General features: G+C 64.1%; 99 protein-coding genes and 2 tRNA genes (2 of these 101 running past the window's edge). 36 read left to right on the top strand and 65 right to left on the bottom strand.

The annotated features are described in order from the left end of the window. The 8 genes from AC07X6_RS09610 to AC07X6_RS09575 all read right to left on the bottom strand — a co-directional run. Nucleotides 1-293 carry the start of a TonB-dependent siderophore receptor gene (locus AC07X6_RS09610; RefSeq protein WP_494790806.1) on the bottom strand. 1795 nt of this gene lie to the left of the window's left edge, so the window shows 293 of its 2088 coding nt (coding positions 1-293); its start codon is at nucleotides 291-293; the stop codon falls past the left edge of the window. A gap of 70 nt (nucleotides 294-363) precedes the next feature. Beyond that, nucleotides 364-2106 carry an ABC transporter ATP-binding protein gene (locus tag AC07X6_RS09605; protein ID WP_494790805.1) on the bottom strand — a complete coding sequence of 581 codons (1743 nt, stop codon included), beginning with the start codon at nucleotides 2104-2106 and terminating at the stop codon, nucleotides 364-366. After that, nucleotides 2103-3839: an ABC transporter ATP-binding protein gene (locus tag AC07X6_RS09600; RefSeq protein ID WP_494790804.1), complete on the bottom strand. Its 1737-nt coding sequence runs from the start codon at nucleotides 3837-3839 to the stop codon at nucleotides 2103-2105. The genes AC07X6_RS09605 and AC07X6_RS09600 overlap by 4 nt, the downstream gene beginning before the upstream one ends. Further along, nucleotides 3836-4621 carry an ABC transporter ATP-binding protein gene (locus AC07X6_RS09595; RefSeq protein WP_494790803.1) on the bottom strand — a complete coding sequence of 262 codons (786 nt, stop codon included), beginning with the start codon at nucleotides 4619-4621 and terminating at the stop codon, nucleotides 3836-3838. The genes AC07X6_RS09600 and AC07X6_RS09595 overlap by 4 nt, the downstream gene beginning before the upstream one ends. Further along, complete coding sequence (locus AC07X6_RS09590; protein WP_230541017.1) at nucleotides 4618-5655, bottom strand: FecCD family ABC transporter permease; 1038 nt, start codon at nucleotides 5653-5655, stop codon at nucleotides 4618-4620. The genes AC07X6_RS09595 and AC07X6_RS09590 overlap by 4 nt, the downstream gene beginning before the upstream one ends. Nucleotides 5656-5684: 29 nt before the next feature. After that, nucleotides 5685-6809, bottom strand: coding sequence for an ABC transporter substrate-binding protein (locus AC07X6_RS09585; RefSeq protein ID WP_494790802.1), 1125 nt, complete (start codon nucleotides 6807-6809; stop codon nucleotides 5685-5687). Nucleotides 6810-6813: 4 nt separating this feature from the next. After that, nucleotides 6814-8973, bottom strand: a complete 2160-nt coding sequence (locus AC07X6_RS09580; protein ID WP_494790801.1) for a TonB-dependent siderophore receptor — start codon at nucleotides 8971-8973, stop codon at nucleotides 6814-6816. A 292-nt stretch (nucleotides 8974-9265) separates the two neighbouring features. Then, nucleotides 9266-10126, bottom strand: coding sequence for a helix-turn-helix domain-containing protein (locus AC07X6_RS09575; protein ID WP_230540775.1), 861 nt, complete (start codon nucleotides 10124-10126; stop codon nucleotides 9266-9268). 152 nt (nucleotides 10127-10278) lie between these two features. Here AC07X6_RS09575 and AC07X6_RS09570 point away from each other — a divergent pair, with 152 nt between their 5' ends. After that, nucleotides 10279-10605, top strand: coding sequence for a tetratricopeptide repeat protein (locus AC07X6_RS09570; RefSeq protein ID WP_494790800.1), 327 nt, complete (start codon nucleotides 10279-10281; stop codon nucleotides 10603-10605). A 7-nt stretch (nucleotides 10606-10612) separates the two neighbouring features. On the opposite strand, the gene bla is transcribed toward AC07X6_RS09570, so the two are convergent. The 12 genes from bla to AC07X6_RS09510 all read right to left on the bottom strand — a co-directional run bounded on the left by bla (nucleotide 10613) and on the right by AC07X6_RS09510 (nucleotide 21823). Further along, nucleotides 10613-11575, bottom strand: coding sequence for a subclass B3 metallo-beta-lactamase (gene bla, locus AC07X6_RS09565; protein ID WP_494790799.1), 963 nt, complete (start codon nucleotides 11573-11575; stop codon nucleotides 10613-10615). A 58-nt stretch (nucleotides 11576-11633) separates the two neighbouring features. After that, the gene (locus AC07X6_RS09560) at nucleotides 11634-13391 is read right to left on the bottom strand and encodes a M56 family metallopeptidase (RefSeq protein WP_494790798.1); all 1758 of its coding nucleotides are present in this window, start codon (nucleotides 13389-13391) and stop codon (nucleotides 11634-11636) included. Continuing rightward, nucleotides 13388-13780: a BlaI/MecI/CopY family transcriptional regulator gene (locus AC07X6_RS09555; RefSeq protein ID WP_077402930.1), complete on the bottom strand. Its 393-nt coding sequence runs from the start codon at nucleotides 13778-13780 to the stop codon at nucleotides 13388-13390. Before AC07X6_RS09555 ends, AC07X6_RS09560 begins: the two co-directional genes overlap by 4 nt. Before the next feature lie 61 nt (nucleotides 13781-13841). Beyond that, on the bottom strand, nucleotides 13842-15335 hold the full coding sequence (locus AC07X6_RS09550; protein WP_494790797.1) for a hypothetical protein: 1494 nt from the start codon (nucleotides 15333-15335) through the stop codon (nucleotides 13842-13844). A gap of 98 nt (nucleotides 15336-15433) precedes the next feature. After that, nucleotides 15434-16780: a DUF3422 family protein gene (locus tag AC07X6_RS09545; protein ID WP_474290716.1), complete on the bottom strand. Its 1347-nt coding sequence runs from the start codon at nucleotides 16778-16780 to the stop codon at nucleotides 15434-15436. A 122-nt stretch (nucleotides 16781-16902) separates the two neighbouring features. Beyond that, complete coding sequence (locus AC07X6_RS09540) at nucleotides 16903-18111, bottom strand: multidrug effflux MFS transporter (protein ID WP_494790796.1); 1209 nt, start codon at nucleotides 18109-18111, stop codon at nucleotides 16903-16905. Continuing rightward, nucleotides 18108-18770 carry a CerR family C-terminal domain-containing protein gene (locus AC07X6_RS09535; RefSeq protein ID WP_494790795.1) on the bottom strand — a complete coding sequence of 221 codons (663 nt, stop codon included), beginning with the start codon at nucleotides 18768-18770 and terminating at the stop codon, nucleotides 18108-18110. The genes AC07X6_RS09540 and AC07X6_RS09535 overlap by 4 nt, the downstream gene beginning before the upstream one ends. 122 nt (nucleotides 18771-18892) lie before the next feature. After that, a complete protein-coding gene (locus AC07X6_RS09530) occupies nucleotides 18893-19363 on the bottom strand; it encodes a copper chaperone PCu(A)C (protein WP_494790794.1) in 471 nt (156 codons plus the stop codon). A gap of 20 nt (nucleotides 19364-19383) precedes the next feature. Beyond that, nucleotides 19384-19980, bottom strand: a complete 597-nt coding sequence (locus AC07X6_RS09525) for an SCO family protein (RefSeq protein WP_230540783.1) — start codon at nucleotides 19978-19980, stop codon at nucleotides 19384-19386. Between the two features lie 62 nt (nucleotides 19981-20042). Further along, the gene (locus AC07X6_RS09520) at nucleotides 20043-20429 is read right to left on the bottom strand and encodes a DUF2946 domain-containing protein (RefSeq protein ID WP_494790793.1); all 387 of its coding nucleotides are present in this window, start codon (nucleotides 20427-20429) and stop codon (nucleotides 20043-20045) included. A gap of 36 nt (nucleotides 20430-20465) precedes the next feature. After that, the gene (locus AC07X6_RS09515; protein WP_494790792.1) at nucleotides 20466-21059 is read right to left on the bottom strand and encodes a helix-turn-helix domain-containing protein; all 594 of its coding nucleotides are present in this window, start codon (nucleotides 21057-21059) and stop codon (nucleotides 20466-20468) included. Nucleotides 21060-21121: 62 nt separating this feature from the next. Continuing rightward, nucleotides 21122-21823 (bottom strand): Crp/Fnr family transcriptional regulator, encoded by a 702-nt coding sequence (locus AC07X6_RS09510; protein WP_494790791.1) that lies wholly within the window; start codon nucleotides 21821-21823, stop codon nucleotides 21122-21124. Nucleotides 21824-21938: 115 nt separating this feature from the next. On the opposite strand from AC07X6_RS09510, the gene AC07X6_RS09505 reads away from it, so the two are divergent. After that, entirely contained in the window at nucleotides 21939-23573 is a 1635-nt protein-coding gene (locus tag AC07X6_RS09505; RefSeq protein ID WP_494790790.1) for an acyl-CoA synthetase, read from the top strand. Nucleotides 23574-23586: 13 nt separating this feature from the next. Here AC07X6_RS09505 and AC07X6_RS09500 read toward each other — a convergent pair whose 3' ends face one another. The 4 genes from AC07X6_RS09500 to AC07X6_RS09485 form a co-directional block, all read right to left on the bottom strand. Next, nucleotides 23587-24993 (bottom strand): MFS transporter, encoded by a 1407-nt coding sequence (locus AC07X6_RS09500; RefSeq protein ID WP_494790789.1) that lies wholly within the window; start codon nucleotides 24991-24993, stop codon nucleotides 23587-23589. Nucleotides 24994-25069: 76 nt separating this feature from the next. Then, the gene (locus tag AC07X6_RS09495; RefSeq protein WP_494790788.1) at nucleotides 25070-25786 is read right to left on the bottom strand and encodes a ribonuclease T2 family protein; all 717 of its coding nucleotides are present in this window, start codon (nucleotides 25784-25786) and stop codon (nucleotides 25070-25072) included. A gap of 69 nt (nucleotides 25787-25855) precedes the next feature. After that, nucleotides 25856-26956 carry a branched-chain amino acid aminotransferase gene (locus tag AC07X6_RS09490; protein WP_290603315.1) on the bottom strand — a complete coding sequence of 367 codons (1101 nt, stop codon included), beginning with the start codon at nucleotides 26954-26956 and terminating at the stop codon, nucleotides 25856-25858. A 163-nt stretch (nucleotides 26957-27119) separates the two neighbouring features. After that, nucleotides 27120-29468, bottom strand: a complete 2349-nt coding sequence (locus AC07X6_RS09485; protein WP_230540789.1) for a TonB-dependent receptor — start codon at nucleotides 29466-29468, stop codon at nucleotides 27120-27122. A gap of 533 nt (nucleotides 29469-30001) precedes the next feature. On the opposite strand from AC07X6_RS09485, the gene AC07X6_RS09480 reads away from it, so the two are divergent. The 4 genes from AC07X6_RS09480 (at nucleotide 30002) to AC07X6_RS09465 (ending at nucleotide 33858) form a co-directional block, all read left to right on the top strand. Then, nucleotides 30002-32539 (top strand): PepSY domain-containing protein, encoded by a 2538-nt coding sequence (locus tag AC07X6_RS09480; RefSeq protein WP_494790787.1) that lies wholly within the window; start codon nucleotides 30002-30004, stop codon nucleotides 32537-32539. Nucleotides 32540-32667: 128 nt separating this feature from the next. Next, the gene (locus AC07X6_RS09475) at nucleotides 32668-32853 is read left to right on the top strand and encodes a hypothetical protein (RefSeq protein WP_099402374.1); all 186 of its coding nucleotides are present in this window, start codon (nucleotides 32668-32670) and stop codon (nucleotides 32851-32853) included. 150 nt (nucleotides 32854-33003) lie between these two features. Continuing rightward, nucleotides 33004-33159: a hypothetical protein gene (locus tag AC07X6_RS09470; protein WP_494790786.1), complete on the top strand. Its 156-nt coding sequence runs from the start codon at nucleotides 33004-33006 to the stop codon at nucleotides 33157-33159. A 300-nt stretch (nucleotides 33160-33459) separates the two neighbouring features. Then, on the top strand, nucleotides 33460-33858 hold the full coding sequence (locus AC07X6_RS09465; RefSeq protein WP_494790785.1) for a bacteriohemerythrin: 399 nt from the start codon (nucleotides 33460-33462) through the stop codon (nucleotides 33856-33858). Between the two features lie 3 nt (nucleotides 33859-33861). Here AC07X6_RS09465 and AC07X6_RS09460 read toward each other — a convergent pair whose 3' ends face one another. Further along, complete coding sequence (locus tag AC07X6_RS09460; RefSeq protein ID WP_494790784.1) at nucleotides 33862-34704, bottom strand: hypothetical protein; 843 nt, start codon at nucleotides 34702-34704, stop codon at nucleotides 33862-33864. A gap of 326 nt (nucleotides 34705-35030) precedes the next feature. On the opposite strand from AC07X6_RS09460, the gene AC07X6_RS09455 reads away from it, so the two are divergent. Beyond that, entirely contained in the window at nucleotides 35031-37265 is a 2235-nt protein-coding gene (locus tag AC07X6_RS09455; protein WP_494790783.1) for a TonB-dependent siderophore receptor, read from the top strand. On the opposite strand, the gene AC07X6_RS09450 is transcribed toward AC07X6_RS09455, so the two are convergent. Next, nucleotides 37262-38011, bottom strand: coding sequence for a nucleotidyltransferase domain-containing protein (locus tag AC07X6_RS09450; protein ID WP_494790782.1), 750 nt, complete (start codon nucleotides 38009-38011; stop codon nucleotides 37262-37264). The genes AC07X6_RS09455 and AC07X6_RS09450 overlap by 4 nt on opposite strands. Nucleotides 38012-38106: 95 nt before the next feature. Here AC07X6_RS09450 and AC07X6_RS09445 point away from each other — a divergent pair, with 95 nt between their 5' ends. The 3 genes from AC07X6_RS09445 to AC07X6_RS09435 all read left to right on the top strand — a co-directional run bounded on the left by AC07X6_RS09445 (nucleotide 38107) and on the right by AC07X6_RS09435 (nucleotide 39621). Continuing rightward, a complete protein-coding gene (locus AC07X6_RS09445; RefSeq protein WP_494790781.1) occupies nucleotides 38107-38673 on the top strand; it encodes a methylated-DNA--[protein]-cysteine S-methyltransferase in 567 nt (188 codons plus the stop codon). A 59-nt stretch (nucleotides 38674-38732) separates the two neighbouring features. Next, on the top strand, nucleotides 38733-39107 hold the full coding sequence (locus AC07X6_RS09440) for a DUF1294 domain-containing protein (RefSeq protein ID WP_494790780.1): 375 nt from the start codon (nucleotides 38733-38735) through the stop codon (nucleotides 39105-39107). A 124-nt stretch (nucleotides 39108-39231) separates the two neighbouring features. Continuing rightward, the gene (locus AC07X6_RS09435; protein WP_230540798.1) at nucleotides 39232-39621 is read left to right on the top strand and encodes an Aq_678 family protein; all 390 of its coding nucleotides are present in this window, start codon (nucleotides 39232-39234) and stop codon (nucleotides 39619-39621) included. Nucleotides 39622-39704: 83 nt separating this feature from the next. Here AC07X6_RS09435 and AC07X6_RS09430 read toward each other — a convergent pair whose 3' ends face one another. Beyond that, on the bottom strand, nucleotides 39705-40424 hold the full coding sequence (locus AC07X6_RS09430) for a hypothetical protein (RefSeq protein WP_474290699.1): 720 nt from the start codon (nucleotides 40422-40424) through the stop codon (nucleotides 39705-39707). Nucleotides 40425-40588: 164 nt separating this feature from the next. Between AC07X6_RS09430 and AC07X6_RS09425 the strand changes: the two genes are divergently transcribed. Continuing rightward, nucleotides 40589-40768, top strand: a complete 180-nt coding sequence (locus AC07X6_RS09425) for a hypothetical protein (RefSeq protein WP_230540800.1) — start codon at nucleotides 40589-40591, stop codon at nucleotides 40766-40768. Between the two features lie 40 nt (nucleotides 40769-40808). On the opposite strand, the gene AC07X6_RS09420 is transcribed toward AC07X6_RS09425, so the two are convergent. From AC07X6_RS09420 to cydD, 6 genes are all read right to left on the bottom strand, one after another. Next, the gene (locus AC07X6_RS09420) at nucleotides 40809-42368 is read right to left on the bottom strand and encodes a methyl-accepting chemotaxis protein (RefSeq protein WP_494790779.1); all 1560 of its coding nucleotides are present in this window, start codon (nucleotides 42366-42368) and stop codon (nucleotides 40809-40811) included. Between the two features lie 510 nt (nucleotides 42369-42878). Next, the gene (cydX, locus tag AC07X6_RS09415) at nucleotides 42879-43004 is read right to left on the bottom strand and encodes a cytochrome bd-I oxidase subunit CydX (RefSeq protein WP_070258990.1); all 126 of its coding nucleotides are present in this window, start codon (nucleotides 43002-43004) and stop codon (nucleotides 42879-42881) included. A 22-nt stretch (nucleotides 43005-43026) separates the two neighbouring features. After that, a complete protein-coding gene (cydB, locus tag AC07X6_RS09410) occupies nucleotides 43027-44181 on the bottom strand; it encodes a cytochrome d ubiquinol oxidase subunit II (RefSeq protein WP_230540801.1) in 1155 nt (384 codons plus the stop codon). A gap of 13 nt (nucleotides 44182-44194) precedes the next feature. Continuing rightward, the gene (locus tag AC07X6_RS09405) at nucleotides 44195-45769 is read right to left on the bottom strand and encodes a cytochrome ubiquinol oxidase subunit I (RefSeq protein WP_494790778.1); all 1575 of its coding nucleotides are present in this window, start codon (nucleotides 45767-45769) and stop codon (nucleotides 44195-44197) included. 123 nt (nucleotides 45770-45892) lie between these two features. Next, nucleotides 45893-47575, bottom strand: a complete 1683-nt coding sequence (locus AC07X6_RS09400) for an amino acid ABC transporter ATP-binding/permease protein (protein ID WP_494790777.1) — start codon at nucleotides 47573-47575, stop codon at nucleotides 45893-45895. Then, nucleotides 47572-49260 (bottom strand): thiol reductant ABC exporter subunit CydD, encoded by a 1689-nt coding sequence (gene cydD, locus AC07X6_RS09395; RefSeq protein ID WP_494790776.1) that lies wholly within the window; start codon nucleotides 49258-49260, stop codon nucleotides 47572-47574. The genes AC07X6_RS09400 and cydD overlap by 4 nt, the downstream gene beginning before the upstream one ends. A 116-nt stretch (nucleotides 49261-49376) precedes the next feature. On the opposite strand from cydD, the gene AC07X6_RS09390 reads away from it, so the two are divergent. Beyond that, nucleotides 49377-49955, top strand: a complete 579-nt coding sequence (locus AC07X6_RS09390; RefSeq protein ID WP_494790775.1) for a GbsR/MarR family transcriptional regulator — start codon at nucleotides 49377-49379, stop codon at nucleotides 49953-49955. A gap of 130 nt (nucleotides 49956-50085) precedes the next feature. Then, nucleotides 50086-50265 (top strand): hypothetical protein, encoded by a 180-nt coding sequence (locus AC07X6_RS09385; protein ID WP_230540806.1) that lies wholly within the window; start codon nucleotides 50086-50088, stop codon nucleotides 50263-50265. 80 nt (nucleotides 50266-50345) lie between these two features. Here the strand turns inward: AC07X6_RS09385 and AC07X6_RS09380 are convergent. The 6 genes from AC07X6_RS09380 to AC07X6_RS09355 all read right to left on the bottom strand — a co-directional run bounded on the left by AC07X6_RS09380 (nucleotide 50346) and on the right by AC07X6_RS09355 (nucleotide 55756). Further along, nucleotides 50346-50420: transfer RNA gene (locus AC07X6_RS09380), tRNA-Arg, on the bottom strand. 94 nt (nucleotides 50421-50514) lie between these two features. Continuing rightward, a tRNA-Pro gene (locus tag AC07X6_RS09375) sits at nucleotides 50515-50591 on the bottom strand. 81 nt (nucleotides 50592-50672) lie between these two features. Continuing rightward, complete coding sequence (glmM, locus tag AC07X6_RS09370; protein ID WP_230540807.1) at nucleotides 50673-52010, bottom strand: phosphoglucosamine mutase; 1338 nt, start codon at nucleotides 52008-52010, stop codon at nucleotides 50673-50675. 40 nt (nucleotides 52011-52050) lie between these two features. Beyond that, nucleotides 52051-52884, bottom strand: a complete 834-nt coding sequence (folP, locus tag AC07X6_RS09365; RefSeq protein ID WP_494790774.1) for a dihydropteroate synthase — start codon at nucleotides 52882-52884, stop codon at nucleotides 52051-52053. Nucleotides 52885-52989: 105 nt separating this feature from the next. Next, the gene (gene ftsH, locus AC07X6_RS09360; RefSeq protein ID WP_077402824.1) at nucleotides 52990-54870 is read right to left on the bottom strand and encodes an ATP-dependent zinc metalloprotease FtsH; all 1881 of its coding nucleotides are present in this window, start codon (nucleotides 54868-54870) and stop codon (nucleotides 52990-52992) included. Nucleotides 54871-55072: 202 nt separating this feature from the next. Next, a complete protein-coding gene (locus tag AC07X6_RS09355; RefSeq protein WP_034757436.1) occupies nucleotides 55073-55756 on the bottom strand; it encodes an RlmE family RNA methyltransferase in 684 nt (227 codons plus the stop codon). Nucleotides 55757-55798: 42 nt separating this feature from the next. Here AC07X6_RS09355 and AC07X6_RS09350 point away from each other — a divergent pair, with 42 nt between their 5' ends. Beyond that, a complete protein-coding gene (locus tag AC07X6_RS09350) occupies nucleotides 55799-56269 on the top strand; it encodes a YhbY family RNA-binding protein (RefSeq protein WP_010397237.1) in 471 nt (156 codons plus the stop codon). A gap of 106 nt (nucleotides 56270-56375) precedes the next feature. Here AC07X6_RS09350 and AC07X6_RS09345 read toward each other — a convergent pair whose 3' ends face one another. The 6 genes from AC07X6_RS09345 to AC07X6_RS09320 form a co-directional block, all read right to left on the bottom strand. Next, nucleotides 56376-56819, bottom strand: coding sequence for a DUF4149 domain-containing protein (locus AC07X6_RS09345; RefSeq protein ID WP_474290694.1), 444 nt, complete (start codon nucleotides 56817-56819; stop codon nucleotides 56376-56378). Continuing rightward, nucleotides 56819-57295, bottom strand: a complete 477-nt coding sequence (greA, locus tag AC07X6_RS09340; protein ID WP_034757428.1) for a transcription elongation factor GreA — start codon at nucleotides 57293-57295, stop codon at nucleotides 56819-56821. The genes AC07X6_RS09345 and greA overlap by 1 nt, the downstream gene beginning before the upstream one ends. A 168-nt stretch (nucleotides 57296-57463) precedes the next feature. Further along, the gene (gene carB, locus AC07X6_RS09335) at nucleotides 57464-60700 is read right to left on the bottom strand and encodes a carbamoyl-phosphate synthase large subunit (protein ID WP_494790773.1); all 3237 of its coding nucleotides are present in this window, start codon (nucleotides 60698-60700) and stop codon (nucleotides 57464-57466) included. Beyond that, entirely contained in the window at nucleotides 60693-61871 is a 1179-nt protein-coding gene (carA, locus tag AC07X6_RS09330; protein WP_494790772.1) for a glutamine-hydrolyzing carbamoyl-phosphate synthase small subunit, read from the bottom strand. Before carA ends, carB begins: the two co-directional genes overlap by 8 nt. A 295-nt stretch (nucleotides 61872-62166) precedes the next feature. Beyond that, on the bottom strand, nucleotides 62167-62574 hold the full coding sequence (locus tag AC07X6_RS09325) for a GlcG/HbpS family heme-binding protein (RefSeq protein ID WP_034786036.1): 408 nt from the start codon (nucleotides 62572-62574) through the stop codon (nucleotides 62167-62169). Nucleotides 62575-62633: 59 nt separating this feature from the next. Continuing rightward, nucleotides 62634-63542 (bottom strand): patatin-like phospholipase family protein, encoded by a 909-nt coding sequence (locus tag AC07X6_RS09320; RefSeq protein WP_494790771.1) that lies wholly within the window; start codon nucleotides 63540-63542, stop codon nucleotides 62634-62636. Between the two features lie 179 nt (nucleotides 63543-63721). On the opposite strand from AC07X6_RS09320, the gene AC07X6_RS09315 reads away from it, so the two are divergent. From AC07X6_RS09315 to AC07X6_RS09305, 3 genes are all read left to right on the top strand, one after another. After that, nucleotides 63722-64168, top strand: coding sequence for a hypothetical protein (locus AC07X6_RS09315; protein WP_494790770.1), 447 nt, complete (start codon nucleotides 63722-63724; stop codon nucleotides 64166-64168). 94 nt (nucleotides 64169-64262) lie between these two features. Next, entirely contained in the window at nucleotides 64263-64925 is a 663-nt protein-coding gene (locus tag AC07X6_RS09310) for a hypothetical protein (protein ID WP_474290689.1), read from the top strand. Next, complete coding sequence (locus AC07X6_RS09305) at nucleotides 64922-65209, top strand: barstar family protein (protein ID WP_494790769.1); 288 nt, start codon at nucleotides 64922-64924, stop codon at nucleotides 65207-65209. Before AC07X6_RS09310 ends, AC07X6_RS09305 begins: the two co-directional genes overlap by 4 nt. Nucleotides 65210-65223: 14 nt before the next feature. Here AC07X6_RS09305 and AC07X6_RS09300 read toward each other — a convergent pair whose 3' ends face one another. Both AC07X6_RS09300 and AC07X6_RS09295 read right to left on the bottom strand, forming a co-directional pair. Beyond that, the gene (locus AC07X6_RS09300; RefSeq protein WP_494790768.1) at nucleotides 65224-66057 is read right to left on the bottom strand and encodes a hypothetical protein; all 834 of its coding nucleotides are present in this window, start codon (nucleotides 66055-66057) and stop codon (nucleotides 65224-65226) included. A 553-nt stretch (nucleotides 66058-66610) separates the two neighbouring features. Next, nucleotides 66611-67753 carry a type VI secretion system baseplate subunit TssF gene (locus tag AC07X6_RS09295; RefSeq protein ID WP_494790767.1) on the bottom strand — a complete coding sequence of 381 codons (1143 nt, stop codon included), beginning with the start codon at nucleotides 67751-67753 and terminating at the stop codon, nucleotides 66611-66613. A 287-nt stretch (nucleotides 67754-68040) separates the two neighbouring features. Here AC07X6_RS09295 and leuA point away from each other — a divergent pair, with 287 nt between their 5' ends. Both leuA and AC07X6_RS09285 read left to right on the top strand, forming a co-directional pair. Beyond that, nucleotides 68041-69747, top strand: a complete 1707-nt coding sequence (leuA, locus tag AC07X6_RS09290) for a 2-isopropylmalate synthase (RefSeq protein ID WP_494790766.1) — start codon at nucleotides 68041-68043, stop codon at nucleotides 69745-69747. Nucleotides 69748-69915: 168 nt separating this feature from the next. After that, complete coding sequence (locus AC07X6_RS09285; RefSeq protein ID WP_494790765.1) at nucleotides 69916-71520, top strand: methyl-accepting chemotaxis protein; 1605 nt, start codon at nucleotides 69916-69918, stop codon at nucleotides 71518-71520. Between the two features lie 23 nt (nucleotides 71521-71543). On the opposite strand, the gene egtB is transcribed toward AC07X6_RS09285, so the two are convergent. Together egtB and egtD are read right to left on the bottom strand one after the other, a co-directional pair. Next, complete coding sequence (gene egtB, locus AC07X6_RS09280; RefSeq protein WP_494790764.1) at nucleotides 71544-72788, bottom strand: ergothioneine biosynthesis protein EgtB; 1245 nt, start codon at nucleotides 72786-72788, stop codon at nucleotides 71544-71546. Between the two features lie 7 nt (nucleotides 72789-72795). After that, nucleotides 72796-73788, bottom strand: coding sequence for an L-histidine N(alpha)-methyltransferase (egtD, locus tag AC07X6_RS09275; protein ID WP_494790763.1), 993 nt, complete (start codon nucleotides 73786-73788; stop codon nucleotides 72796-72798). Between the two features lie 332 nt (nucleotides 73789-74120). On the opposite strand from egtD, the gene AC07X6_RS09270 reads away from it, so the two are divergent. From AC07X6_RS09270 to AC07X6_RS09260, 3 genes are all read left to right on the top strand, one after another. Next, a complete protein-coding gene (locus AC07X6_RS09270; RefSeq protein WP_494790762.1) occupies nucleotides 74121-74813 on the top strand; it encodes an ABC transporter ATP-binding protein in 693 nt (230 codons plus the stop codon). Between the two features lie 181 nt (nucleotides 74814-74994). Continuing rightward, nucleotides 74995-75282: a hypothetical protein gene (locus tag AC07X6_RS09265; RefSeq protein WP_034786045.1), complete on the top strand. Its 288-nt coding sequence runs from the start codon at nucleotides 74995-74997 to the stop codon at nucleotides 75280-75282. A 282-nt stretch (nucleotides 75283-75564) separates the two neighbouring features. Beyond that, complete coding sequence (locus tag AC07X6_RS09260; RefSeq protein ID WP_494790761.1) at nucleotides 75565-81024, top strand: CHAT domain-containing protein; 5460 nt, start codon at nucleotides 75565-75567, stop codon at nucleotides 81022-81024. Here AC07X6_RS09260 and AC07X6_RS09255 read toward each other — a convergent pair. Next, nucleotides 80957-81718 carry a GNAT family N-acetyltransferase gene (locus AC07X6_RS09255; RefSeq protein ID WP_046683713.1) on the bottom strand — a complete coding sequence of 254 codons (762 nt, stop codon included), beginning with the start codon at nucleotides 81716-81718 and terminating at the stop codon, nucleotides 80957-80959. The two genes, AC07X6_RS09260 and AC07X6_RS09255, sit on opposite strands and share 68 nt — an antisense overlap. A gap of 144 nt (nucleotides 81719-81862) precedes the next feature. Between AC07X6_RS09255 and AC07X6_RS09250 the strand changes: the two genes are divergently transcribed. After that, complete coding sequence (locus AC07X6_RS09250; RefSeq protein ID WP_494790760.1) at nucleotides 81863-84166, top strand: FdhF/YdeP family oxidoreductase; 2304 nt, start codon at nucleotides 81863-81865, stop codon at nucleotides 84164-84166. Here the strand turns inward: AC07X6_RS09250 and fdhD are convergent. The 4 genes from fdhD to AC07X6_RS09230 all read right to left on the bottom strand — a co-directional run bounded on the left by fdhD (nucleotide 84163) and on the right by AC07X6_RS09230 (nucleotide 88539). Then, nucleotides 84163-84990, bottom strand: coding sequence for a formate dehydrogenase accessory sulfurtransferase FdhD (fdhD, locus tag AC07X6_RS09245; protein WP_230540827.1), 828 nt, complete (start codon nucleotides 84988-84990; stop codon nucleotides 84163-84165). The genes AC07X6_RS09250 and fdhD overlap by 4 nt on opposite strands. 67 nt (nucleotides 84991-85057) lie before the next feature. Beyond that, the gene (locus AC07X6_RS09240; protein ID WP_494790759.1) at nucleotides 85058-85738 is read right to left on the bottom strand and encodes a hypothetical protein; all 681 of its coding nucleotides are present in this window, start codon (nucleotides 85736-85738) and stop codon (nucleotides 85058-85060) included. Nucleotides 85739-85833: 95 nt separating this feature from the next. Next, nucleotides 85834-87291, bottom strand: coding sequence for a Ppx/GppA phosphatase family protein (locus AC07X6_RS09235; protein WP_230540828.1), 1458 nt, complete (start codon nucleotides 87289-87291; stop codon nucleotides 85834-85836). Nucleotides 87292-87456: 165 nt separating this feature from the next. Continuing rightward, on the bottom strand, nucleotides 87457-88539 hold the full coding sequence (locus AC07X6_RS09230) for a calcium:cation antiporter (RefSeq protein ID WP_494790758.1): 1083 nt from the start codon (nucleotides 88537-88539) through the stop codon (nucleotides 87457-87459). Between the two features lie 293 nt (nucleotides 88540-88832). Between AC07X6_RS09230 and AC07X6_RS09225 the strand changes: the two genes are divergently transcribed. Further along, nucleotides 88833-89192 (top strand): hypothetical protein, encoded by a 360-nt coding sequence (locus AC07X6_RS09225; protein WP_494790757.1) that lies wholly within the window; start codon nucleotides 88833-88835, stop codon nucleotides 89190-89192. A 19-nt stretch (nucleotides 89193-89211) separates the two neighbouring features. On the opposite strand, the gene AC07X6_RS09220 is transcribed toward AC07X6_RS09225, so the two are convergent. Next, nucleotides 89212-90363, bottom strand: coding sequence for a GGDEF domain-containing protein (locus tag AC07X6_RS09220; protein WP_230540831.1), 1152 nt, complete (start codon nucleotides 90361-90363; stop codon nucleotides 89212-89214). A gap of 37 nt (nucleotides 90364-90400) precedes the next feature. Further along, nucleotides 90401-90676 carry a hypothetical protein gene (locus AC07X6_RS09215; protein ID WP_230540832.1) on the bottom strand — a complete coding sequence of 92 codons (276 nt, stop codon included), beginning with the start codon at nucleotides 90674-90676 and terminating at the stop codon, nucleotides 90401-90403. Between the two features lie 152 nt (nucleotides 90677-90828). Here AC07X6_RS09215 and AC07X6_RS09210 point away from each other — a divergent pair, with 152 nt between their 5' ends. Further along, on the top strand, nucleotides 90829-91599 hold the full coding sequence (locus AC07X6_RS09210; RefSeq protein ID WP_230540833.1) for a spermine/spermidine synthase domain-containing protein: 771 nt from the start codon (nucleotides 90829-90831) through the stop codon (nucleotides 91597-91599). Nucleotides 91600-91752: 153 nt separating this feature from the next. Next, the gene (locus tag AC07X6_RS09205) at nucleotides 91753-94629 is read left to right on the top strand and encodes a bifunctional diguanylate cyclase/phosphodiesterase (RefSeq protein ID WP_494790756.1); all 2877 of its coding nucleotides are present in this window, start codon (nucleotides 91753-91755) and stop codon (nucleotides 94627-94629) included. 135 nt (nucleotides 94630-94764) lie between these two features. Here the strand turns inward: AC07X6_RS09205 and AC07X6_RS09200 are convergent, their stop codons facing one another. The 6 genes from AC07X6_RS09200 to AC07X6_RS09175 all read right to left on the bottom strand — a co-directional run bounded on the left by AC07X6_RS09200 (nucleotide 94765) and on the right by AC07X6_RS09175 (nucleotide 100672). Continuing rightward, nucleotides 94765-95847: a hypothetical protein gene (locus AC07X6_RS09200; RefSeq protein ID WP_494790755.1), complete on the bottom strand. Its 1083-nt coding sequence runs from the start codon at nucleotides 95845-95847 to the stop codon at nucleotides 94765-94767. A gap of 110 nt (nucleotides 95848-95957) precedes the next feature. Next, nucleotides 95958-96197, bottom strand: coding sequence for a hypothetical protein (locus AC07X6_RS09195; RefSeq protein WP_474290663.1), 240 nt, complete (start codon nucleotides 96195-96197; stop codon nucleotides 95958-95960). A 9-nt stretch (nucleotides 96198-96206) separates the two neighbouring features. Next, nucleotides 96207-97088: a LysR family transcriptional regulator gene (locus AC07X6_RS09190; protein ID WP_230540836.1), complete on the bottom strand. Its 882-nt coding sequence runs from the start codon at nucleotides 97086-97088 to the stop codon at nucleotides 96207-96209. Nucleotides 97089-97179: 91 nt separating this feature from the next. Beyond that, on the bottom strand, nucleotides 97180-97797 hold the full coding sequence (gene trhA / locus AC07X6_RS09185) for a PAQR family membrane homeostasis protein TrhA (RefSeq protein WP_070222989.1): 618 nt from the start codon (nucleotides 97795-97797) through the stop codon (nucleotides 97180-97182). 136 nt (nucleotides 97798-97933) lie between these two features. Further along, nucleotides 97934-99421 carry an NYN domain-containing protein gene (locus tag AC07X6_RS09180; protein WP_494790754.1) on the bottom strand — a complete coding sequence of 496 codons (1488 nt, stop codon included), beginning with the start codon at nucleotides 99419-99421 and terminating at the stop codon, nucleotides 97934-97936. 111 nt (nucleotides 99422-99532) lie between these two features. Beyond that, the gene (locus AC07X6_RS09175; protein ID WP_494790753.1) at nucleotides 99533-100672 is read right to left on the bottom strand and encodes a dienelactone hydrolase family protein; all 1140 of its coding nucleotides are present in this window, start codon (nucleotides 100670-100672) and stop codon (nucleotides 99533-99535) included. A 226-nt stretch (nucleotides 100673-100898) separates the two neighbouring features. Here AC07X6_RS09175 and AC07X6_RS09170 point away from each other — a divergent pair, with 226 nt between their 5' ends. Beyond that, nucleotides 100899-101270 carry a flagellar basal body protein gene (locus tag AC07X6_RS09170; protein WP_494790752.1) on the top strand — a complete coding sequence of 124 codons (372 nt, stop codon included), beginning with the start codon at nucleotides 100899-100901 and terminating at the stop codon, nucleotides 101268-101270. Between the two features lie 16 nt (nucleotides 101271-101286). Here the strand turns inward: AC07X6_RS09170 and AC07X6_RS09165 are convergent, their stop codons facing one another. Beyond that, a complete protein-coding gene (locus AC07X6_RS09165; protein ID WP_494790751.1) occupies nucleotides 101287-101895 on the bottom strand; it encodes a TetR/AcrR family transcriptional regulator in 609 nt (202 codons plus the stop codon). Between the two features lie 140 nt (nucleotides 101896-102035). Between AC07X6_RS09165 and AC07X6_RS09160 the strand changes: the two genes are divergently transcribed. The 3 genes from AC07X6_RS09160 to AC07X6_RS09150 are packed head-to-tail and all read left to right on the top strand — an operon-like array spanning nucleotide 102036 to nucleotide 104925. Beyond that, nucleotides 102036-103097: a sugar phosphate isomerase/epimerase family protein gene (locus AC07X6_RS09160; protein WP_099664526.1), complete on the top strand. Its 1062-nt coding sequence runs from the start codon at nucleotides 102036-102038 to the stop codon at nucleotides 103095-103097. A gap of 35 nt (nucleotides 103098-103132) precedes the next feature. Then, on the top strand, nucleotides 103133-103999 hold the full coding sequence (locus AC07X6_RS09155; RefSeq protein WP_494790750.1) for an alpha/beta fold hydrolase: 867 nt from the start codon (nucleotides 103133-103135) through the stop codon (nucleotides 103997-103999). After that, nucleotides 103996-104925: an alpha/beta hydrolase gene (locus tag AC07X6_RS09150; protein ID WP_494790749.1), complete on the top strand. Its 930-nt coding sequence runs from the start codon at nucleotides 103996-103998 to the stop codon at nucleotides 104923-104925. The genes AC07X6_RS09155 and AC07X6_RS09150 overlap by 4 nt, the downstream gene beginning before the upstream one ends. Nucleotides 104926-104977: 52 nt before the next feature. On the opposite strand, the gene AC07X6_RS09145 is transcribed toward AC07X6_RS09150, so the two are convergent. Beyond that, nucleotides 104978-105517 (bottom strand): molybdopterin-dependent oxidoreductase, encoded by a 540-nt coding sequence (locus AC07X6_RS09145; RefSeq protein WP_494790748.1) that lies wholly within the window; start codon nucleotides 105515-105517, stop codon nucleotides 104978-104980. A 27-nt stretch (nucleotides 105518-105544) separates the two neighbouring features. Continuing rightward, nucleotides 105545-107524: a TonB-dependent receptor plug domain-containing protein gene (locus tag AC07X6_RS09140; RefSeq protein ID WP_494790747.1), complete on the bottom strand. Its 1980-nt coding sequence runs from the start codon at nucleotides 107522-107524 to the stop codon at nucleotides 105545-105547. Between the two features lie 281 nt (nucleotides 107525-107805). Here AC07X6_RS09140 and AC07X6_RS09135 point away from each other — a divergent pair, with 281 nt between their 5' ends. The 6 genes from AC07X6_RS09135 to AC07X6_RS09110 all read left to right on the top strand — a co-directional run. Continuing rightward, on the top strand, nucleotides 107806-108630 hold the full coding sequence (locus AC07X6_RS09135; RefSeq protein WP_494790746.1) for an IclR family transcriptional regulator: 825 nt from the start codon (nucleotides 107806-107808) through the stop codon (nucleotides 108628-108630). Between the two features lie 39 nt (nucleotides 108631-108669). Beyond that, nucleotides 108670-109824 (top strand): acyl-CoA dehydrogenase family protein, encoded by a 1155-nt coding sequence (locus AC07X6_RS09130; protein ID WP_034782861.1) that lies wholly within the window; start codon nucleotides 108670-108672, stop codon nucleotides 109822-109824. 11 nt (nucleotides 109825-109835) lie between these two features. Next, complete coding sequence (locus AC07X6_RS09125; RefSeq protein WP_494790745.1) at nucleotides 109836-111374, top strand: class I adenylate-forming enzyme family protein; 1539 nt, start codon at nucleotides 109836-109838, stop codon at nucleotides 111372-111374. A gap of 60 nt (nucleotides 111375-111434) precedes the next feature. Then, entirely contained in the window at nucleotides 111435-112601 is a 1167-nt protein-coding gene (locus tag AC07X6_RS09120; RefSeq protein ID WP_494790744.1) for an ABC transporter substrate-binding protein, read from the top strand. Between the two features lie 104 nt (nucleotides 112602-112705). Beyond that, a complete protein-coding gene (locus tag AC07X6_RS09115) occupies nucleotides 112706-113578 on the top strand; it encodes a branched-chain amino acid ABC transporter permease (protein WP_035817692.1) in 873 nt (290 codons plus the stop codon). After that, nucleotides 113575-114023 carry the start of a branched-chain amino acid ABC transporter permease gene (locus AC07X6_RS09110; protein ID WP_494790743.1) on the top strand. 526 nt of this gene lie beyond the right edge of the window, so 449 of the gene's 975 nt are visible here — the first part of the coding sequence; it begins with the start codon at nucleotides 113575-113577; its stop codon lies off the right edge, out of view. Before AC07X6_RS09115 ends, AC07X6_RS09110 begins: the two co-directional genes overlap by 4 nt.

Here is a 114023-nt window from a genome sequence, read left to right as displayed (position 1 = left end):
CACAAGCCGCCCAGCGGACTTTGCCTGGCAATGCCGCTGGCCAGGTCCAGCGCGCCAGCCAAAGTCGTCACGCCAGCGTCGCGCAGCAGGTCGCCCGTGAGCACGCGCACGCTTTGCGGCAAGTCCATCAATAAAGCGTCCGTCTTGGTGGCGCCCGTGGCGGACAGGCTACGGTAATGCTGGCGCTCAGCGCTGACAGTGACGACGTCCTGCACAGCGGGTCCGTCCGCCAGTGCCAGCGGACTGGCAGCGGCCAGCAGCAGCGCCATCGGGCGCTGTAAAAAGAGGCACATGGGGATTCCTGAAAGAGAATTAAATGCAAATGAATTGCATTATAAATGATAATTCACTCTCAATAAAGACCTACCCCTCCAAGTGCCATCCCGGTGCCTGGCCCGCCTGGCGCTGCATGCCGCTGTACACGCCGCCCTGCCGCAGCAATTGCGCATGCGTGCCCCGTTCGACGATGCGCCCTGTCTGCATCACCAGGATCTGGTCGGCCTGAGCGGCAATCGCCAGCCGGTGCGTGGCGACCACCACGGCATGGGCGCGCGCCAGGCCGGCCAGGGTGGCGATGGCGCGCCGTTCGCTGATGGCGTCTAGCGCCGACAGCGGTTCGTCGAACAGCATCAAGGGCGCGGGTTTCAACAACGCGCGGGCGAACGCCAGCCGCTGGCGCTCCCCACCCGACAAGGCCCAGCCGCCTTCGCCCACCACCGTGTCCAGGCCCTGCGGCATGGACTGCGCCAGCGATGCCAGGCCAGCCGCCGACAGGGCCGCCAGCAGATCCTGCGCCTGGACCTGCCGGCCCAGGCTCAGATTGTCGCGCAAGCTGGCCGGCAGCAGCCAGGCATGCTGGAACATCGGTGTTGCCAGTTGGGCCAGCGCGGCGTCGTCATTGGTCCGCATATCGACGCCGCTGGCCAGCAGCACGCCGCTGTCGGGATCCATCTGACGGCACAGCAATTGCAGCAAGGTCGTCTTGCCCGAGCCGGAGGCGCCCGCCAGCACCGTCAGGGAGCGCGGAGCAATCTCCAGCGAGACGGCATCGACGATGGGGCGTCCGTCGCGCCGCACGCAGACATGGCGCGCTTCGACGGCTGGCGCGCCATGTTCCGGCACACGGCCGGGCAACGCCAGCACGGGCAACTCCCGCTCCGCCAGCACGCCATCAAACTGGCGCAGGGTGTGGGCCACCTGTTGCAGGGCGGCGCCCGTGTGCACGACGGCGGCCATCGCTTCGGCCAGCACGGTGGCGACGATCAATGTCGCCAGCAGCGCCGGCACATCCAGTGCGCCGGCCAACACCTGGCGCAAGCCGACGGCCAGCAAGAGTGCATATGCCAGCTGCGCCGCCACGGTAAAACCGAGGGCGGCGGGGAACAGCAAATGCTGGGAACGCCGTTCCGCCTGGCGCTGTTCCATCAGCGACCGTTCCAGCATGGCGCTGCCCAGCTCGGACCGGCCCGTGGCGCGCAGCACGGGTTGCGCCGCGACATATTCCAGCACGCGTCCATTCGCTTCGGCGCTGCTGGCCGCCAGCGCCGTCTCGGCCCGGCTGCCACAGGCCAGCGCCCAGCGATACACGAATAACAAGGGTGGCATGGCCAGCAGCAGCACCGCACCAAGGCGCCAGTCGACGGCCAGCCAGAGCAGTCCTAGCACCAGCGGCGCCAGCACGGCATCAAACAGGGGCTGCAGCAGGTGCGCGGGCGCGCCCATCACGGCCATCACGCCGCCAGAGGCCAGCTGGCGCATATCGCCGGCGCGGCGCGGCGTGCACCAGGCCAGCGGCAGGCGCACGATTTTATCGGCCAGCCGCCGGTGCAGCGCATGCGCGCAGTGGGCACCGGCAGCATAGCCTTGCAATCGAGTGACATGGCGCAGCGCGGCGCTGGCCGCTGCCAGCAGCAGGAACAGTAGCAGCCATGCACCTTGCGCTTGCCCCGGCTGCGGCGCCAGCCAGGCGCGCAGCAGCGGCAGCAGCATGCACAGGGCCAGCGCACCGAGGATACTGTTGGCCGCCATCAGCGCCAGCGCAAGGCGCAACTTGCCGGCGGCCGCGCCATCAAGCAGGCGCAACAGCAAACGCACGGTGGCGATCATGCTGTCACCTCGCCAACCCGGCTTTGCGCCTCCCATAGGGCCGCATACGCGCCCCGCGCGGCCAGCAGCTGCGCATGCGTGCCCAGCTCACGCAGGCGTCCGCCATCGAGCAAGGCGATCTGGTCAGCCTGCACGATGGTGCGCAGCCGGTGCGCCACCACCAGCACCGTGCGTCCCGCCAGCAAGGCCGACAAGCCAGCCTGCACCAGCGCTTCCGACTCGGGGTCGAGGGCCGCCATCGCCTCGTCCAGCACGACGATACGCGGATCTGCCAGCAGGGTGCGGGCGATCGCCAGGCGCTGCGCCTCGCCGCCCGACAGCGCCAGGCCTTCGCCCAGCAAGGTGTCATACCCTTGCGGCAAGGCCGTGATGCGGTCATGGATGTGCGCGGCGCGCGCCGCCGCTTCCACCTGGGCGTCGCTGGCCTCCGGCCGCCCCAGGCGGATGTTGTCGCGCGCGGACAGGCGCAGCACTTGCGTGTGCTGCAAGACAAACCCCACACGCGCATACAGCACGGCGGGATCGATCTGGCGCACGTCGACGCCGCCGATGCGCACGGCGCCGCCCGTCGCGTCCCACAGGCGCGGCAACAGCATGGCCAGGGTCGACTTGCCGCCGCCCGACGGCCCCACCAGGGCTGTCACGCTGCCCGCAGGCAGGCATAAATCGATGCCGTGCAAGACGTCGGCGCCGCCCGGGTAGGCGAACCGCAGCTGTTCAAAACGCACATCGTCGCCAGCAGGCAGCAACGGCGTCTGCGCCTGCGGCATCGGCGCCTCGGCCAGCAAGGCGCCGATCCTGCGCGCCGCCGCCAAACCTCCCTTCAAGTCATCGGCGCCGTGCCCCAGCGCGGCCACGGGCGCGCACAAGGCCATGCCCAGCAAGGCAAACGGCAGCATCTGCGCGGGTGCCATCGCCCCCGTTTGCGCACCCAGCCAGGCGCCACTCACGACAAAAGCCAGCACGACGGGCGGCGACAGCAGCACATCGACCAGCGCGCCCATGCCGCCCCAGCGCCGCACCCAGGCCAAAAACTGCCGCGCATGGCGCGCCGCCACGGCTTGGAAGCGTGCTTGCGGCAGTGTCTCCTGCGCATACGTCTTGAAGACGGCCATGCCCTGCACCAGTTCCACCATCGCAGCGGCCAGTGCGCCGCCAGTGCGCTGCAACTGCGCCTGTCCCGCACGGAAGGCTGGCGCGACCATGCCCCGGTAGCGCCACCAGGCCAGGGCTGGCGCGACCAGGGTGACGGCCGTCATGCGCCAGTCCGTCTGCAGCAGCCAGGCCAGGCATGCCACGGGCGCGACGACCACGGCGGCCAGGTCGGACGGCGCATGCGCCACCAGGCGGTGCAGCGCCGCCACATCACGCTGCACGATTTCGTTGACCCTGGCCGCATTGCTGCCCGCGTACCAGCCCAGCGGCACTCTGGACAACTGGCGCGCCAGCCGCAGACGCAACTGGCACTGCAAATCCGCATCGGCCAGGTGCGTCAGGTGCAGGCCCAGCGCCGTCGCCAGTTGGCGCAGGCACAGCGCAGCCAGTGCCAGCCACAGCATATTCCAGGCATGGCCGGCATCGGCATCCGGTGCCAACAACAAGGCGCCCAGTTGCGCCATGGCGATGTACGGCAGTACGCCGCACAGGGCGGCCAGCGCCTGCAGCGCGCCAGCGCCCAGCAAGCGGCCCCGCACGGGCGCCAGCAAGGCCGATAAATCGCGCCAGTCGCTCACAATGTTCCCTCCACGCAGACGACGGCAGCCGTATCGAGCTGGCGTACCGTGGCCCGTACCCGGTAGACGCGCGCGATCAGGGCGGCGTCAATCACGGCATGCGGCGCGCCCGACGCCGCCAGCACGCCATCGTGCAGCACCATCACCTGATCGGCACAGCCCAGCGCCAGGTTGATGTCGTGCAGGACGATGACGGTAATCAAACTATGTTCGCGCGTGGCGCGCCGTATCGCCTCGATCACCTGGAACTGGTGATACAGGTCCAGCGCGCTGGTGGGCTCGTCCAGCAGCAGCACCCTCGGCTGGCGCACCAGCGCCTGGGCCAGGCCCACCAGTTGGCGCTGGCCGCCCGACAGCGCCTCGACCTGGCGACTGGCCAGGGGCAGCAAGTCGAGACGCGCCAGCACGGCCTCCACCCTGGCCACGGCGGCCGCATCGACCTTGGCGCCCAGCCAGCCTTCGCTGCGCCCCGCCATCGCGGCGCTGAGCACAGCCTCGAACACGCCCAGCCGCGTGCGCGAGGGCAGGCTTTGCGGCAGGTACACCATGCTCTGCGCGCGCCGGGCCTGCGGCCCGCAGGCCAGGTCCACGCCATCGAGCAGCACGGCGCCCTGCATCGATTGCAAGCCGGCGATGCCGCGCAACAGGGTCGACTTGCCGGCCCCGTTCGGGCCGATCAGGGCAGTCACGCTGCCCAGCAGCAAAGGCGGCAGGCTGACGCCACGCAGCACGTCGCGCCGTCCATACGCCACGCAGGCATTGCGCACCAGCAGGCCGCTCATGCCGCACCTCCCCGCTGGCGCATGACGATGAGCATGAAAAACGGGATGCCGACCAGCGCCGTGACGATGCCGACGGGGATCAGCACGCCGTCGATCAGCGTCTTGCTGCAAATCGAGGCCAGCGACAGGATCAGCGCGCCGGCCAGCGCGGACGCGGGCAACAGCAGGCGGTGGTCCTCGCCCACCAGCAGGCGCGCGATATGCGGCGCCACCAGGCCGATGAAACCGATGGTGCCGACAAAGGACACGGCCAGCGCCGACAGCAGGCTGATACGCAGCAGGGACAGCATGCGCAAGCGGCGCACATCGACGCCGAAGCTGCGCGCGCGGTCCTCGCCCATGGTCAGCGCCGTCATGGCCCAGCTGTCGCGCACGGCCCATGGCGCGATCACGGCCAGCGCCGCGGCCAGGATGGCGATCTTGTCCCACGAAGAGCGCGACAGGCTGCCCATGGTCCAGAACACCAGCTGCTGCAAGCTGTCCTGGCTGGCGACAAACTGCAGCAGCGCCACCAGCGCATTGAAGGCAAACACCAGCGCAATGCCGAACAGCACCAGGCTTTCCACGCCGAAGCCGCGCCAGCGCGTCAGCAGGTGCAGCAGGCCGACGGACGCAAACGCGAACAGGAAGGCATTCGCCGACACCACGTACTGGGGCGGCACCCCGGGCAAGCTCCAGTTCAGGACGATGGCCAGCGCGGCGCCGAACGAGGCGGCGGCCGACACGCCGAGGGTGAACGGGCTGGCCAGCGGATTGACGAGGATAGTCTGCATCTCGGCGCCCGCCAGCGCCAGCGCGGCGCCCACCAGCACGGCCATCAGCGCATATGGCAGGCGCACGTCCCACACGATGACCTGCTCCATGCGCGGCACGCCATCGGGCTGCAGCAGCACCTGGAACAGGCGGGACATGCCCATGCCGGACGGCCCCGTGGCGATGTCTATCGCCAGCGAGACGGCCAGCGCGCACAGCAGCGCGCCCACCAGCAGGACGCGGCGCACATGGCGCTGGCGGTACGCCCTGCCCGCCGCCATGGCAGGCAGCGCCTGTGTCAGCACGGCGCTCACGGCTGCAGGTCCACGAACAATACGCCCGTGGCGGGAATCGGCATGAAACGGTGATACATTTCCAGGCGCGTGCGGACCGGGTCCAGGTCCGCAAACAGCTGCGGATGCAGCCACTTGGCCAGCGCCTGCACGGCCACCAGGTGTTCGGGCGAGTCATAGAACACATGCCACAGACCGTGCGCACGCCTGCCGTTCTTTTCGCGCACGGCGCTCAGCTGGGCCGTTTCCGTGCGCGAAGCCACGGCACGCAGGCTGCCGCGCGCCTGCGCCAAGGTGGCCTGGTAACCGAGGGTCACGCCCCCCTGCCCGCTGGCGAACACGCCCGTCGCCACATACACGTCGGGATCGCGCGACAGGATGTATTCCGGGTTCAGGGTACCGATGGGACCGGGGATCTTGCCGGCGCCGATATTCTCGCCACCGGCCAGGGCAATCATCTCGCCGAAATTGCCCGTGCCGGGAGAACCGCAACAGCCCTGCAAGCCCGCCAGCATGTCGACGAAGATGCTGGGACGGCGAAAGCCCGGCCTGGCCTGCGCCGCTTGCACGGCGCGCGCGACTTTACCCACCTGCTCTTCGTAAAAGGCGATGAAGGCGGCGGCCTGCGCCTGGCGGTCCAGCGCCTTGCCCATCAGGCGCATGCTGGGCACGGTATTGGCCAGCGGATGGTTGCTGAAGTCGACAAAGATCACGGGCACGCCGGCCGCTTCCAGCTGGCGCACGGCATCACTGCCCGGCGCGGGGCCGTGGCCGCCCGACAGGGCCAGGATGGCCAGGTCGGGCCGCAAGGACAGGGCTTTTTCCACGCTAAAACTGTCGGCCGAGGTGGCGCCCACCAGGGGCACCCGCTCCGCTTGCGGGAAGACCTTGCGGTAGGCCGCGTAGCCCTGCACATCGAGATGACGGAAATCGCCCTGCCAACCCGCCAGGCGGGCAAAGGGATTTTTTCCTTCCAGCATGGACAAGGTGTAGATCAGGCGGCCTTCACCCAGCACGATGCGCCGCACCTGGCCGGGTACGTTCACCGTGCGTCCCGCCAGGTCGGTGACGGTGACGGCTTCAACTGACAAACTGATGCAGAACAACAGCGCGGCGGCCAGCACGGATACAATTTTTCTCATGGCATCACCACGCATGCTTGACGGTCAGGAGCAAGCGGCGCGCATCGCCCGTGCTGCAATTGCTCGATGAACAACTATCGTAGTAATGCTTGTTGCTCAGATTCGTCACGTTCAGCGCCAGCTGCGTGCCCCGCAGGGATGGCGACAGCCGCAGCAGATCCAGGTCCAGCGCCAGGTCCGTCAGCAGGTAGGACGGCACGTCGATACGGTTGGCGGAGTCGGCCTTGTTGGCGCCCGTGTAGCGCAAGCCCAGGCCGATGCCCAGTCCCGCCAGCGGGCCTTGCACCAGTTTGTACTTGCCCCATACGCTGGCCATGGTTTCGGGCATGCCGACGGGGCGCTTGCCCACTTCATTGACGTTATTGCTTTTACTCACTTCCAGGCGGTTCCACGTGACGTTGGCCGCCACGTTGAAATTGCGCGTGAGATTGGCCAGCGCATCGAGTTCCACGCCATGCGATTTGATTTCGCCCGTCTGCAAACGGTTCAGCGAGTTGTTCGGGTCCAGGGTCTGCACGTTTTCCTGGCGCAGGTCAAACACGGAGGCCGTGAAAAATCCGTCGAAACCGGGCGGCTGGTATTTCACGCCCACTTCCGCCTGCTTGCCCTTGGTGGGGTCGTAGGATTTGCCATAGAAATCGTTGCCCAGCACGGGGTTGAACGAGGTCATCAGGCTGACGTAAGGTGCCAGGCCATTCTCGGCCAGATACACGGCGCCCGCCTTCCACGTCAGCGCATCATCCTTTTGCGACGGCGGCGTGACGCCGTCCAGCTGGTCGCGCGTGGACGTGTCCGACCAATCCTTGCGCACGCCCGCGCTGAGCACCCATTGCCGCGCCAGCTTGATCTGTTGCTGCGCGTACAGGCCGTACTGGTCCGAGCTTTGCACGGTGCTGGCATAGCGCTCGGGCGTGGGCAGCATATGGCCCAGATAGACGGGCTGATACATATCAATCTCGGCGCCGGCCGGACCGCCATTGAGCAAATAATCCTCTTTCGTGTGGCGGTAGTCGAGGCCCACCAGGGTTTCGAATTCGGCGCCGCCGCTGCGCCAACGGGCCTTGGCATTGTTATCCAGCGACCAGCTCTCGCCATCGATATCGAAGAAATAGGGCGTGCGGCGCAAAGTGCGCTGGTCGGCCAGCAGGCGGCCCTGGATGGTTTCCGTGATCAGGTTGACCCGCCCGTAGCGGGCCTTGGAATGGACGCTCCACACGTCGTCGATGCGGTGCTCCAGCAGATAGGCCAGCGAATACTGCACGCGGTGATTGTCCAGGCCCTTTTCATTGAGCATCTGGTTGTAGGGAAGGCGGCCATGGCGGTTCGGCAACAGGGTGCCCTGGATGGGCGCCACCACGGCGGGCGGACCGAACTTGTCGCGCGTGTAGTCGGCCAGCAAGGTAAGGCTGGTGGCCGCGCCGGGACGCCAGCTCAGGGCGGGCGCGATATACACCTTGTCGTCCGGCACGCCTGTGAATTGCGAATCGCTATCGCGCAGCAAGCCCGTCATGCGGTAAGCCCAGTCGCTGCCCTCGCCCACGGGGCCACTCACATCGCCCTGCACCTGCTTGCGGTGGAAGTTGCCCGTCTGCAGTTGCAATTCCCGGTAGGGCTGGAACAGCGGCTGTTTGCTGATCTGATTGACGATGCCGCCCGGCGAATTCTGGCCATACAGCACGGAACTGGGTCCCCGTAACACTTCCACCGCTTCCAGGCCATACGGCTCAACCTTGGGCCAGGCTTGCACGGTGGTGCCGCGCAAGCCGTCGCGCAGCATGCCGTTGCTGCCCACGTCGAAGCCGCGGATCTTGACGTTATCGAAACGATCATAACGCTGCGAAGCGGCCATCGACGGGCTGGCCAGCACGCCGGCCGAGTAACGCAGCGCCTCGCCGACAGACTGGATGCCCTGCGCATCCATCTGGTCGCGCGTGATGACGGAAACGGAGGCGGGCGTTTCGATCAGCGCCGTATCGGTCTTGCTCGATGTCGTGCTTTGCGTGGCGATTTTCAGGCGCTGCGCTTCGATCGTCACGCCTTGCATGGCTTGCGGCGCATCAGGTGCTGCAGCGGCATAGGCGGCGCGGCAAGCCAGGACCAGCACGAGAGGAAGGGGAACGGCGCGCACAAGGCGCGGCAAACGGTGGGGCTGCGAACGTGACATACGGTAAATCCTTCCAGGCTTTAAATGAGAATGAATATCATTCATCATAGAATCCGGAAGCTCCGCTTGCTTTCGTTATCGGGCCTTCGCCTTACGAAAGACGGAAAAGATGCAGCCGGCTAAGTAATCCTCGGGAAATTAGTGTGAATTTATAACGAACAGAACCGGATGCTATGCAAGGCGCTCGCTGCGACGCAGTGCGGGCACTGCCAGCAGTGAGCAAGCCTCGTCGGCCACCTTGCAGAGCGCTGGTTATGGCAGTCAGAAATCACAATAATTTATTGGGGGTTACTTAGGCGCGCGCCAGCTGGCTGGGCGGCATGCCGAAACGCTGGCGAAACAAGGTGGAGAAATGCGGAATGGCATAGCCGACAAAGCACGCCACCTGCGTCACCGTATAGCCGCCCGCGCTGAGCATGCGATAGGCTTCCTGCAGACGGTAATCCTGTACGTACTCGAACACGCTGACGCCAAACAGCTGGCGAAAGCCGGCCGTCAGCTTCTTCACGTTCAAGCCGCTTAATCTGGCTATTTCCGGCAACCCCAGCGGCTGCTGGAAATGCTGCTCGGCCAGCTCGCGCGCCTGCTGCAGGCGCTCGATTTCGAAGGCGCTCAAATCGGCGCCGCCAGCGCCGCCCCGCGCCCGTCCCAGTACCCGGTCGCTGGCCACGGCCGCCATCTCCAGCGCCTTGCCCGCCATGTACATGTCGCGCACGGCGCCGTCGAAGGGGCACATCAGGATCTGCGTGGCGATGGCCCGCAGGGCCGGCGTGAGCGCCTGGCGCATCACCAGCACGCCATCACGGTGCAGCTGCTGGCCGCCCGTGACGGCCAGACGCTCCAGGTCGAAGCCGCTGCGCTGCGCATGGCCCGCGTCGAGTCCCACTTTCACGTAGCGCTGCAAGGTATTCGCCGCAAAGCGGTCGCAGCCTTCGTGGCGGCCCCGCGCCAGCACCAGGTAGACGCCCGCATCGGTGATGGCAAACGGCGCACGGCCATCCACGCTGCCGCTCAACTTGCCGTTCAGCGAGACGATGACTTGCAAACCCTCGAACACGGGCGTATTGACGGTGATGGGAGTGGGCGACAGCACGGAACCGGCCGACAAGGTCAGTTCGGAAGACAGTTGCCGCGTCCAGGCAGTCGATACCACGCCATACCCCATATGAGAATAATTCTCATTTATAATATCATAATGCGGCGCGGGTGGAACAGCGCCCGCAAGAGAATGGCATGCCGGCTTGTTTCTTGCACGCCCAAGCGCTAATATGCAAGAATTAACTTGCATATTGAGGTGAGGCGAAAATGCTGCGTGAACAACTTGAAAAACTGCTGGCGCAGGGGCGCGACAACGCCCTGCTGCGCTTTGGCCTGGGCGATGCTTGCCTGAAAGACCATGACGCCGAGCAAGCGGCCCTGCACCTGGCGCAAGCCACCGCGCAGCAGCCCGGCTATTCCGCCGCCTGGAAACTGCTGGGCAAGGCCTTGCACCAGTTGGGACGGCTGGATGAAGCCGAGTCTGCCTGGACCACGGGCGTGACGGTGGCCCAGCAGCAAGGCGACTTGCAAGCCGTCAAGGAAATGACGGTATTCCTGAAACGCCTGCAAAAACAGCGGCAGGCGGCAGAGTAAAAACGGCTTAGTGCGCGTGCGCCGCGCCCTTCGCGTCAAGAGGCAAGGCGACGTCCCGTTCCTTCGCCAGGCGCTTGGCCAGCAAGCCGCCCGCTTCGGCCGCATAGGCGCGGCAGGCGCTGGCGTCGATCAGGGGATTGCTCGTGGCGCTGCGCCTGGCCGCCTTGCCCAGCACGTCCGTCGTGCCCGGATGCACGGGAATGATGATGTCGCATGGCAAGGCGGCCACCTTGGCGATGCTCGCTTCGAACGAAGCCGAAATATCTGGCGAACCTCCCTTGCCCTTGCCTTTGCCCGTATAGCGGAAATCGCCGCTCGCATACGGGTTCAGGCTGTCCGCATACACCACGTCCAGGCAGCGCTGGCCTTCGCACGAGGTCCACGTCCATGTCGTGCCGCCGGGCGTGTGGCCCGGCGTCATGTGGGCCGTCAAGGTCAACGGTCCAACCTTGACGGTATCGCCCTCGCCCACCAGGCTGACCTTGCGCACCTTGGCCACATGCACGACGGGATTGGCCTGGTATTGCGGGTCATCCTTGCCATTCGTGCCGCTTTGCAGCACGGGGGCGGCCGCTGCGCTGGCCATCACGGTGGCGCCGCTGGCCCGTTGCAGCGCGGCGATGCCGCCCGCATGGTCCCAATGGGCGTGCGAATTGAGGATATATTTCACATCCTCGATGCGAAAGCCCAGCGCCTTGATATTGTCGATGATCAAGGGCGCCGATTGCGGCAGCGCGCCGTCGAGCAGGATATGGCCCTGCGGGCTCGTCACCAGCACGGCGGACAAGCCCGCCGTGCCCACATACCAGCTATTGCCATAGATATTGAACGGCTTGACGGGCGCGTTCCATTCCTTGCAATTGTCGCAATTAACCGGTTTATCCTGCACCGGCGCGGGGGTCTTCGCCTGCACCGTGCCTGCCGCCATGGTCGCAACCGTAGCCAGCATCAACTTCGCCAATAGTGTCATCTTCATCTCCAGAGTGTAAAAAAGATGGGCGCCCGCACTGGCGCGCCCGGGGGGGGTATCAATGCATGCGGCCTGGGCTCCCGGCCAGGGTGTCGCGGATGTGTCCGGCGTCTAGCGAGCGCCGCTGCGCGCCGTCGGCGTCGAGCAGCACTACGGTGACGTGCTTGCCGCCGCTGCGCATGCGCATGGTCAGGCAGCTGCCCGCCGCGTGGCTGCTGCCCGTCTTGGACAATAAAATGTCCCAGCCCTTGCCGCCGACGAGCGGGTTGGTGTTGTGCAAGGTGCGGACCTTGCCATTGACGGCCACGCTCACTTGCGGGTGGCTGGTGATGCGCGCAATGTCCGGATAGCGCGCGGCCGCCGCGACGATTCTGGCCACCTCGCTGGCCGTCGACGTATTCGCGGGCGAACTGCCGACGGGGTCCGTCAGGTTGGTGCGGCGCAAGCCCAGGTGGCGGATCTTCGCCTGCAAGGCTTGCTGAAAAGCCGCGTTGCCGCCGGGATAAGTGCGCGCCAGCGCGGCGGCGGCGCGGTTTTCGGATGGCAGCAGCGCCAGTTGCAACAGCGCGCCGCGCGACACGGCCACGCCGTCGGCCAGCAGGCTGTGGCGCTGCAAGGACGCATCGCCATCGGCGCGCACGATGCGCAGCTGTTCGTCCGGGTCAAGGCCCGCATCGAGCACCACCATGGCCGTCATCAGCTTGGTGATCGAGGCGATGGGCACGACGGCGTCCGCGTCTTTCGCCATCAGCACCTGGCCCGTGCTGTCGTCAAATACCAGCATGTGTTTCGCGCTGACGGGCAAGTCCAGCATGGCGAAGGCAGCGTCGGCCAGCATCGTCCCGTTGACGGCGGGCTTGCCCTGCACCTGCAGCAGCAGGGTGGCGCAGGCCAGCAGCAAGGCGGGCACGGCCAGTTTCCAGCCGGCCGTATCAAGCCCGGGCGCCATCAGCCGTTCGATGCGCGTCAGCAGCGCCCCGCCCCGGGCCGACATCAGCAAGCCGGCATGTTGCGGCGCGGCAGCGTGCAGGGACAAGGCATGCAGCGCCGTGGCCAGTTGCTGCGGGTCTTGCAGCGCTTGCGCAGCCAGCGCATCGGCCACCTGCTCCCGTTCGGCCCGCATGCGCGCCGACAGCCACCAGACGATAGGGTGAAAAAACAGCAGCGCCTCGGCCACGCTTTGCAGCAGGTTGACCAGGTAATCCCAGCGCCGCACGTGGGCCAGTTCATGCGCCAGCAAGGCTTCGAGCAAGGCGACGGGCATGCCGCTCAGCAAGGCGGCCGGCAGCAGGATGACGGGGCGCCAAAATCCCACCGTGACGGGGCTGGACAATCCCCCGTGCAGCTTCAGCGGCACTTTCCGACTGCCATCCAAGCCCATGCGCTGCGCCAGCGCATCGAGGCGCGCCTGCCAGATGGCGGGCGCGGCCACTGCCTGGCGGCGCAGCTTGCCGACCCAGGCCAGGCCCAGGCACAGGCGCAAGCTCATCAGGGCGACACCGGCGCTCCAGGCCAGCACCAGAGCCGGCATCCACGCTTGCAGCGCGGCGCGCCAGGCGGGCGGCGCGGCCACCGGCAGCCGGGCCGGCGATGTGCCCGACAGCAGGGACAGCAGGTGCACAAAAGGAATACACACACACAGCAGCAGCGCCAGCGCGCAGACGGCATAGCGCCAGCGCGCGCTGGCGTGGCGCAGCAGCCAGAGCAGCACGGCGGACACGGCGCCGACGACCAAGCCCTGCCAGACAAAATACAGCAAGACCCAGCCCAGCGCAGGAACAAGGTTGCCCAACTCTATGCCCAAGTCCAGGTTCATGGCTGTTTGCCATCCTTGCTGCGCAAGATCTTTTCAATTTCCAGGCGTTCCGCGTCGCTCACGTGCTCGCGCAGCGCCGTCAGCACGAGCGCCTTGCCGGAACCGGAAAACACCTTGCCGATCAAGTCCTTGAGCAGACTCGTCTGTAACTTTTCCTGCGCCTCGACGGCCGCATACAGCTGCGGCCGCTGGCTTTCATCGCGGCTCAGCAAGCCCTTGCCATGCATCAATTGCAACTGGCGCAGCACGGTGGCGTAGCTGGCGTCGGCACGCTCGGCGGCCAGGGCGTCGTACACGGCGCGCGCGTCGGACGGACCGCGCTGCCAGAGGATGCGCAGCAGATCCAGTTCGGCGGCCGTGGGATGGGGAGTGGAGGTATTTTTTAACATTCCGCTAGAATACCAATTCTAGAACTCCGCGTCTAGAACTTTTTTTCTAGCGCATGTCTGACTAAAAATCGCGCAGGCGGTCGAACAAGGCGTACAGCGCCGCCACATCCGGCAGCGGCACTTGCGCCAGCACCTGCTCCAGCGCCACATAGATTTCATCGCGCTCCACCGTTTCGATGATGCTGGAACGCCGCTCGATCTGGTTGAATACGCCGACGTAGGCGGTGACCATCTCTTGCGCCATGGCTTGCGCCGTCCCGGCATCGATCACCCCATCGAGCGTGCGCGCCGTGGCCAGCAGCTTCTTGTACGCCTGCGCGGCCTTTTTGGCATACGCCGCCGAAATATGTGCGCGGCCATCCCAGTCGCGGAACGCGTTATGCAGGTTTTCCGCCAGCCATTCCGGCTTGCGCGGCCGCGTCACGGACAAGTCCAGACCCAGCGCCGCCGCCTTTTTATAGCTGGCCTTGATGGCCTTGGCGGCGTCGGCCGGCAGGCTGGCCAGGCACAGGCTGGACAAGGCCGGCAACTGCGCCGGCGCGGGGAAGTCGTCGGCACCGTAGCCGAACAGTTCATACGCGGTGAAATCCTGCAAGCGGGTCAATTTGGCGATGCTGGCCAGGTTCGACGCCACGCCCGGCTTGCCCCGTACCGTCAGGTCCGTCAGCACGGGGAAGCGCTGCGCCACGGCGGCAAAATCCACAGCCGGCATGGCGCTCAGCGACAGGCGCGCCAGCTGGTCGAGGCCATGGAATGGCGCCAGGGCGCCGGACAACTGCAGGCGCAGGAAGCGCCCCGCATGCGGGTCGTCGATACGCAGCGCGGACGACGGCGCGCCATTCAGTATCAGGGTGCTCAAACCCTCGTTCAGGCGCAGCGAGCGCAAGCCTGCGCCATGCACGACGAGGCGGCTGACATTGCTGTTGCGCAAGTCGAGTTCGCCCTCCGTCGAGGATTGCCAGTGCACTTCGTTGATGATGGGGTTGCCGTTGATGTAGGCGGCCAGCGCCGCGCTGCCGTGGCGCGTCTCGATGGTCGTCAGGCAAGGCAGCTGGTCCAGTTCGGACAGGTCGCCGAGCGCCTGCAGGATGTCGTCGCCGATGCGGCTTGTCTTCTGGCGCACGGCCTGGCCGCCGACCATCACTTCCTCGCTCGATGCCGCCTTGAAGCGCTGGCGCCTGGCCGGGTCGACCTGCTCCCAGCGGCGCTGGCGGTACACACTGTCGCCCATGTGCCAGCCGCCGCTGTAGCTTTTCACTGCCGTCTCGACCAGCGGCGCGACATTGGCCACCAGGCTGTAGTGGCGCGGCACCTTCGCGCTGGCAAAGCTGTGGTCGTGACGCCTGTTCCAGAAATAGTAATCGCACACCAGCGGGCGCATCGCCTGCACGGCTGCGGCATCGGGCAAGGCGTCGCCCGTCCAGTCCAGCTGCAAAATGGCGGCCAGCGGGGGGCTGCCGGACGCCGCATCGTCGATGGCCGTGACCTGGCAAGCCACATACTGCTGCAGCCTGTGCGAAAACACACTATAGATATCTCCAACCTTGGCAAGCACGCTGATTTCCTTGTAGCAAACAATGAGGCCAGCACGATAGCAAAGATTGGCGGCGCGCGGCGTACGCGCCGCCGGAGCCGCAAAGGTGCTTACACGGCTCAGTCGGCGTGCAGCTTGTGGTGCATGCGGCGCAAGCCCAGCCAGACGCCGGCCGCCACGAACGGCACCAGCGCGCCGACGAGGATTTCCGGGTTCACGGGCAAGCCCATTACCTTGGCCGCCTTGCCCGTGTAGCTGAACAGGCCGATCACGTAATACGAAATGGCGGCCACGGACAAGCCTTCCACCGCTTGCTGCAAGCGCAGCTGCTGCGCCGCGCGGGCGTTCATCGATTGCAGGATTTGCCGGTTTTGCAACTCCTGCACGATGCCCACGCGCGTGCGCAGCAAATCGTTCGTGTTGGCAATGCGCTGCGCCATCGCTTCCTGGCGGCTGGCCATCGCTTCGCACGTGTTCATGGCGGGCGTCAAACGGCGGTCCATGAATTCCTCGACCGTGGGAATGCCCTCGATGCGCACTTCGCGCAACTCGTCGATGCGCGCCTTGACGAGGCCCATATAGGCTTTCGAGGCGGAAAAACGGTAGCTATTGTCGAGTGACAATTTTTCAATGCGGGCCGCCAGGCGCGTGATGCGGTCCAGCAAGGTTTGCTCGGCCACGCCCTCGTCGGCCTTGACCAGGCCCGGCGCGTCGTCCGTGTCGACCATGGCGGCGGCCAGGGTCGCCAGTTCGTTCTCGATGGCATTCAAGGATGGCGCCGCCTGCATGGCGTAAGGCAAGCCCAACAAGGCCATCATGCGGTAGGTTTCGATTTCCAGCACGCGCTGCACCAATCGGCCCGACTGCTGCGAGCGCATGCCTGCGTCGCGGATGACGAAACGGCTGAAACCGTCGGACTGGATCGTGAAATCCGTCCACAATTCGCCGCCCTGCAGCACCTTGCTGCCGGCCAGGGTATTGCCCTCGAACACGCGCGACAAGCCCTGCATGAAAATCTCGGCAGGTTCAGTCGCCTGTTCCAGCACCACGTGGGCCGCCACCATCAGCTTGCCCTTCAAGCCCACCAGCCATTGCTGCGGCAACTGTTCCAGGGGCATGCGTTCGAACGCCTGCTCCAGGGGCAAGGCCGCACCCGGATGCTCGGCGAAGGTAAACGTGGCAAATTCCGTATGGCATTCCCATTTCAGGCGGAAGCGGCCAAAGTCGTAATAGAAATACTTGGCTTCAGCGTTTGGCGGCGTGACGCCGAAATGCGTGCACAGGGCCGCCAGGGTGGCGTGCTGGGCCGCCATATTCGACGCACCGGGCGCCGCGCTGTCATCTTTATAGACGGCAAGATGGGTGATCAGCTCGGGGGCGTCGAGCTGCAAAAACGGCCGCGAGTGGATTTCCGCAGCCAGCGGCACGCGCAAGGCGTGGTTCAAACTGGAGTTAATCAAGTGCATGATAGCCAAAGGTAAAGTTGCAAAACTGCTTAGACCCGCGCGCGTGCTGCCGTGCCCGCAGCGGGGGTCTGATTGTCACAGTGTAACAAAGCAGAAAGCATGCCATCTTTTTTCAGGGCCAGTCATATTGTTTTGACAAGCCCGGTTACACCCTGCTCCGCCCCCTGGCGGCTGCCCAGCCACCAGAATGCGGCAGCCAGCGCCACGGCCGACGCTTGTCCCAGCGCCAGCTTGAACGCACTGTCGAACAGCAACGGTGCGACAAAACCGGACACCAGCGCAAACACCAGCATCTGCACGAAATTCTGCAGGGAGGCGGCCAGGCCACGCATCTGCGGGAAAATGTCGAGCGTGGACATGGTCATGCCCGGCAAGGCCAGCGACATGCCGAACGCGTACAGCATCACGGGCACGACGGCAAACGGGATGCTGGCCACGAACCAGTGGTTGTAAGCGATATTGAGCGCGCCCGTGGCCGCCATGGCCAGCAAGCCCCAGCGCACCAGCACGGTGCTTTTCACCACGTGGGCCAGCTTGCCCGACAGCGCCGAGCCCAGCACCAGACCGGCCACCATGGGGATGAACATCCAGCCAAAGGCCGTTTCCGGCAGATGCAGCAATTCCAGGATGAAATGCGGGGCCGAGGCGATGTACAGGGCAAAGCCGCCAAAGGCAAAGGCCACGGCCAGCGAACGCAGCAGGAACGCCCGGTGGCGCAAGGCCAGCCAGTAATTGCGCGCGATGTTGCCTGGGTGGAAGGGTTGGCGTTGCTCGACGGCTAAACTTTCCGGCAAGCCTTTCAGGCAAGCGAGCGCCAGCAGCACGGTGACGGAAAACGTGAACACGAACGTCGATTGCCAGCCGTAGGCCACGTGCAGCCAGCCGCCGATGATGGGGGCGATGGCGGGCGCGATGCCGAACACCATCATGATGTTGGCCAGCATCTTTTGCGCGGCCGCGCCAGCTAGACTGTCGCGCACGATGGCTTGCCCGATCACCCTGCCCGCTCCAGCCGAGGCGCCCTGCATGCCGCGGAAGAACAGCAGCCAGCCAAAGCTCGGGGCAAACGCGGCGCCGATGGAGCCGGCGGCAAAGATCAGCAAGGAGGCCAGGATCACGGGACGGCGGCCGAACGAGTCGGACAAGGTGCCGTAGAACAGGGTCATGAACGCATAGGCGGCCAGGTAGACGCTCAAGGTCTGCTGCACCAGCACGCTGCTGACGTCGAAATGCGTGCCGATCGCGGGAAACGACGGCAAAAAGGTATCCGTGGCGAACGGGCCCAGCATGGCCAGCCCGGCCAGCACCAGGGTCAGGTTGCGCGCCTTCATGCGCCCGCCTGCACGGCATATTGAAGGCGCAAGCCATCGAGGGCTGCCAGCGAGAACGCGGCGACATGCTGCGCAATGCTGGCGGTGCCCGCCTCGTCATAGGTGATTTCCGGCGCCACCAATTCATGCACGATGCGCGACCGGGCGTAGAACACGGCCTGGCCGATCACGCTGAACACGCATTTCTGCACCACATCCGCCGGCATGGCCCGCCCCACCACGCCACGGATCAAGCTAGTGAACAGCGCATGGTGCGCGCGCACATCGCGGTCTGCCAGCATGTGGATGGCGGCCGTCGGTTCGATCAGTTCGCGCGCCACCAGGCGGCTGAACAGCGAAGACGGTCCCGGGCGCAGCATGTCGAATACCATCGCTTCTATCGCCAGGCGCAGCTGTTCCACGGGTGCCACGGCCACCACAGGGCCGGCATCCGGCGCGGCAGCGGCCGAGGCACGCGCCAGCGCGCGCGCATGGTCGAAGGCGGCCAGGTACAGCTCTTCCTTGCCATGAAAATAGTAATTGACCATCGCCACGTTGACGTGGGCCGCTTCGCAAATCCGGCGCACGGACGCGAGCCGGTAGCCTTCGTCGGCAAACAGCTGGACCGCCGCCTGCAGGATGCGTGCGCGCGCCGGTTCGTTTTCTTTATCTTCCGTCATGCCATTCCCATCATTTAAACAACTGTTTAATATCGTACGGAATTATATCAAACAGCCGTTTAACTTTCAGGCGGACGCAAAAAAGCCCGGCGTACCGGGCTTTGCAAGGGCATTGCCGTAGCTTAGTGCTTCATCGCCGGCATCGGGGCCGAGGCGGCGCCCAGCGGACGGGCCACGGCATTGACTTCGATGGTTTCGCGGCGCTTGTCCTCGCCTTCGACGACCAGGGTCAGCGGGATCTTGTCGCCCGCCTTCACCTGCCCTTTGAGTTCCAGCAGCATCACGTGGTAGCCGCCCGGCTTCAGTTCGACGGCTTTGCCGGCCGGCAAGGCGATTTCCTTGACCTGGCGCATGCGCATCATATTGTCCGCCATGCTCATTTCATGGATTTCCGCCACCCCCGCCACGGGCGAGCGCACTTCCAGCAGGCGCATGGCTTTCGGCGCCGTGATCTGCATGAAGGCGCCCGTGGCTTTCTGCTGCGGCACGGTGGCGCGCACCCACGGGTCGGTGATCTGCACGGAAGTCTGGGCAGCGGCGGAGAAGGACAGCACGGTCAGGGCCGCGGCCAGCAGGGTTTTCAAATGGGTCATGATTATTCCTTTCGTGATAGTTACAAGGTGTATTTCGATTTCATCAAGGTCTTGATGTCCTGCACGCACTCGTCGCCCGTCAACTGGTGCTTCAAGCCCAGGCGCATGCGCCCCTCGTTATCGAGCACATAGCTGATGGCCGTGTGATCCATCGTGTACGAGCTGCCGCTCGGCACGCGGCGGTAGAAGACCTTGTAATTGAAGGCCGTCTGCGCCGTCGCCTGCGGGTCCGTGCGCAAGCCGAGGAAGCTGGGGTCGAAGGCGCGCATGTACTCGCCCAGCAACTCGGGCGTATCGCGCTCGGGGTCGATGCTGATGAAGAGCACTTGCAGCTTGTCGGCATCGGCGCCCAGCTTCTGGCGGATTTCCAGCGCGCGCGACAGGGCTGTCGGGCACACGTCCGGACATTGCGTGAAGCCAAAGAAGACCATCACATACTTGCCCTTGAAGTCGGCCAGGGTGTAGACCTTGCCGTCGGGGCCGCTCAACTTGAAGTCGGGCTTGTAATCGCCTCCCGTCAGGTCGAGGCCGTTGTAATGGGGTTTCGGTGCTTGTTCGCAAGCGGCAAGCGTGAGCAATCCCGCCGTACCGGCGAGAAGGAATAAACGACGTTTCATGGCATTCTGGCCCGATGGGCGTAGTGGAGACGGTTAAGACGTGGAAAGCGTGACTGGTGTATTCAGGCAGCCAGAGGCGGGCCGCGCGGGCTGGCAGCCAGCCATGCGAACGGCGCTTTGGGCGCCTGGTAAAACAATGGCGGATAGTGGTCGTGGCCCGTGACGACGGCCAGCGGCGAGGATGAGGACGGCGGCAAGCCCACGCTGCCCGCATGGCTCATGCAGAACGGGCAATGTTCGATGTGGTGCAGCACGGAATCGGTGGTGGATCTGGCGGCTGGCGCCAGATCCGCCTGCGTGTACACGGCGCCGCTGGCCGAGCAGATCTCGACGGCGGCATTGTTCGCGTTCGCGTGCCACGAGGCAAACGCATACGACAGGGACGGCGACAGCGCATTGAGCAGTATCGCCAGGCAGGCGAACCACATATGCCACTGTTTGCGTTTCAATAAAGATCCCATGGCCCCGATTATAACGGAGTCTGGCTATCCGGGCGCCTGGCCCCGCAGGAACAGGCTGGGGCGCACGCCCGCCACGTCCACGCAGGCGTCGCAAAATGCGGGGATCGAGGCAAAGCCGGAGCCGGCCGCCACTTGCGCCAGGTCGCGTTCGCCGCGCCCGTCGTCGGCATCCGCTTGTGCCGCCGTGTGCAGCGCGTGCGCCAGGCGCTGTTCGCGCACCAAACTGAGCAGTGCCTCGCCTTCTGCAAACAGGCGCGCCCGTGCCTTGTGCGGTGTCACTTGCCACAGGGCCGCCAGACGCGCCGCCGTCCATTTGCCTTGCGGCGTATCAAAGATATGCTGCGCCAACGCCTGGCTCCAGCGCTTGCCGCCGCCGTGGCCGCCTTCGGGCTCATCGCCTTCCAGCGCCAGGGTGAAGACGGCCGGCTTGCCCCGTCCCGGCATCACGTCGCAGGCGAAGCGCAAGAAAGCGGGCACGACGAAGCTGTCGCCGCTGGCCAGTTTCTTGGTGGCGATTTCATTGTGCAAGGTGACAAAACCCTGGCGCACGGTAACGCGCAGCCGGAGCGGAAAGCGCAAGCCCAGCAAGTGCAGAGGATGATCGGAAACGAGTGCCATGCGTCAATTCAATGTCATAAGCCAGCCGCCAGCATGCCACACATCGCGCGCCCAGTCTGTCATCACAGCGACGCCACGCCATAGCGGCGCAAGCCGTCGAGGTCTACCACGCGGATCGATTGATACGCGATGCTGATCAGGTTCAGCTCGGCCAGATGGCCCAGCGCCTGGTTCACGCGCTGGCGCGAAATACCCGTCAACAAGCCGATTTCTTCCTGCGACAGCTCAAGCACGCTGGACGTGCGCGGGTATAACATGGGGTGGAACAGTTGCGCGATCGCTTGCGCCACTTGCGCGTCGACGGCCAGCAGGCGCTGGTTCTGGATGGTGGCGATGAATTGGCCCATGCGCTCGTTCAGCTGGCGGATGACGAAGGCATTGAAGGAAAGGCTCTCGGCCAGCAACAGATGAAACAGATCCACGGGCACGAGGATGATGTCGGCGGCGCGCACGGCCACCACGTCGTAGCGGCGCAGTTCGCGCTTGAGCACGCTGCCCTCGCCGCACCAGCCGCCGGCCGGCACGCCGGAAAACGTGGCGCCGCGCCCATCGGCGTTGTACACGGCCAGCTTGATCAAGCCCGTGTGCACGCCAATCCAGTGCGCCGACGGTTCGCCGCGCCGCGTGACGAAGGCGCCCGCTTCATAGTGCCGCAGCACGCTGCCGGCACGCAACAGGGTCTGATGCCGCGCATCGAGGGCCGCGAACCAGTCGTGGCTGTCGAGCTCGGGCATTGCAAGGTCTACACTATCGTTGCTATCCATTCCATCCTTCAGACCTGTCACTAAGATGACAGTGATTTTCCAGCACCGGTGCTATGCTCACCGGTATCAATCCCGAAACAGGGAGCTACAGAATTTTATTTAACAGGAGACAAGCATGACTGCTGATTTCAACACCGGCCTCGGCAAAAACAGCGCCAACTACGCCGCCCTCACCCCGCTCGACTATATCGCCAGGGCAGCCGCAGTATATGGCAATCGCCTGGCAATTGCACATGGCGCCATCCGCCAGACGTGGCGCGAAACGTATGCGCGCACGCGCCGCCTCGCCTCCGGCCTCATCAAACTGGGCGTGGGCACGGGCGATACGGTCGCCGTGATGCTGCCGAACACCCCCGCCATGGTGGAAGCGAGCTTTGGCGTCCCCATGGCCGGCGCCGTGCTCAACGCCCTGAATATCCGCCTCGACCTGGCCTCGCTGACCTTCATGCTGCGCCATGGCCAGGCGAAAGTCTTGCTGGCCGACACGGAATTTGCCGAACTGGCGCGCCAGATGGCGGCGCAGATTCCCGGCTTGCGCGTGATCCAGGTCAATGACTTGCTGGGACCGGAAGTGGACGCGTTTTCCGACCTCGACTATGAAGCCTTGCTGGCCAGCGGCGACCCCGAGTACGACTGGCAGCCGCCCGCCGATGAGTGGGACGCCATCGCCCTCAACTACACGTCCGGCACCACGGGCGACCCGAAAGGCGTGGTCTACCACCACCGAGGCGCGGCATTGAATGCCCTGTCGAACATCTTAGAGTGGGACATGCCCAAGCACGCCGTCTACCTGTGGACCTTGCCGATGTTCCACTGCAATGGCTGGTGCTTCCCGTGGACGGTGGCCGCGCGCGCCGGCGTCAATGTGTGCCTGCGCAAGTTCGAACCGAAACTCGTGTTCGACCTGATGCGCGAATTGCGCATCACCCACTATTGCGCAGCGCCCATCGTCCATGCAGCGCTGGCCAACGCGCCCGCCAACTGGCGCGACGGAATCAACTGGACCGTGCGCGGCATGGTGGCCGGCGCGCCGCCGCCGGCTGCCATGGTGGCGAAGATCGAAGCCATGGGCTTTGACTTGATCCACTCGTATGGCTTGACGGAAGTGTATGGCCCGGCCGCCATCTGCGCCGAGCAGGACGAGTGGGCGGCCCTGAGCCAGGAAGAACGGGCCGTTTTAAAGTCGCGCCAGGGCGTGCGCTACCACTTGCAAAGCGCCGTGGCCGTGCTCGACCCGGAAACCATGCAGCCCGTGGCGGCCGACGGCGAACAGATCGGCGAGATCATGTTCCGAGGCAACATCTGCATGAAGGGTTACTTAAAAAATGAAAAGGCGACGCAGGAAGCGTTCGCGGGCGGCTGGTTCCACACGGGCGACCTCGGTGTCATGTATCCGGACGGCTACATCAAGCTGAAGGACCGCAGCAAGGACATCATCATTTCCGGCGGAGAGAACATTTCCAGCGTGGAAGTGGAAGATGCCTTGTACCACCACCCGCAAGTGCTGGCGGCCGCCGTCATCGCCCAGCCGGACGAAAAATGGGGCGAAACGCCGTGCGCCTTCGTCGAACTGCGCGAAGGGGCGACGGTGACGGAAGCGGAATTGATCGCCTTCTGCAAGAACAACCTGGCGGGCTTCAAGGTGCCGAAAGCCATCTATTTCGGCCCCCTGCCCCGGACGTCGACGGGCAAGATCCAGAAGTTCGAATTGCGCAAGCGCATGCACTCGGACAAGGCCATTGACGTCTGATTCTTGTGATAAATCAATCGCGCTTGCCGGCCAGCCACGCCGGCTGCGCCACCGCCAGGCGCGCAAAGCTGGCGATGCTGGCCACGGCGGCGAAACCTGCCGCCAGGCACAGCGCATACGTCGTGCCCCGGCTGGCCGAGACCGTGAAGCAGTAGGCGACCAGCGCCGCGCCCGTCGCCTGGCCGATCAGGCGCGAGGTGGCCACCACGCCGCTGGCCCCGCCGGCCCGCTCGGGCGGCGCACTGCCCATGATGGCCTTCAGATTGGGCGCCTGGAAAAAGCCGAAACCGATGCCGCACAAGGCCATGCGCCAGCCGATGTCGAAGGCGCTCGGGTGCGCCGGGATCCACACCAGCGTCAGCAAGCCGCCCGCCAGCGCCGCCAGGCCGATGCCGCCCAGCACGCCCGGCGAGTATCGGTCGCTCAAACGCCCCGCCACGGGTGCCATCACGGCCACCAGCACGGCCCACGGCGTCATCAGAAAACCCGTCTCGACGGGAGAGCGGCCCAGGGTGACTTCAAAATAGAATGGCAGAGAAACAAACGCCAGCCCCTGCGCGGCAAACGTGCAGATGGCCGTCAGCGACGACAGCAGGAACAGGGGGCGGCGGAACAGGTCGATGGGCAGCATCGGTGCCGCATGGCCCGCCTGTCGGCGCAGCAGCAACATAAAAAAGACCACCACGGCCACCAGCTCCGGCAGCAAGGTCGACAGGTCCGCGTGATGGGCCGCGTCGCCGAACAGCAAGATGAGCAAGCCGAAGGCACCCACGTTGTACAGCGCCGTGCGCGCATCGAGCGTATGGCCGGACAGTCTTGTCGCCGGCAGCATGCGGCTGGCCAGGAAGAAGCCGGCCACGCCCAGCGGCACATTGATGGCGAACAGCCACGGCCATGACGCCGTCGCCAGGATCAGCGAGGCGGCCGTGGGCCCGATGGCGAACGCGACGGCCACCACCAGCGCATTGTTGCCGAACGCGCGGCCCAGCAAATGTTTAGGGTACAGGGCGCGCAGCAGCGCCGTATTGACGCTCATCATGGCGCTGGCGCCCACGCCCTGAAACAGGCGCGCCACCACCAGCGACGGCAAGGACCAGGCCAGCGCACAGGCGAGCGACGCCAACGTAAATAAAAACATGCCGGAGATAAACACGCGCCGGTAGCCGGCGATTTCGCCCAGCGCAGAAAACGGCAGCAGGGTCGCCACCATGGCCAGTTGATAGACGTTCACGATCCAGACGGAGGCGGCCGGCGTCGTGTGCAGCTCGCTGGCGATGGCCGGCAAGGCCGTGTTGGCGATCGCCGTATCGAGCGAGGCCATGCCCACGCCGATGGCCAGCGCCAGCATGGCCCATACACGGGCGCCGGGCGGCAAGCCGTCCTCGCCCACCATGACGGGTTGCGTGTGCCGCTGCTGCATAAATACACTACCTGTTCAATTGCTGATCCGGGCAATACACTAGCATGTATGACGGAAAGCTGCAGGACAGGCAAGCTTACTTCTGGCAGTCGATCACTTTAAAATCTTTCGAATAACAGATGCGCAACTCGCCCGAGTGCTTTTCATAGCCGAGCCAGCGGCCCTTCAGCTGCGGGTTGTGTTGTTTCATCCACTGGAACAGCTCGTTCTTTGGCATGGTGGAGTCCGGCAACTTCAAGGACTGGAACAGCTCGCGTTCCTTCTCGAAATACTGCTTGGCCGTATCGAAATCGCAGGCGCCATGCTTTTCCCATTCGCCCTGCAGCAAGGCTTCGCCGGGCTGCATGCACATGTACGGCAAAATCTCCGATGGCGCCAGCTTCGGCAAGTTGCCCTTGCAATAGCGCGGGTGCAGTTCCGTCTTGCGCGGCGGCGTCGCGGAAATGTCATCGCAGCTGGCTGGATTGGCCGACTGCGCCCACAAGCCATGCACGATCCAGCCGAAGTGGTTGCTCTCGGCGCACTGGAAGGCGGCCTTCTTCGACACGGCGCCACGGCGGCGCTGGCTGTCGCAAAAGCCTGGCGACCACGACAGCGCCAGCATGAAGTAATCGGTGGGCACGTTGGTGCTTTGCTTGTAGCACGTGTTTTTCTCGTCCGACGGCTTGACGTCATAATCGTAGTAGCTGACGTTGCGGGGAATGGCGCAGGCAGCGTCGGCCGCGTGGACGGCGCCGGCCGACAGGCTGAGGAAAACGGCGGCCAGCGCCGGCAAGACAGTTCTCAATTGCATCGGGTTTCCCTTTCAGAATATAAAACGCCGGCAACTGAGTGCCGGCGCGGTATCAATCAGTCAAGCTGATCAGCAAACCTTGTGCATCCAGCCGTGGGTGTCTGCGGCCGTGCCATGCTGCAAGCCCAGCAGCGCTTCGCGCAGGGCCAGGGTGACGGCGCCGTTTTCATTGTTGTTGATGGTCATTTCAAAGCCATTGGCCTTGGCCACGCCCACCGGGGTGATGACGGCGGCCGTGCCGCAGGCGAACACTTCGGTCATGCGGCCCGAGGCGATGTCGTCGCGCCATTGCTGGACGGACAATTTACGCTCTTCCGTCGCATAGCCAAGGTCTTTCGCCATTTCCAGCAGGCTGCGGCGGGTGATGCCTGGCAGCAAGGTGCCCGTCAATTCCGGCGTCACGACGGTGACCTTTTCGCCATCCTTGTAGACGAAGAACAAATTCATGCCGCCCATCTCTTCGATGTATTCGCGGTGCACGGCGTCCAGCCACACGACCTGGTCGCAACCCTTCTCTTGCGCTTGCGACTGGGCCATCAAGCTGGCCGCGTAGTTGCCCGCGCACTTGGCTTCACCCGTGCCGCCCGGTGCGGCGCGCACGAAGTCTTCGCTGATCCACACGGTGACGGGTTTCACGCCTTTCGGGAAATAGGCGCCGGCCGGCGAGGCGAACAGCACGAACAGGTATTCTTCCGATGGACGCACGCCCAGGTAGGGATCGGTGGCGATCATCAGCGGACGCATGTACAGGCTCTCGCCCGTGTTCTTCGGCACCCAGTTGCGGTCTTGCGCGATCAGCGCATCGCCCGCTTCCAGGAACAGCTCGACGGGAATGGCCGGCATGGCCAGGCGCGCGGCGCTGCGGTTGAAGCGCTCGGCATTTTGTTCCGGACGGAAGGTCTTGATGCTGCCATCGGGCTGGGCAAACGCTTTATAGCCTTCGAAGATGGCCTGGCCGTAATGCAGCGACGAGGCGGACGGGTCCAGCATCAGGGGGCCATAAGCCTTCAGCTCGCCCTGCTGCCATTTGCCGTCACGGTAAGGAATCACCACCATGTGGTCGGTGAAGATGCGGCCGAAGGCCGGGTTGACCATGCGCGCGGCGCGCTCGGCATCGGACAGGGGGTGGGCGGACGGGGTGACGACGAGATTCGGTGTGGAAGTGGTCATGGCGGCAATGGGAACTAGTGAACAGTATCCCTATTGTAGCGCCTAATCAGGCAAACGAGGATGGCCGGGACTGCGCCCCGCCCCGTGTCAATCCGGCTGCAAAAAAAGCGCCGTCCACCTTGCGGTGGAAACGGCGCTTTTGCCTTACAGCAAAATCACTGCATCAGAACTTCATGTTGGCCGTCAGGGTTGCCGAGCGGCCCGGTGCCACGCCAGCGTAATGCGGCGAGGAAACCTTGTCGAAGTACAGCTTGTTCGTCAGGTTCTGGATATTCAGCTGCAGGGTCACGTTGCGGCTGACGACATAGCTGGCCATGGCGTCGAAGCGCGTATAGGCCGGCGCGTATTTGTTGTTGGCCACGTTGGCGTAGACCTTGTCGACGTAGTTCACGCCGCCGCCCACGGTGATGGCAGGCGTGAGCAGGTAGGACGTCCACAGCGAGGCGCTGTTTTTCGGCGTCGTGGGGAACTGGTTGCCGTTGTAGGGCGACGGCACATACACAGGCGCAGCCGTCGTGCCCGTGTTGAGATAGCCATTGTTTTCCACGATGGCGTTCAGGTGCGTGTAGCCGCCGAAGACCGACCATGCCTTCGTGATATTGCCGCTCACGCCCAGTTCGATGCCCTTGACTTGCTTGTCGCCCACGTTTTGCGTGCTGCCGTCCGGCGCCGTCACGCGCGCATTGCTCATGTCGCTCTGGAAGTAGGCGCCGCTCACGGACAAACGGCCGCCCGGCAGCACTTCCCATTTCGTGCCCAGCTCGAAGCTCTTGCTCTCTTGCGGTTTCAGGTTCTGGATCGCCACCGTCAAGCCGTCGATGCCGTCGCCGCCGTCATTGCCCGGTGGCGTGGACGACGTGCCGTACGACACATACACGCTGCTGTTGCTCGATGGCTTGTAGACCAGGCCCGCCTGGTAGCTGGCGAAGGTGGCATGCACATTGGCGCCGACGGCGGCAGTGGTCTTGCCGTCGAGCGTGTATTGCGGCGTGTTCAGCGAACTCTTGTAGTCATCCCAGCGGATGCCCACGTTGAGCAGCCATTGCGGCGTGAACTCGATGGTGTCGAAACCGTACACGGAACGCGTGTTGGTGACGATGTTCGTGCGTGCCGGGGACACGGAGCGCGTGTAGACCCACGGGTCGTTGGCGTTCGGATTGAGCAACGGTGCGCAGTTGTACAGGGTGGCGGCGCCAGAGGTCGGGCAGCTGGAGCCGACTTTTTCCAGCGGATTGTTCGTCCCCGGGCTGAACAGGTAGGAGCTGCGGTCCGTTTCTTCGCGGCTGATTTCCAGGCCCAGCGTGTACGTGTGCTTGACGCCGCCAGCCAGCCATTCGCCGCCCAGGCTGGTCGCATTGGCCAGCGCATCCGTATCGGTCGTGCGTGTGTTGGCGCGGCGCCAGACAGTGCCGTACAGCATGGTGTTGCCCTTGGAATCGTCGGGCTGGGTCCACACGTAGTCGTTGCTGGTCTTGCCGTAACGGGTCACGTTGCGCAAGATCAATTTGTTGCCGAAGTCGTGGCGCACGTCGATGGTGCCGATATCGCTCTGCGTGTCGCGGAAGTCGCGGTTCACGAGGCCATAGAAAGTGTCGCGCGGCACGTTGACGGGCGTGCCGTTGCCGTTTTTCGACACATTCGCGCCCGACGAGAACGGGTTGTTGAACGGCAAGCCGGTGTCCGGCAATTCGCTCGACTGCATGTGGTAGTAGCTGAGCGTCGCCTGCGTGGCCGATTTCAGGCCAAACGTGACGGAGGGCGCGATGCCCCAGCGGTCGCCATTGATGTAGTCGCGGCCGGCAACGTGGGCGTCATGCGCCATCACGTTGAGGCGCACGGCCACGTCGTCGCTGACGACGCGGTTCGCATCCAGGGTGGCGCGGCGGTACTTGGCGCTGCCCAGGCCCACGGTGGCATTGGTGAAATTGTCGACTTTCGGCGTCTTGCTGATCAGGTTGACGCCGCCGCCCGCGGACGAGCGTCCGCCGTAGGCCGAGTTCGGGCCCTTGACGACTTCGATTTGTTCCAGCGCAAAGATTTCACGCGATTGCGAACCCGTGTCGCGGATGCCGTCGATATACGTATCCGTTTGCGCGTTGTAGCCGCGGATAAACAGATTGTCGCCCACGGGGTTGCCGCCTTCGCCGGCGCCGATGGTGATGCCCGGCACGGTGCGCAGCGCGTCCGTCAGCGAGACGGCGCCCGTTTGCGAAATGATTTCGGCGGGAATCACCGTCACGGATTTCGGCGTGTCCAGCAGCGGCGCCGTCAGCTTGTCGTTCGCCGATTTGACGGGGGCCTGGATCAGGCGCTCAGCCGTGCCGATGACTTTCACTTCCTGCAACTGCTGCGGCTTGTCCACCGTTTGCGCGTGCAGCGCCAGCGGCATGGCCAGGGTGGCGAAGGCGGCCAGGGCCGTGCCATGCATGCGCGGCGCGGCGGCGATCTGGTGCTTGCGGCTGCGGATGGCAGCGGCTGGCTTGGCGGCGCCTGCGGTGTGTTTCAATGTCATCGTGTTCTTTCAATCTATCAAGTGGGCTGAATATAGCTGGCGAATGCGCCGTAGCGCCTGGCTGGCCATGCTTGCTTGGGTACTACAAAACTGCCACAGCACCGTCATGCGCGGCGCCCGGGACAAGCCGGGTGGAGCGCGATATTGTCATTGCTGTAGGAAGTGTCCTGCGCCGGTGAGACAGCCAGCCATGCTGGCTGGCGTACTGGTCGCTGAAATCGTCAATGGCTTGCACGGAAAAACGAAGCAAGGAGCTGCCGGACTTGCCTGCCAGGCGGGTCCGCCTGTATCCGCAGCGCATGTTCAACGATTCAGGATCAGCTCATAGTTACGAATGAGAATGATTTTTATTTTTACATAATTTCACTGTGATGTAAATTATCAATGTCAGCATTTTTCAATTCCGTGGCTATTCTCCCTGCCTCGGGATCTGGCCCTTATTTGCGAATGATTCTCGTTTGCGTTAATATGTCAGCCTTCCTTCTTCCCTGCCATGCCTGACGCCCCGCATGGCAGCGCTATCGAAAGCCGCCATGACCACGTCCTCCCTCCCCCAGTTGCGCGCCAGCACCGATGCCGACGCCGCGTCCGCAAGCCGCCAGCGGCGCGCCCCTGCCGCCTCTCCGCAAGCGCGGCGCTGGCGCTGGAGCTGGAAGCAGGTCTGGTTTCAATTGCACTGGTTTATCGGCATCACGGCCGGCACGGTGCTGGTGATCATCGGCCTGAGCGGCGCCACCCTGGCCTTCAAGGATGAACTACTGGATGTCATGAACCCCGGCGTACGCCATGTGCCCGTTGAAACGCGCGCGCCGCTGACGCCGGCACAGCTGAGCAACATTGCCGCAGCAGAACACGGCCAGCGCGTCGCCTCGATCACCGTGTATGCGCAGGCGGGCGCGGCGCCACGGCTGTTCTTCGCGCCAAAGAACGGTCAGCGGCGCGGCGAGTCCGTTTATCTGCACCCGTACACGGGCGCGACCCAGCCCGCGCTGGCGGGCGCCGCATTTTTCGAATGGACGGAATCGCTGCACCGCTGGCTGCTGCTGCCGCGCGACCCGGGCCGGCAAGTGGCGGGCGCGCTGGCCCTGTGCCTGCTGGGCCTGGCACTGTCCGGCCTGTACCTGCGCTGGCCCCGCCGTCCGCTGGACTGGCGCACCTGGCTGACCTTCGATCCGGCATTAAAAGGCCGCTCCTTCCTGTGGAATCTGCACGCCGTGGCCGGCACCTGGTGCCTGGTGGTCTACGTGGCGCTGACCCTGACGGGCATTTACTGGAGCTATGACGTGGTGCGCGACAATATCGACGCCTGGGCCGGCAAGCCGCCCCGCACGGCGCAAGCACCGGGCAAAAAAGGCGCGCCGAAGGAGCCATCGCCCGCCGCCGACATCGGCCTGGCCTGGAGCACTTTCCAGCAGCACGCCGCCGGCTGGACCCTGGCCACGGTGCGCCTGCCCACGCGCCCCGGTGAAACCGTGCAATTCACGTGGCTGGCCAGCGATGCGCCGCACGAACGGGCGCGCAGCCGCATGAGCATTGCGCCGGCCGACGGCATGGTCACGGAAAACGAGCCGTACAGCCAGCAGGCGCTGGGGCCGCGCCTCGTCAACATCATTTATCCGCTGCACATGGGCACGTATTTTGGTTTGCCGGGCCGCATCATCGTGACGCTCGCCAGCCTGGGCCTGCCCCTGTTCGCCGTCACGGGCTGGATGCTGTACCTGGGCCGCCGCAAGGCAAAACGGGCTGTGCAGGCGCAGCGGGCCCTGCTGGGTGCTGGCGCACCGGGCAAGACGGACACGGGCTTGCCCACCCTGGTGGCCTACGCCAGCCAGTCGGGTCAGGCCGAGCGCCTGGCCCTGGAAAGCGCGCGCGCCTTGCAGCAGGCTGGCGTGGCCGTCGACGTGCAGTCGCTGGAGCAGTTTGATCCCGCGCAATTGCGCCAGTACGAACGGGCCCTGATCGTCGCCAGCACCTTTGGCGAAGGCGAGGCGCCGGACGGCACGCGCCGCTTCGCGCGCCTGTTGCAGCAAATGGCGGGCACGCCGCTGGCCGGCCTGGACTTCGGCATGCTGGCCCTGGGCGACCGCCATTACAGCGCCTTCTGCGGCTTCGGCCATGCGCTGGCGCAACAATTACAAGCGCTGGGCGCCACTTCCCTCTTCCCGCTGATCGAGGTCGACAAGCATGACCCCGCCGCCCTGTCCGCCTGGTCGCAGGCGCTGGCCCGCTGCAGCGGCAGCGCCATTGACGCCATCGGGGTGCAGGAAGAAGCGTCGTACGCCGAGTGGCGCCTGGCGCGCCGCGTGCTGCTGAACCCGGGCAGCCTGGGTGGCGAACTGCATGAAATCACCTTGACGGGCCCGGCCGGCGCCAGCTGGGAAGCGGGTGCGCTGGCGGAAATCATCGGGTGCAACGCGGACGGCAGCGATGGCGATGCAGACATTGCCCATCACGCGCCGCGCAGCTATTCGCTCGCTTCGCTGCCCTCCGATGGCGAACTGCAATTGCTGGTGCGCCAGGAGCGCCATGCGGGCGGCGAAAACCAAGGCTACGGCATCTGTTCCGGCTGGCTCACACGCTTCGCGCCCGTGGGCGCCGCCATCCGCCTGCGCCTGCAAGCCAATCCCGCCTTTGCGCCCGCCCTGGTCGACATGCCCTGCATTTATATCGGCAACGGTTCCGGCCTGGCCGGCCTGCGGGCACACCTGCGCGCGCGCCAGCGGGCGGGGCTGGCCCGCAACTGGCTGCTGTTCGGCGAGCGCCAGCAAGCTTTTGACAGCGTCTGCGGCGCAGAGTTGCAAGGCTGGCTCGACGCTGGCCACCTGGCGCGCCTGGACCGCGTCTTTTCGCGCGATAGCAACGATGGCGGCAAACGCGAATACGTGCAGGACCGCCTGCGCGCCAACTCCCACGAACTGCGCGACTGGCTGGCGCAAGGCGCCATCGTCTACGTGTGCGGCAGCCTGCAAGGCATGGCGGCGGGAATCGATGCTGTACTGCAAGAAGTGCTGGGCCAGGACGGTCTCGACGCCCTGCTGGCGGCCGGATGCTACCGCCGCGACGTGTATTGATCTGCATCAGGCTAGCCCCCGGCAGCGCCCGGCTATGTGGGCCGGCGCACGGTCGGCGCCAGCCATCGGACTAGAGTGGGGACATGGCGGCAAACCCGCGCCGCCCCCCCTTCTCTGCGAGACTAGCCATGAAAAACCCCTGGATGAGCATGTACCTGAGCGCCGCCAACCGCATCGCCAACACGGCGCGCGGCCACGCCACGGCCGCCGTCAAGCGCGAAGCGGCGAAAAATACGCGGCAGTTGACGCAAGTGTGGTTCGATTCCTTTCTTCCGCCAACAGGCAAGCCCCGGCGCAGCCGCAAGGCAAAATAAACGCCGTCACGATCGGCAACTGGTGCAGTGCATCACAGCAACTAGTTGAAGTTTCAATCAGATGAACTAAACTGCAAGCATGGTAGTACATAGAACGTGACCGGCAGGCGCCGCATCCCCGCGCCGCCGCCAGGACACCGGGAGACGACCATGTTGACGCTCAAAGTGCTGCTCTGTCTCGCCTTGTCGGCCTTGCTGCTCGTGCCCCTCGTGCTGAGGGATGCGATGCAGACGTCGGCCGGGCAGCAGTTGCAGGTGCCGAATGTGGATGCGCAAGGCATGTGGGCCCACTGGCCTCGGCAATAAGACGCGCGGCTGAGAAAACGTCGCTGGCTGCGTTGCTTTGACTTGCCGTACTAGCGTACTGTCTGCGTCAAAGACGCCTTGCCAGCGGCGTTTTTCAGCGGCGCTCGGTAACACGGCGCATCGTTTAAAACCGCTTTGTTGCGGGTGGGGAATTGTTCCCTTCATCCATTTGTTTTTGTCTTGTTTTCCTCTTTGCCTCTTCACCATACTTTTGATCCAGATCATGGATTTCGCCCTTCGCTGCGCCCACACTGGAACAGTCCGCTTCGCACCGCGACGGACTTAACCTGGAGCATCGGCATGGGTAAATCGCATTGGAAGGATGAGATGGCGCTGGGCGTTCCCGCCATCGACGAGGCGCATGAGGCGCTGTTTCAGGAGCTGGCGCGGCTGCAGCAATTGAGCGACCAGCATTTCAGTGTGGCATTTCGCGAGCTGGTTGCGGCCGTCGAACGCGATTTCCGCGAGGAAGAGGATTTGATGGAGCAAATCGCCTTTCCCTCGCTGGCCAACCACCGCGAACAGCATGCGCGCGTGCTCAGCGGCTTGCACCATGCCTGGGCCGCCGTCGATGAGGGCGACCTGGAACAGGGGCGCCATGCGCTGTCGCTGTTGCCGCAATGGCTGATCTTTCACCAGGCCACGATGGACCTGGCCCTGGCGGCGGCGCTGGAACTGGTGCAGCGCCAGCCCAACTAGCCTCTACAGCAACAGCACCGTCGCCTGCTCGGGCAAGACCACGCGGTAATGTCCCGGATACTTGTCTTCGCCGTCGAAAATCTTGCAAAACACGGGCTGTCGGATGTCGTTGACGGCCGGCTCGCTCATGGGCAAGGTAGCGATCAGTTGATCGCCATCCATTAACTGCAAGGCGCTGCCCCGCTCGGCCGCGCAAAAGGCCAGCGCTTGCACATCGTCGGCGAACGGCCGCTTGTACCATGGCGTGATGGCCCGCACGGCGCGCCGCGCGTCGTGCAGGACTTGCCCCACGCGCGTGACGTTCCAGGCATCGCGCGCCACGGACGGCTGCAACACGATATTCGCCGTCAGCTCGCCCCTGCCCTTGTTCACCAGGAAGGAGCCGTCCTGCGCGGCGATGTCCTCGTTGAGCGGCACGACAAACACGCCGCCGTCGGACACCTTGATCGGCATGGGCGCGCCATTGCCTTGCAAGGCCACGCGCACGTCGTCGATGGTGGCGCTGAGCTTGGCCGGAATCAAGCGCAGGGCCATGACCACGCTGCCGCTCGACACTTGCCACACTTTCCTGGCCGTCAGATAACTTTCACGGTAAGCCGTGAAGCGCACGCGCGGCGCCTTGGCGTCGCCGCTGGCCGTGATCGTCACCGTTTGCGAGGGCAAGGCGTCCTCCGCGCTCGCCGCTGGCGCCGCGGCGGTGGCTGGCGCAAGCGGTGACGATACGGCGGCGGGCGGCACGCTGGCACTCTGCAGCGGCGCGGGAACAGCCGGCGGCGGCGCGTGTTCCTGGGCCTGGCCCAGCGACACGACACACAACCATCCGGCACAAGCGATCCATGTACGCATGCATTTCTTTCAATGAGGAAAATATTTTGTCAGCGCCTGCATTATCGCAGAAGGCCGGACGATGCGCCGCCCTTGGGCGGCCTGTACTCGGCTGCCTGCACTCCTTTGGTGCGCACGCTTGATTATTTGGCAAATACCACTTATATTGATAATGATTCTTATTCACATAATGTGAACGGAATCATGCACGCCCTTTCCACTGCCATGCGCGGGTGGAACTGCTATCCGAGCCAGATCCCGGGCCAGCGTCACGCCATCCCCCAGCTACTGCGCCACTCGCCAGACGAGATAGGAACACACACGACTAAAAATACTCCAGGAAAATAATGCAATCGACCACCGTCCTCTCTTCTTCGCGCCTGCCCGCCCTGCGCCCCCTGCCCCATTTATTACACATCAGTCTGCTCAGTCTTGCCGCCGGCGTGGCCCTGCCGGCACTGGCCGCCGACGCCGCCCCGGCCGACGTGACCATGCCGGCCGTCACCGTGCTGGGCCAGTCAATGGCCACCACGGAAGGCACGCAGTCGTACACGGCAGGCGAAACGCGCAGCGCCACGCGCATGGACCTGTCCCTGCGGGAAACGCCGCAATCGGTCAGCGTCATCACGCGCCAGTTGCTCGACGACCTGGGCGCCGTGCGCCTGGACCAGGCGCTGGCGCAGACGACGGGCATCCAGGTGGGCCAGAACGACACGGAGCGCACGACTTTTTATGCGCGCGGCTTCGGCATCAACAATCTCCAGATCGACGGCATGGCGCGCGGCGGCAATGCGCCGCTGCAAGACACGATTTTGTACGACCGCATCGAGGTCGTGCGCGGCGCCACCGGCCTGATGGGCGGCACGGGCGACCCGTCGGCCACCATCAATATGATACGCAAGCGCCCGGCGAAGGAATTCCAGGCCAGCGCCGGCCTCATCATGGGCCGCTGGGATGACCAGAGGATCGAGGCCGACCTGTCCACGCCCCTGAACGCGGAGGGCAGCGTGCGTGCGCGCACGGCCCTGGCCTGGCAAAAACGCGATTCCTACCTGGACATGTATCACGAACGCAAGACGGTCGGCATGCTCATCGTCGAGGCGGACTTGCGTCCCGGCACCCTGCTGACGGCGGGCGTCGACTTCCAGGACAACAAGCCCACGGGCGCCACCTGGGGCGCCGTGCCCTACTGGAATGCGGACGGCAGCCTGGCGAACTTGCCGCGCAACACCAGCTGGACGACGCCATGGAGCACCTGGGCCCAAAAGCAGCACACGGCATTCGCGTCGGTGGACCAGCGCCTGCCGGGCAACTGGAATCTTCACCTCGGTTATGCGCGCACGGAAAGCACGAACCGCACCACCGTCGCCTATGCGGGCGAAGGTCATCCCGATCCCGCCACCGGCACAGGCATGAAACTGTGGACGGGCGCACGGGGCGCGGGAGAAAGGAACAGCGACAATTTCGACGTCTACGCCAGCGGGCCATTTACCTTGCTGGGACGCAAGCACACGGCCATCATCGGCTGGAATGGCGACAACCGCCAGGAGCGTTCCCCCGGCGGCAAGGCGAAAATCGATTATGAACCTTTGGTCCCTGATTACCGCAGCTGGACGGGCAACATCCCCCGCCCCGTATTCCACCCGGATGGCTCGCATACGGAAAAAGTCACGCGCCTGGCGGGCGGCTATGTGGCCACGCGTTTGAGCCTGGCCGACCCGCTGCATGTGATCATCGGCGCGCGCAGCAGTACTTACCGCACGGACACGCGCAACTACAACACGCAAGGCGTGTACACGGGCAGCGGCGACTTTGTGGAAACGCGCAATGAAGTCACGCCATACGTGGGCGCCGTGTTCGATATCAACAAGCAATATTCGGCCTACGCCAGCTTCACGCAACTGTTCAACCCGCAATCGAGCAAGGACCGCAACGACAAGTTCCTGGCGCCGGAAACAGGCGACAATGCGGAACTGGGCATCAAGGGCGAATTTTATGAAGGCAAGCTGAACGCGTCGGCCGCCCTGTTCCACACGAAGAAAAAGAACCTGGCGGAACTCGACCGCACGGTGCCGCCCGGCTTTTTGCTGCCCGACGGCGGCCAGGCCATGGTGGCCAATGGCGCGGGCGTAACGGCCAAGGGCGTGGAATTCGACGTCTCCGGCCAGTTGTCTCCCGCCTGGGAAGCGAGCGGCGGCTATACCTATCTGCACGCGGCAGAGGCCGATGGCCGTCGCGCCGCCACCACACAGCCGCGCCATTTGCTGCGCCTGGCCACCAGCTACCGCTTCGACGGCAGTCTGGCTGGCCTGAAAATAGGCGCCAGCATGACGGCGCAAAGCGCCACCTACAGCGAATCGTGGTACGGCCGCCCGCCATCGAACGAGATGACGAATATCCCGCAGGCCGGCTATGCGCTGGTCAACGCCATGGCCAGCTATGCCATCAACCGCCACGCCAGCGTGCAGCTGAACGTGAATAACTTGCTCGATAAAAAGTACTACCGCAACGTGGGCTTCTTCGACGGCGTGTTCTGGGGTGAGCCGCGCAACGTCAGCCTGGCCGTGCGCACGGCGTTCTAAGCACGCCAGTGCCCGGGGGCGGGCAAGGTAAAGCCATCGAGCAAGGGGCCGCCCACGGGCGCCAGCACGGCGGCGGCGACTTGCTCGAACGCGCGCTGGCCAGCCGGCAAGTCGCTGGCGACCAGGCGCAGCGCGCCATCGAGCTGTGCGGCGATGGCCGCGTCGAACGCCTGCAGGCGGCGGAACTGGTGCTTGCCGCCGCCGCTCCACTGCCCTGCGGCGCGCAGGCTCAGGTCGGCCAGCGCTGCATACAGCTGGCAAGCGACGGCCAGCGCCTCGCCCGGGTGCGTGCTGTCGACCAGGTCTTCCAGCGCGGTGGTGATGGCGTAACGCCGGCGCTGCAGGTTTTCCACGTCGAGCACGGGCGGCCCGGCCGTGTCGATGGCGTGCGCCAGCGCGTGCAGTTGCGCGTAGTGTTCGCTTGCAGCGACGATGTTTTCCCCTTCGACGACCATCATCGCCAGCGGCACCGTGCCGCCAGGCGCATCCATTTCCTTGCAAAAATACGTGAACGTGGCCAGATCGTGCGCGAACAGTTCCACCGTGCGGCCTTCGGCAACGAGGGTGTCGCGCCAGGCGCAATCGACGTGCTCGAACAGCAGCAGCAAATCGATATCGGAACTGGCCGTTTGCCGGCCCGTGGCGAACGAGCCGCCGATGATGGCCGCCACGGCCGTGGGATAGCGTTCGCGTACCAGCCGCTGGGCAATGGCGCGGATGGTCTCGTAGGTGGGGATCGTCGTCAAAGCCGGTGCTCCATGTCGATAAAACACTATCCTACACGCAATACGCAAGCGGCCGCCAGCCTGCTACACTGGCACTCTCCGATCAAGGAACAGACATGGAATACGACTGCATCGTGGTGCCCTCGCCCGTGGGCGAACTGACCCTGGTGGCGCGCGGCGCGGCGCTGGCGGCCATCCTGTGGGAAAACGACAAACCGAACCGCGTGCGCCTGGGCGCGATGCGCGTCGACGATGGTTGCGCCGTGCTGCAGGAAACGGCGCGCCAGCTGGGCGAGTATTTCGCCGGCACGCGCCAGCGTTTTGACGTGCCGCTCGATTTCGATGGCACGCCTTTCCAGCAGGAAGTGTGGCGCGCGCTGCTGACGATACCGTACGGCCAGACGCGCAGCTATGGCGAGATCGCGCGCCAGATCGGCCGCCCCGCCGCCGTGCGCGCCGTGGGCGCCGCCAATGGCAGGAATCCCATTTCCATCATCGCCCCCTGCCACCGCGTCATCGGCGCCACCGGCGAGTTGACAGGCTTTGCGGGCGGCTTGCATGCCAAGGAAACCTTGCTGGCGCTGGAAGGCATTTCCCTGTCCAGCGACCGCGAAGCACTGAAAACGGGCCACGCCCGCCGCCGCGCCGTGCACATTGATATGGCGCAAGGCTGTTTATTTTAGTCAGCGGCAGCGCTGCCCGTGTGGGATACTCACGTCCCCCGCTCAAGCCAACCCATCCTATGCCCTACCTTGTCATCCTGTTCTTTGCCGTTCTGTATTTGCTGGCCACCTTCTTTTTCCACATCCCCGTCCTGGTTGCCCTCGTGTATGGCGTGCTGAGCCTCAGCTGCTTCGTTGCCTATGCGATCGACAAATCGGCCGCCAAACAGGGCCGCTGGCGCACCTCGGAGCGCACCCTGCTGCTGCTGGGGCTGCTGTGCGGCTGGCCGGGCGCCGTGCTGGCCCAGCAATGGCTGCGTCACAAGTCGAGCAAGCGCTCGTTCCGCATCGTGTTCTGGATCACGGTCGCCCTCAATATCGGCGCCTTCGTGTATTTCAGCGTGCATTACGCGGCGCCCGATATCGGCACCGACGTGGCGCCCATCGAACTGTAAAACTGCCGCCCGCCAAGATGTAACAATTATTGCAGCGCATTGTTCTTGAAATGATCGCCTGTCAGAATATCAATACTTACGATATTCAAGCCAATTCATCTATACGAGAAAGCACTTTTCGAGCATGCGTACCTTGCAAATCCACCATTCCTTCTTGTTCCGCCTTGCCGCTGCGATTTGTTTCGCGATCACATTGGCGGGCTGCACAAGCTATCGCTTTATTCCCCCGAACTCCGATGCGGGGCGTCAATGCGTGACGAGCTGCGGGACCAATCAACAAATATGCATTGCCGGCAAGGAGCAAGTTGCTGCGGCCCAGGCACAAGCTTGTGAGATGCGCAACGTCAGTACGGTATCCATCTGCCTGGCAGTGGCGAAAACAGATGCGGAGCGGGAACTGTGCTCGAAGAAACGCCAATATTGCTCCTCAACCGCCTCTGGAACATGGCAATGCGAGGCAGATTACAGAGCCTGCTATACGCAATGCGGCGGCAGGATCGAGGAAAGCGAATAATCGATCGCAAGGCCGATGCCGTCGAACAAGATGCCGGCACGGCTGGCGCAACGTGCGGCGCGCGGCACGCTTGAGTCATCTAATTACTCGCCCAGCAAGCGCAGCGATTCCAGCCAGTCCGCCTTCCATTCGCGCAGCAACGGTTGCGTGGCGAACGCCTTCTTCAGGTGCGCCATCGGCACGCGGTGCACGTCGTGCAAGCCGAAGGCCAACGTCACCGGATGCCACAGATGGCTGTTCTTGCCGCCGCGCGAATTCTTGCGCACGCGGGCGCCATCGTCGCCAAAGATGCCCACGCCGCCAGCCATCCCTTTGTCCAGGTCGACCTTGCCCACGCCGGCGAAGGCGGTCAGAATCTGTTCACGCCCCAGGCCCTTCAAGGCGCTGGGCAAGACCACGGGTGCCTTGTCCGCTTCCGCTTCTGCCGGCTGCGGATGCTGCAACTCCTTGAGCAAACGCAAGAGATCGCGCTCCTGGAAGTGCAAGCCGTCCAGCGGCACGCGCAAGCCCGGCGCCTTGAGTTCGATGGCGATGTTGCCGGAGTCGCGCGTCAAACGCAGCCAGACGTCGCCAGCGCCCGAGGCCAGGTGTTCTTTGTCGCCGATAAACACGACGGGCGCCGCATAGCGCGTCACGCCGTCATGGAACAGCTCGGCCCAGGCCTCGCTGTAGTCGAGCCAGACGTACGGCAAGCCGCCCTGCTCGAGCAGGCGCGCCAGGCTCCATGGCGTGCCCGTCTGTTGCGCCAGCCAGGCACAAGCTTCGGTTGCGGTGGCGCGGTATGGCAGGGATAGGGAGGTCATGGCGGTTCCATCGGTCAAAGTGGAGCGCAGTGTAGCAGACGCTGCCATCCGTCCCTGCTGCGGGCGCAGCGGGCGCGCTATTTCTGCGCGATGTGCTAGGCTGAAAGCATCAGCCCGCGCCATCGCCTCCCGGCAACCTGGCGCACCACCGCGAGGGGATCACCATGCATTCGAGCACCAACGCCGCCACCACGCCCGCCCCGCCACCGGAGCGCGATTCGCCCACGCCGGCTGGCGAAAGCCACGCCGAGGAAGCGCTCGATGAAGCGCTGAAAGAAAGCTTTCCGGCCAGCGACCCGATTGCTGTTGCCGTGCCGAAACCTTCACCGAGCACGCCGGCCTGAGTCCCCTGCCTGTCCGGTGGCACAAGGCCGGACACTGAGGTCACGCCAGCAATTTGAACACGCGCACGTCCTGCATCATGTTGTCCGCCTGCTCCTGCATGCTGGCCGCTGCCGCCGCTGCCTGCTCGACCAGGGCGGCATTCTGCTGGGTCACCGCATCCATCTGACTGATGGCCTGATTCACCTGTTTGATGCCATCGTTTTGTTCGTGGCTGGCGACGGCGATTTCGCCCATGATGCCCGCGACCTGCTGGACCGATGAGACGATTTGCTTCATCGTGCCGCCCGCTTCATCGGCCAGATTGCTGCCAAGCTCGACTTTTTCGACCGATTCGGCAATCAGCTGCTTGATCTCTTTGGCGGCACTGGCGGACCGTTGCGCCAGGGCGCGCACCTCCGATGCGACGACAGCAAAACCGCGCCCCAGTTCACCGGCGCGCGCCGCTTCGACTGCCGCGTTCAGGGCCAGTATATTGGTCTGAAACGCGATGCCATCGATCACGGAAATGATTTCGACGATACGGTTCGAGCTGTCCTTGATGGAGCCCATGGTCGCGACGACACGCTCGACCACCTCCCCGCCCTGCACCGCGACCGCTGAAGCCGACAAAACCAGTTGATTGGCTTGCTGGGCGCTTTCGGCATTCTGCTGCACCGTGCTGGTTAGCTGCTGCATCGCCGACGACGTTTGCTCCAGTGCACCGGCCTGAGCCTCCGTTCTGGCCGAGAGGTCCAGATTGCCAGCAGCAATTTCCTGCGAGGCAGTCGAAATGGTTTCAGTCCCGCCACGCACACGGCTCACCGTATGACGCAGGCTCTCCGTCATGCTTTTCAGAGCACGCATCAATTCGCCCGGCTCGTCGCGATAGTCCGTTGCGATATGGCTGCGCAGGTCACCGGAAGCGACAATGCGGGCAATGTTCACGGCATCCTGCAGTGGCTTGGTAATACTCTTGCTGATGAGCACAGCCACCGCAACCGCCGTGCCCAGCGAGACCAGCAGTATCGCCAGCAGCAAGCTGCTCGCCACCGTGATGCGCGCGCCCGACTCCGCCTCTATCGCCGACGCGCGTTGGGTGGTCATCTCGACCAGTTGCTTGATGGCCTGCAAATGCTGGGCGTAGCTCATCGTCATTTTTTTCATCGCAACGGCGGCGCCAGCCTTGTCCTGCGCCTCGATTGCGGGGATGAACTGTTGCAGTGCCGTCGTATAGAAGGCCTGTGCCGGCGCATGCGCCTTGTTCAGCAACAGCCCGGCGATATCGGCATCCAGTGCCGCGCCCTTCCAGAATGCATGGCGCTCATCGTAATCATGTTTGAGCGTTTTGAATTGGGCGATCAACTGCGCCTGTTCGGCACGATCCTCGGTCGCCATCAGCTGAAAACTGACCAGATAGGATTCCAGTATGTACTCCGGCGGCGGCAACACGTCCGCAATCAGATCCTTGCTTTGCACAATTTTCTGATAGACAGGGCCGTTCACTTTCCATTCTTGCAGAGTCTTGAACGACCATAGGCCATAGAGGATGAAACCGACTGAAAAGATCACAATCAGCACAGCCAGGCGGTGCGTTAGTTTGAGTCCTCTTAGCATACTCATGATGTTTTCCTTAAATTAACTATGCTTGCCTCTGGTTCAGCGACCGAGGCGGCACTACTCGCGCGCGGATGGCAGACGCTCAGTCGAAGCCGCGAAAAACCTGCCAAATCATCATTATATTTTTATGACAGGCAACTTATTTTACAGCGAATTCTGACAATTTAGTACGAATTTAATTAAAATTCACAAATATAAAAATAAAAAACACAAAAAACATAAATTTATGTAAAGAGCCGTGACATCGGCGTGAAAACAAGTTCTAGCGCTTCCCTCCCCTGCGCGCGGCTGCCGCGAACGGCAGGGCCGGGCGATGGACATGCAGGGAGCAGTGAAGTTCTGGCGCTACGGCGACGCGTTCTGTGTTGGCCGCACAACGAATCCATCCGTGCTTCACAGCATTCTTATTGCTGCAATTGCTTTCCGGAAATGCGGGAAAACCATAGCAAAGCCCCGCCGGGCGGCAATGGCAAAACCATCGCACCGGGCGGGGCCAGTCAAGCCGACGCGCTTTTACTTCGGCGTGTCGCGGTACTGCTCAGGTGTCGTGTCGCCATCGGCGATTTCATACCACATCGCATTGAGCACGGCGAACGTCGCCGCCAGCGGAAGACCCAGTATCCAGGCGAAATACCACATAGTTATATCCTTTCCTTAATTCTTAGTAAGCGTGACCGCTCTCGTCTTCGATTGCTTTTCCATCAACCTTGCCCCACAGCACTTTATATACCCACGTCGTGTAGGCCACGATGAGGGGAATGAAGACGGCCGTGACGACCAGCATGATGAACAGGGTCATGTGGCTGGACGAGGAATCCCACACCGTCAGGCTGGCGCGCGGATCGATCGACGAAGGCAGGATGAACGGGAACATGGCCGCGCCCACGCCGAGGATGATGCCGGCGATGGCAGCCGCGCTGGCCAGCAAGGCGGGCACTTCGCGGCGCGCGCGCTGGAAGGCGAAGGCCAGCAGCGGGCAAAGCAGGCCCAGCGCTGGAGCGATCCAGGTCCACGGGTGGGCGGCAAAGTTGGCGAACCAGGCGCCCACGTGCACTTGCGCCGTCTTCAGCATCGGGTTCGACGGACCGTCGACGACGACGGCGCTGGTGACGCGGTAGCCATCGACCCACAGCCACAGGGCCACGCCGGCTGCCGCATACAGCACCACGGTGGCAAGCGCCGCCACGCTGCCGTAGCGGCGCGCCCGTTCGGCGACAAGACCGTCCGTTTTCAGTTGCAGCCAGGTGGCGCCGTGCATCACCAGCATGGCCACCGAAACGAGGCCGCACAGCAAGGCAAACGGGTTGAGCAGCGCAAAGAACGTACCGTCATAGAAGATGTGCATGTCCGGCGAGAAACGGAACGGCACGCCCTGCAGCACGTTGCCGATGGCCACGCCGCAGATCAGGGCCGGCACGAAGCCGCCCACGAACAGGGCCGCATCCCAGCGGGCGCGCCAGCGCGGGTCTTCGCGCTTGCTGCGGAACTTGAACGCCACGGGACGCACGATCAGCGCCACGAGAATGACGAACATGGCCAGGTAAAAGCCCGAGAACGACACGGCGTACAGCTGCGGCCAGGCGGCAAAGATGGCGCCGCCGCCCAGGATCAGCCACACCTGGTTGCCTTCCCACACGGGACCGATGCTGTTGATGATGACACGGCGCTCGAGGTCGGTCTTGCCGGCGAAGGGCAGCAAAATACCCGTGCCCAGGTCGAAGCCGTCCGTGATGGCAAAGCCTACCAGCAGCACGCCGATCAGCAGCCACCAGATCAGGCGCAGTGTTTCATACGAAATCATTTCATGCAAAATCATGGTCTGGCCCTCCTTAGGCGCGTTGAGTATGAATGGCTGCGGCGGGCGCGGTAGCCGGCGCCGTCTCTTCCGGCCCCTTGCGGATGGCCTTGAGCATGAGCTTCATTTCGATAATCAACAGCACGGTGTAGATGGCGGCAAAGCCGGCAATGGTAATCAGCAAGGTCGTCGCGCCCAGGTTGGACACGGCCACTGCCGTCGGCAGCACGCCTTCGATGACCCACGGCTGGCGGCCCACTTCGGCCACGATCCAGCCCGCCTCAATCGCCACCCACGGCAGCGGGATGGCGAACACGGCCAGTTTCAGCAGCCAGCGGTGCTTGTCCAGCGTGCGGCGCGTCGACAGGATGAAGAACGTGCCGGTCAACAAGATAAAGAACATGCCCAGGCCCACCATCACGCGGAAGGACCAGAACAAGGGCCCCACGGGCGGCACGGTGTCGAGCGCGGCCTTGCGGATCTGCTCGGGCGTGGCCTGGCGCGGATCGTCGACATAGCGTTTTAACAACAAGGCGTAGCCCATGGACTGGCCTTTCGACTCGAACATGTCTTTCGCGTCCTGCGGCACGGGGCTGCCCGGCGCCACGCTGCGGATGGTCTGCAGCGCGTCATACGCCTTGATGCCATCCTGGATCAGCAGTTCGCCGCGGTCGACCAATTGCTCGATGCCGGGGATTTCCGTCGTCAGCGAACGCGTGCCGATCAGGCCCATCACCATCGGGATGTGCACGGCATAATGCGTCTCGCGCGCTTTCGCGTCGGGGAAACCGATGGCCGTGAAGGCGGCGGGCGCCGGTTCCGTGGTCCACATGGCTTCGATGGCGGCCAGCTTCATTTTTTGATGTTCGGACGACAGGTAGCCGCTTTCGTCGCCGAGCACCACCACCGACAGGGTGGCGGCCAGGCCGAACGAGGCGGCCACCGTCATCGAGCGCTTGGCCAGTTGCACGTGGCGGCCCTTCAGCAGATACCAGGCGGAAATACCCAGCACGAAGATGGCCGCCGCCGTATAGCCGGCCGACACCGTGTGCACGAATTTCGCCTGCGCAACAGGATTCGTCAGCACGGCGCCGAAATCCGTCACTTCCATGCGCATGGTCTGCGGATTGAAGGCCGCGCCGACGGGATTTTGCATCCAGCCGTTGGCGATCAAAATCCACAGGGCCGAAAAGTTCGAGCCGATGGCCACCAGCCAGGTGGTGACCAGGTGGCCCCGCTTCGACAGCTTGTCCCAGCCGAAGAAGAACAGGCCGACGAAGGTCGCCTCCAGGAAGAAGGCCATCAAGCCCTCGATGGCCAGCGGCGCGCCGAAGATGTCGCCCACGTAATGGCTGTAGTAGCTCCAGTTCATGCCGAACTGGAATTCCATGACGATGCCCGTCGCCACGCCCATGGCGAAGTTGATGCCGAACAAGACACCCCAGAACTTGGTCATGTCGCGCCAGATGGGGCGGTTCGTCATCACATAAACCGTCTCCATGATGGCGAGGATCACTGACAGGCCTATCGTCAGCGGAACGAATATAAAGTGGTACAGAGCTGTCAGCGCGAACTGCAGTCTGGATAAAGCGACAATATCGAAGTCCATATGATTTCCTTGGTGTTTCCCTACTGAATTGTAAACTTGGTATCTATCTGATGTAGTTCGATTGGTTCCGCCGCCCTCAGGCTGGCGTGCGGCACCGCCTGTGTCTCCGGTCTTCTTTATTCCCTAATCGCCGCGCAAGCCCGCCAGCGCCGCCTCGAAGGCTGGCGTGCCACGGCGCGCGTCGCCCACGATGCGGCCGTCGCGCAGGCTCACCAGCCGGTCCGCCAGCACCGCTTCGCGCCGCAAGTGGGTTGCGATCAGCAAGCTGCGCCCTTCGCAGCGCGCGCGCAGGCGCTGCAGCACGTCGCTTGCCGTCTGCGCATTCAGCGCTTCCGTCGCCTCGTCCAGCAGCCACAAGGCCGATGCATGCAGGAACAGCCGCGCCAGCGCCAGGCGCCGCGCCTGGCCGCCCGACAAGCCCAGGCCGCCCTCTCCCAGCAAAGTGTCGAGGCCGCCCGCCAGGGCCCGCACTTCCTCGTCCAGGCCGGCCGATTGCAGCGCCGCCCACAGCTGCGCATCGCTGGCGGATGGGTCGGCCAGGCGCAGGTTGTCGCGCAAGCTGTCCTGGAACAATTCCGTCTTCTGCGTGAACAAACAGGCGCGGCCCGCGTGCACCGTGCCCGACAGCGGCGCCAGCTCGCGCGCGGCGATGGCCAGCAAGGTGGACTTGCCCGCGCCGCTGGGGCCGATCAAGGCCACGCGCTCGCCATCGGCGATGTGCAGCGATATGTCATGCAAAATTGCAACATTGCTGCCCGCATGCGCGGCGCTGACATTGTCCAGGCGCAAGCCCGGTGCGGCGTCGACGGGCGGCGGCGGTACATCGTCGCCATCCAGGCGCGGCGCCAGGCGGCGCATGGCCAGCAGCATGCGCCCCGCTTCCAGCGCGCCGCGGCGCAATCCCGCAAACGGTTCCACGGCCGTCAGGGCGATCAGCAGGGCCAGCGCCGCCAGCGGCACGTTCAGTGTTTGCTGCTGCACCAGCGCGGCCACGGCCAGCAGTACGCCAGCCAGGGTCGCGCTGCCGGCCACGCCATACGCGGCGCCGGCCGCCGTCTCCAGGCGCAGCAGGGCGAAATCGGCTTGCGCCAGCGAGCGGTCGATCTGCCCCAGCGCGGCGCACTGGGCATCGATGCGGCCCGCCATCACCAGGTCCGTCTGGCCGGCCACCAGGTCGATGGTGCCGGAGCGCAATTTTTCGATGGCGCGCGAGCGCACGATGGCGGGACGGCGGGCACGCTGCGCCACGACCCAGCTGATGCCGCCGCCGGCGACCAGCAGCCACGCGGCCAGGCCCAGGCCCAGTTGCCACTGCATCGCGCCCAGCGCCACGCCGGCCAGCAAGGCCGCGCACAGTGCCGTGAAGGCAGGCACCAGCAGGCGCAGATACAGCGCTTCGAGCGCGTCGATATCGGCCGTCAGGCGGAACAGCAGCCTGGCCGGCTGGCGCAGCAAGCGGCTGGCCGCTTCCGGGCGCGACCAGCCGCGGAACAGCCGCACGCGGATGGCCGCCAGCGCGGCGAACGTGGCGTCGTGCGTGACGAGCCGTTCCGCATAGCGCGACCCCGTGCGGCCGATGGCCAGCAGGCGGATGCCGGCCGACGGGCCGAACACGTCGAACAGGATGGCCGTCGAGGCGTGCAGGCCGGCAATCGCGGTGGCCGTGATGAACCAGCCGGACAAGCCCAGCAAGGCCATGCCGGCCACGGCCGTCAGGGCCGCCAGCATGGCGCCCCCGATCAGCTTGCCGGGCTGGGCCAGCAGCAATTGCCGCAGGACGGGGTGCAATGCCAGTGAATTCTTCATGCGCTCAGCTCCTGCGCCTGCGCATCGACGTGCACCGTGCGCTGCAAGCGGCCCGCCAGCACGGGGTCGTGCGTGGCGACGAGCATCGTCTTGCCTTTCGCCAATTCCAGCAAGGCGTCCGTGACGCGCGCCGCCGTTTCGCTGTCCAGGTGGGCCGTCGGTTCATCGACGAGCAGCAAATCCGCATGCGGATGCAGGGCCACGCGGGCCAGGGCCAGGCGCACGGCTTCGCCGCCGGACAAGCCCTGGCCGCCATCGCTGAGCATGACGGCCGGCTGCGCCTGGGCCACGCCGGCCAGGTCGGCCAGGTGCAGCGCCTGCGTCACCTGCGCGGGGCTGCCGCTGGCGCCGCTGCGGCCCAGGGTCACGTTCTGGCTGACGGACGCGGCAAACACGTGCGGACGCTGGCCCATCCAGGCCATGCGCTGGCGCAAGGTATTGACGGTACTGTCGGTCTGGCGCACGCCGCCGATGCGGATCTCGCCGCCGCTGGCGGGCAGCAAGCCGGCCAGCAGGGACAGCAAGGTGGTCTTGCCGGCGCCGCTGGCGCCCAGCAGGGCCACGTGCTCACCGGCGCGCACGCTCAAGTCAAAGCGGTCGAACACGGGCGCTTCGCCAGGGTGGGCAAAGCGCAGTTGATGGATGTCAATGGCAGGCGGCGGCGCCACCGCCATGGCCGCGGCGGAGACGGCGGCCGCTTCCACGCCAGCGCCAGGCAGGGCGACGCCCTCGCCCGCCAGGTCGTGCAAGCCGGCCAAGCCCGCTTCGCCGGCCGCCTTGTCATGCCAGACGGCGGCCAGCTCGCGCAGCGGTTCGAAGAACGCGGGCGCCAGCAGCAGGATGAACAGGCCCTGCCCCAGCGTCAGTTCGCGGCCCCAGGTGCCGAAATTGATGCTGCCCAGCAAGGAAAAACCGATGAACGCGGCCACCATGGCGACGCCCAGCGCGGAAAACAGTTCCAGCACGGCGGACGACAAAAAGGCGATGCGCAGCACCACCATCGTGCGCCGGCGCACGGATTGCGACGAGGCATCGAGCCGCTCGGCCGTGGCGTCGACGGCGCCCAGCGCGCGCAAGGTGGCCAGGCCGCGCAGGCGATCCAGCAGGAAGGCGTTCATGCTGCCCATTTCCACCATCTGCGCGCGGCTTGCCGCTTGCGCGCCCATGCCGACCAGGGCCATGAAGACGGGAATCAGGGGCGCGGCGATCAGCAGGATCAAGGCGGCGATCCACGACAGCGGCGTCACGGCGGCCAGGATCACGAACGGCACGGTGAGCACCTTCCAGCGCGCGGGCTTGTAGCGCACCAGATACGGCACGATGGCTTCGGCTTGCTCGGCGATGACGCTGGCCGCCTGGCCCGACCGGGCGCGCTGGCGGTCCAGCGGCGAACGGCGCGCCAGTGCTTGCGCCACTTGCGCGCGCAAGGTGGACAGGTGCCCGCGCGCCGCCGCGTACATGCGCCGCGCGCCCCACGCTTCGCAGCCGGCGCGCAGCACGCCCAGCAGCAGCACGCCGGCCGCCGGCAACAGGGCCGCGCGCCAGGGCGCGCCATCGAGCATGGCTTGCACGGCCCAGGCCAGCAAGGCCGCTTGCGGCAGCCACAGCAAGGCGGCGCCCCCCTGCGCCAGGCTGGCGGCACGGGGAAGAATAAAGCGGGGCAAGGACAAAGGCGTGGTCGGCATCTTATACTTTTTGAGTTTTCAGAATTTTCTGTAAATTCGATTTTTTGTATAATACTGCGAAACATGACATATATCAATTGACCCCACCAGTATGGCGTGAAAAAATTCGGATAATTATGAAAACTCAAAATATCCAAATGACGCCGCTGATCCTGACCTTCGTCAGCCATTTCGGCGAGATGGGCAGCCGCTGGGGCTTTAACCGCACGGTGGGGCAAGTGTACGCCTTGTTATTTGTCGCGGAGCATCCCTTGCACGCGGATGAAATCGCGGAACACCTGAGTTTCTCGCGCTCGAACGTGAGCATCGGCCTGAAGGAATTGCAGGGCTGGGGCTTGATACGCCAGTCGCGCATCCCCGGTGACCGGCGCGAATATTTTTCCTCGCTGGGCGACGTGTGGCAGATCTTCCGCGTGGTGGCTGCCGAGCGCCGCCGCCGCGAAGTGGCGCCCACCCTGACGGTGCTGCGCGAATCGTTGCTGGCGCCGGCCACGGAACCCGTGGACCAGTATGCGCAGGAGCGCATGCGCGAGATGTATGAACTGGTCGACCTGGCCAATACCTGGTTCGACGACTTGCAGCGCCTGTCGCCCGAATCGATGGCGCAACTGATGAAAATGGGCGCCAAGGTGCAAAAATTGCTCAACGCCAAGGATCGCCTGTTCGGCAAGAGTCCCGACGACAGCGAAAAGTAAGCCCCGCCCTCGCCGGCCGCGGCGCCCCGTTTACACCGCGCATACGCGCCGCGCCCGACTCTTTACACCGCCTTTATGCACCTCTCGCTATGCTGGCTGGCACCACCGCCACCCTTGCGAAGGAGCTTCCATGCATGAATCCCCATTCCACCCCCGCGCGCGCAGCCTGCTGCGCCAGCATTTGCCCGTGCGCGAACGGCTGCGCCTGGCGCGCATGGCGAGCAAGAAAGTGCTATCGCTGTGTTCGGCGCTGCTGTGCGCGGTGCCGCTGCTGTATTTGCTGAGTTTGGTGTTGTTTGCGCAGCCGTAGAACCGGCGAGCAAGACGGGAGGAAGGGAACGATGCGCTGTGGTGCGGCAGCTTGCCGCATGCTCGTGGCCAGTATGAAACTGGTCCGCCCAGAGGGAATCGAACCCCCATTCACGGTTTAGAAGACCGTTGTCCTATCCGTTGAACGATGGGCGGAAAGGTGCAGTATTTTAATCCATGCACGCCAGCAATGAAATGCTTGCGCGGAATAGAAAACGGGCTGTCATTTCTGACAGCCCGCTTATGACTTTGGTCGGAGTACAAGGATTCGAACCTTGGACCCCCTGGTCCCAAACCAGGTGCGCTACCGGGCTGCGCCACACTCCGAAGACAAGATAATAACGCCCCCACTCAATTTCGTCAATTGCCATAGACGAATTAGATGGAAATAACTATCGGCGCCTGCCCTTACACCGCCACTTTATCCGCGATGCGGCGCGCCATCGATTCAGCCTTGTCCTTATCTTTCGCTTCCACCATCACGCGAATCAGCGGCTCCGTGCCCGAAGCGCGGATCAGCACGCGGCCCGTGTCGCCCAGCTCGGCCTCGACCAGTTCCTTCTCGGCCACCATGGCGGCATTTTTCTGCCAGTCGAAACCGGGCGCGACGCGCAGGTTGATCAGGGTTTGCGGGAACAGCACCAGTTCGGCCAGGCATTGCTGCAGGCTCTGGCCGCTGCGCTTGAGCGCGGACAATACTTGCAGCGCGGAAACGATGCCGTCACCCGTCGTGTGCTTGTCCAGGCACAGCAAATGGCCGGAACCTTCGCCGCCCAGTATCCAGCCCTTTTCCTTCATGACTTCCAGCACGTAGCGGTCGCCCACCTTGGCGCGCGCAAAGCCGATTCCCTGCTGCTTGAACAGCACTTCCAGCGCCATATTCGTCATCAGGGTGCCTACGGCGCCGGCCACGGGGCCCGTCGCCAGGCGGTCCTTGACCATGACGTACAACAACTCGTCGCCGTTATACAGGCGGCCCGTGGCATCGCACATGATCAGGCGGTCGGCGTCGCCATCGAGGGCGATGCCCAGGTCGGCGCCGTGCTCGACGACGGCTTCGGCCATGGCCTTGGTCGCCGTGGCGCCAAAGCCCGCATTGATGTTGAAGCCGTCGGGCTTGTTGCCGATGGCGATGACTTCCGCCCCCAGCTCATGGAAGACGTGCGGGGCGATATGGTAGGCGGCGCCATGCGCGCAATCGACGACGATCTTCAGGCCGCGCAAGTCCAGCTCGTTCGGGAAGGTGCCCTTGCAAAATTCGATGTAGCGGCCCTGGGCGTCGTCCAGGCGCTTGGCGCGGCCCAGCTTGTCCGATGGCACGCAAGCCATCGGTTCGTCGAGCGCCGCTTCGATTTCCAGTTCCACGCTGTCAGGCAGCTTGGTGCCCTGGCCGGAAAAGAACTTGATGCCATTGTCGTGATACGGATTGTGCGAGGCGGAAATGACCACGCCGGCCGACAGGCGCAGCGCCCGCGTCAGGTAGGCGATTGCCGGCGTCGGCATGGGGCCGGCCAGCATCACGTCCACGCCGGCGGCCGACAAGCCCGCCTCCAGCGCCGCTTCCAGCATGTAGCCGGAAATGCGCGTGTCCTTGCCGATCAGCACAGTCGGGCGCGCCTTGCCGCCTTGCGACTTGGCCAGCACCTTGCCAGCCGCATAGCCGAGGCGCATGACGAAATCGGGGGTGATCGGAGCCGTGCCCACCAGGCCGCGGATGCCATCGGTGCCAAAATATTTACGCGTCATCGTATTTCTCTTTTTGTTGTTTATGATAAATCTTACAGGCTCAGTGTGCCATGCGCCAGACCTTCAATGCATCGACGGTTTCAGCTACATCATGCACACGGATAATTTCCGCACCTTGCGCTACCGCAGCAAGTGCACCGGCAACACTGCCGGCCAGGCGCTGCTCGACGGGACGTCCCGTGACGGCGCCGATCATCGACTTGCGCGACAGCCCGGCCAGCACGGGCAGGCCCAGCTCGCTGCGCAGCTGGCGCGTGGCGCGCAATAAAGCGTAATTCTGCTCCACCGTCTTGCCGAAGCCAAAGCCGGGATCGATGCACAGGCGCTCGCGGTCGATGCCGGCCGCCGTCATGGTGTCGATGCGTTCGCGCAGGAAGGCGATGACTTCGCGCACCACGTCTTCGTATTGCGGCTGGTCCTGCATGGTTTGCGGCACGCTTTGCATGTGCATGATGCACAGCGCGCAGTCGCTGTCCCGCACGGCGTCGATGGCGCCCGGCGCGCGGAAACCGTTGATGTCGTTGATCATGTCGGCGCCCGCCAGGATGGCTTCGCGCATCACTTCGGGTTTATACGTGTCGACGGACAGGGGCTTGCCGCAGTCGCGCAAGGCGTACAGCACCGGCATGACGCGCTGCAACTCGTCCTGCAGCGGCAGCGGCGGCGCGCCGGGGCGGCTCGATTCGCCGCCGATGTCGATGATGTCGGCGCCGTCAGCAATCATCTGCTCGGCGCGCGACAGGGCAAATTCCAGGTGCTGGTACTGGCCCGCATCGGAAAACGAATCGGGCGTGATGTTCAGGATACCCATCACCAGCGCCTGCGTGCCGGACAGGTTGAAGCCGAAGCGGCCGAATTGCAAATAGTGTCGCATGTGAATCTTTTTAGTCGTCAGGAAAAAACTGCCGCGGCAACGAAAAAGGGCAAGGATTGCTCCTTACCCTTCTATTACATGCCACTAATCAGGCAGTGGCAGCTATCAGGCTGGCGCCGTCACGTTTGGCGAGATGCCGCCCGTGCCGCTGTCGCCCGCATTGCGGCGTGGCGGAATGACTTTCGGTGGACGCGGCTCCAGGCCGGCCATGATGTCATTGATTTGCTCCGCATCAATGGTTTCCCATTCCAGCAAGGCTTTGGTCATCATTTCCACCTTGTCGCGGTTGCTTTCCAGCAAGGTGCGCGCCAAAGCATATTGCTTGTCGAGAATGTTGCGGATTTCAGCATCGACCTTTTGCTGGGTCGCTTCCGAGATCGTCTTGGTGGCGCCACCGAAGAAACCTTCGTTTTCGCTGTCTTCGTAGACCATCACGCCCATGCTGTCGGACATGCCGAAGCGGGTCACCATGGAACGGGCCAGCTTGGTGGCACGCGAAAAGTCGTTCGACGCACCGGTGGACATTTGTCCAACGAAAATCTCTTCGGCGATACGGCCGCCGAACAGGATGGAAATTTCTTCCAGCATCTTGTCCTTGTAGGCGGACAAGTTGTCGTGTTCCGGCAACTGCCAGGTCAGGCCCAGGGCCCAGCCGCGCGGCATGATCGTCACTTTATGCACGGGATCAGCCTTCGGCAGCAGCTTGGCGACGACGGCGTGACCGGACTCATGGTAAGCCGTATTGCGACGCTCTTCCTCGCGGATGATCATCGATTTACGCTCGGGACCCATGTAAATCTTGTCTTTCGCATCTTCGAAGTCCGCCATTTCCACCAGGCGCTTGCTGCGGCGTGCCGCGAACAGGGCTGCCTCGTTGACCAGGTTGGCCAGGTCGGCGCCCGAGAAACCGGGGGTGCCGCGGGCCAGGATATCGGCTTTCACGTCAGTACCGATAGGCACTTTGCGCATGTGCACGTTCAAGATCTGTTCGCGGCCGCGGATATCGGGCAAGCCGACGGAGACCTGGCGGTCGAAACGGCCCGGACGCAGCAAGGCTTTGTCGAGCACGTCGGCGCGGTTGGTGGCGGCCACGACGATCACGCCGGAGTTCGCTTCAAAACCGTCCATCTCGACCAGCAACTGGTTCAAGGTCTGTTCGCGCTCGTCATTGCCGCCGCCCATGCCGGCGCCGCGGTGACGGCCGACAGCGTCGATCTCATCGATGAAGATGATGCACGGCGAATGCTTTTTCGCGTTTTCGAACATGTCGCGCACGCGGCTGGCACCGACGCCGACGAACATTTCCACGAAGTCGGAACCGGAAATCGAGAAGAACGGCACCTTGGCTTCGCCGGCGATGGCGCGCGCCAGCAGGGTTTTACCCGTGCCAGGAGGACCGACCATCAGCACGCCGCGGGGAATGCGGCCGCCCAGTTTCTGGAATTTGCTCGGATCCTTGAGGAAGTCGACCACTTCATTGACTTCTTCTTTCGCTTCGTCGCAACCGGCGACGTCGGCGAAGGTGACGGTGTTGCTGGCTTCATCCATCATGCGCGCCTTCGACTTGCCGAAAGAGAATGCCCCGCCCTTGCCGCCGCCTTGCATCTGACGCATGAAGAAGACCCAGACGCCGATCAACAGCAGCATGGGGAACCAGGAAACAAAAATAGTTTGCAGGAAAGACGCTTCCTCGGGCGGACGCACATCGAAATGCACGCCATTGTCGCGCAGGTCGCCGATCAGGCCCTTGTCGAGGCTGGTGGCGGTGGTACGCACCTTGGTGTCGTCCATCAGCTTGGCGGTGATCGACGAACCTTCGATCACGACATCCTTGACGCGCTTGGCTTTGACTTCATCCAGCAAATCGGAATAAGCGATGGCCTTGCTGCCGCCTGTGGCGCCATGACTGTCGAATTGCTTGAACAGCATGAACAACAGCAGCAATACGACTACCCAGATGGCAGATTTGGAAAACATGTTATTCACGAAGACTCCTTGGATGCAGTGCGCATCTCTTTACCTATAGCTAGAAACACGATTTTACTCGCAATAAGCGGGCCGTGCCAAAGCCCGCCGATCCGTGCGCGCGAAAAAATCGCGTTCACGCAAAAAAATGCAGTATAAACAATTTAGGCTTTTATGCCATCAGACGCTACTGCACTTCTCGTTCCCATGTGCGGATTCCCGCTTAAATATCAAGGGCGGAATCATCTTCTTCCACGGCATTTTTCAGCGGATTCTTGATTCCACGGCCCATCAGGAAGATTTCCGACGATTTATCGCGGCTGGCCTTCGGCTTTTTCTGCACCACGACCTTGAATTCGGCGCGGAATTTCTCCACGATCTGGCTGAAACCCATGTCTTTAAAGCATTTCACCAGCAATACGCCCGATGGTTTCAAATGCAATTGCGAAAATTCGATGGCCAGGTCGATCAGATGCTCCATGCGCGCGGCGTCCGCCGTGGCGATGCCCGACAGGTTGGGCGCCATGTCCGACAGGACCAGGTCGACCTTGCGTCCTTGCAACACCACTTCCAGCTGGCGCAGCACGCGCGCTTCGCGGAAGTCGCCCTGGATGAAGTGGAAATCGGCAATCGGTTCCATTTCCAGCATGTCCAGGCCAATCAGGGTACCATTGACCCCGCCGCCGTCCTTGCCGGCCAGCTTGCGCCGCGTGTACTGGGCCCAGCTGCCAGGAGTGCAGCCCAGGTCGACGATCACCTGGCCAGGTTTGATCAGTTTCTCGTCTTCATCGATTTCTTTCAGCTTGTATGCTGCCCGGGCGCGGTAGCCCTCTTTTTGCGCCAACTTCACATAAGGATCATTTATGTGGTCGTGCAACCAGTTTTTGTTTAATTTCTTCTTTGCCATTCGCGTAGAATACTGCTTTTAAGGGAATTACTAAATATTATTATGCTAAAACTTACACCCGTAGAGCGCAGCGCACTGCGCGCCGAAGCACACGCGCTGAAGCCTATCGTCATCATTGGCGAAGCGGGCTTGACACCTGCTGTCCTCAAAGAGATCGACCTTGGCCTGGATTCGCACGGCCTGATTAAAGTCCGCGTGTTCGGCGACGACCGCGAAGCCCGCGTCGGAATGTACGATACGATTTGCGGCAATCTCGGCGCCGCCCCGGTACAACATATTGGCAAACTGCTGGTAATCTACCGTCCGAAAAAAGAAGTGGTTAAGGAGAAGGTCAGCGCCGGCAAAGGCATGCGCGAAGTGACCATCGTCAAGGCCAGCGCCAGCGGCACCAAGCGCCCCAGCGTGACGAAAGTCATGATCAAGGGCAATGAGCGCGTTACCGAAGGCGGTTCCATCAAGCGTGCCAAGCCACGTCAGAAAAGCGCCAAGAAAAGCGCACTGGGCAGCAAGTAAGCCTGTTCACCCGGCCACCGCAAGGCGGCCGGGCTTGAAACAAGAAGCGGAGCACGGGATATCCCCTGCTCCGCTTTTTTCATGCAATTACTTTACCTGCATCAAATTACTGCTGTTTCCAGATCAATACGCCCGCCAGCAGGCTCTGCACGGCAAAGATCGCGGTCGACACGCCATGCAGCATGCCGAAGCGGCTGCGCATGGCCTCGTCCATGATGCCCGACGGCGCTTGCGCCTTGAGTTCGGCCATCAGCGGCGAAATGCCGAAATGGCTGAGCAGCGCGCACACGAGCATGGACAGCACCAGCGCCCCCAGCAGGCGGCGGCGCTTGAGCTCCAGCGCGCCGGGCGCCCATTGCAGCAAGGCCAGCAGTATCAAGGCACAGGCGATGGACAGCCATGCCTCGGCGCGGAACATGCTGCCGGCGATATTACCCGCCAGCACGCGGTCGCTCAGGGTGCCGAACAGGGTGGGCGCCACGATGAAGCCGATGGTCCACAGGCTGCCGGCCCACAAGGCGGCAACGAGGAAACGCAGGCGCGTCAGCATCAGATGTACAGCACTTCCAGGATTTCGTATTCGCGCGGGCCGGACGGCGCCTGCACTTCCACCACGTCGCCGGCGTACTTGCCGATCAGCGCGCGGGCGATCGGGGACGTCACGGAAACCTTGTTCATTTTCAGGTCGGCTTCATCGAGGCCGACGATCTGGTACGTGACTTTCTGGCCCGATTCCAGGTCTTCCAGGTTCACGGTCGAGGCAAACACCACGCGGCCTTCCGCGTCCAGCGCGGTCGGGTCGATGATCTGCGCTGCGCCCAGCTTGCCTTCGAGCTCGGCGATGCGGCCTTCTACGAAGGCCTGGCGTTCCTTGGCGGCATCGTACTCGGCGTTTTCCGACAAATCTCCGTGCGAACGCGCTTCGGCGATCGCATCGATGACGATGCGGCGTTCCTTGGTCTTCAAATGATGCAGCTCTTCCTTCAGGAGTTCTGCGCCGTATTTGGTCAATGGGACTGAGGTCATGTTATCTCTACTATCTGCTAGTTATCGGCGCCGTTGCCGTGTTTTGTCACGCTGAACGGACTTACCAAGTGAAAACCACAGAGGCCGCGCGCTGCTCTGCACGGAACTCTGTGGTTGATAAGCATGCAGTGTACCGCCTAACGGCGGTCACTGCAAATCACACGCGGACTATGCTTGCTGCAGGGTCTTGTGCAGGCCTTGCAAATCGTAGACGCGCAACTCATCCAGATGGCGGATGCCTTCGACGGCCGCTTCCGCGCCCGCGATGGTCGTGTAGGTCGTCACGCGCGAGGCCAGGGCCGACGTGCGGATGGCCCGCGAATCGACGATGGCGCTGCGCTTTTCTTCCACGGTGTTGATCACCAGCACGATTTCATGGTTCTTGATCATGTCGACGATGTGCGGACGGCCTTCGATCACCTTGTTCACTGGCGTGACGGCGATGCCGGCAGCAGCGATCACGGCGGCGGTACCCTTGGTGGCGACCACGGTGAAACCGGACTCGACCAGGTCGCGCGCCACTTGCACGGCACGCGGCTTGTCCGACGCTTTCACGCTGATGAAGACCTTGCCCGATTTTGGCAGGTTTACGCCGGCGCCCAGTTGCGATTTCACAAACGCTTCGCCGAACGTCAGGCCCACGCCCATGACTTCGCCCGTCGATTTCATTTCAGGGCCCAGGATGGTGTCCACGCCCGGGAACTTGACGAACGGGAACACGGCTTCCTTGACGCTGAAGTAAGGCGGCACGACTTCCTGCGTGATGCCTTGCGAGGCCAGCGACTGGCCGACCATGCAGCGGGCGGCGATCTTTGCCAGTTGCAGACCGGTGGCTTTCGAGACGAAAGGCACGGTGCGCGAGGCGCGCGGGTTGACTTCCAGCACGAAGACGACGTCTTTCATTTCGCCATCGATCTCTTGTTTCTGGATAGCAAATTGCACGTTCATCAGGCCGACCACGTTCAAACCCTTGGCCATCAGCGCCGTCTGGCGTTTCAGTTCTTCAATGGTTTCCGCTGCCAACGAATATGGCGGCAAGGAGCAAGCCGAGTCGCCCGAGTGGACGCCAGCCTGTTCGATGTGTTCCATCACGCCGCCGATGAAGGTCGTTTCGCCGTCCGAGATGCAATCGACGTCGCACTCGATGGCGTCGTTCAGGAAGCGGTCCAGCAGCACGGGCGAATCGTGCGAAACCTTGACGGCTTCGCGCATGTAGCGCTCGAGGTCGCGCTGCTCGTGGACGATTTCCATGGCGCGGCCGCCCAGCACGTACGATGGACGCACGACCAGCGGATAACCGATTTCCTGCGCCAGCGCCAGAGCGTCGGCTTCCGTGCGCGCGGTGCGGTTAGGCGGCTGGCGCAGTTCCAGCTTGTGCAGCATCTGCTGGAAACGCTCGCGGTCTTCGGCCGCATCGATCATGTCGGGCGAAGTGCCGATGATCGGTACGCCATTCGCTTCCAGGTCCAGCGCCAGTTTTAATGGGGTCTGGCCGCCGTACTGCACGATCACGCCCACCGGTTTTTCGATGGCGACGATTTCCAGCACGTCTTCCAGCGTCAGCGACTCGAAGTACAGGCGGTCCGAGGTATCGTAGTCGGTCGAAACCGTTTCTGGATTGCAATTGACCATGATGGTCTCGTAGCCGTCTTCGCGCATGGCGAGGGCCGCGTGGACGCAGCAATAGTCAAATTCGATACCCTGGCCGATACGGTTCGGGCCACCGCCCAGCACCATGATCTTTTTCTTGTCGGTCGGATTCGATTCGCACTCTTCGTCGTACGTGGAATACATGTACGCCGTGTCGGTCGAGAATTCCGCCGCGCAGGTGTCGACGCGCTTGTAGACGGGACGGATATTCAGCGCATGGCGCTGCTGGCGCACGGCCGTGTCGGTCGTTTGCAGCAGGAAGCCCAGGCGGCGGTCCGAGAAGCCCTTCTGTTTCAACTTGTACAGGGTGTTCTTGTCCAGGTTTTCCAGCTTCTGCGTATCGAGCCACAGTTCCAGGTCGACGATTTCCTTGATCTGGATCAGGAACCATGGGTCGATCTTGGTCAGCTGGTGCACTTCTTCCAGAGTGAAACCCTGAGCAAACGCGTCGCCCACGTACCAGATGCGCTCAGGACCAGGCTCGCCCAGTTCTTCTTCGATCTTTTCGCGGTCCTTGGTCTTCTCGTTCATGCCGTCCACGCCCACTTCCAGGCCGCGCAAGGCTTTCTGGAACGATTCCTGGAAGGTACGGCCGATGGCCATCACTTCGCCGACGGATTTCATCTGCGTCGTCAGGTGGTGGTCGGCGGTCGGGAATTTCTCGAACGTGAAACGGGGAATCTTCGTGACGACGTAATCGATCGATGGCTCGAACGATGCCGGCGTGGCGCCGCCCGTGATTTCATTGCGCAGCTCGTCCAGCGTGAAACCGACGGCCAGCTTGGCGGCGATCTTGGCGATCGGGAAGCCCGTCGCTTTCGATGCCAGCGCCGACGAACGCGATACGCGCGGGTTCATCTCGATGACGATCATGCGGCCATCGACAGGGTTGATCGAGAATTGCACGTTCGAACCACCGGTGTCGACGCCGATCTCGCGCAGCACTGCCAGACTGGCATTGCGCATGATCTGGTATTCCTTGTCCGTCAGGGTTTGCGCTGGCGCAACCGTGATGGAGTCGCCCGTGTGCACGCCCATCGGATCGAGGTTTTCGATCGAGCAAATGATGATGCAGTTGTCCGCCTTGTCGCGCACCACTTCCATCTCGTACTCTTTCCAGCCCAGCAACGATTCTTCGATCAGCAGCTCTTTCGTCGGCGATGCTTCCAGGCCGCGCTTGCAGATGGTTTCGAATTCTTCTTCGTTGTAGGCGATGCCGCCGCCGGAACCGCCCATGGTGAACGATGGACGGATGATGGTCGGGAAGCCCAGGGTGCGCTGCACGGCCCACGATTCTTCCATCGAGTGCGCCACGCCGGAGCGTGCCGAACCGAGGCCGATCTTGGTCATCGCGTCCTTGAACTTGGAACGGTCTTCCGCCTTGTCGATGGCTTCCGGCGACGCGCCGATCAGCTCGACGTTGTATTTTGCCAGCACGCCATTGTTGAACAGGTCCAGCGCGCAGTTCAGCGCCGTCTGGCCGCCCATCGTCGGCAGGATGGCGTCAGGACGCTCCTTGGCGATGATGCGCTCAACGACCGACCAGGTGATCGGTTCGATATAGGTCACGTCGGCCATTTCCGGATCTGTCATGATGGTCGCAGGATTGCTGTTGACCAGGATGACTTTGTAGCCCTCTTCGCGCAGGGCCTTGCACGCTTGCGCGCCGGAATAATCGAATTCGCAGGCCTGGCCGATCACGATCGGGCCAGCGCCAATAATCAGAATACTTTTGATATCTAAACGTTTAGGCATTTTTCTTTTTCTCCTCCGCAGCCATCAAGTTGATGAAGCGGTCAAACAGGTAAGCAACATCCATCGGGCCCGGCGACGCTTCAGGGTGGCCCTGGAAGCAGAAGGCCGGCTTGTCCGTGCGGGCAAAGCCCTGCAGGGAGCCGTCGAACAGCGATTCATGGGTCACGCGGCAATTCGCGGGCAACGTTGCCGCGTCGACTGCGAAACCGTGGTTTTGCGAGGTAATCAAGACCTGTTTCGTTTCCAGGTCTTGCACCGGGTGGTTGGCGCCGTGGTGGCCGAACTTCATCTTCAAGGTTTTCGCGCCGGAAGCGAGCGCCATGATCTGGTGGCCGAGGCAGATGCCGAAGGTCGGGATGCCCTTCTCGATCAGCTCCTTGGTCGCCGCGATGGCGTAGTCGCACGGCTCCGGGTCGCCGGGGCCGTTCGACAGGAAGATGCCGTCCGGATTCAGCGCCAGGGCGTCGGCCGCCGTCGCTTGCGCGGGCAGCACGGTGACTTTGCAGCCGCGCGCCGTCAGCATGCGCAGGATATTGCGCTTGACGCCATAGTCGAAGGCAACCACGTGGTATTTCGCGTCGGCGTCAAGCAGCTGGCCATAGCCTTCGCCCAAGGTCCATTCCGTTTCGCGGTACTCGTAAGGCGCCTTGCTTGATACCACCTTGGCCAGGTCCATGCCGGACAGGCCGGGGAAGGAGCGGGCCAGTTCCAGCGCTTGCGCGGCGGATGGCTCGTTGCCTTGCGTGCCGACGAGGATGGCGCCGCCCTGCGCACCTTTTTCACGCAGGATGCGCGTGAGCTTGCGTGTATCGATGCCGGCGATGGCGACGATATTTTCAGCTTTCAGGTAATCGGACAGGGAGAGCGTGGAACGGAAACTGGATGCCAGCAATGGCAGATCGCGGATGATGAGGCCGGCGGCGTGAACCTTGGAAGATTCGACGTCTTCCGGATTGACGCCCGTATTGCCGATATGCGGATAGGTCAGGGTGACCATCTGGCGGCAATAGCTTGGGTCGGTAAGGATTTCCTGATACCCGGTCATCGAGGTGTTGAAAACAACCTCGCCCGTGGTATGACCGGCGGCACCGATCGAAAAACCTTTAAAGATCGTTCCATCAGCAAGCGCTAATATGGCTGGAACGGCAGGGCCAGAAAAAAATGGCGGCAAGGGCAACTCCTGATAAAGTTACCGTAGCTGCGCCACGTCAGACCGACCGCCTAGTTACCCGAGCCAGATGCACTCAGGGTGTTTCAACGGTCATTTTGAATGAGGGGATGGGTAGTCGCTACGGTATATGTGTGATTGGCTAAACCTTTGAATTATAACCAAAAGGAAGCTTTTCCACAAGGAAGAAAATTCAGAAAGCCCGGCATTTTTTTGCGCAGCAACATAAATCCGGCGGCCCATGAAAAAAGCCGCCCGGCTTGCGCGGAGCGGCTAGTTCTGCAACTACGGATAGTACTTAGGCCGTCAGGGCCGCAATGCCCGCTTTGGCAATTTGCGCATCTTCCGCCGACTTGACGCCCGAGACGCCGACGGCGCCCACGTAGTGGCCGTCGAACACGATGGGCACGCCGCCTTCGAGCAAGCCGTCGATTTCCGGCGCGCTCAGGAACGACACGCGGCCGCCGTTGATCATCTCTTCATAGATGCGCGATTCGCGGCGGCCCAGCGCGGCCGTCTTGGCTTTCGATGGGGCAATGTGCGACGAGATCGGCGCCACGCCGTCCATGCGCTGCAGCCACAGCAGGTGGCCGCCGTCGTCGACGATGGCGATCGTGACCGCCCAGTTATTCTTGACCGCTTCCGCTTCGGCGGCGGCAGCGATTTTCTTTACGTCGTCCAGGGTCAAAATCGGTTTCGATTGCATGGTGCATCCTTGTTATGTTGAATCAAAATTGTATACGAAATGCGCAGCGGCGCCAGCGCCTACTGCTCGCGTTTGGCTTTCAGCTTTTGCTTGAGCTGCGCCATGACGGCAAACGTCGCCTGCTCGCCCGCCAGGATGGCCTGGTTGCGGCTGTTGAAATCGTTGCCCTTCATGGTGCCCAGGCTGGGCTGGATCACCACGTCCGCATCCTTCAGTTCGAACTGGTTGATGCGCTGCCCCATGATGGCGAAGGTTTGCATGATGACTTCCATCGAGCTGATGGCCTTCTGGGTATCCGTTTGCGACGAGATATTCACGGCGATGATGAAGTCGGCGCCCATGTCGCGCGCAAAACGCACGGGCACGGGAGCGACGAGGCCGCCATCGACATAGGTGTGGCCGGCAATGGTCACGGGCTGGAACACGCCGGGCACGGCCGACGAGGCGCGCACGGCCATGCCGGTGTTGCCACGCTGGAACAGGATCGGCTGGCCATTCTTCAAATCGGTCGCCACCACGCCAAACGGAATCTTCAGCTTTTCCAGCGGCACGCCGCCGACCGCCTTGTTGACATAGCTTTGCAGCGCCTCGCCTTTCAGTACGCCGGACGACTTGCCGAACAGGGGCAAGGCCCAGTCCGAAATGGCCGCTTCGTCCATATCGAAGGCCATCTTTTGCAGGGCGAAGCCGGAATTGCCCGCCGCATACATGGCGCCCACCACGCTGCCGGCGCTGGTGCCCGTAACGATGTCGGCGTGGATGCCCTGCGATTCGAGCGCCTTGATCACGCCGATATGCGCGAAGCCGCGCGCGGCACCGCCGCCCAGGGCCAGGCCGATCTTGATCTTGCGGGGAGCGACGACGGGTTCTGGTGGCGTCAATACTTGTATCGGTTTCGGGGCGGTGGTATCGCAGCCGGCCAGCGCAAAGGCGGCCAGGGCAAGCAGAGTCAGGCGTTTAGGGAACATAGTGGCAGAAGAGAACCGCGCGCGGCAGTGGCAACAAAGGAGAGCCGATTGTAGCGCAAGCGGGGCCGGCCGCACTGAAGGCGGTCTTAAATGTTTATAAATGACAAGATTCCGAATCGTGCGCGCCACGCCGGCTGCTAGACTGGCGGCTGGTTTCCCACCTCCCCACCTGCCGGCTTATGAAAACAGACCTGTTCCGCTTCATCGCGCCCCCATGCTTGCTCGTTGCCACCCTGCTCGGTGCAGCCTGCGCCAACGCCACCCCCGCTGCGGCGCAGCGCCCAGATAGCATCGCGGAAAGGATGGCGGGCTTTACCTGCACGGGTAACATACAGATTCCCCCTGATCAGGAGGAGCACACGATTGAGCTCAGCTTCGACGTCCCCGACCGGCACGGCGCGCAAGGCACCCACATCATTGACGGGCGCGGCAAAGCGAGTAACTTCTACGGCTGCCGGCAAAGCGGCGACAGCTTGTCTTGCACGTATGACGCGGGACCAAGCAGCGGCCCGTTGACCATGCGCTTTACCGGCAACTTGACTCAGGTAAAGGGCGAATTCAATTCCCCGTTTGAAAACAGCACCGCCTTGCAATTTTCCGCACGCTGCAAAAAATCGGAGCAATAGCAGCGTCCGGTCTATTGCCCCCCCCCCTGCCCCTGGGATAGCTTGTTCGCATACCGAAGCGCCCCACCTCTTCTCACTCGCCGAATCGCTCAACATGTCCGACGAATATCAATTTTCCGACAGCCGCGCCCTGAGCGCCCCATTTACGCAACAGTTATCGAGGCAGCCGCCCGATGGGGCCCTCGCCTGGCTGAGCGCCATCCTCGCCACGCAGGCACCAGCACTGCGCTCGTCGAATGCCATCCTGCTGGCCTACACGGGCAATCCGGCCGCCCTGACTTGGATCGACGCCAATGTCGGCTCGCCCGTGGCGGGACAATGGGGCGTGGCGGCGGCCCTGCTGGACACGCCCTGGCCGCAAATCGTTGATTGGCTGCAACGGGGCGGCGCACACCGGCTGATGGCGCTCGATACCCTGCTGGCCTACCGCAAGCCGGCCGTCAACATGTCGCCGCTGGAACAGATCGCCGCCCCCGTGCTGCCGCAGGCGCCCGCGCGCGCCGAACTCGACGCGGCGCTGGCCGCCTGCCTGGCGGCATCTTCCACGCCGCGCATCCAGGCGGCCATCGACTCGATCAACAAGCACGTGGACGAGATCCTGCGCGGCGGCCCGCGCGGCGTGGCCGTGGCCGACTTGCCGCGCCTGTACCTCGACCCGGCACCATTCAAGGATGCGCCCGCCATCCTGGAGCAGCACGAGTCTGTGGTGGGCGGCATGCGGCAAAACCTGCAGAACCTGCTCAAAGGCATATTGTGAATCGACCGGCCCTGGTGACGATCGACTTGAGCGAGATCAACACCGCGCGCCAGCTGCACGCGGCGCTGGCGGCCGCGCTGGATTTCCCTTCCTTCTACGGCATAAACTGGGATGCCTTCTGGGATGCCATCACGGGCCTGGTGGACATGCCGCAACAGCTGGAGCTGCGCGGCTGGCCAGCCTTCGCCGCACGCCTGCCCCACGATGCGGCCACTTTGCAGCGCATCCTGGCGCGCATGGCGCAGGACATGCCGGCCCAGGCGGCGCAGGTGCGCCATGCCTGAGCTTTCGCCGTCTATTACTTCGAATAACCCTGCTCATTGAATTGCCCCGCATCCAGGGTGGCCCAGGCATGGCGGATGCCCCACCACATCAGATAGGCATTGCCGCCGCCGCGCGCGCGGAACCACGGTTTCACGGGATCGATGGGCCGCACCTTGGCCGGGGGCAAGATCAGCACGCCGGTCGTCTGGCCGGCGTCGCTGGTACCCGCCACCAGCACGTTCTGGCCAAAGTGATTCGCCTGCGCGATGCCCAGCGCCACATTCGTCAAGGCCGTGGCGGCGCCCATTTCGCCCAGCAAGGCCGGCGTATTGAAGGTCTGCTGGAGGAAATCGAAGGCCGGCAACTCGGTCGTCAAGGTTTGCGCCAGGTGGCCGATGCGGTCCGACGAGGCCGGATGCGTGTTGTGCGCATCGTGGATCACATAGCCGATCTCGGCATCGGTCTTGCGTCCATTCGCGGCCGCCTGCGCCAGGGTCGCCTGCCACGCCTGCACCGTGGGTGGGGGCAGCCCCTTCTGCGCCGTAAAGGCACCGACCTGCTGCGTGGCCGGATAGCCTATCCACGCCAGCGCATCGCGCTCCGTCTTGTAGTTCGGACCTGCCAATACCAGCAAGACCATGTTTTCATTGATCTGCTCATCTTTCGGAAAACTGGGCGCATCCCAGCTCATCACCCACACCGTTTCCTTCGGATGCGCCTGCAGATAATCGAGGGCGGCGGCCAGAGAGATAAAACCGGCATTCGCGCCGCCGGCCGTCACGCGCACGTCGGGCGGGGTGGACTTGGTCCAGGAATTGGGGAAGTTCGGGTTGCCGATGGAAAAAGTACTTGTAATTTGCTTGCGCAAGTCTTCCCCGGCGAGAAGGGGATCAAACCGTTCTGCAGGCAAAGCGTACTCAACATGGATACCCGCCAGTTCATTCCAGCCTTTTTTGTTTTTTACGTCGTGGGCGTTATAAAAATAGGTTGGATTTGAAAAATACATACCATGGAATTTTGTTATTATTTGCCTAGCGTATTTAATATGGAAATCACTAAAATTAATTTTCCCATCGTTCGAAGATGCTATCCCTGCAACGGATCTGACATTCGAAAAAATAGCTGGGTACAACTCTACCATGTCGTCTTTTTTATTTGGACGAACTTTTCCCATAGTCCACAATAACTGCCATTCAGTAGGATAATCTTGTCTATGAAGCGGATTCAACCATTGCACCCCAACTACTTGGGCAGTAAAAGGCACGCCAACATCAGCAGTACCATTTTTGCTTTTATCGATAATTGGTTCCGATTTGAGTACGCATGACGATAGCCCTACCGTCGCCATGATCGCCGCGACAGAAGTAAATATAAAATTCTTAGCCACTCTCCCCTCCCATGCATATATTTAAAAATAAAAATTAAGGTACATTATTTTCACGTAAATCACTTATTTTTTTTGGCATTACGCCGTCTACTGATTTTCTTACCCACTTCGAAGGCGCGGCTCCATTCACTTTGCCTTCGTAAAAATATTCAATAGACATATTTATATGCTCAGGGCCTCCAAGATCATCAAGAAACCGCCAATCCGCCATGGTCCTCAACTCCCGCAAATCCTTTTCCAGAAGATGGCAACAGCCCACGGCCACGTCATACGCCAGCGCCTTTCTGGAGTGCTCGCTGTTGGTCAGGATGGTGGAGTGATCGGTGGCATAGGTGCCCACATTGCCAGCCAGGCCCGCCTGGATTTTCCGATGGCGCCATGCCGTGTATTGCGCACTCGCCGTCTCGGGACGGTCTTCTTCCGTGACGTGTTTGTCTTTCCCGACCTTGCCTTCGCGCTTGGCCATCATGCGCAGGGAGGCGTGGTATTCGTATTGCAGCGCCGCTTCGCTCTCCTCGTTGCCGCGCGCGGCATCGGTGCGCTGTTTTTCGCCATGCAGGCCGCCGCGCGGTATCGACAGCTCGCGCTCGCCATGGAACGGGTCGCCCGCCGGATGGGCGGCATCCTTGTTGCGATTCCAGCCATGCGGATGCAGTCCCATGTCGAAACTGGGGCAGATAGCGCCAAATAACTTTGCCTGCGGGAAGAAGGTCTCTGGCAGGTCGGGCGCTTCCAGCGGGATTTTCCAGTACTTGTCGGGCGAGGCATTGATACGCTTGCGCATCAAGGTTCCGCGCGGTAGCGTGTCGATGCCGTCACGCGTCTGGCCCGATGCAGCACTGGCATCCACATGGGCTATCGAACACGCGGGAAACGGCCTCATGTAGTGCGGAAAATTCACTTCCAGCATGGACTCGGTGAAAACACGGCGCGCATCGTCGATCTTCTTGGCCATGCGGGCATTGCACAAGGCATATGCCTCGATCAGGCGTTCGAGCAGGACGGGCGACACACGTCGCCATACGGAAACTGTATTATTCAACAATGATAGAAAAGTAAGTTGCGCAGGAACAATAAGTCGTCCCGCGGCATGGCAGCAGCAGCGTTCCCGGCTGAAATATGCTTGACAGCGCCGCCCGACATCCCTTACATTGAGTGCATGTCCTCCTTCAAACATTCCTCCCCTTCCCTGCTGTCGCTATCGCGACTACTACTAGCACGCGCATAAGTTTGCCGCATTGCTTCGCCTGGCCACACGCCGGCGTGTTTCAAAAACCCTGGAAGGTTTGATGATGTTTGCACCATCCCCATACGTACACGTAATCCCCGCTGCGACCGCTCCTGCCGGCATCGCGGCCGCACTGCTACCGCTACCGATCGCTTGCCTGGCCTAGTGTTGCGTGGCCGCCCGGCAAGCTTGCGCCACAACCATTGATTTCCCCCTATCTTCAGGAGTACCCGATCATGATGTTGCAAAACCCAGCTTCCAAATACCGCGCCTTTCCTCCCGTCAAATTGACCGACCGTCAATGGCCGAACCAGATCATCAGCAAGCCGCCCATCTGGATGAGCACAGACTTGCGCGACGGCAATCAGTCCCTGATTGAGCCGATGAGCGCGGAAAAGAAGCTGCGGTTCTTCGAGATGCTGATCGCCATCGGCCTGAAGGAAATCGAAGTGGGTTTCCCATCGGCATCGCAGACGGATTTCGATTTCGTGCGCAAGCTCGTCGATGAAGGCCGCATCCCGGACGACGTCACCATCATCGTGCTGACCCAGTCGCGCGAAGAATTGATCCGCCGCACGGTGGAATCCGTCGTCGGCGCCAAGCGCGCCATCGTCCACCTGTACAACTCCGTGGCGCCCGTGTTCCGCAAGGTCGTGTTCGGCATGTCGCGCGAAGAAATCACGCAGATCGCCACCACCGGCACCACTTTGGTAAAACAGCTGGTGGCCCAGCATCCGGAAACGGAATGGGGTTTTGAATACACGCCGGAATCGTTTTCCACCACGGAACTCGATTTCTCCAAGCATATCTGCGACGCCGTCAGCGCCATCTGGAAGCCGACGCCGGCCAACAAGATGATCATCAACCTGCCATCGACCGTGGAATGCAGCACGCCGAACGTGTATGCGGACCAGATCGAATGGATGTCGCGCAAGCTGGCGCGCCGCGATTCCATCATCATCAGCGTGCACCCGCATAACGACCGCGGCACGGCCGTCGCCTCGGCCGAGCTGGCCGTGATGGCGGGTGCCGACCGCGTGGAAGGCTGCTTGTTCGGCAATGGCGAGCGCACGGGCAACGTCGACCTCGTCACTTTGGCGATGAACTTGTACACGCAGGGCGTGCACCCGGGCCTGGATTTCTCCGACATCGATACGGTGCGCAAGTGCGTGGAAGAATGCAACCAGCTGCCCGTCCACCCGCGCCACCCGTATGCGGGCGACCTGGTGTTCACGGCATTCTCCGGCTCGCACCAGGATGCCATCAAGAAAGGTTTTGCCAAGCAACAACCGGACAGCATCTGGGAAGTGCCGTACTTGCCGATCGACCCGGCCGACCTGGGCCGCAGCTACGACGCCGTGATCCGCGTCAACAGCCAGTCCGGCAAGGGCGGCATGGCGTACCTGCTGGAACAGGAATACGGCCTGGTCTTGCCGCGCCGCCTGCAGATCGAATTCTCGCGCGCCGTGCAAGCCGTGGCCGATGCCACGGGCCGCGAAATCGCCGCGCAGGATATCCATGAAATCTTCCAGCGCGAGTACCTGGAGCAGACGGCGCCCTACGCCTACGCTGCGCACCGCATGGTGGAAGACACCAGCAGCGACGAGTCCGTGCAGATCGACATCAGCCTGTCGCACCGCCAGACGCCATTGGCCCTGCAAGGCGGCGGCAACGGCCCCATCGACGCCTTCGTCAATGCGCTCGGTCTCGACATCAAGCTGATGGACTACCATGAGCACGCGATCGGCTCCGGTGCCAACGCGCAAGCGGCGTGCTATGTGGAATTGCGCCTCGACAACGGCCCGACCCTGTTCGGCGCCGCCATCGACAGCAATATCGTCACCGCCTCGTTCAAGGCAGTGCTGTCGGCCGTGAACCGCCGCATCAAGCAGACGGACGCCGAAAAAACAACAGCGGCCGACGTGGCGGCCAGCGCCGCCTAAGAACGACGCTCCCTCTCGCACAGGAAAAAAAAGCGGCATGGCTTGATCCACGTGCCGCTTTTTCATTTCCGCAGGGCAATTGTTGCTGCAAAAGAAGTATCACTCGCCGTATAATCGACTCATAATAAGACCACCGGGGACAGGATTCTAGCTACCGAGGGAATGAGTATGAAATTGACGGACATGAAGATAGGCGCGCGCCTGGGCGCGGGTTTTGGCGTGGTACTGCTGCTGATGGCGGTGCTGGTGGGCACGGGCCTGTTCCGGCTGGACAAGATCGGCGCGCTCAGCGAAGCCATCATCGAAAAAGACTGGGCCAAGGCGGACGCCATCGCCACCATCCGCAGCACCACGCGCTCGAACGCGGCGCTGGTGCTGGAACTGTTCATCCATGAAGATCCGGCCCGCGCCAGCGCCATCCACGGCGAAATCGATGCCAACAAGGCCACCATCACCGATGCGCTGGCCATCCTCGACCGCCTGATCGTGCTGCCTGAAGGCAAGGAACTGCTGGCTACGCTGAAACAGCAGCGCAAGGCCTATGTCGTCTCGTTCAGCCAGGCAGACAAGCTGCTGGTGGCGGGACAGCGCGCGGAAGCGGCCAAGCACGTGCGCGACGACACCCTGCCCGCCCTGAATCAGTTGCAAAAGACGGTGAACCACCTGAATGAAATCCAGCGCGGCGTGGTCGTGCATGGCGGCCAGCAAATCCAGCAGAATATTTCAGCAGCGAATGTGCTGATGGCCAGCCTGGGCACGGCCGCCTTGCTGCTGGGCATACTCTTTGCATGGCGGGTCACGCGCTCGATCACCACGCCCGTCGCCTATGCGCTTGGCGTGGCGCAAGCCGTGGCGGCAGGCGACTTGAGCAGCAAGATCGTGGCCGAGGGCAACGATGAAATGGCCCAGCTGCTGCGCGCGCTGCACGACATGAACCACAACCTGGCCACCCTCGTGGGCCAGGTGCGCGGCGGCACAGGCACGATCGCCGTGGCGTCGAGCCAGATTGCCAGCGGCAATGCCGACCTGTCGGCCCGCACGGAAGCGCAAGCGAGCGCGCTGGAAGAGACGGCCTCGTCGATGATCGAACTGACGGGCACCGTGCGCAGCAACAGCGACAATGCGCGCCAGGCCGACAGCCTGGCCCGCTCGGCGTCCGCCATCGCGCAGCGCGGCGGCACGGCCATGGCGGAAGTGATCGGTACCATGGACGCCATCAATGCCTCGTCGCGCAAGATCGTCGACATCATCGCCGTCATCGACGGCATCGCCTTCCAGACGAATATCCTGGCGCTCAATGCGGCCGTGGAAGCGGCCAGGGCCGGCGAGCAGGGGCGCGGCTTTGCCGTCGTGGCCACCGAAGTGCGCAGCCTGGCGCAACGTTCGGCAGCGGCCGCCAAGGAAATCAAGGAACTCATTGCCGACTCCGTCAACCGCGTGGGCCAGGGCGCGCAACTGGTCAGCCAGGCGGGCGCCACGATGGATGAAGTAGTGGCCAGCGTGGGCCGGGTCAGCGCCATCGTCGGTGAAATCAGCGTCGCCAACCACGAGCAAAGCGAAGGCATCGAGCAGATCAATACCGCCATCATGCAGATGGACCAGACGACGCAGCAGAATGCAGCCCTGGTCGAGGAAGCAGCCGCAGCCGCAGCCGCCATGCATGAACAGGCGGGCGAACTGGAAACCCTCGTCAGCCAGTTCAAGCTGGAACAGAACGCCGTCGCCAAGGCGCCGCCCCGCCCTGACGCGCCCGCCGTGCCGCGCCTGCACTAAGTTACTCCACCTTTATTCCACCTTTATTCCACCTGGCGCGCCAGGCGGATGCCCGCAAACTGCCAGCGTGCGCTTGCTGGAAAGAAATTGCGGTAGCTGGCGCGCGCATGGCCGGCCGGCGTGGCGCACGAAGAGCCGCGCAGCACGTACTGGTTCAGCATGAACTTGCCGTTGTATTCGCCCAGCGCCCCGGGTGCCGTGCGGTAGCCGGGATACGGCGCGTAGCTGCTGCTGGTCCATTGCCAGCAGTGGCCGAACATCTGCCGCAACCCTGTTCCCGGCACGCCGGCCGCCGGATGCAGCCGGCCCACTTGCATGTCGACGCCCTGCGCCGCCACTTCCCACTCCGCTTCCGTCGGCAAGCGCGCGCCGGCCCAGTGCGCATACGCATCGGCCTCGAACAGCGACAGATGCGTGGCCGGCGCCTGCGGGTCCAGCGGGCGCAAGCCGGATAAAGTGAATTCCTGCCAGTGGCCCGCGTCATCGCGCTGCCAGTACAGCGGGCATGCCAGCTGTTGCGTGCGGATCCAGTCCCAGCCTTCGGCCAGCCACCAATGCGCCGTGCGGTAGCCGCCCGCCTCGATGAAGGCGAGAAATTCGCCATTCGTCACGAGCGCGCTGGCCAGTTCGAACGGCGCCACGTATTGCGGGTGGCGCGGCAATTCATTGTCGAAGCAAAAACCGTCGCCCGCGTGGCCGATCTGCGCCAGGCCGCCGTCGAAGGCGAGCCAGGCCGTGGGCTGCGCGTGTTCTTGCGCTGGCGCAAACGTGCCGTCCAGCGCATTGTCCAGGTAAGCGGGAAACAGCGCGCTCTGCGCCAGCAGGTGCTTGACATCCGTCAACAGCAATTCCTGGTGCTGCTGCTCGTGTTCCAGGCCCAGCGCCAGCAGCATGGTCAGCCGTTCGCGCGCGTCGCGCGCCAGTTCGCCCGCCAGCAGCCGGGCAATGCGCGCATCGACGTTGGCCCGGTAGGCACGCACGACGTCCATGCCGGGGCGCGTCAGCAAGCCACGCTGGGCGCGCGGGTGCTTTTCGCCCACGCCGTTGTAATACGAGTTGAACAGCACGCGGAAAGCGGGGTGGAATGGCGCGAACCCCGCTTCCATGCTTTCCAGGATAAACGTTTCGAAAAACCAGGTGGTATGCGCGAGGTGCCATTTGACGGGACTGGCGTCCGGCATCGACTGGGCGCCGCAATCCTCGTCGGACAGCGGTTCGGCCAGCCGCAGCGAGTGCTGGCGCACTGTATGGTAATGATCGATCAGCATCTTTTTCTTAGTCCCTGATGATGCGCGCATAAATGACGGCAAACCACTGCTGCGGGTCCGTCCAGACTTGCACGGTGGAAAACCCTGCCTGTTCCAGCAAGCCGACGAAGGCCGGGCGCGTGTATTTATAGCTGTCTTCGGTATGGATGCGTTCGCCTTTCGCGAAACGCCGCTGGCCACCTTGCCAATGGACAAACTGTTCGCTGCGCGCCTCCAGGTGCATTTCCACGCGGTGCTCATCGGCATTGAAAAAACCGTGGTGCCGCCAGGCGCGCACGTCGAAGTCGGCGCCGATCAAGCCGTTCACGTGGCGCAGCATGTTCAGATTAAAAGCGGCCGTGACGCCCAGCGCATCGTCGTAGGCCGCGTCGAGGACGGCGTCATCCTTGATCAGGTCGACGCCGATCAGCAGGCCGCCATCGCCGTCCGCATTCGCGCGCAGGCGGCGCAAAAAGGCAGTCGCTTGCTCAGGCGCAAAATTGCCGATCGACGAACCGGGATAGAAAAACAATCGCCGCGCCTCGCGCACGCTGTCGGGCAAGTCCAGGCGGCTGGAGAAATCCAGGCCCAGGCCCGTCATCTCGATGTGCGGAAAGCGCTGCTGCAGCCGGCTCAGCGACTCGCTGAGAAAATCGTAGGAAATATCCACGGCCACGTACTGCGCCGGGTGCAGCAGGGGGAACAGGCTGGCGGCCTTGGCGCAATTGCCCGCGCCCAGGTCGATCAGGGTGCTGCCCGGCCCCACGGCGTGCGCGATCTCGGCGCCGTGGCGGGCGAAGATGGCCGCCTCCGTGCGCGTGGGATAGTACTCGGGCAAGGCGCAGATGGCTTCGAAGAGTTTCGAGCCCAGCGCGTCGTACAGGTACTTGGGCGAGGTCCAGGCCGCGCGCGCCAGCAGGCCGCTGCTGATCTCGGCTATCGTGGCAGGAGTGGCGCTGGCCGCGCGGGCGTTGCTAGCGGGATACAAATCGGACAGGTGCTGCGCGGGTGGCGTGGTCATGGGCTGGCGTCGTCAATGTTGGGTTCACGAAGGGCTTGCACGGTCGGCCACCGGACGCGCCGCCCCTGCCGCAGCGCTTGCGGGCGCCTTTGCCGATGACTTTTTCTCATCATAGCGGAATCCGCGCAAGCCAGCCGTGCGGCAGGTAACTTAAGGTCAAACGCGGTCAAACGCGCGGCGCGCACATAAAATTGGTATTGCCAAGCAAAAAGCATAAGGCTGTCGTATACTACACATTGCCGGCCAAACAATCCGCGCGCCCTTGCAGTTCCCAGGCCCCCCTCTCCCCCGCGTGCCTCCCTTTACGATAGCCGTTATTAATCAAGATCACCATGCTCGAATTGCGCCATCTGTCGAAGTCCTATGCCAATGCCCGTCCCGTGCTGGCCAATCTTTCCTGCCGCTTCAAGGCGGGGGAATTCATCGCCATCATGGGCGACTCGGGCGTGGGCAAGTCGACCTTGCTGAACCTGATCGCCGGCCTCGATACGCCCGATGCGGGTGCCGAAGCGCACCCTATCCTGGTGGACGGCATTGCCATGTCCAGCCTCGATGACGCCGCCGCCACCCGGCTGCGTCGCGCCCGCATGGGCTTTATCTTCCAGGCCTTCCACGTCTTGCCGCACCTGACCCTGCTGCAAAACGTGGCCCTGCCGCTGCTGCTCAACGGACTGCCCCAGGAGCGTGCCGCCAGCATGCTCGATGCGGTCGGCCTGGGCGGACGCGGCGGCGACTTTCCGCAGCAATTGTCGGGCGGCGAAATGCAGCGCGTGGCCATTGCCCGCGCACTCGTGCACAAGCCGGCTCTGGTGCTGGCCGATGAGCCGACCGGCAACCTCGATCCGGACACGGCGCACAGCATCCTGCAATTGCTGCGCGCCGAAATCAAGGCCAACGGCAGTTGCGCGATCATGGTCACGCATTCGCTGGCCGCCGCCGAAATGGCGGACAGAACCATGATCCTGACGAAAAGCGGCTTACAAAATACAACAATCGTCAACCAAATTGATCAAACAATCAGTTAATTTAACTGACCATCTGTCACAAGTTTTGTTATCGTAGTATTATTGAAAACACTTGCATGGTTATCAATGTTGTAACGCAAATGGTGTACTACGTCACCCGGACAGCCGTACTGCGATGACGAACTATAGCCGGGACTGCGTAAAGTGGTCTCGTCCCTTGCATAACCTGAAGGAGGAGTAAATGAACGTTCGGCAAAAGAAGCTGGAAATGATTGAAGCGATGAACCGGGCGCGCGCGCTCGAACCATCGAGTTTTGTGCCCAACAAGCTGCTCGATACCCTGATCGAGAAGATGAACCTGAAAAATGATGCGGAACTGTGCCGAGTTCTCGAGGTCCAGCCCCCCATCATCAGCAAGATTCGTCACGGCAAACTGTCGGTCGGTGCAACGATTTTATTGCGCATGCATGAAAAATCGGACATCACCATCCGCGAACTGAAGGAACTGTCCGCCACGCCAGTCCATTGAACCACCCGCTGTTGTCATGCCATGCCAGGCACCCAGGTCCCCGGCGCCATGAACTTTTGCCATGAAATTCGCGTAGTTCGCTCACCGCACCGCATCCGGGCACGATAGCGAAGAGACCCAGCCCAAACCATGCTGACCGTTTCTCTGCCTTCCCGCTCCAGCAGCACCCCCTCCCTGCCCCGCCCTCCCGATCGCCAGCATTTCCACTCAAACTTGATCTGACACAACACGCATAGTCGCCGCAGGCATCAAGGTCAGCTTTTAACCAGTTTTCTCAACCGCATGTCCAGCGACCCTCTTGCGCCGCCCGTGCTGCGCCTGACGCTCACGCGCGATCCCCTCGCCGGCGCCGGCGACTGCCCCGCCGCGCCCGGCTGGCATGCCGAGACCCATGTGCTGTCGAGCGCGCGCGGCATCGGCAGCTGCCGCATCGCCCTCGATATCGGCCCGGCCGACGTGGTGCAGCTGCTGCTGTGCGACGGCAGTTCCTTGCTGGCAAGCAGCCTGGACCTGCCACGCTACCTGGGGCCGGCCACGGCGGCACGCGACGGCGCGCCCGCCAGCATCGAAGTGGGACTGGCCTTGCGCCCGCAGGCGGCGTGCCAGCCGCCCGGCGCCAGCCGCGACGGCCTGGGCGCCTGGATGCTGCGGGCCGTGCGCGTGTACCGCTGCGGCGCTGCCGCCATGACGGCGCTGGCGGCGGCGGGCACCTTTCAGGACCGCCAGCTGGAACAGCGGCTGGGCCTGTACCGCTGCGGCATCGAGGCGGGCAGCATGACGGCCGTCGCCAGCCTGCCCGCCGGGCCGGAACCGGTGCTGCTGCTATTGCACGGCACGGCGTCATCGACCCAGCGCAGCTTTGGCGGCCTGTGGCGCAACGGCCTGGCGCCGCAGCTGGCGGCGCAGTACGGCAACCGCATCTATGGCTATGAGCACCGCAGCCTCAGCGAAAGCCCCATCGACAACGCGCTGGCCCTCGTGCGCCAGTTGCCGCACGGCGCCGTGCTGCACCTGCTGACGCATTCGCGCGGCGGCCTGGTGGGAGAATTGCTGGCGCGGGCGCAGCGCATCGACAGCCGCGGCGCCGTCGACCTGGCGGGCGACGGCCTGGAGCGCCTGAGCGAAAATACGGTGGGCGGCGAAGCCTTCAACAGCCACGATATCGAGCACTTCACGGCGCAGGCGCGGCTGGGCGGACGCGGCGGCCACGACGGGGATGCGGCGCGCCTGCGCGCACTGGGCGTGGAGCTGAAAACGCGCGCCATCCGCATCACCCGCTTCGTGCGCGTGGCATGCCCGACGCGCGGCACGACCCTGATGTCGGGCCGGCTGGACCGCTGGGCCAGCGTGATGTTCAACCTGCTGCAGGACGATGCCCCCGATGGCGCCGCCGCCTTTCTGCTGGCCGTGGTGCAGCAGCGCTGCGACGCGCGCATCCTGCCGGGCCTGGAAGCGATGATGCCCGACTCGCCCCTGGTGGCGCTGCTCAATGCGCCCGACGTGCGCGTGGCCAGTCCGCTGCATGTGCTGGCCGGCGCGTGCAGCGGCGAGGGCCTGCTGGGGTGGCTGGGCGACTGTCTCGGCGAACAGCTGTACGGCGGACAGAACGACCTGGTCGTCAATTGCGCCTCGATGGCCGGCGGCGCCACGCGCAGCACGCCCGTGCGGCAACTGCTGCTGCGCGGGCCGCGGACGCACCACCTGAACTACTTCGAGCGCGCGCCTTCCAGCCTGGCCGCCGTGCAGGCGCTCACGGGCGACGAGACTGCCTACCAGCCGCTGAGCGGCATGGAACATGGCCCGCTGGGACGCGGCGGCGAAGTGCCGAAACGGCGCGCGCACGCGCCCATCGCCCTGCTGCTGCCCGACATGCTGGGCAGCCATCTGCAAGTGGGCAGCAACCGCATCTGGTTCGACCCCGTCAACCTGGTCGAAGGACGCATCGAACGCCTGGCAGTGGGCCAGCCGCACATCGTCAGCGCCGGCTGGCTCGAGTCCTGCTATGAGCCGTTTGCCCGCTTTCTCGCGCAAAGCCAGGAAGTGCGGCCCTTTACCTATGACTGGCGCCTGTCGCTGCAGCACTCCAGCAGCGCCTTCCTGCCCGTGCTCGATGAAGCCATGCGCGACGCCGGAGAGCGCGGCCAACCCTTGCGCATCGTCGCCCACGGCATGGGCGGGCTGGTGGCGCGCCTGGCCCTGAAGGACCGCTGGCAGCGCTTCGGCGCCCTGCCCGGCAGCCGGTTGCTGCAGGTGGGCACGGCCAACCGGGGCACGCAGGCGATGGTGCAAGTGCTGCTGGGACGCGACCGGCTGGTGCAGATGCTGGCCTGCTGGATCGGCTGGAAGCACACGCGGCGCCAGTTTCTCGGCTTCGTGCGCGCCTTTCCCGGCGTGCTCGACATGCTGCCGTGGCCGCAGGCGGGCAGCATCGACTATTTCGACGCCGGCGCCTGGGCGCAGCTGGCCGCCGGCGACGCGCAAGCGGGCCTGCCCGGCGGCTGGCAGGCGCCCGAAGCGCCAGCGCTGGCCGCCGCGCGCGCCACCGTGGCCCTGCTGGAAGCGGCCCCGCTCGACGCCCGCCATTGCAGCTACCTGGCCGGCTGCGCCGACACGCCGGTGGCGCTGCGCCTGCGCGACGGCGGCATCGAGACGGCGTGGTCGCCGGATGGCGATGGCCGCACCGCCTGGCAAGGCGCCGTGCCGGCCGGCGTGGAAGCGTGCTACCTGCCCGTGGCGCATGGCGACCTGCTGCTGCAAAAGGAATACTACCCGGCCATCGCGCAGCTGCTCGAGGGCGGCCAGGCGGCAGCCCTGTCCCGGCAGCCGCCGCACGCGCCTGGCGGCGTTCCGCCCCGCTTCCATCCCTACGTCCCCGAGGCCAGGCCGCTGTACCCGCAGCCGCAGGAATTGCTCGACGCGGCCATCGGCGCCGCCGGCCCCGCCAGCGCGCCGGAAAGCCGCGCGCCGCAGCTGAGCCTATCCGTCATCCACGGCAGCATGGCCTCGGCCGATGCGCCCGTCATGAGCGGCTGCTACGCGTCCGAATCGCTGCGCGGCAGCATGAGCTTTCTCGACCGCCTGCTGGCCGGCAAGCTGCAGGAAATCCACGCGCTGGGGCGCTTCCCGCAGCGCCCCGACTCCGCCCTGGTGGTGCTGCAGCCCGATGCGGCGCGCCGGCCCGGCGGCGCCATCGTCATCGGCCTGGGCGCGCTGGGCGAGCTGACGCCGGGCGAACTGGCGCGCGCCTTTGCCGGCGGCCTGCTCGAATACGCGTGCGTCTGCCTGCAGGTGCGCGCCGCCGGCCACGTGGCCGCGCCGCCGATGGGCGAACACGGCTTGCGCGTGGCCAGCCTGCTGTCCGGTTCCGGCTACGGCGGCTTGAGCATCGCCCTGTGCGCGCGCGCCCTGATCGACGGCGCGCGCAGCGCCAACCGGCGCCTGGAAGACGCGGGCATGGCCTGCCGCATCGGCCACATCGCCATCTATGAACAGTCCGAGGCGCGCGCCATCGCCGCCGCGGTGGCCATCGAGCAGATCATGGCCGAGGCGCGCTACCAGAGCAGCTTCTCGTTCGAGCGGCGCATCCGCCACAGCCCCGGCGGCTACCGGCGCATCCTGCCCAGCCTGAGCGGCGACAATGGCTGGCGCCGCGTGCAGATCGTCGCGGCGGACCTCTCGGGCGCCCTGCGCTTCACCGTGCTGACGGACCGCGCCCACAACAGCGTCGATGAAGAGCCGAACCAGCGGCAAGCCGTCGATGGCCTGATCATGGATGCCACCGACAACACCACCGACCAGCCGGGATTGTCGCGCGCCCTGTACGAACTGATGCTGCCAAACGGCCTGAAGGCGGCCATCCCCGAGATGCGCGGCCTGATCCTGGCCGTCGACCAGAGCGCCGCCATCTACCCGTGGGAACTGATGCGCGACGAGGCGGGCAGCGAGGAAAGCCCCCTGTCGACGCGCATCGGCATGGTGCGCCAGCTGGCCAGCCTGCGCGAGCAGCCGCCGGCCGTCAGCCCGCCCAGCAACAGCGTGCTGGTGATCGGCGACACCGATTCCGGCCTGCCCGAGCTGCCCGCCGCGCAAGCCGAGGCGCAGGACGTGGCGCGCATGTTCGGCGCGTACGGCTACCAGGTGCGCGAGCTGCTGCGCCCGCAGGCGCAGCGCGTGCTGGTGCACCTGTTCGACGAGCGCTATTTCGCCATCCACCTTGCCGGCCATGGCGAGGTGGCCGGCCCCGGCATCGCCCATACGGGCCTGGTGCTGGGACCGAAGACGCGGCTGACGGCGGCGCAGGTGGGCAAATTGAAGCGCGTGCCGCAATTCGTCTTCATCAATTGCTGCCACCTGGGCGACATGCGCGCGGACGCCATCGCGCCATGGTCGAAACTGGCCGCCAGCCTGGCCACGGCCTTCATCGAAATGGGCTCGCAAGCGGTGATCGCGGCCGGCTGGCGCATCGACGACGAGGCGGCCAGCATCTTCGCGCACAGTTTTTATCACGCCATGCTGAGCGGCGAGTACTTCGGCGACGCCGTGCGCCTGGCGCGCGAGGCGGCGTACCTGCGGTTCCCCGCGTCGAACACCTGGGGCGCCTACCAGGCCTACGGCGACGACCGCTACCGCTTTCCCAACACCCAGAGCCGGCCCTGGCAGGCGCCCGACTACCACTACCACGGCCATTTACTGGCCGACCTGGAAACCCTGCACGCGCGCCTGGCGGGCGCCGATGCGGCGCGCCGCGCCGCCATCGAGGAAAAGCTGGCCAGCATCGAGCAAGCCGTGCGCGCGCGCTTCTTCGGCTGCGCCGACATCCGCGAAAACATGGCCGCCACGCGCGCCGGCCTGGGAGGCCTGGACAACACACTGCGCGCCATCGAGCACTATCGGGCGGCGCACAGCGCGGCCGACGGCAAGGTGGGCCTGCGCGCGCTGGCGCACTGGGCGGAACTGGAGATACGCCAGGGCGCGGCCCTGTGCGGCCTTGATGCGGGCGCCGGCATCGACGTGCCGGCCGTGCCCGATCCGGTACAGGGACGCCAGTTGCTGCAGGACGGAAAACAGCATATCGACCTGCTGGTGGCGCTGGCGCCCACGGCGCAGCGCCTGGCCCTGCTGGGGCGCTACTGGGCCTTGCAGGCACGCCTCGCCTGCACCGAAGGAAGCTCCGGCGCGCCGGCCCTGCGCGCCATGACGGACGCCTGCCTGGCCGCGCTGGAAGAAGCGCGGCGGCGCAGCGGCGTGGCCGACTGCGACCTGATTTTCCAGGTGCTGGCAGGCGCCCTGCTGCTGAAATCCCACGGCGACGGCGGCCCCTGGCGCGCCCTCGATCCGCAGCTGGGCGACTTGCTGCACGACGCCATCGCCTATGCGCGCCAGCGCCACGCGGACGAACACCGCGCCATCGACGCCGGCGCCCCCGTGCGCGCCGCCCTGCTGGCGGCCCTGTGGCAGGTGCCGGACGGCCAGCCCCTCGACGCGCCGGCGCGCGCCGCCTTCCTGGCCCTGTACCACGACGCCGTGCGGCGCCACGGCAGCATCGGCGAACCCGAGGCGATCACGGCGCCGCTGCGCTTCCTGCTCGAACTGCTGCCGCCCGGCGGCACGGACACCGGCTTGCGCAACGCGGTGCAGGCGCTGGCCAGCCAGCTGCAGGCTTCACTGCCCGCTCTTAGCCAGGCACCACCCCGTAATGGCGCGCATAGCGCTCGTCCAGATTCGCCAGCGGCATCATCATGAACATGTCGGCGCTTTCGAAGTCAGGATCCCAGGCCGGTTCGCCGCAAATCCAGGCGCCCGAACGCAGATAGCCCTTGATCAGCGGCGGCACTTGCGGCTTGTGCGCCGCTTCCACCTGATGGATGGGGAAAGGCAGGTGCGGCGTGACGCGGTACTCGCTTGGGGCCATGTGCTTTTCGGCCAGCGCCTGGTACACGGCGACGGCGTTATGGCCGCCATCGGCCAGGCTGATGCTGGCGCAGCCAACCAGGTAGTCGCAGCGCTCGCGGCGCATGTACTCGGCCAGGCCCGACCACAGCAGCATGATCACGCTGCCGCCGCGGTATTTCGGGTGGATGCAGGCGCGGCCCGCTTCGACCATGCGGCCGCGCAGGTTCTTCAGGCGGCTCAGGTCGAACTCGTTTTCCGAATACAGGCGGCCGATCTTGGCTGCCTTGGCCGCGCTCAGTACGCGGTAGGTGCCCACCACTTTCAGGGTATCGGCGTCGCGCACGATCAGGTGGTCGCAATGCGCGTCGAATTCATCGCTGTCGAGGCCATCGGCATTCGCCAGCGACGTCAGGCCCATGGTCTCGATAAACACCTTGTAACGCAAACGCTGGACTTCGCGCAATTCCGCCGCTGTAGTGGCCTGGCTCAGCACCAGTTGGACCGGCCGGGCCTTGGCTTCGTTTGATGCGATTATGTTTTGCATGGTTTCATCCCTGTGATCAAGACGACTCCAGCGTACTTGCCTAATATGTCAGGAAAATGACAGCCGAATGTCATTTCCATGACGCAAGTCAATGCCATGCGGGGATCGTGCATAATTACCACACTCCCCTTCCGGAAAGCCACGATGGACGATCACGAAGCGCCCCGCATCACCCCCTATACCAAGCCTGCCGCCGGCTGGGACGCCCTGAAACACATGGCCATCAGCCTGCGCCAGGAGCGGGTCGCGCCCGGGAACCTGAAGGCGCTGCTGGCGCAAAATCAGCCGGACGGCTTCGATTGCCCCGGCTGCGCCTGGCCCGACCGCAACCACGCTGCCACGTTCGCCTTTTGCGAGAACGGCGCCAAGGCCGTCGCCGCCGAAGCGACCAGCCGCCGCGCCGGCCCGGAGCTGTTTGCCAGCCACACCGTCACGCAGCTGCTGGAACAATCGGACTACGCGCTGGAACAATACGGCCGCCTGACCGAACCGATGGTCTACGACGCCGCCAGCGACCGCTACGTGCCCATCGCCTGGGATGACGCCTGCGCCCTCGTGGGGCGCCACCTGCGCGCCCTGCCCGACGCCAACCAGGCTGCGTTCTACACCTCGGGACGCGCCAGCAACGAGGCGGCCTTTTTGTACCAGCTGATGGCGCGCCTGTACGGCACGAACAACTTCCCCGACTGCTCCAACATGTGCCACGAGGCGACCAGCCGCGGCTTGCCGGCCACCGTGGGCATCGGCAAGGGCACGGTGACTTTGGCCGACTTCGAACTGGCCGACACCATCCTGATTTTCGGCCAGAATCCCGCCACCAACCATCCGCGCATGCTGGGCGAGTTGCGCGAGTGCGCGCGCCGCGGCGGCAGCATCGTTTCCATCAATCCCCTGCGCGAACGGGGCTTGCAGCGCTTCATGGACCCGCAAAGCGCGCTGGAAATGGCGACCCTGGGCAGCACGCGCCTGGCCGGCCTGTTCGTGCAACCGACACTGGGCGGAGATTTCGCCCTGATCAAGGCCGTCGCCAAGCGCGTCGTCGAGCATGACGACGCGGCGCAGGCGGCCGGCGCGCCCGCGGTCATCGACCACGCTTTCATTCTTGAGCACTGCAGCGGCTTCGACGCCTTCCGCGACGACCTGCGTGCAGAAAGCTGGGAACTGCTGCTGCGGGAGTCGGGCGTGGCGCGCGCGCAGATCGAGGCATTGACGGACATTGTCGTCAAGGGCAAGCGCATCATCGCCACCTGGGGCATGGGTTTGACGCAGCACAAGCACAGCGTGGCGGCCATCCGCATGCTGTCGAACCTGATGATGTTGCGCGGCCAGATCGGCAAGCCGGGCGCCGGGCTATGCCCCGTGCGCGGCCACTCCAACGTGCAGGGCGACCGCACGGTGGGCATCGAGGAAAAGCCCACAAACGCCTTCCTCGACCGCCTGGGCCAGGTGTATGGCTTCGCGCCGCCGCGCGCGCATGGCCACGACGTGGTGGCCACCATCGAAGCCATGCAGCGCGGCGAGGTAAAAGTGTTCATCGCGCTGGGCGGCAATTTCGCCGCCGCCACGCCCGATACGCCATTGACCTTTGCCGCGCTGCGCCAGTGCGCGCTGACGGTGCAGGTGGCCACCAAGCTCAATCGCAGCCACCTGGTCATCGGCAAGGAAGCCCTGCTGCTGCCCACCCTGGGCCGCACGGAGATCGACCTGCAGCACGGCGTGGCGCAGGGCGTGACGGTGGAAGACTCGATGAGCATGGTGCATATCTCGTATGGCCGCAATGCGCCCGCCTCGCCGCAGCTGCGCTCGGAAGTGGCCATCGTGGCCGGCATGGCCGAAGCGACGGTGGGCAACGGCCTGGTGGACTGGCGCGCGTATGCGGCCGACTATGCGCGCATCCGCGACGATATCGAAAAGGTGTTTGACGATTTTTACGAATACAACGCCAGGGTGGCGCAGCCGGGCGGTTTTCATTTGACGGTGGCTTCGCGCGAGCGCGTGTGGAAGACGGCCAGCGGCAAGGCCAGCTTCCTCGTCGCCCCGCTGGACCTCGATACGCCGCTGCACCGCGCCCGCGCGCGCCATGGCGAACGCCTGATGGTGTTGATGAGCACCCGCTCGCACGACCAGTACAACACCACCATCTACGGCATGGACGACCGCTACCGGGGCGTGTACGGCACGCGCAAGGTCGTCTTCGCGAATGCGGCCGATATCGCCATGCTGGGTTTTAAGGATGGCGACATGATCGATATGATTAGCGCCTGGGACGACGGCGTGGCGCGCCGCGCCGACGGCTTCCGCCTGGTCGCCTACGACATCCCGCGCGGCTGCCTGGGCGCGTATTACCCCGAGACGAATGCGCTGGTGCCGCTGGCCAGCACGGCCGACGGCGCCGGCACGCCCACGTCGAAATCCGTGCCGGTGCTGCTGCAGCGTTCTGCCGCTTAGATGCTGATGCCGGGCGTGTAGTCCACGTACGCATCCTGGCGGCAGAAGCCCACCAGCTTCATGCCCGCCTGCGCGGCGATGGAAATGGCCAGCGAACTGGGGGCGGAAATCGTCGCCAGCAGCGGAATCTGCATGCGCGCCGCCTTGCGCGCCAGCTCATAGCTGCCGCGGCTGGACAGGAAGACGAAGCCGCGCCGCATGTCGGCGCCGTTCAGCGCGAGGTGGCCGATCAGCTTGTCGAGGCCGTTATGCCGGCCGACATCCTCGAACACGTGCACGATGTCGCCGTCTGGCGCGCACCACGCGGCAGCGTGCACGCCGCCCGTTTCCCGCATCAGCGCCTGGCGTTCGCGCAAGCCCGCGGAGGCTCGCGCCAGCGCGGCCGGCAAGTCGACGCGGATCAGGGACGGCGGCAGCGCCGCAGGCTGCAAGTCGAGCATGTCGATGCTGTCGATGCCGCACACGCCGCAACCCGTGCGGCCCGTCAGCTGGCGCCGCCGATCCTTCAGGCGCATGAAATCTTCTTGCGCGATGGTCAAGGCCACTTCGGCGGAGTCGGAACGCAGGAACACTTCGCAATCGAAGATGGCGGCAGCCGATGCCACCACGCCTTCCGTCAGCGCGAAACCATACGCGAATGCTTCCAGGTCGCGCGGCGTGGCCATCATGACGACGTGGGAAATGCCATTGAAGACCAGCGCGACGGGGATTTCCTCGGCGACGTGGTCGATGGCATCGGTGGACTGGCCCGCCTGGTGGCGGACGATGGAACGCTCGACGAAGCCGGCGCGTTCGGTATTGGTATCTTCTGACATGGCAACCATGGGGGAACTATCACAGGCCCCATGGTAAACCAGAATGGGCAAGCGGGGGCGGCCCCTGCCCGCGCCATCAATCCTTCTTCGGACGGCCCGTTTTCAGCTGCGGCAAGCCGGCCAGCACGTTTTGCAGCGTGGCCAGGTCGATCTGGCTGATCAACGCCACGCCGATGCGCAGCAATTCGCTTTTCTTGATCTCGAAACCGGCTTTCAGGCAGGCTTTCTTGACCTGGCCCAATACCTCGTATTCCGCTTCCGGCATAGTGAAGCTGTCGCGCACCAGTTTCGGCTTGCGGGCTTTTTCCTTGACGGCGGCGACCTTGGCGGCTGGCGCCTTTTTCACGGCGGCGGGTTTGGCAGCAGCTTTGGCGGCCGGTTTGGCCGTGGCTTTCGCTACCGGCTTGGCGGCTGTGGCAACTGGCTTGACAGCGGCTTTCGCGGCTGGCTTGGCAGCCGGTTTGGCAACGGGCTTGGCCACGACGGCCTTGGCCGCCGGCTTGGCGGCTAGCGCCTTGGCTACGGCAGGCTTGGCGGCAACAGGCTTCGCTGCTGCCGGCTTGGCTGCTGCGGGTTTGGCAGCCACTGGCTTGACGGCGGCTTTGGCCACCGGCTTGGCGGCCGCCTTCGCCGCAGGTTTGGCGACAGGTTTGCTGGCCGGTGCGGCCTTGGCCGCTGCCGCATTGATCGATGCGCTGGTGGGGAACATCGATACGGGCGCGCTGTCGGCCTTTTTCACTGGAACGGTTTTGGTCATGGATTTTCCAATCTAATCAATAATATAAACAATATATACTGTTTTTTGAAATCTTGCTTGCTGCACATCAAACCATGCGCACGACAGACACCCTCTCACGCGCTGGCGCGGATGGTGAAATCGACCCCGACCTCGTCCCAGAATTCCTGCTCCTTCTCGATCCAGAACGACACGGTGGGATGGTGCGCCACCCAGCCGCGCTTGATGTCGAGCTCGATGCGGCTCTTCATGCGCAGGCGCAGTTCGCTGAAATCGGCCTCGATGCGCGCATGCATGAGCAAAATCGACAGGCGCAGCGCCAGCACGGCCTTGGCGAAATCGGGGTCGGACAGCACTTCGCCGATCTTGCGCAGGTTGCCCTTCTGCGCCAGGATCAAGCGGCTCATGGTCTTCTGTTCGCGCGTGGTAAAGCCGGGCAAGTCCGCGTTTTCCACGATGTAGGACGCGTGCTTGTGGTAGCCCGTCTGCGACACGGCCAGCCCCACCTCGTGCAGCAGGCTGCTCCAGCGCAGGCTTTTCACCAGGGCGTCGGAGGTGGGCTTGAGCTGTGCGTACAGGGCCAGCGCCTGCTGCGCCACCCGGCCGGCGCGCTGCTGGTCGATATGGAACTTCTCCATGCAGCCCTGCACCGACTGTTCGCGGCGGTCGCGCTTGGTCGAGCGCAGGTACAAATCCCACATCACGCCCATGCGCAGGCCCGCCTCGATCGGCGTCATGGCGGGAATCGCCAGTTCGCGGAACAGGCCGATCAAGATGGCCAGGCCACCGACGATGGTGCTGGCGCGGTCGGGGCGCAGGCCGGGCATGTCGATGCGGCTGGTGTGACCGAGTTCAATGAAGCGCCGCGCCAGCGCGTCGAGGCTGGCGCTGGTAAGCAAGCCGTCGCCCAGCTTGTTGCGGGCGATGATGTCGGCGATGGTGCGGATGGTGCCGGAAGAGCCGTAGGCCGTCTTCCAGTGCTGCGGGTGGTACGGCGGCGCGGCATCCTCGAAATGGCTGCGCGCCGACAGGATGGCCGCCTCGAACGACGGCGCGTCGATGCGCCCGCCGATGAAGAACGACAGGCTTTGCTTGACCGTGCCCAGGCTGAACGACTCGACGCGCTCGATATCGTTGCCGCGCCCCAGTATCAGTTCGGTCGAACCGCCGCCGATATCCATCACCAGGCGGCGTTCGCCGGGAATGGCCAGTGCATTGGCCACGCCCATGTAGATCAGGCGCCCCTCTTCCTCGCCCGAGATGATTTCGATCGGGTAGCCGATGGCTTGCTCTGCCAGCGGCAGGAAGACGGCGCCGTTACGCGCCACGCGCATGGCCGACGTGGCCACCACGCGCACGGCTTCAAGCTCGAAACCTGCCAGGATGGCGCGAAAGCGCTGCAGGCAGGCCAGCGCGCCCTGCATGGCCGCCTCGGTCAGGTCGCCATTGGCGTCCAGGCCAGCGGCCAGGCGTATCGGGTCGCGCACGCTCTTGACCACGCGGATGGTGTCGCCATCATGCTTGCCGACGTGTAAACGAAAACTGTTGGACCCCAGGTCCACCGCTGCATACATACTGGCCTCTTGTCTTGTCATTGCTGCACCAACTGAAAAAAGTTGGCAAAATCAGTTGCTAAACTATATAAATCATTTAGACGATTTAAAAATCCTACCACACTACCCTCATCGTATGACAGCGGCGTGACAGGATTGTGACAAAACGGCGGCCAGCCGTGGCGCTTACGGCACGATGGTGGTAAATAAATAAACGGCGAAAATCACCAGGTGCACCGTCCCCTGCATGACCGTGGTGCGGCCCGTGCCCAGCGACAGGGTGGCCACCATCAGCGACAGCAGCAGCAGCACTGTCGATTTGATATCGAGTCCCAGGGTAATCGTCAGGCCCGTGGCCAGCGATACCACCACCACGGCGGGTATCGTCAGGCCGATGCTGGCCAGCGCGGAGCCGAGCGCCAGGTTCAAGCTCGTTTGCAGACGATTCGCGCGCGCGGCGCGCACGGCGGCCAGGCCTTCGGGCAGCAGCACGATGGCGGCGATGACGATGCCGACCAGGGTTTTCGGCGCGCCCATGGCGGCAATCGCCGTCTCCAGCGCGGGCGCCAGCGACTTGGCCAGCAGCACCACGGCTCCAAGGCACACCAGCAGCGCGCCGGCGCTGACCCAGGCGACGGTGGGCGTGGGCGGCGCCGCATGCACCTCTTCGTCGCCGACGGCTTCCTTGGGCAGGAAGTAGTCGCGGTGGCGCACCGTCTGCACCAGCACGAAGGTGCCGTACAAGACCAGCGAGATCACGGCGATGAAAATGAGCTGGCTGGAATTGTAGAAGGGGCCGGCGGCGCTCGAGGTGTAGTTCGGCAGCACCAAGGTCAGAATGGCGATGGCGGCCAGGGTGGCCAGCGAGGCGCTCACGCCCAGCAGGCCGAAAGTCTGCTCGCGATGGCGCCCGGCGCCCAGCAACAGGCAGATGCCGACGATGCCGTTCAAAATGATCATGATGGCGGCAAACACGGTGTCGCGCGCCAGGCCCGTCGTCTCCGGCCCGCCGGCCAGCATCAGCGAGACGATCAGCGCCACCTCGATCAGGGTTACGGCCAGCGCCAGCACCAGGGTGCCATACGGCTCGCCGATGCGGTGCGCCACCACTTCCGCGTGGTACACGGCGGCCAGCACGCTGCCGATCAGGCCAGCGACCAGCAGGATCTGGTAGAAGCCGCCGACATTGAAGGTGGAACCGAACAGGAACAGCCAGCCGGCAAGCGGAGCGGCAAGCGGCCATACAGGCAGGGATTTGAGCATTTTCATTATGGGCCTGGCAAGAGTAAGAAAGAGGAACTGCGGTGCGGACGACAAGAGGGGCCGAGCGTGCACCCCACAGCATAACTTGCTTAGCTTAAATGAATGTTAGGGAATGCACACGTCCGGGTGCCGGCGCCCGCGCCTGGCTCACCTTTCAATCACCTTGCCACAGTGCACCTGCTTGCTACCAGTAACTATAGTCCCTTTGGTAACATGCCGTTGCAATTTCCTTGTCTTTTTACTTCCTGAATCCGTCATACTGCAGGGCAGGCCCTCCCGCCACCGACCAAGGACACACCATGAAACGAGCAAGCAGCGCAGCCACGCGCACCGTCACCGTATTAGCCATCTTCGCGAGCAGCCTGCTGTGCGCCGCCGCGCACGCGGACACGCCGCCTGCGCCGCCAACGCAGGCAGCGCAGGTGGATGCAAACTGGGCCACCCCGCCCGCGCCCGCCGCAGAGGCACGCTGGCAGGACAGCCTGCCGCCCGCGCCGCCCGTGGCGGCACGCGAAGAAAAGATACTGCCCAAGAGCGAATGGCTCACCGTCGAGCCGATGAAGGCGCCGGACCGGCGCTGCGATCCCGGCCTGGACGCCCTGTTCCTGCCCAAGGAATGCGGCAAGGAACCGAGCTGGCTGGGCTCGCGCAAGAAATAATCCGGTTTATTAGTCCGGTTTATATATCGAGGGTGCTGGCGCCCTGCGCCTCCACCACCCTGTTGCGGCCCGCCTGCTTGGCCGCCTGCAGCGCCTCGTCGGCCCGCTTGAACAGGCTGACGGTGCTGTCTTCGGCGCGGATGGTGGTCACACCCAGGCTGGCCGTCAGCTGCAGCACGGCGCGCTCCGTCTTGACGGGCAGCGCCTCGACGGCGGCGCGGATGCGCTCGGCCACCATCAGTGCATCGGCCAGGCTCGTGCGCGGCAATTGGATGGCGAATTCGGCGCCGCCCAAGCGGCCCATCAGGTCGCTGTCGCGCAGCTGCTGGCGGCACGTGTCGACGATGGTTTTAAGCACCGCATCGCCCACCGGATGGCCATAGCTGTCGTTGACGCGCTTGAAATGGTCGATATTGAGCACCACCAGCGCCGTCGGCAAGCCGGGCCGGCGCGCCAGCGCCATCCACGGCGCCAGCGCCTGGTAAAAACCGCGCCGGTTCGGCACGCCCGTGGCCGCGTCCAGCACTTCCAGGCGCGCCAGTTCGCCGCCCAGTTTTTCGCGCGACAGCAGCAGATAGCCGAAGGCGTTCGTCAGCATCATCAGGTACAGGGCGCCAAAACCGGCCAGCTGCAGCAGCTCCGCGTCAAAAGCCGGGACGGCGGCGGCGAGCACGCCGCGCGCCGCGATCAGCAGCGACAGCAGGCCCATGCTGACGACGAGGAAGCGGCGCAGCATGCTCGCCTCGCGCCATTTCAGGCACAGCGCCGCCACGCCAGCGAGGAAAAAGCCGGCCACGATCAGCGAACCGCCGGCGCTGCGCAGCAATGGCGCCACGTCGAACAGGTAGCAGGCGGCAAACAGGCCGATCGCCGCGCCCAGCGCCGGCAATATGTAGCGGCGCCAGCCGCTGCGTCCTGCCGCCTGCCACAGCGCGCCCGCGTCCAGCGCCATGCCGGCAAACAGCAGGCTGTTGCCGAGCAGGATGGAGAGGAAATCGGGCAGCACGCCGCGAAAATACAGCAAACACCAGGCCACGGCCTGGCATTGCTTGGCCACCGCCCAGGTGGACATGCTGAGCGACTTCTTGCGCTCGTACTCGAAGAAGAACAGGGCCGCGCACAGGCTCAGGTTGCCGAGCGCCAGGGCCAGTACCAGGGTCTTGATATCCATGGCTTACAGTATCGCCGCGCTGGCGCGCCGCGCCGGGTCAGATTTCGTGTTCGACATTGGTGCTGCCGTCGCCGACCTTGCTGGCCCAGGCCTGCACGAAATACTGCTTTTCCACTTCGCTGGGGACTTCGTGCCAGAACACGATGAGGGTGCCCTTGTGATCGTGGATTTGCGCCACTTTTTCAATGAAGCCGAAATTTTCGGCCTGGTCGGCCAGCGCCGCCGCGTAACCATACACGCGCGTCAGCCGCTCGATGCGGTCAGGTTCGGTAAAACTGTTCGTCGCCGTAATGATGGGGTGATCCAAAAACATGCTTGTCTCCATGGTGCCCGACTGCGCGGCCGTGCCGCCGCGTACCGTTACGCATGCTCGGCGCGGATTAATCGGGTATGCTCACGGGAGCTTATCAGATTTCTCTGAATGCAACAAAGCATCTCCCCCTGTCCACTCAGCGAAGTCGCCCCATGCCGGAAAACAGAAGCACCACCCCACTCGCCCCGCAGGTGCATACCTGCGGCGACCGGCGCCGGCTGGAATTCCAGCCAGGCATGATCCAGAGCGAAATGCTGCTGTCGCGCCCCGACCATCTACTGCTGCGCTATGCGCGCGCCATGATGTGCTTTACCCTGTTCGTGCCGCGTCCGCGCCACATCCTGATGGTGGGCCTGGGCGGCGGCTCGCTGCTGAAATTCTGCCACCGGCACCTGCCCGACACGCGCATCACGGTGCTGGAACTGCGCGCCGACGTGATCGCCCTGCGCGAGCAATTCATGCTGCCGCCCGACGACGCGCGCCTGCGCATCATCGAAACGGATGCCGTCAGCTATATCCGCCAGCATCCGGGCTGCGCCGACGTGCTGCTGCTCGACGGCTACGACGAAACGGGCCTGCCGCCGGCCCTGGGCAGCGCGCGCTTCTATGCGGACTGCCTGCGCGCCCTGTTGCCCGGCGGCGTGCTGGTGGCCAACCTGTTCAGTTATGACGAGCACTACCCCGCCATGCTGGAACGCCTGATGCTGACCTTCCGCGGCGCCGTGTGCCAGTTCGACGGCATCGCCGGCAACAACCGCATCCTCTTCGCCGCCAGGCCGGACAAGCTCGGGGCGGGCCGCGCCGTGCGCATGGTGCGGCTGGTGCGCTGGCGCCGGGTATGCGGCCTGGCGTTCCTGAACCGCTGGCTGCCGGCATGGCAGTTGTGGCGCTTGCGCCGGCAATCAGGCGCACCCGACAACTGATAGTCGTCCGCCATGGCCATAGATATTGTTGCTTATTAGCAGCGATCTGGTGCAAAATTCGCATGATGGATGTGGTTTATGACAAACTACGGCCTGCGCGGGCCCGCAGGTGCTGCCGAGCAATTGTGTCCATGAAGTGAGATAGGAAAACCCATGCTGCGTGGCCGCCTGCCATTGTCGATTTCCGCCGCGGCCGCGCTGACCTTCGCCTGCGGCGTCAGCGTGACGGCCGTGCTGTTCGCCGCCATCAGCCAGCTCGAATACGACAAGATGGGCCTGAGCCTGCAGCAGCGCGCCGGTGCCAGGGTGGCCGCCATCGAGCAGGGACTCGACGACGCGGTCGAGGTGCTGACGACGACGAACCAGCTGTTTTCCGCCGTCGTGCCCGTCACGCGCGAGCAGTTCCATGCCTTCACCACGCCGCTGCTGCAGCGCCACCCGTTCATCCAGGCCTTCAATTTCCACCGTATAGTGCCGCATGCCCAGCGCGACGCCTTCGAGGCCGGGCTGCGGCGCATCGTGCCCGATTACGCCATGACGGAAATGCACGACGGCGTCATCGTGCCCGCGACGACGCGCGCCAGCTACCTGGTGGTGGACTACCTCGAGCCCCTGCAGGGCAACCGCCCCGCCTTCGGCCTGAACGTCAGCCCGAACGGCGTGCTGGCGCGTGCGCTGGAACAGGCGATCATCAGCGGCCAGACCACCGCCACCGGCCTGCTGGCCCTGGCGCAGGGACCGCAGCAGGGCTTCGTCATCGTACGGCCCGTGTACCGCCACGGCGTGCCCCTGCAGACGGTACCGCAGCGGCGCGCGGCGCTGATCGGCGATACGGCGGTCATCGTGCGCGCCGGGGAACTGGTGCAGAAAATCCTCGCCGGCGCCGACTTGCTGGGCGACCCGCAGCTCGAACTGAGCGTCTATGCCGACGCCGGCGCCGACCCGCGCCAATTGATCTTCCGGCATGGCCAGGTGCCTGCTGTCGAAGCGGGCGGCGCCTGGGAATCGCTGCCACGCTGGCTGCAATTTGCCTACCACAGCCATTACGACCGGGCCTTCGTTTCCGCCGGCCGGCCGTGGCATGTGCGCGTTGTGGCCCATCCGCGCCCCTTCCTGGCCGACCACCTGGGGTCGCTGTTCACCCTGATCATGGGTTTGCTGTTCAGCATGCTGACGGCCGCCTTCGTGCAGTCGCTGACGCAGCGCTCGCGCCGCGTGCAACTGCTGGTGGAGCAGCGCACGGCCGACCTCAAACGCAGCAATGAGCTGCTCAGCGCCGACGTGCGGGCGCGCCAGCGCACCGAGCGCGCCTTGCAGGAAAGCGAAAAGCGCTTCCGCCGCCTGCTGGCCCTGTCCTCGGACTGGTACTGGGAACAGGACGCCAACTTCTGCTTCACCCACATCACCAGCGGTTTCACGGACAAGTCGAACATGCCGCTGGAACGCTTCATCGGCATGACGCGCTGGGACAACAACCCGGAGATGCGCAATTCGCGCTGGGGCAAGCAGCATATCGCCAACCTGGAAGCCCACCTGCCCTTCTCCAACCTCGAATACGCGATGCAGGACCGCAATGGCCAGCTGCGCTGGTTCAGCGTCAATGGCGAACCGCTGTTCAACGAACTGGGCGAGTTTCGCGGCTACCGGGGCACGGGTTCCGAAATCACGGAACGCAAGCTGGCCGAGCAGCAAATCCAGCACATCGCCCACCACGACGTGCTGACGGGCTTGCCCAACCGCGCCCTGCTGCGCGACCGCCTGGCGCAAGCGATGGCCCTGTCGCGCCGCAAGAACCGCGCGCTGTGGGTGCTGTTGATCGACCTCGACCGCTTCAAGTTCGTCAACGACAGCCTGGGCCACAAGGCCGGCGACCTGCTGCTGAAAACCATCGCCACGCGCCTGCAGGCCAGCCTGCGCGAAACCGATACGGTGGCGCGCCTGTCGGGCGATGAATTCGTCGCCATCCTGTGCGAACAGGCCGATGAAACCCTCAGCGCCGCCATCGTGCAGCGCGTGATGGATGCCGTGGCCCAGCCGGTATTGCTCGACGGCAAGGAATTCTTCGTCACCTGCAGCATCGGCGTGGCCGTCTACGACATGTCGCGCTACGACGCCCCCGGCGACGTGACCCTGAATGGCGAAACGCAGAACCTGATCGAGCAGGCTGACATCGCCATGTACTGCGCCAAGAAACAGGGCCGCAACAACATCAAGTTCTACACGACGGCCATGAACCAGGCCACCCTGGAGCGCCTGCGCATCGAGACGGCGCTGCGCAACGCCCTCGAACGCGAGCAGTTCGTGCTGCATTACCAGCCGCAGCTGGACCTGGCCAGCGGGCGCATCGTCGGCGTGGAGGCGCTGCTGCGCTGGCAGCATCCGGACCTGGGCATGGTGGCGCCGAACCGCTTCATCGCGCTGGCCGAGGATACGGGCCTGATCGTGCCGATCGGCGCCTGGGTCATGCGCGAAGCGTGCGCCCAGGTCAAGGCCTGGCATATGGCGGGGCTGGACAATCTGCGCCTGGCCGTGAACCTGTCGGCGCGCCAGTTCAACGAGCCGAATCTGGTGACATCGATCGCCGCAGTGCTGCTGGAAACGGGCCTGGCGCCGGCCTGCCTGGAACTGGAATTGACGGAAAGCCTGTTCATGCACGATGTGGCGCTGGCCGTGAGCCAGCTGCACGACATGAAGGCGCTGGGAGTGCAGCTGTCGATCGACGATTTCGGCACCGGTTATTCCAGCTTCGCCTACCTGCGCACCTTCCCCATCGACGTGCTGAAGATCGACCGCAGCTTCATCAACGACGTGGCGCGCGACGCGGACGACGCGGCCATCGTCGTCTCCATCATCGCGCTGGCGCACAATCTGAAACTGCGCGTGGTGGCCGAAGGCGTGGAAACGGCGGAGCAGCTCGATTATCTGCGCAGCCACGGTTGCGACGAAGCGCAAGGCTATTATTTCAGCCGGCCGCTGCCGGCGCATGAAGTGGAACAGCTGCTGCGCAGCGACATCAGCGTGGTCGCCTGAATCAGGCCCTTCAGCATCATGCGTCCGGCTTATCGGCAGCCCTGCAGCAGTGAACAATGGAAACTATTTCAGCAATGTATGTATCTCACTCATGCAAAATGACAGGCATGCAGCAGTTGTGGCCCGCCCGCGACGCTACTGCATGAAACTGAGCGAAAAACTGAACGGCACCACCATCGCGCAGGGTTGGCCCGCGCATCGGCCTGGCGTATATTTGGTGAGCATAAAGACAGACGCTGCCAGCCTAGTAGCCTCGCTGTCGGGACTTTCCAGCATGGCGACGCTCTGTGGCACGCCATTTTCGTTGATACTGACATTGGCACGCAATATACCGGTAATGCCCCCATACGAAATCAGATGGCGCATGGCGCGAAACACGGGCAGCTGGCCCTTTTCCGGATAGGGCGGCACATCATCATCCTGCAACACGGGGTAATGGCGCTTGATGAGCGTTTGCTGCTCCCCCGTCAACTCGGCATACGATTTTTCCGGCGGTACGACATGACCGCTGCTGACAACCGGCGGAATATTCGAGCCGATGTATCCGTCTTTCTGCTTGATGTCATACAGCCTCGGTGTCGCAAGCTCCCCAGGCTGTTGCGTCAGCTGAAAGCTGCCATGGAAGCGTCCCTTCAGCACTTGTCCGTTCGGGTATAGTATTTCGCCGTCCCCCATAGGATGCCCTTCGTGCCAAGCGCCCCGGTAGATGCCGCCCAACGCAAATATCATGCTGCCGCTGCCTTCCGGACCATTCTGCCAGCCCCCCTCATAGCGGTTGCCATTTCGCGCTGTCACCGTCACGGGACCGGCTGGCGTATCGCGCTCGAATGTGGCGGTCATCTTTGCCTTGTCCGCAAATACGATCAGGCCAGGGCCCTCCAGCATGCCACTCTGATAGTTGCCTTTATGCAAGCTACCATCCGCCCACTGCGCGATGCCTTCGCCCTCCGGCCTCCCCTCGCTCAACACACCTTCATAGCGTTCCGTCGCCTTGCCGTCCTTGCTCCACTGCAATGCACCAGGTCCGCTGGCATAGCCTTCCTTGCAGGCACCACTCCAGTACGCCACGTGCCCGGCAACCCGCGCATGCTCTGCAACGCGGCAATCCGCCTCGCCAGCGTAAGTGATCTCGGCTGCACCAGAACTGGACGCACACAGCAAGACAATCAGGAAAAGAGGTTTTTTCATGTTTTTTTGCAATATATTGAGTTGCAACATGCTAACATGTCTGATCTGATAAGAAATACGTACATTCTCACGTGACCACTGCAGCTGTTGCTGCGGGAATGCCAGAAACCGCTGATGCTGCGCTGGGCAGCCATCACGGGCTATCGGGCAGGCACCCTTGCCCCAAGTTCGAGCTCGTCCCAGTCGTCGTCCAGGCCGGATTGCGCCAGCAGGGAAGCCACATCCGTGGCATGCGCCGGATCAATGTCCTGCTCCGGATGCGGCCACACGAAATCGCATTCCGTGCAAACGATCACCTGCTGGCCCGTCTGGCGGACCGTGGCGTGCACCAGGTCGCCATATCCGTCGCAGGTGGGGCATTGCATGCCATGTGCGCTCATGTCCGGGCCTTACAGTTTCTGTTGCAGGAATTCGAGGAAGCAGCTGATGCGCTGCGCCAGCTGCGTATTGCGGTAGTAGACGGCGTGGATCTGCTGGCGGTAGCCCGTGTAGAATGGCTGCAGCACTTTCACCAGGCGGCCGGCGGCGATGTCGTCACGCGTCATGAAGTCGGACAGGCAGACGATGCCCTGGTCGTGCAGGGCCAGCTGGCGCAGGGTTTCGCCGCTGGAGGCGGCCAGCGCGGGCACGATCTGCAGGCTGTTGCCCGCTGCGTGGCGCAGCGGCCAGTTATTCCCCAGGTCGTACTGGGCAAAGCCCAGCAGCGCATGGCCGGACAGCGCTTCCGGCGTGGCCGGTTCGCCGTGGCGTGCCAGGTAGGCGGGCGTGGCCAGCACGTGCAGCGGGCTGGCAGTCAGGGCGCGCGCATGCAGGGTCGAATCGACCAGCGCGCCGATGCGGATGGCGATATCGGTGCGGTGCTCGAGCAGGTCGGCGATCTGGTCGTTGCTGGTCAGCTCCAGGCGGATGTCCGGGTACATGGCGCGAAATTCGGCCACGTGCGGTACCACGCAGTGGAGCATGAAGGGCGAGGCGGCATCGACGGACAGCCGCCCGGCCGGCTTCTGGCGGCGGATGCGGATCGACTCTTCCACGTCTTCCATCGAGGCGAGGATGGCGCGCGCCTTGTCCAGGAACAGCTGCCCCTCTTCCGTCAGCTCCATGCGCCGCGTGGTGCGCGTCAGCAGCGACGTGGCCAGCTTGTCTTCCAGCCGCGACAGGGCGCGGCTGACGCCCGAGGTGGTTTGTCCCAGGTGCACGGCGGCCGCGCTCAGGGTGCCGCTGTCGATGACGGTGACGAAGATTTTCAGGTCATCCGAATTGATATCCATTGTTGCCTTATTATTGCCGCATTGTTGCGCTATTTTCACATATCGCACCATTATAATGGAACCACGGCAACAGTGACGGCTGCAGGCAACGTCAGGCAACGTAGAACAAAATGGCGATAAAATGGCAGCTGCTGCCGGCCAGCACGAACAAATGCCAGATACCGTGGCCATGGCGCAGCTTGTGGTCGGTGGCGTAGAAAGCGATGCCGCCCGTGTAGCACAGCCCGCCCGCCACCAGCCACAGGAAGCCGTTCCACTCGAGCGCCGCCAGCAGCGGCTTGATGCCGATGACGATGAGCCAGCCCATGGCCACGTAAATCACCAGCGACAGAATGCGCGCGCCTTTTGCGTACACATATTCCTGCACGATGCCAAACAGCGCCAGGCCCCAGACGACGCCGAACAGCGACCAGCCCCACGGCCCGCGCAGGGTCACCAGCATGAAGGGCGTGTAGGTGCCCGCGATGAGCAGGTAGATGGCGCAATGGTCGAGCCGCTGCAGCACGGCCTTGGCCTTGCCGCGCACGCTGTGATACAGGGTGGAAGTGAGGTACAGGGTCAGCAGCATGGCCGCATACACGCTGCAGCTGACGATTTTCCAGGGGTCACCCGTGCGGGCCGCCGCGACGATCAGGATGACGCCGCCGATGGCCGCCAGCGCGGCGCCCACCGTATGGGAAATGCTGTTGAACCGTTCACCGTGGTACATGCTTGACCGCCCGCTGCGTTAAAAACAGGCTCATCCTACACGCTTGGGGAGATCGGGGTGCGCGGTTTGCGCAAGGCAGGCACAGGAAAAGCCGGGGCGCATGCGATTGCCGCCCCGCTTGTTCCTGCTCAAACTATCAGGCAGCTTCCGCCTTCTTGCGCGCGGGACGGCGTGCCGGGGTCTTGCGCGGCGCCTTGGCAGGCTTGTCTTCCGCCACGACGGCCGCTTCCACCGGCGCCGCCTCAATCACAGGCGCCGCTTCCGCCACGGTATCGGCCGCCTTCCTGGCCGGCTTTTTCGCCGCTGCAGTCTTGCGCGCTGGCGTGCGGGGCTTGGCCTTCGGCTTCGCTTCGGCGGCGGCTTCCACGATCACTTCGGCGACTGGCTCAGGCACCGGTTCGGGCGCTGGCGCCACTTCGGCCACCTCGGCACGCGCTTCACGGCCGCCATCGCCATTCTTGCGGCCGCCACGGCCATTGCGGCGCGAACCGCGCTTGGCGTTGCCGTCTTCCGCCACCACCTCGACTGCGGCTTCGGCCACTTCGTGCACCACCTCGGGCTGCGGCGTCGGCGCATACTGCTCGATGACGGTTGTTTCGGCGTCGGCCACCGGCACGAAAGCCTGTGGCGCGGACTCGCCGCGGCGTTGCTCGTTCTGCTTGCGGCCGCCACGGCCATTGCGGCGCGAATCGCGGCGGCTGCCGCCTTCGCGGTGACTGCCCTCTTCCGCCGTCGCGCCGGCTTCGCCGCTGGCGACAGTCTCGCTGGCGGCATCCGAGTTCACGGCAGCAGGCACGGCCACCAGGCCGCTGCTGCGGTAGACATAGGCACCCGATTTTTCATCGCGGCCAAATTCCAGCAAGCCGCGCGCCTGCGCTTCTTCCAGCAGGTTGCCGAAGGTGCGGAAACCGTAGTAGGACTCGCTGAAGTCCGGCTTGCGGCGCTTGATCGCTTCCTTCAGCATCGAAGCCCATATCTTGCCGCTGTCGCCCCGTTCGGATACCAGCGCGTCGAACGTTTCGACGGCCATTTCGATCGCTTCCGTCTTGCGCGACTCGTATTTTTCCTTGCGGCGCACTTCTTCGTCGGCCGAACGCTTAGGCGCAGGCGTGTCGCGCGCGTCGCGCTTGGCGGCCGTGCGGCGGCTTTCGCGCACCAGGTCATCGTAGAAAATGAATTCGTCGCAGTTCGCCACCAGCAGGTCGGAGGTCGACTGCTTGACGCCCACGCCGATCACCTGCTTGGCGTTTTCGCGCAGTTTCGACACCAGCGGCGAGAAATCGGAATCGCCGCTGATGATGACGAAGGTGTTCACGTGGGCCTTGGTGTAGCACAGGTCCAGCGCATCGACGACGAGGCGGATGTCGGCCGAATTCTTGCCGGACTGGCGCACGTGGGGAATTTCGATCAGTTCGAAGTTCGCCTCATGCATGGTGCCCTTGAAACTTTTATAACGGTCCCAGTCGCAATATGCCTTCTTGACAACAATACTGCCCTTGAGCAGCAAGCGTTCGAGGATGGGCTTGATATCGAATTTTTCGTAATTTGCATCTCGCACGCCGAGCGCGACGTTCTCGAAGTCGCAAAACACGGCCATGCTGAGGTTTTCTGGGGATGACGCCATAAGGGTGAATTCTCGCTGATGATAAGGGCGGACGGGAAGCGCAACGCCTCCCTTTTCCCCTAGTATATTCGCCCATCCCCCGTTTCGGCGACAACTATCGTGCGCGGCAGCCTATTGCGCGCCGCCGGCGGCGCCCGCACTGGCGCCGGCGACCGGCCAAACAACGCTTTCATCGACCGAATACAGCTGGCATGGCAGGCTGCTGCGGCGCTGGCACGAAGCGAGCGCACGCACATCGGGGCTTTCGCCCTCTTCCGCCCAGCCCCAGGCGCCGCTGGCCGACAGGGCAAAGGCGCGCGGCGCGGTTTTCTCCAGGAAGACGCGGTAGGCGGCGCGGCCCTGCTCTTCCAGGTACGGCACGGCGGCGATATCGTCCTGCGGCGCGAAATGTGTGGCGGGCGGCGGCGGCGCATCGGCCACGCGATAGACCTGGCGCACCGGCATGCCGATTCTCTGCAGGAAGCGCTCGGTGGCGGGCAGCCACACGGCCACGCCATCGCGGCTGCCCAGGGTCAGGTGGGCGTCGCGCTTGAACGGGCCATAGGCAAGCAATTGCGCCCGGCCGCCGGAACCGGTAAAGGAATTGAACAGCCGCCGCGCCAGCGCCGGCGAAAAATACGCGTCATTCGCGCCATACAGCCACAGGCTGGGAATGTGGTTGTAGGCGCCCAGGGTGGCGAAAGTCTTGGCCAGCGCCCCTTGCCATTCGCAGCCGGGCATGTCGACGCGCAGGCCACCGGAAAAATTGAGCACGCCGCGCACGCCGGGCAGCACCCGGGTGGCCAGCGCCAGCGCCGCCATGCCGCCATACGACTGCCCCGCGACGACGATGCGCTGCGGGTCTACCCAGCTCTGGCGGCGCGCATATGCCAGCGCGGCGAGCATGTCGCGCGCCTGGCCCTGGGCGTTGCCCAGCATGTCGCAGCCGAAATCGCGGTAGGCGCCCGTGGAGCGCGCAAAGCCGGCGCGCATGGGCAGCATCACGGCGTAGCCGCGGCGCACGAACTCGGTCGCCATATAGATGAAGCGCTCGCGCTGCTGCAGCCGGGCCGGGCCGGGCTGCTTGCCGTGATTCATCAGCAGCAGGGGAAACGGGCCGGGGCCGGCGGGCCGGAATACCGTCGTTTCCAGCGCTTCGCGCAAGCCGTCGCCAGCCGGCACCATGAGCACCTGCTCGTTCAGGCGCGCGTCGAGCGGTAGTTGCGCGTAGGCAAGCTCGGCTTTCAGGGGCAGGCAAGGCAGGCAGAGCAAAAAAACCAGCAAAATAGGGCGAAGCAGGTGGAAAATGACGGACTCCGTGAATGACTTCCCTGCCAGTCTAGACAGTGAAGTAGCACAGAACAATATAAAAAAATTACGTGACGCACATATTTTTTACGGCAACTACCTGCGGAAAAAATTGTTGCCCTACACCAACCACCATCAGCCACTTTTCCCGCCGGAAGGAGTAAACTGGATACATTCTGAAGGAGTTGCCATGTCCATATCCGCCCTCACCACCGGTACCTCGGGGCTGACCGCCAACCAGCGCGCGCTGGACGTGGCCGCCAACAATATCGCCAATGCGAATACGCCGGGCTTCCAGCCGCAGCAAGCCAGGTTCCAGGAAGCCAGCCCGGCCGGCACGGGCGTCACCCTCTCCGTGGAAGGGCGCAAGCTGGCCGCCACGGAAAGCGTCAGCGGCGCCAATGCGACCGCGGCCAAGGCGGCCGAAAGCCGGCCGAACGGCGTCGGCCTGGCCTCCGAACTGACCGATAACCTCGTCTACAAGGCCGGTTTCAACCTGTCGGCGAACGTCGTCAAGGCGGCCGACCAGGCCCTGGGCAGCCTGATCGACGTCAAGACTTAAGCACAGTCACTAGCGCTTAGATAGTCTGCTTGTTCATTTCCAGCGTCAAGGGCGCCATCGCCGGCGTGATCAGCGCCAGCAGCCGTTCGGCGGGAATGCCGTCACGCGCCTGCACCGACAGGCCATGCAGCAAGGCCGCATAGTAGTCGCCCAGCGCCTGCACGTCCGCATCCTCTTTTAATTCCCCTGCCAGTTGCGCCGCGCGCAGGCGCTCGATGACGGCTTGCGTGCGCGCGCGGCGGTGCTGCGCCAGCCAGTCGGCGATGCCCGCGTTGTCCGCGCTCGTATTCGTGGCGGCCGTCACCACCATGCAGCCTTGCGGCTGGCCGCTGCGCGTGTACAGCAGCACGGCCTCTTCCAGCATGCGCGCCACCGCGTCGCGCACGTTCAGGCTGGCCGCCAGCGCGTGCACGGCAAACGCGCCTTCTCCCGTTTCATACAGCTCCACGGCTTCGCGGAACAGCTGCTCCTTCGAGCCGAACGCCGCATAGATGCGCGCCGAGGCGATGCCCAGCGCCGCCACCAGGTCGGCCATCGATACGCCTTCATAGCCGCGCGTCCAGAACGCGTCGCGCGCTTTTGCCAGCGCCAGCGCACGGTCGAATTCCCTCGGTCTTCCTGCCATTTTGATCCTCTGCTTACGAACTGGCGGCCAGTATAACGCCTGGCGCCCGCGGCGCGTTCGCCATTTATTTTGCATCACGGGCTTGACCGCGCCAACAATTTCGCCTATTCTTTGTCGATCGACAAACAATAGGAGCCGATATGAAAACCATCCAAGGACCAAGCCTGCACCTGGCACAATTCGCCGCCGACACGGCGCCCTTCAACACCCTGCCCGCCATCGCCGAATGGGCGGCGGGCATGGGCTTCAAGGCCCTGCAGATTCCCGCCTGGGATGCGCGCCTGTTCGACGTGGCACAGGCCGCGCACAGCCAGCAATACTGCGACGACCTGGTTGCCATGCTGGCCAGCCATGGCCTCGTCATCAGCGAACTGACGACGCACATCCTCGGCCAGCTGGTGGCCGTGCACCCGGCCTACGACGCGCTGTGCGACAGCTTCGCCCCGGCACACCTGCACGGCCAGCCGGCGGCGCGCACCGAGTGGGCCATCGAGCAAGTGAAACTGGCGGCCATGGCCTCGAAACGCCTGGGCCTGACCGACATGGGCACGTTCTCCGGCTCATTCGCCTGGCCCTACCTGTTCCCGTTCCCGCAGCGCCCGCCCGGCCTGATCGAGGCGGCCTTCGACGAACTGGCGCGCCGCTGGCTGCCCATCCTCGACGTGTGCGAGGAACAAGGCATCAACCTGTGCTACGAAATCCACCCGAGCGAAGACCTGCATGACGGCATCAGCTTCGAGATGTTCTACGAGCGCGTGGGCCGCCATCCGCGCTGCAAGATGCTGTTCGACCCCAGCCACTTCGTGCTGCAGCAGCTGAACTACCTGGAATTCATCGATATCTACAAGGACCACATCCGCATGTTCCATGTGAAGGATGCGGAATTCAATCCGACGGGACGGCAAGGCATCTACGGCGGCTACCAGTCGTGGGAAAACCGCGCCGGACGTTTCCGCTCGCTGGGTGACGGCCAGGTCGATTTCAAGGCGATCTTCTCGAAGATGGCGCAAAACGACTACGCGGGCTGGGCGACGCTGGAATGGGAATGCTGCCTGAAAGACCAGGAAGTGGGCGCGCGCGAAGGCGTGGCCTTCATCAATGCCCACATCATTCCCGTGACCGACAAGATCTTCGACGACTTCGCCGGCGCCCCCGTCAGCGCGCAGCAGATCAATACCCTGCTCGGCATCACGCACAACTAATCGACTAATTAACTGAATCAATACAAGGACTTGCCATGCATCAGAATGAAGACAGCTACACCCATGACTATGTGCGCATCGACGGCCAGCGCCTGCATTGCGTCATCGCCGGCGAAGGCAAACCCGTGCTGCTGATCCCCGGCTGGCCGCAAACCTGGTATGCGTGGCGCCACGTGATGGCGGCGCTGGCCGCCAGCGGCTACCAGGCCATCGCCATCGATCCGCCCGGCAGCGGACACTCGGAACGTCCGGCCGGCGGCTACGACACGGGCGCCGTTGCCGCCACCCTGCACCGCGCCATGCTGGCCCTGGGCCACGCGCAATACGACGTCGTCGGCCACGACATCGGCATGTGGGTCGGCTATGCGCTGGCCAGCGATTTCCCGCAAGCCGTGACGAAACTGGCGCTGACGGAAGCCGTGATTCCCGGCCTGGCGCCCGCGCCGCCGATTTTCGTCGCGCCGTCCGACAACATCTTCCTGTGGCACTTCATGTTCAACCAGGTGCTGGACTTGCCGGAAATGCTCACGGCGGGCAAGGAGCGCGAATACATCCGCTTCATCCTGGACCGCTGGTCGTACCGCCGCGACAAGGTGGCCGTCGACGTGTATGCGGACGCGTATGCCACGCCAGGCGCCCTGCGCGCTGGCTTCGCCTACTACCGCGCCATTCCGGAAACCATCCGTCAAAATCTGGAACGGGCAAAACGCAGCCTGGCCATGCCCGTGCTGGCCATCGGCGCCGACCATGCGACGAATGACGCTCCCCTGCTGACCATGCAGGGCAAGGCGGGCAATCTAAAAGGCGCCATAGTCGCCGAATGCGGCCACTTCATCATGGAAGAACAGCCGGAAGCGTTCATCGCCCACCTGCTGCCCTTCCTGGCGGGAGACGCGGCATGAGCCTGGATCCGCTGATCGCCGCCTGGCTGGAACAGAGCAGGGATGCGCCGCCGCCCGCCTCGCTGGCGGACCTGCGCGCGGCCACGGAAACGGGCTTGCGCCAGCTGCACGGGCCACTCGAGGATGTCGCCTCGATCAAGGATTACGTGCTGCCGGGCGAGCATGCGCTGACCGTGCGCGCCTACGTGCCGGCCGGCGCGGAGACGGGCCAGCCCCTGCCCGCCATCGTCTTTGCGCATGGCGGCGGATGGTGCCTGTGTTCGCTGGACCTGTACGACAATCCGTGCCGCACGCTGGCCAACGCCACCGGCTGCGTGATCTTTTCCGTCGACTACCGGCTGGCACCCGAGCACAAGTTCCCCGTGCCGCTGAACGACTTTTACCGGGCCTTGTGCTGGGTCGCCGAACATGCGGCGGCGCTGGGCATCGATGCGAAACGGCTGGCCGTGGGCGGCGACAGCGCGGGCGGCAACCTGGCGGCGGCCGCCGCCCTGATGGCGCGCGACCAGGCCGGTCCCGCGCTGGCGCACCAGCTGCTGCTGTACCCGGCGCTCGATTTTGCCTTCGACACGGCTTCGTACCAGCGCTATGCGGAAGGCCATTCGCTGACGCGGGAAGCGATGCGTTTTTGCTGGTCGGCGTACCTGAACGAGCCGTCCGACAGCGCGCAGCCTTACGCGGCGCCCCTGCGGGCGGCCTCGTTGAAGGACTTGCCGCCGGCCACGGTGCTGGTGTGCGAATACGACCCGCTGCATGACGAGGGCGTGGCGTATGCGCGGTATTTGCGCGACGACGGCGTGGCGGCGCAATGCGTGCAGCTCGATGGCATGATCCACGCATCGATCCACATGCTGGGCTTGACGCCAGCGGCGCGCGGTCTGTTCGACGTGGCGGGCAAGGCCATGCGGCAAGCGCTGGCGGCATAAAAAAAACGCGCCGGGGATGGCTCCACGGCGCGTTTTTTCCATCAGCTGCGCGTCATTCCGCCAGCTTGCGCACCTCGATGCCGTTCAGCCACTTCACGTGGCGCGGGCCCGTGCGGATGTCCTTTGCCGAAATGAGGGCGATCTCGCCATCGTTGTCGTCGAGGGCCTTGCCGTTTTTTTCATAGTAGACGATGACGCCCTCGCCGGCCGGCGCGTTATACAGCTCGCCCCAGGAAAACACCACCGCGTAGCCATCCGTGGCCGTGGCGATGATGGCGAGCTTCTTGACGTCATTGTGGCCGGGCGCATCAAGCACCGCCTTGTCGAGGATGTCGCGCAGGCGCACGCCCTTGTAGCTGGTGATGGTTTCGGCCTTGTCGCCATTATGGCGCGTGACGGCGATTTCCCCGCCGTTGGCCGGCGGCAGCTGGCGCAGGTCGGCCACCTTCAGGGTCAACGGCGTTTCCACCATGCCCGTCACGGCGAGCGCATGGCTCATATTGTCGCGCGCAGGCACGGGAGCGGCAGACCACGCGGGCGCCGCGGCCAGCAACGCCGCCGAGGTAAAGCCAGCCAATATTTTCTTCAACATGCTGTGTCCTTTCATGACAGTGACAAATCAGAACTGGTACTGCGCATTGGCCAGCCACGTGCGGCCCGCGCTGGGGAAACCGTCGGCCAGCGCGTAATTGCGGTCGCCCAGGTTGCTCACGCCCGCTTCCAGGCTCAAGGCCGGCAAGGGCCGGTACACGGCCTTCAGGTTCAGCGTCGTAAAACCGCCCAGTTCCAGGGTGTTCGAGACCCAGCGCCCGCTGTTCGCTTCCGCGATGGCCACCACGTCGACCTGGCGCGCCGCGTGCAGCACGGCGTAGGCCGTCAGCTTGTGGCGCGGCACGTCCGTCAGGCGGATGGCGCGGTCGCTGACGTTCTTCATCTCCGTATAGGTGTAATTGCCGCCGAAATCGAGCCAGGCGCAGGCGCGGCCGCGCAAGCCCAGTTCCACGCCGCTGATGTGCGCCCGGCCCGCGTTCTGCATCTGCGCGCGCACGCCGGCCACATTCGCCACGCTCTGGATCTTGTCCTTCACGTCGCTGTAGAACAGCGCCGCTTCCAGGCTGGTGCCCTGCACGCTACCCTGATAGCCCAGCTCGTAATTCATCGCCTGCTCGGCGCGCAAGGCCGGGTTTTCGATGTACGTGCCCAGGCGCTGCGAGTAGCGGTCCTTCAGGGTCGGCAGGCGCGAGTTGCGCGCCACCGTGGCGTACACGCGCGATTCAAGACCGGTCTTGTGGAACAATCCCGCCTGCAGGTCGGTGGCCGATTGATTGTCCGGCAAGGTGTAGGCATTGCCGGCGCTATACACCGTGTCCGGGCGCAGCTCATTGCGCGACACTCCCAGCGACAGTTCCGTCGCGGCGTTCAGGGCGATGCTGTCTTCCGCGCCCAGGGTCCACAGCGCATCCTTGTACCAGGTGTTGCGCACGCCCTTGCCATCGCGTTCCTGGTGCTCGTCGGCCTTGTAGCTGGCCACGACGCGCAGGCTGTGCGCGGCCAGGCGGAACGATTCGAGTTCCACCGCGCCGCCGTTCGTGCGGTCGTTATAGATGCTGCGCCCGCCGCTGACGCTTCCCTGGCCGCTGGTTTTCAGGGTCGTGTAGCTGCCATTCGTGTACGAGGTGATTTCATTGTCGTAGCTGTCGTGGTACAGGCGCAGTTTCAGGCGCTCGGCGTCGCCCAGGCGCGTCTGCGAGACGACATACACGCTTTCCTTGTTCCAGTACGGCCATTGCCAGTAGCGCGCGCCGACGGGATTCGTCGATGGCGGCTGGCCCTTTTCGCCATGCTGCTTGTAGTAGCTCAGTGCATACTCGTCGCCGCCCACGGGCGTGTAGCCGACCTTGAACGACAGCTTGTGGTCTTTGCGATACGCGTTGTTGCGCGTGCCGCCGTCTTCCGTGGCCGTGGGGCGGAAATCCGACGACATGGGGAAACCATCGCTGTCGATGTAGGACACGCCCGCCTGCAGATACCACAGGCCCTGGTTCGTGCCCACGTTGGCCGACACCTGGCGCTCGCTGCCCGAACCGAAACCGACGGACGTGTCTCCCTCAAGGCGCGCCGTCGGTTTGCGCGACACCAGGTTGATGGCGCCGCCCAGGGTATTGGCGCCATACGCGACGGAACTGAAACCCTTGGCCACCTGGATGGCGGCCAGGTCGGCCGTCGTAAAGCGGTTGAAATCGACGTAGCCGTCATACGGCACGTAGACGGGAATGCCGTCGATGTACAGGGGCACCTGGCGCGCATCGAAGCCGCGGATGGCGACGGTTTTCTCATTGCGCGAATTGGTCGACAGCGACACGCCGGACAGCAAATTCAAGGCATCGCCCACGTTGTCGCGGTTAAAGCGGCGCATCTCGGCGCGGCTCACTTGCGTGCCCACCTGCTGTTCCATCTGGCCTCCCTGCTCGCGCTGGCCGATCACCGTCACCGTGCCCAGCACGAACGGCGCCGCCGCATCCACGTCTTCCTTGCCAGCAGCCTGCTGCGCCAGCGCCAGCAGTACGGCGCCTGCCATTACCTGTTTCACCATCGTCATGTTGTTCTCTTCCGTTATATATCAGCTTATATAGCGATATACAAAAAAATACAAAAAAAGCGGCCACTCGTGCGGCGGCCGTCATCCAACGGCGCAATATACAGATGTATATAGCGATGCTCAAGCGGCAAGGCCAAAAGGCCTCGCGCAAGTCAATTTCTCACGCTTTTTTTCATGCACTGCAGCATTTCGCTGTGCGAACGAATGTTTCACAAAACGATTGACACGTCCAATTTGGCTAGGCAAACTGATTTCCAGGGAGTTTGAAAATGAATGCAAATATGACAAATGTTCAGGCCGCAGCGGATCCGGAAATCATCGTCTTCAGCGATGACGAGGAAGGCAAGGACCGCCAGTTCGTCAACGCGCTGGCGCGCGGACTGGAAGTACTGCGCTGCTTTCGTCCCGGCGAAGTCTTCCTGTCGAACGCGGACATGGCCAAGCGCACGGGCATCCCGAAACCGACGATTTCGCGCCTGACCTACACCCTCACAAAACTCGGTTACCTGAATTATTCGGACAGCCTGGGCAAGTACCAGCTGGGCGCCGGCGTGCTGGCCCTCGGCTACCGCATGCTGTCGAACCTCGACGTGCGCAAGATGGCGCGCCCGCTGATGGAGGAACTGGCCGAACATGCGCAGGCCTCCGTGTCGCTGGGCACGCGCGACCGCCTCAGCATGGTGTACGTGGAGACGTGCCGCAGCAGTGCCAACGTCACCCTGCGCCTCGACGTCGGCTCACGCATTCCCCTGATGACGACGGCCATGGGCAAGGCCCTGCTGTGCATCCTGCCGCAGGCCGAGCGCGACTACCTGATGGATCACGCCAGGGTGCACGAGACGGAACGCTGGCCGCGCATCAAGGCCGGCATCGAGCAAGGCTTCAAGGATTACCAGGATCGGGGCTTTTGCATCTCGGCCGGCGAATGGCAGAACGACGTGCACGCGGTGGGTGTGCCCATGCTGGGAGCCGACGGCGAACAGGTGATGGCCTTTAATTGCGGCGGCCCCGCCTTCCTGCTGTCGCGTGAAAAACTCGAGTCCGACCTGGGACCGCGCCTGGTCGCCCTGGTCAAGACAGTGGAAAAAAACCTGGGTCGCGGTTAGACTGCGCGCCCCCTCTTAATTACAGTACTGAGGACCCCGATGATACGCGACGAAGAAACCCTGAACATCCTGCTCGACAGCATCGCCCGTTTCGTGCGCGAAGTACTGGTGCCGAACGAGGCGCTGGTGGCCGAAACAGACACCATCCCGCCCGCCATCGTGGCGCAGATGCGCGAACTGGGCCTGTTCGGCCTGTCCATCCCGGAAGCCTACGGCGGCCTGGAACTGAGCATGGAAGAGGAAGTGCGCGTCGCGTTCGAGATCGCCCGCACCTCGCCCGCCTTCCGCTCGCTGATCGGCACGAACAACGGCATCGGCTCGCAAGGCATCGTGATCGATGGCACGGAAGCGCAAAAACAATACTATCTGCCCAAGCTGGCGGCCGGCGAGATCATCGGCTCGTTCGCCTTGACGGAAGCGGGATCGGGGTCGGATGCGGCCTCGCTGCGCACGACGGCCGTGCGCGACGGCGACTTTTATATCCTCAACGGCAGCAAGCGCTATATCACCAACGCGCCCGAGGCGAGCATCTTTACCGTCATGGCCCGCACGGACCCCGTCAAGCGCGGCGCCTCGGCCATCTCCGCCTTCATCGTGGAAAAAGATACGCCCGGCCTCTCGCTGGGAAAAATCGATAAAAAAATGGGCCAGCAAGGCGCGCATACCTGCGACGTCATCTTCGAGAATTGCCGCGTTCCGGCCGCGAACATCATCGGCGGCAAGGAAGGCGTGGGTTTTAAAACAGCCATGAAGGTGCTCGACAAGGGCCGCCTGCACATCGCCGCCGTCTGCGTGGGCGCCGCCGAGCGCATGCTGGCCGACGCCCTCGCCTATGCGATGGAACGCCAGCAGTTCGGCCAGCCCATCGCCGAGTTCCAGCTGATCCAGGCCATGCTGGCCGACAGCAAGGCCGAGATTTATGCCGCGCGCAGCATGGTGCTCGACGCCGCGCGCCGGCGCGACAACAAGGAAGACATTTCGACGGAAGCGTCGTGCTGCAAGCTGTTCGCTTCCGAAATGTGCGGCAGAGTCGCTGACCGCTCCGTGCAGATCCACGGCGGCGCCGGCTACATCAGCGAATATGCGGCCGAGCGCTTCTACCGCGACGTGCGCCTGTTCCGCATCTACGAAGGCACGACGCAGATCCAGCAGATCGTCATCGCCCGCAACATGATCAAGGCAGCGCAAAAGTGAAGGAGGCCGCGATGGACATTCCCGCCCTGCTGGCCAACTTGCCGGCGCGCCTGTCGGCCATTCCCGCCCACTGGGCGGCGCGCGCGCCGGACGCGCCCGCGCTGCACGAAGGTGGGCGCAGCTGGACCTACGCCCAACTGCAGCACAGTGTGGACAGCGCCGCGCAGCTGCTGCGCCGGCTGGACGTGCGCGCCGGCGACCGCCTGATGGTGGTGGGCGAGAACTGCGCGCTGCAGGTGGCGCTGATTTTTTCTGCCGCCAGCATCGACGCGTGGATCGTCAACGTCAATGCCCGCCTGTCGGCGCGCGAGATCGACACCATCGCCACGCACAGTTCGGCGCGGCGCGTGCTGTTCCTGGCCGGCGCCTCGCCGGAAGCGGCCACGCATGCGGCGCGTCTGGGCGCGGCCAGCGCCACGGTCGACGGCATGGGCGAGCTGCTGGCGGGCGAATTGAACGACGCAGCCATCGCGGAAGACACGGTGCCCGGCAACGAACAGGTGGCCGCGCTGATCTACACGACGGGCACGACGGGGCAGTCAAAAGGCGTGATGCTCACGCACCGCAACCTGCTGTTCATCGCCGCCGTTTCCAGCACCCTGCGCGGCTTGAGCAGCTCCGACCGCGCCTACGGCGTGCTGCCGATTTCGCACGTGTACGGCCTGGCCTCGGTGGCCCTGGGCACCCTGTATGCGGGCGCCGCCTTGTATCTGGTGCCGCGCTTTTCCGTCGACGGCCTGCTCTCGGCCCTGAAGGACGACGGCTTGACCATCGTGCAGGGCGTGCCCGCCATGTATGCCAAGCTGCTGCAAACCCTGGGCGGCCCGGACACGCCGCTGCCCACGCGGCTGCGCTTCGCGTATGCGGGCGGCTCGCCGCTGGCGCCGTCGCTCAAGCGCGACGTGGAAAAGCTGCTGGGCACCGCGCTGCACAATGGCTACGGCATGACGGAAAGTGCCCCCACCATCAGCCAGACGCGCCTGCAAACGCCGCGCCAGGACGATTCCGTCGGCATGCCGATCCCCGGCGTGGAAGTGCGCGTGGTGAGCGTCGATGGCCTTGACGTGGCGCCGGGCGAGCCGGGGGAATTATGGATACGCGGGCCGAACGTCATGGCGGGCTATTACCGCGAACCGGCCATGACGGCGGCCACCATGCGCGACGGCGGCTGGCTCAATACGGGCGACATGGCGCGCCAGGACCCCGACGGCGCCCTGTTCATCGTGGGCCGCACCAAGGAATTGATCATCCGCTCCGGCTTCAATGTGTATCCGCTGGAAGTGGAAACGGCCCTGAACGCCCACCCATCAGTGGTGCAGTCGGCCGTGGTCGGACGCACCCTGGCCGATGGCAACGAGGACGTCATCGCCTATGTGGAGCTGGATCCGCGCCAGCCCGCCAGCGTGGCACAATTGCAGGCCTGGCTGGCGCAGACCCTGTCGCCGTACAAGTGCCCGTCCGCCATCATCGTCATGGAAGCGCTGCCGGCCGCCGCCACCGGCAAGATTTTAAAGGGGCAGCTGCGGCAAATGGCGCAGAATGCACGATAAGTTGACCATGCAGTACCAGACCCGACAATAAAACCAAGCCACATCACCGGAGGAGACACGATGAAACGCACCTACACACGCATCGCCATGGCAGCGCTGGCTGCCAGCGCCTGGATGGCGCACGCCAGCGCCGACGAATTCCTGGTCGGCGCGGAAATCCCGCTGACCGGCAACCTGGCGCGTGTCGGCGCCGGCATGCAGGAAGGGATCATGGTCGCGGCCGAAGTATTCAACAAGACCAACGGCAAGCACACCATCAAGATCATCACCGTCGACGACGAATCGGCGCCCGCCAAGGCCATCGCCGCCGTGGAAAAGCTGGCCAGCCAGGGCGTGGTGGCCATCACGGGCGGCTACGGCTCGAACAATATTTCGCCCGCCTCGGACACGGCGAATAAACTGGGCCTCGTCTACATCACCTCGGGCGGCGTGGACGACAGTCTGGTAAGCAGCGGGCGCAAGAATTTTTTCCGCATCAATAACACGGCCGGCTACGAAAAAGCCATGCTGGGACTGCTAGCCGACGTGGGCGCCAAGTCCGTCTCCATCGTGTATTCGACCAAGGACGCCACCACGGGCCTGGCCAAGGACGTGGAGAAGGCCCTGGCGGCCAAGGGCGTGAAGGTGACGACGCACTCGTTCGACCCGGCCATTACCGACTTCAAGCCCATCATCAACAAGATCAAGCTGCAGGATAAATCGGAAGTGGTGGCCATGGTCGGCTACGAAAACGATTACGTGGGCATCATCCGCGCCGCCCGCGTGCTGAAACCGAAGATCAAGGCCATGGTGGGCGTGTGGTCGCTGGCCACCCCTAAAATGGCGTCCGACTTCCCCGACCTGATGCCGAACGTCTTCGGCACGGCCCTGCTGCCCTTCCCGACGGAATTCAAGACGGCCGACGGCAAGGCCTTCAGCGACGCCTACAAGCAGCTGTACAAGAAGGAGCCGGACTACCTGGGGCAGTTCGGCTATGTGCAATCGATGCTGCTGTTCGAAGCCATCGCGCGCGCGGCCGACAAGGGCACCATTAAAAAAGGCGGCGTGGCCGACGAGATGCGCAAGACGGACCGCGACACGCTGATCGGCCGGGTGCAGTTCGCCGCCAACGGCGACAACCAGAACTTCGTGCACCGCATGGCGCAGCACCAGGACAAGAAGGTGGTGATCGTCTGGCCGAAGGAACACGCGACGGGCAAGCTGGCCTACCCTGCCCTGCCCTGGTAGGCAGCCTCCCGCTGCACACGCGCGCGTCCGCAGGACGCGCACCGATGAACGGCGGTCCTGGTGCCTCTTCGCGAAGCGCCTGGGCCGCCTGACGGGATGACGACATGACAGAATTAATCTTGCAAGCCCTGTATTCGGGCTTGCTGCAGGGCGGTTCCTACGCCCTGATCGCACTGGGACTGGCGCTGGTGTTCGGCACCATGAAAGTGATCAACCTGGCGCACGGCGAACTGGTGCTGCTGGCCGCCTACATCGCCTACAGCGTGGAGTCGGGCCTGGGCCTGGGGCCCATGTTCGCCATTCCCATCGCGCTGGTGATCGTCAGCCTGACATCAGTCGGCGTGTACCTGATCGTCAGCCGCATCAAGAAGGACCGCGAAATCAATTCGCTGATCCTCACCTACGGCATCGGCGTCATCCTCACCAATTTCATTTTGCTGGTCTGGAAGGCCGACATCCGTTCGACGTCTTCCAGCTGGCTGCAGGAAGGTTTTGAAATCGGCCCGTTTTTCAGCATGCGCAGTGAAGTGATCTTCTTTGGCGTCAGCCTAGTGCTGATGGCGGCCCTGTGGCGCTGGCTGTCGACCAGCTGGTATGGCCGCGCCGTGCGCGCCGTCTCCAGCAACCGCGACGCGGCCAAGCTGATGGGCATCGACCCGGGCCGCACGGAACTGGTGTCGTTTCTGGTCGCCGGCATCCTGGCCGCCTTCGCCGGCGTGGCGCTGTTCAGCTATGGCGTGATCCAGCCGGCCTACGGCGGCGCGCTGACGGTAAAAGCCTTCATCATCACGGTACTGGCCGGCATCGGCTCGATACCGGGCGTGCTGCTGGCCGCCGTGCTGCTGGGCGTGGCCGAAGCGCTGACCGTCACCCTGGCCAGCTCCGCGCTGCAGGAATTGTCCGGCATGGTGCTGTTCCTGCTGGTGCTGTTCATCATGCCGAACGGCTTGTTCGGCGCACAACGGAGGCGCGGATGAAGCGCTCGACTTTCCTTTCAACGGCAGCCCTGCTGCTGGCCGCGTACGTCGCCGTGCCGCTGGCCCTGGGCTGCAACCAGTACGTGATGAGCATGGTGGTGGCGGCCCTGGTCATCGGCGGCGTGGCCATGTCCTGGGCCCTGCTCGGCAACCTGGGCGGCATGGTCAGCTTCGGCCATGCGGCGTTCTTCGGCGTGGGCGCGTATGTCTCGGCGCTGGCCACCGTAAAACTGGGCGTGCCCGTGTTTGCCGGCATGCTGCTCGGTGGCGCGGGCGCGGCCCTCGCCGCCGTCATCATGCTGCCCGTGCTGCGCTTGCGTGGGCCGTATTTTGCGCTGGCCATCCTCGCCTACGCCCACATCTTCCGCATCCTGGCTACGGAATGGAGCTCGGTGACGGGCGGCGCCGGCGGCATCAACAACATCCCCGCCCTGCCCACCGTCTT

Source organism: Janthinobacterium sp. GW460-12-1-14-LB5, assembly GCF_059423585.1.
The sequence above is the reverse complement of the archived record's forward strand: the minus strand, read 5'-3'. Positions and strand labels throughout refer to the sequence as shown.

What these genes read in the sequence shown, in the direction of transcription:
- fdhD (WP_230540827.1), bottom strand. Translation starts at nt 84,990, where the DNA reads ATGGTTGCCATGTCAGAAGATACCAATACCGAACGCGCCGGCTTCGTC.
- AC07X6_RS09180 (WP_494790754.1), bottom strand. Translation starts at nt 99,421, where the DNA reads ATGGCGTCATCCCCAGAAAACCTCAGCATGGCCGTGTTTTGCGACTTC.
- AC07X6_RS09310 (WP_474290689.1), top strand. Translation starts at nt 64,263, where the DNA reads ATGTCCGACGAATATCAATTTTCCGACAGCCGCGCCCTGAGCGCCCCA.
- AC07X6_RS09535 (WP_494790795.1), bottom strand. Translation starts at nt 18,770, where the DNA reads ATGACGGAAGATAAAGAAAACGAACCGGCGCGCGCACGCATCCTGCAG.
- AC07X6_RS09475 (WP_099402374.1), top strand. Translation starts at nt 32,668, where the DNA reads ATGAAAAACCCCTGGATGAGCATGTACCTGAGCGCCGCCAACCGCATC.
- AC07X6_RS09530 (WP_494790794.1), bottom strand. Translation starts at nt 19,363, where the DNA reads ATGACCCATTTGAAAACCCTGCTGGCCGCGGCCCTGACCGTGCTGTCC.
- folP (WP_494790774.1), bottom strand. Translation starts at nt 52,884, where the DNA reads ATGCGACACTATTTGCAATTCGGCCGCTTCGGCTTCAACCTGTCCGGC.
- AC07X6_RS09485 (WP_230540789.1), bottom strand. Translation starts at nt 29,468, where the DNA reads ATGACATTGAAACACACCGCAGGCGCCGCCAAGCCAGCCGCTGCCATC.
- AC07X6_RS09455 (WP_494790783.1), top strand. Translation starts at nt 35,031, where the DNA reads ATGCAATCGACCACCGTCCTCTCTTCTTCGCGCCTGCCCGCCCTGCGC.
- AC07X6_RS09250 (WP_494790760.1), top strand. Translation starts at nt 81,863, where the DNA reads ATGGACGATCACGAAGCGCCCCGCATCACCCCCTATACCAAGCCTGCC.
- AC07X6_RS09435 (WP_230540798.1), top strand. Translation starts at nt 39,232, where the DNA reads ATGCGTACCTTGCAAATCCACCATTCCTTCTTGTTCCGCCTTGCCGCT.
- AC07X6_RS09350 (WP_010397237.1), top strand. Translation starts at nt 55,799, where the DNA reads ATGCTAAAACTTACACCCGTAGAGCGCAGCGCACTGCGCGCCGAAGCA.
- AC07X6_RS09555 (WP_077402930.1), bottom strand. Translation starts at nt 13,780, where the DNA reads ATGTTAAAAAATACCTCCACTCCCCATCCCACGGCCGCCGAACTGGAT.
- AC07X6_RS09265 (WP_034786045.1), top strand. Translation starts at nt 74,995, where the DNA reads ATGAACGTTCGGCAAAAGAAGCTGGAAATGATTGAAGCGATGAACCGG.
- AC07X6_RS09120 (WP_494790744.1), top strand. Translation starts at nt 111,435, where the DNA reads ATGAAACGCACCTACACACGCATCGCCATGGCAGCGCTGGCTGCCAGC.
- glmM (WP_230540807.1), bottom strand. Translation starts at nt 52,010, where the DNA reads ATGACGCGTAAATATTTTGGCACCGATGGCATCCGCGGCCTGGTGGGC.
- AC07X6_RS09590 (WP_230541017.1), bottom strand. Translation starts at nt 5,655, where the DNA reads ATGGCGGCGGGCAGGGCGTACCGCCAGCGCCATGTGCGCCGCGTCCTG.
- egtB (WP_494790764.1), bottom strand. Translation starts at nt 72,788, where the DNA reads ATGCTGATCGATCATTACCATACAGTGCGCCAGCACTCGCTGCGGCTG.
- AC07X6_RS09150 (WP_494790749.1), top strand. Translation starts at nt 103,996, where the DNA reads ATGAGCCTGGATCCGCTGATCGCCGCCTGGCTGGAACAGAGCAGGGAT.
- AC07X6_RS09400 (WP_494790777.1), bottom strand. Translation starts at nt 47,575, where the DNA reads ATGAAGAATTCACTGGCATTGCACCCCGTCCTGCGGCAATTGCTGCTG.
- AC07X6_RS09205 (WP_494790756.1), top strand. Translation starts at nt 91,753, where the DNA reads ATGCTGCGTGGCCGCCTGCCATTGTCGATTTCCGCCGCGGCCGCGCTG.
- AC07X6_RS09285 (WP_494790765.1), top strand. Translation starts at nt 69,916, where the DNA reads ATGAAATTGACGGACATGAAGATAGGCGCGCGCCTGGGCGCGGGTTTT.
- cydB (WP_230540801.1), bottom strand. Translation starts at nt 44,181, where the DNA reads ATGATTTTGCATGAAATGATTTCGTATGAAACACTGCGCCTGATCTGG.
- AC07X6_RS09315 (WP_494790770.1), top strand. Translation starts at nt 63,722, where the DNA reads ATGAAAACAGACCTGTTCCGCTTCATCGCGCCCCCATGCTTGCTCGTT.
- AC07X6_RS09580 (WP_494790801.1), bottom strand. Translation starts at nt 8,973, where the DNA reads ATGTCACGTTCGCAGCCCCACCGTTTGCCGCGCCTTGTGCGCGCCGTT.
- AC07X6_RS09170 (WP_494790752.1), top strand. Translation starts at nt 100,899, where the DNA reads ATGTCCATATCCGCCCTCACCACCGGTACCTCGGGGCTGACCGCCAAC.
- AC07X6_RS09235 (WP_230540828.1), bottom strand. Translation starts at nt 87,291, where the DNA reads ATGTATGCAGCGGTGGACCTGGGGTCCAACAGTTTTCGTTTACACGTC.
- AC07X6_RS09465 (WP_494790785.1), top strand. Translation starts at nt 33,460, where the DNA reads ATGGGTAAATCGCATTGGAAGGATGAGATGGCGCTGGGCGTTCCCGCC.
- AC07X6_RS09385 (WP_230540806.1), top strand. Translation starts at nt 50,086, where the DNA reads ATGCATGAATCCCCATTCCACCCCCGCGCGCGCAGCCTGCTGCGCCAG.
- AC07X6_RS09405 (WP_494790778.1), bottom strand. Translation starts at nt 45,769, where the DNA reads ATGGACTTCGATATTGTCGCTTTATCCAGACTGCAGTTCGCGCTGACA.
- carB (WP_494790773.1), bottom strand. Translation starts at nt 60,700, where the DNA reads ATGCCTAAACGTTTAGATATCAAAAGTATTCTGATTATTGGCGCTGGC.
- AC07X6_RS09440 (WP_494790780.1), top strand. Translation starts at nt 38,733, where the DNA reads ATGCCCTACCTTGTCATCCTGTTCTTTGCCGTTCTGTATTTGCTGGCC.
- AC07X6_RS09115 (WP_035817692.1), top strand. Translation starts at nt 112,706, where the DNA reads ATGACAGAATTAATCTTGCAAGCCCTGTATTCGGGCTTGCTGCAGGGC.
- AC07X6_RS09155 (WP_494790750.1), top strand. Translation starts at nt 103,133, where the DNA reads ATGCATCAGAATGAAGACAGCTACACCCATGACTATGTGCGCATCGAC.
- AC07X6_RS09230 (WP_494790758.1), bottom strand. Translation starts at nt 88,539, where the DNA reads ATGAAAATGCTCAAATCCCTGCCTGTATGGCCGCTTGCCGCTCCGCTT.
- AC07X6_RS09125 (WP_494790745.1), top strand. Translation starts at nt 109,836, where the DNA reads ATGGACATTCCCGCCCTGCTGGCCAACTTGCCGGCGCGCCTGTCGGCC.
- AC07X6_RS09200 (WP_494790755.1), bottom strand. Translation starts at nt 95,847, where the DNA reads ATGTTGCAACTCAATATATTGCAAAAAAACATGAAAAAACCTCTTTTC.
- AC07X6_RS09255 (WP_046683713.1), bottom strand. Translation starts at nt 81,718, where the DNA reads ATGCAAAACATAATCGCATCAAACGAAGCCAAGGCCCGGCCGGTCCAA.
- egtD (WP_494790763.1), bottom strand. Translation starts at nt 73,788, where the DNA reads ATGACCACGCCACCCGCGCAGCACCTGTCCGATTTGTATCCCGCTAGC.
- AC07X6_RS09470 (WP_494790786.1), top strand. Translation starts at nt 33,004, where the DNA reads ATGTTGACGCTCAAAGTGCTGCTCTGTCTCGCCTTGTCGGCCTTGCTG.
- AC07X6_RS09145 (WP_494790748.1), bottom strand. Translation starts at nt 105,517, where the DNA reads ATGTTGAAGAAAATATTGGCTGGCTTTACCTCGGCGGCGTTGCTGGCC.
- cydX (WP_070258990.1), bottom strand. Translation starts at nt 43,004, where the DNA reads ATGTGGTATTTCGCCTGGATACTGGGTCTTCCGCTGGCGGCGACGTTC.
- AC07X6_RS09480 (WP_494790787.1), top strand. Translation starts at nt 30,002, where the DNA reads ATGACCACGTCCTCCCTCCCCCAGTTGCGCGCCAGCACCGATGCCGAC.
- AC07X6_RS09190 (WP_230540836.1), bottom strand. Translation starts at nt 97,088, where the DNA reads ATGGATATCAATTCGGATGACCTGAAAATCTTCGTCACCGTCATCGAC.
- AC07X6_RS09215 (WP_230540832.1), bottom strand. Translation starts at nt 90,676, where the DNA reads ATGTTTTTGGATCACCCCATCATTACGGCGACGAACAGTTTTACCGAA.
- AC07X6_RS09560 (WP_494790798.1), bottom strand. Translation starts at nt 13,391, where the DNA reads ATGAACCTGGACTTGGGCATAGAGTTGGGCAACCTTGTTCCTGCGCTG.
- AC07X6_RS09525 (WP_230540783.1), bottom strand. Translation starts at nt 19,980, where the DNA reads ATGAAACGTCGTTTATTCCTTCTCGCCGGTACGGCGGGATTGCTCACG.
- cydD (WP_494790776.1), bottom strand. Translation starts at nt 49,260, where the DNA reads ATGCCGACCACGCCTTTGTCCTTGCCCCGCTTTATTCTTCCCCGTGCC.
- AC07X6_RS09495 (WP_494790788.1), bottom strand. Translation starts at nt 25,786, where the DNA reads ATGCAATTGAGAACTGTCTTGCCGGCGCTGGCCGCCGTTTTCCTCAGC.
- AC07X6_RS09605 (WP_494790805.1), bottom strand. Translation starts at nt 2,106, where the DNA reads ATGATCGCCACCGTGCGTTTGCTGTTGCGCCTGCTTGATGGCGCGGCC.
- greA (WP_034757428.1), bottom strand. Translation starts at nt 57,295, where the DNA reads ATGACCTCAGTCCCATTGACCAAATACGGCGCAGAACTCCTGAAGGAA.
- AC07X6_RS09460 (WP_494790784.1), bottom strand. Translation starts at nt 34,704, where the DNA reads ATGCGTACATGGATCGCTTGTGCCGGATGGTTGTGTGTCGTGTCGCTG.
- AC07X6_RS09165 (WP_494790751.1), bottom strand. Translation starts at nt 101,895, where the DNA reads ATGGCAGGAAGACCGAGGGAATTCGACCGTGCGCTGGCGCTGGCAAAA.
- AC07X6_RS09585 (WP_494790802.1), bottom strand. Translation starts at nt 6,809, where the DNA reads ATGAGAAAAATTGTATCCGTGCTGGCCGCCGCGCTGTTGTTCTGCATC.
- AC07X6_RS09345 (WP_474290694.1), bottom strand. Translation starts at nt 56,819, where the DNA reads ATGCTGACGCGCCTGCGTTTCCTCGTTGCCGCCTTGTGGGCCGGCAGC.
- AC07X6_RS09540 (WP_494790796.1), bottom strand. Translation starts at nt 18,111, where the DNA reads ATGAAGGCGCGCAACCTGACCCTGGTGCTGGCCGGGCTGGCCATGCTG.
- AC07X6_RS09240 (WP_494790759.1), bottom strand. Translation starts at nt 85,738, where the DNA reads ATGACCAAAACCGTTCCAGTGAAAAAGGCCGACAGCGCGCCCGTATCG.
- AC07X6_RS09295 (WP_494790767.1), bottom strand. Translation starts at nt 67,753, where the DNA reads ATGTTTGAAGGAGGACATGCACTCAATGTAAGGGATGTCGGGCGGCGC.
- AC07X6_RS09500 (WP_494790789.1), bottom strand. Translation starts at nt 24,993, where the DNA reads ATGCAGCAGCGGCACACGCAACCCGTCATGGTGGGCGAGGACGGCTTG.
- trhA (WP_070222989.1), bottom strand. Translation starts at nt 97,797, where the DNA reads ATGTACCACGGTGAACGGTTCAACAGCATTTCCCATACGGTGGGCGCC.
- AC07X6_RS09595 (WP_494790803.1), bottom strand. Translation starts at nt 4,621, where the DNA reads ATGAGCGGCCTGCTGGTGCGCAATGCCTGCGTGGCGTATGGACGGCGC.
- AC07X6_RS09425 (WP_230540800.1), top strand. Translation starts at nt 40,589, where the DNA reads ATGCATTCGAGCACCAACGCCGCCACCACGCCCGCCCCGCCACCGGAG.
- AC07X6_RS09505 (WP_494790790.1), top strand. Translation starts at nt 21,939, where the DNA reads ATGACTGCTGATTTCAACACCGGCCTCGGCAAAAACAGCGCCAACTAC.
- AC07X6_RS09160 (WP_099664526.1), top strand. Translation starts at nt 102,036, where the DNA reads ATGAAAACCATCCAAGGACCAAGCCTGCACCTGGCACAATTCGCCGCC.
- AC07X6_RS09420 (WP_494790779.1), bottom strand. Translation starts at nt 42,368, where the DNA reads ATGAGTATGCTAAGAGGACTCAAACTAACGCACCGCCTGGCTGTGCTG.
- AC07X6_RS09320 (WP_494790771.1), bottom strand. Translation starts at nt 63,542, where the DNA reads ATGTTCCCTAAACGCCTGACTCTGCTTGCCCTGGCCGCCTTTGCGCTG.
- bla (WP_494790799.1), bottom strand. Translation starts at nt 11,575, where the DNA reads ATGACACTATTGGCGAAGTTGATGCTGGCTACGGTTGCGACCATGGCG.
- AC07X6_RS09210 (WP_230540833.1), top strand. Translation starts at nt 90,829, where the DNA reads ATGCCGGAAAACAGAAGCACCACCCCACTCGCCCCGCAGGTGCATACC.
- AC07X6_RS09135 (WP_494790746.1), top strand. Translation starts at nt 107,806, where the DNA reads ATGACAAATGTTCAGGCCGCAGCGGATCCGGAAATCATCGTCTTCAGC.
- AC07X6_RS09220 (WP_230540831.1), bottom strand. Translation starts at nt 90,363, where the DNA reads ATGGATATCAAGACCCTGGTACTGGCCCTGGCGCTCGGCAACCTGAGC.
- AC07X6_RS09445 (WP_494790781.1), top strand. Translation starts at nt 38,107, where the DNA reads ATGGAATACGACTGCATCGTGGTGCCCTCGCCCGTGGGCGAACTGACC.
- AC07X6_RS09195 (WP_474290663.1), bottom strand. Translation starts at nt 96,197, where the DNA reads ATGAGCGCACATGGCATGCAATGCCCCACCTGCGACGGATATGGCGAC.
- AC07X6_RS09570 (WP_494790800.1), top strand. Translation starts at nt 10,279, where the DNA reads ATGCTGCGTGAACAACTTGAAAAACTGCTGGCGCAGGGGCGCGACAAC.
- AC07X6_RS09140 (WP_494790747.1), bottom strand. Translation starts at nt 107,524, where the DNA reads ATGACGATGGTGAAACAGGTAATGGCAGGCGCCGTACTGCTGGCGCTG.
- AC07X6_RS09515 (WP_494790792.1), bottom strand. Translation starts at nt 21,059, where the DNA reads ATGGCACTCGTTTCCGATCATCCTCTGCACTTGCTGGGCTTGCGCTTT.
- AC07X6_RS09390 (WP_494790775.1), top strand. Translation starts at nt 49,377, where the DNA reads ATGAAAACTCAAAATATCCAAATGACGCCGCTGATCCTGACCTTCGTC.
- AC07X6_RS09430 (WP_474290699.1), bottom strand. Translation starts at nt 40,424, where the DNA reads ATGACCTCCCTATCCCTGCCATACCGCGCCACCGCAACCGAAGCTTGT.
- AC07X6_RS09510 (WP_494790791.1), bottom strand. Translation starts at nt 21,823, where the DNA reads ATGGATAGCAACGATAGTGTAGACCTTGCAATGCCCGAGCTCGACAGC.
- AC07X6_RS09260 (WP_494790761.1), top strand. Translation starts at nt 75,565, where the DNA reads ATGTCCAGCGACCCTCTTGCGCCGCCCGTGCTGCGCCTGACGCTCACG.
- AC07X6_RS09325 (WP_034786036.1), bottom strand. Translation starts at nt 62,574, where the DNA reads ATGCAATCGAAACCGATTTTGACCCTGGACGACGTAAAGAAAATCGCT.
- AC07X6_RS09270 (WP_494790762.1), top strand. Translation starts at nt 74,121, where the DNA reads ATGCTCGAATTGCGCCATCTGTCGAAGTCCTATGCCAATGCCCGTCCC.
- leuA (WP_494790766.1), top strand. Translation starts at nt 68,041, where the DNA reads ATGATGTTGCAAAACCCAGCTTCCAAATACCGCGCCTTTCCTCCCGTC.
- AC07X6_RS09490 (WP_290603315.1), bottom strand. Translation starts at nt 26,956, where the DNA reads ATGACCACTTCCACACCGAATCTCGTCGTCACCCCGTCCGCCCACCCC.
- AC07X6_RS09225 (WP_494790757.1), top strand. Translation starts at nt 88,833, where the DNA reads ATGAAACGAGCAAGCAGCGCAGCCACGCGCACCGTCACCGTATTAGCC.
- AC07X6_RS09545 (WP_474290716.1), bottom strand. Translation starts at nt 16,780, where the DNA reads ATGCACTTGATTAACTCCAGTTTGAACCACGCCTTGCGCGTGCCGCTG.
- AC07X6_RS09130 (WP_034782861.1), top strand. Translation starts at nt 108,670, where the DNA reads ATGATACGCGACGAAGAAACCCTGAACATCCTGCTCGACAGCATCGCC.
- AC07X6_RS09355 (WP_034757436.1), bottom strand. Translation starts at nt 55,756, where the DNA reads ATGGCAAAGAAGAAATTAAACAAAAACTGGTTGCACGACCACATAAAT.